At 64.6% G+C, this 114738-nt stretch carries 100 protein-coding genes, 1 tRNA gene, 1 pseudogene and 1 riboswitch (1 of these 103 cut by a window edge); of the genes and pseudogenes, 46 read left to right on the forward strand and 56 right to left on the reverse strand.

Features of this window, described 5'->3' with window-relative positions; genetic code table 11:
• Together gcvT and R5N89_RS11395 are read right to left on the reverse strand one after the other, a co-directional pair.
• Nucleotides 1–1009: the 5' portion of a glycine cleavage system aminomethyltransferase GcvT gene (gene gcvT / locus R5N89_RS11390; RefSeq protein ID WP_110569414.1), read on the reverse strand. 125 nt of this gene lie to the left of the window's left edge; the window shows 1009 of its 1134 coding nt (coding positions 1–1009); it begins with the start codon at nt 1007–1009; its stop codon lies beyond the left edge, outside the window.
• A complete protein-coding gene (locus R5N89_RS11395; RefSeq protein WP_167400883.1) occupies nt 1006–1146 on the reverse strand; it encodes a hypothetical protein in 141 nt (46 codons plus the stop codon). The genes gcvT and R5N89_RS11395 overlap by 4 nt, the downstream gene beginning before the upstream one ends.
• A 112-nt stretch (nt 1147–1258) precedes the next feature.
• Nucleotides 1259–1348, reverse strand: a riboswitch (glycine riboswitch).
• A 48-nt stretch (nt 1349–1396) separates the two neighbouring features.
• Between R5N89_RS11395 and R5N89_RS11400 the strand changes: the two genes are divergently transcribed.
• Nucleotides 1397–1783, forward strand: coding sequence for an antibiotic biosynthesis monooxygenase family protein (locus R5N89_RS11400; protein ID WP_408887029.1), 387 nt, complete (start codon nt 1397–1399; stop codon nt 1781–1783).
• A gap of 78 nt (nt 1784–1861) precedes the next feature.
• Here R5N89_RS11400 and speE read toward each other — a convergent pair whose 3' ends face one another.
• The 3 genes from speE to uvrA all read right to left on the reverse strand — a co-directional run bounded on the left by speE (nt 1862) and on the right by uvrA (nt 6518).
• On the reverse strand, nt 1862–2722 hold the full coding sequence (gene speE / locus R5N89_RS11405; protein WP_110569416.1) for a polyamine aminopropyltransferase: 861 nt from the start codon (nt 2720–2722) through the stop codon (nt 1862–1864).
• Nucleotides 2723–2855: 133 nt separating this feature from the next.
• Complete coding sequence (gene speD / locus R5N89_RS11410) at nt 2856–3320, reverse strand: adenosylmethionine decarboxylase (protein ID WP_110569417.1); 465 nt, start codon at nt 3318–3320, stop codon at nt 2856–2858.
• Nucleotides 3321–3479: 159 nt separating this feature from the next.
• On the reverse strand, nt 3480–6518 hold the full coding sequence (gene uvrA / locus R5N89_RS11415) for an excinuclease ABC subunit UvrA (protein WP_110569418.1): 3039 nt from the start codon (nt 6516–6518) through the stop codon (nt 3480–3482).
• A 247-nt stretch (nt 6519–6765) separates the two neighbouring features.
• Between uvrA and ssb the strand changes: the two genes are divergently transcribed.
• The 8 genes from ssb (at nt 6766) to R5N89_RS11455 (ending at nt 15003) form a co-directional block, all read left to right on the forward strand.
• Complete coding sequence (gene ssb / locus R5N89_RS11420) at nt 6766–7317, forward strand: single-stranded DNA-binding protein (protein ID WP_110569419.1); 552 nt, start codon at nt 6766–6768, stop codon at nt 7315–7317.
• A gap of 161 nt (nt 7318–7478) precedes the next feature.
• Nucleotides 7479–10256, forward strand: a complete 2778-nt coding sequence (gene gyrA, locus R5N89_RS11425) for a DNA gyrase subunit A (protein ID WP_110569420.1) — start codon at nt 7479–7481, stop codon at nt 10254–10256.
• A complete protein-coding gene (coaD, locus tag R5N89_RS11430; RefSeq protein ID WP_110569498.1) occupies nt 10249–10758 on the forward strand; it encodes a pantetheine-phosphate adenylyltransferase in 510 nt (169 codons plus the stop codon). Before gyrA ends, coaD begins: the two co-directional genes overlap by 8 nt.
• Nucleotides 10759–10822: 64 nt before the next feature.
• Nucleotides 10823–11314: a peptidylprolyl isomerase gene (locus R5N89_RS11435; RefSeq protein ID WP_061274494.1), complete on the forward strand. Its 492-nt coding sequence runs from the start codon at nt 10823–10825 to the stop codon at nt 11312–11314.
• Nucleotides 11315–11480: 166 nt separating this feature from the next.
• A tRNA-Lys gene (locus tag R5N89_RS11440) sits at nt 11481–11556 on the forward strand.
• A 456-nt stretch (nt 11557–12012) separates the two neighbouring features.
• Complete coding sequence (gene edd, locus R5N89_RS11445; RefSeq protein ID WP_110569421.1) at nt 12013–13851, forward strand: phosphogluconate dehydratase; 1839 nt, start codon at nt 12013–12015, stop codon at nt 13849–13851.
• A 29-nt stretch (nt 13852–13880) separates the two neighbouring features.
• Nucleotides 13881–14495 carry a bifunctional 4-hydroxy-2-oxoglutarate aldolase/2-dehydro-3-deoxy-phosphogluconate aldolase gene (eda, locus tag R5N89_RS11450; protein ID WP_110569499.1) on the forward strand — a complete coding sequence of 205 codons (615 nt, stop codon included), beginning with the start codon at nt 13881–13883 and terminating at the stop codon, nt 14493–14495.
• Nucleotides 14496–14643: 148 nt separating this feature from the next.
• A complete protein-coding gene (locus tag R5N89_RS11455; RefSeq protein WP_110569422.1) occupies nt 14644–15003 on the forward strand; it encodes a hypothetical protein in 360 nt (119 codons plus the stop codon).
• Nucleotides 15004–15016: 13 nt separating this feature from the next.
• Here the strand turns inward: R5N89_RS11455 and alkB are convergent, their stop codons facing one another.
• On the reverse strand, nt 15017–15673 hold the full coding sequence (alkB, locus tag R5N89_RS11460; protein WP_110569423.1) for a DNA oxidative demethylase AlkB: 657 nt from the start codon (nt 15671–15673) through the stop codon (nt 15017–15019).
• Between alkB and R5N89_RS11465 the strand changes: the two genes are divergently transcribed.
• From R5N89_RS11465 to R5N89_RS11480, 4 genes are all read left to right on the forward strand, one after another.
• On the forward strand, nt 15672–16043 hold the full coding sequence (locus R5N89_RS11465; RefSeq protein WP_146220215.1) for a hypothetical protein: 372 nt from the start codon (nt 15672–15674) through the stop codon (nt 16041–16043). The genes alkB and R5N89_RS11465 overlap by 2 nt on opposite strands.
• On the forward strand, nt 16040–16465 hold the full coding sequence (locus tag R5N89_RS11470) for a hypothetical protein (protein ID WP_110569424.1): 426 nt from the start codon (nt 16040–16042) through the stop codon (nt 16463–16465). Before R5N89_RS11465 ends, R5N89_RS11470 begins: the two co-directional genes overlap by 4 nt.
• Before the next feature lie 6 nt (nt 16466–16471).
• Nucleotides 16472–16726 (forward strand): hypothetical protein, encoded by a 255-nt coding sequence (locus tag R5N89_RS11475; protein ID WP_146220216.1) that lies wholly within the window; start codon nt 16472–16474, stop codon nt 16724–16726.
• Between the two features lie 226 nt (nt 16727–16952).
• A complete protein-coding gene (locus R5N89_RS11480) occupies nt 16953–17081 on the forward strand; it encodes a hypothetical protein (RefSeq protein WP_265001360.1) in 129 nt (42 codons plus the stop codon).
• A gap of 194 nt (nt 17082–17275) precedes the next feature.
• Here R5N89_RS11480 and R5N89_RS11485 read toward each other — a convergent pair whose 3' ends face one another.
• Nucleotides 17276–18049: a DUF2076 domain-containing protein gene (locus tag R5N89_RS11485; RefSeq protein ID WP_110569427.1), complete on the reverse strand. Its 774-nt coding sequence runs from the start codon at nt 18047–18049 to the stop codon at nt 17276–17278.
• A 210-nt stretch (nt 18050–18259) separates the two neighbouring features.
• Between R5N89_RS11485 and R5N89_RS11490 the strand changes: the two genes are divergently transcribed.
• Nucleotides 18260–19150, forward strand: a complete 891-nt coding sequence (locus R5N89_RS11490) for a glycine--tRNA ligase subunit alpha (RefSeq protein ID WP_061274502.1) — start codon at nt 18260–18262, stop codon at nt 19148–19150.
• A gap of 6 nt (nt 19151–19156) precedes the next feature.
• A complete protein-coding gene (gene glyS, locus R5N89_RS11495) occupies nt 19157–21217 on the forward strand; it encodes a glycine--tRNA ligase subunit beta (RefSeq protein WP_110569428.1) in 2061 nt (686 codons plus the stop codon).
• 90 nt (nt 21218–21307) lie between these two features.
• Here the strand turns inward: glyS and R5N89_RS11500 are convergent, their stop codons facing one another.
• The 6 genes from R5N89_RS11500 to R5N89_RS11525 form a co-directional block, all read right to left on the reverse strand.
• The gene (locus tag R5N89_RS11500; RefSeq protein WP_110569429.1) at nt 21308–21700 is read right to left on the reverse strand and encodes a DUF3293 domain-containing protein; all 393 of its coding nucleotides are present in this window, start codon (nt 21698–21700) and stop codon (nt 21308–21310) included.
• Complete coding sequence (gene rodA / locus R5N89_RS11505) at nt 21700–22857, reverse strand: rod shape-determining protein RodA (protein WP_110569430.1); 1158 nt, start codon at nt 22855–22857, stop codon at nt 21700–21702. The genes R5N89_RS11500 and rodA overlap by 1 nt, the downstream gene beginning before the upstream one ends.
• Before the next feature lie 48 nt (nt 22858–22905).
• Nucleotides 22906–24825 (reverse strand): penicillin-binding protein 2, encoded by a 1920-nt coding sequence (mrdA, locus tag R5N89_RS11510; RefSeq protein WP_110569431.1) that lies wholly within the window; start codon nt 24823–24825, stop codon nt 22906–22908.
• A 34-nt stretch (nt 24826–24859) separates the two neighbouring features.
• Nucleotides 24860–25426 carry a rod shape-determining protein gene (locus tag R5N89_RS11515; RefSeq protein ID WP_110569432.1) on the reverse strand — a complete coding sequence of 189 codons (567 nt, stop codon included), beginning with the start codon at nt 25424–25426 and terminating at the stop codon, nt 24860–24862.
• A complete protein-coding gene (gene mreC / locus R5N89_RS11520; RefSeq protein WP_110569433.1) occupies nt 25423–26325 on the reverse strand; it encodes a rod shape-determining protein MreC in 903 nt (300 codons plus the stop codon). Before mreC ends, R5N89_RS11515 begins: the two co-directional genes overlap by 4 nt.
• 141 nt (nt 26326–26466) lie before the next feature.
• Nucleotides 26467–27513: a rod shape-determining protein gene (locus tag R5N89_RS11525; RefSeq protein ID WP_110569434.1), complete on the reverse strand. Its 1047-nt coding sequence runs from the start codon at nt 27511–27513 to the stop codon at nt 26467–26469.
• Nucleotides 27514–27825: 312 nt separating this feature from the next.
• On the opposite strand from R5N89_RS11525, the gene R5N89_RS11530 reads away from it, so the two are divergent.
• On the forward strand, nt 27826–28386 hold the full coding sequence (locus R5N89_RS11530) for a YMGG-like glycine zipper-containing protein (protein WP_110569435.1): 561 nt from the start codon (nt 27826–27828) through the stop codon (nt 28384–28386).
• Between the two features lie 158 nt (nt 28387–28544).
• Here the strand turns inward: R5N89_RS11530 and R5N89_RS11535 are convergent, their stop codons facing one another.
• From R5N89_RS11535 to R5N89_RS11545, 3 genes are all read right to left on the reverse strand, one after another.
• Nucleotides 28545–30119, reverse strand: coding sequence for a 2-isopropylmalate synthase (locus R5N89_RS11535; protein ID WP_110569436.1), 1575 nt, complete (start codon nt 30117–30119; stop codon nt 28545–28547).
• 312 nt (nt 30120–30431) lie between these two features.
• The gene (locus R5N89_RS11540; RefSeq protein WP_110569437.1) at nt 30432–31358 is read right to left on the reverse strand and encodes an N-acetylmuramoyl-L-alanine amidase; all 927 of its coding nucleotides are present in this window, start codon (nt 31356–31358) and stop codon (nt 30432–30434) included.
• A 41-nt stretch (nt 31359–31399) separates the two neighbouring features.
• Complete coding sequence (locus R5N89_RS11545) at nt 31400–31558, reverse strand: hypothetical protein (protein ID WP_244192206.1); 159 nt, start codon at nt 31556–31558, stop codon at nt 31400–31402.
• A gap of 467 nt (nt 31559–32025) precedes the next feature.
• Between R5N89_RS11545 and R5N89_RS11550 the strand changes: the two genes are divergently transcribed.
• Nucleotides 32026–34962, forward strand: a complete 2937-nt coding sequence (locus tag R5N89_RS11550) for a ribonuclease E/G (protein ID WP_110569438.1) — start codon at nt 32026–32028, stop codon at nt 34960–34962.
• A gap of 119 nt (nt 34963–35081) precedes the next feature.
• Here R5N89_RS11550 and R5N89_RS11555 read toward each other — a convergent pair whose 3' ends face one another.
• The 4 genes from R5N89_RS11555 to R5N89_RS11570 all read right to left on the reverse strand — a co-directional run bounded on the left by R5N89_RS11555 (nt 35082) and on the right by R5N89_RS11570 (nt 39980).
• Entirely contained in the window at nt 35082–36578 is a 1497-nt protein-coding gene (locus R5N89_RS11555; protein WP_110569439.1) for an ATP-binding protein, read from the reverse strand.
• The gene (locus R5N89_RS11560; protein ID WP_110569440.1) at nt 36575–37831 is read right to left on the reverse strand and encodes a TIGR03862 family flavoprotein; all 1257 of its coding nucleotides are present in this window, start codon (nt 37829–37831) and stop codon (nt 36575–36577) included. The genes R5N89_RS11555 and R5N89_RS11560 overlap by 4 nt, the downstream gene beginning before the upstream one ends.
• Nucleotides 37831–38607 (reverse strand): serine O-acetyltransferase, encoded by a 777-nt coding sequence (gene cysE / locus R5N89_RS11565; protein WP_244192210.1) that lies wholly within the window; start codon nt 38605–38607, stop codon nt 37831–37833. The genes R5N89_RS11560 and cysE overlap by 1 nt, the downstream gene beginning before the upstream one ends.
• A gap of 140 nt (nt 38608–38747) precedes the next feature.
• A complete protein-coding gene (locus tag R5N89_RS11570; RefSeq protein WP_110569442.1) occupies nt 38748–39980 on the reverse strand; it encodes a UbiH/UbiF/VisC/COQ6 family ubiquinone biosynthesis hydroxylase in 1233 nt (410 codons plus the stop codon).
• A 204-nt stretch (nt 39981–40184) separates the two neighbouring features.
• On the opposite strand from R5N89_RS11570, the gene R5N89_RS11575 reads away from it, so the two are divergent.
• Together R5N89_RS11575 and R5N89_RS11580 are read left to right on the forward strand one after the other, a co-directional pair.
• Nucleotides 40185–40523 (forward strand): P-II family nitrogen regulator, encoded by a 339-nt coding sequence (locus R5N89_RS11575; RefSeq protein WP_110569443.1) that lies wholly within the window; start codon nt 40185–40187, stop codon nt 40521–40523.
• A 44-nt stretch (nt 40524–40567) separates the two neighbouring features.
• Entirely contained in the window at nt 40568–41056 is a 489-nt protein-coding gene (locus R5N89_RS11580) for a hypothetical protein (RefSeq protein WP_110569444.1), read from the forward strand.
• 13 nt (nt 41057–41069) lie between these two features.
• Here R5N89_RS11580 and R5N89_RS11585 read toward each other — a convergent pair whose 3' ends face one another.
• The 3 genes from R5N89_RS11585 to R5N89_RS11595 are packed head-to-tail and all read right to left on the reverse strand — an operon-like array spanning nt 41070 to nt 43990.
• Nucleotides 41070–42002 (reverse strand): retroviral-like aspartic protease family protein, encoded by a 933-nt coding sequence (locus tag R5N89_RS11585; protein WP_110569500.1) that lies wholly within the window; start codon nt 42000–42002, stop codon nt 41070–41072.
• A 26-nt stretch (nt 42003–42028) separates the two neighbouring features.
• Entirely contained in the window at nt 42029–42985 is a 957-nt protein-coding gene (gene pip / locus R5N89_RS11590; RefSeq protein ID WP_110569445.1) for a prolyl aminopeptidase, read from the reverse strand.
• Nucleotides 42986–42997: 12 nt separating this feature from the next.
• A complete protein-coding gene (locus R5N89_RS11595; protein ID WP_110569501.1) occupies nt 42998–43990 on the reverse strand; it encodes a tyrosine recombinase XerC in 993 nt (330 codons plus the stop codon).
• A gap of 217 nt (nt 43991–44207) precedes the next feature.
• Between R5N89_RS11595 and R5N89_RS11600 the strand changes: the two genes are divergently transcribed.
• The gene (locus R5N89_RS11600; RefSeq protein ID WP_110569446.1) at nt 44208–46457 is read left to right on the forward strand and encodes a primosomal protein N'; all 2250 of its coding nucleotides are present in this window, start codon (nt 44208–44210) and stop codon (nt 46455–46457) included.
• A 110-nt stretch (nt 46458–46567) separates the two neighbouring features.
• Here R5N89_RS11600 and R5N89_RS11605 read toward each other — a convergent pair whose 3' ends face one another.
• Nucleotides 46568–48253, reverse strand: a complete 1686-nt coding sequence (locus tag R5N89_RS11605) for an NAD(P)/FAD-dependent oxidoreductase (RefSeq protein ID WP_110569447.1) — start codon at nt 48251–48253, stop codon at nt 46568–46570.
• 143 nt (nt 48254–48396) lie between these two features.
• A complete protein-coding gene (locus tag R5N89_RS11610; protein ID WP_244192213.1) occupies nt 48397–48672 on the reverse strand; it encodes a hypothetical protein in 276 nt (91 codons plus the stop codon).
• On the opposite strand from R5N89_RS11610, the gene R5N89_RS11615 reads away from it, so the two are divergent.
• The 3 genes from R5N89_RS11615 (at nt 48574) to R5N89_RS11625 (ending at nt 51994) form a co-directional block, all read left to right on the forward strand.
• Nucleotides 48574–49569, forward strand: a complete 996-nt coding sequence (locus R5N89_RS11615) for a cation diffusion facilitator family transporter (RefSeq protein ID WP_244192211.1) — start codon at nt 48574–48576, stop codon at nt 49567–49569. The genes R5N89_RS11610 and R5N89_RS11615 overlap by 99 nt on opposite strands.
• A 22-nt stretch (nt 49570–49591) precedes the next feature.
• On the forward strand, nt 49592–50494 hold the full coding sequence (locus R5N89_RS11620; RefSeq protein WP_110569448.1) for a cation diffusion facilitator family transporter: 903 nt from the start codon (nt 49592–49594) through the stop codon (nt 50492–50494).
• 168 nt (nt 50495–50662) lie between these two features.
• Complete coding sequence (locus R5N89_RS11625; protein WP_110569449.1) at nt 50663–51994, forward strand: chloride channel protein; 1332 nt, start codon at nt 50663–50665, stop codon at nt 51992–51994.
• 79 nt (nt 51995–52073) lie between these two features.
• Here R5N89_RS11625 and R5N89_RS11630 read toward each other — a convergent pair whose 3' ends face one another.
• The 9 genes from R5N89_RS11630 to R5N89_RS11670 all read right to left on the reverse strand — a co-directional run bounded on the left by R5N89_RS11630 (nt 52074) and on the right by R5N89_RS11670 (nt 61039).
• Nucleotides 52074–53111, reverse strand: coding sequence for a glycosyltransferase (locus tag R5N89_RS11630; RefSeq protein ID WP_110569450.1), 1038 nt, complete (start codon nt 53109–53111; stop codon nt 52074–52076).
• Nucleotides 53112–53134: 23 nt separating this feature from the next.
• Entirely contained in the window at nt 53135–54196 is a 1062-nt protein-coding gene (locus tag R5N89_RS11635; RefSeq protein WP_110569451.1) for a WD40 repeat domain-containing protein, read from the reverse strand.
• A complete protein-coding gene (locus R5N89_RS11640) occupies nt 54193–55194 on the reverse strand; it encodes a GTP-binding protein (protein ID WP_110569452.1) in 1002 nt (333 codons plus the stop codon). The genes R5N89_RS11635 and R5N89_RS11640 overlap by 4 nt, the downstream gene beginning before the upstream one ends.
• 101 nt (nt 55195–55295) lie before the next feature.
• Nucleotides 55296–56393, reverse strand: coding sequence for a glycosyltransferase family 4 protein (locus R5N89_RS11645; protein ID WP_110569503.1), 1098 nt, complete (start codon nt 56391–56393; stop codon nt 55296–55298).
• Nucleotides 56394–56407: 14 nt separating this feature from the next.
• The gene (locus R5N89_RS11650) at nt 56408–57076 is read right to left on the reverse strand and encodes a glutathione S-transferase family protein (RefSeq protein ID WP_110569453.1); all 669 of its coding nucleotides are present in this window, start codon (nt 57074–57076) and stop codon (nt 56408–56410) included.
• Nucleotides 57076–58173, reverse strand: a complete 1098-nt coding sequence (mnmA, locus tag R5N89_RS11655; protein ID WP_110569454.1) for a tRNA 2-thiouridine(34) synthase MnmA — start codon at nt 58171–58173, stop codon at nt 57076–57078. The genes R5N89_RS11650 and mnmA overlap by 1 nt, the downstream gene beginning before the upstream one ends.
• Before the next feature lie 125 nt (nt 58174–58298).
• Nucleotides 58299–58613 carry a ferredoxin family 2Fe-2S iron-sulfur cluster binding protein gene (locus R5N89_RS11660; protein ID WP_061273819.1) on the reverse strand — a complete coding sequence of 105 codons (315 nt, stop codon included), beginning with the start codon at nt 58611–58613 and terminating at the stop codon, nt 58299–58301.
• Nucleotides 58614–58644: 31 nt separating this feature from the next.
• Complete coding sequence (locus R5N89_RS11665; protein ID WP_110569455.1) at nt 58645–59826, reverse strand: cysteine desulfurase family protein; 1182 nt, start codon at nt 59824–59826, stop codon at nt 58645–58647.
• 79 nt (nt 59827–59905) lie between these two features.
• On the reverse strand, nt 59906–61039 hold the full coding sequence (locus R5N89_RS11670) for a cysteine desulfurase family protein (protein ID WP_110569456.1): 1134 nt from the start codon (nt 61037–61039) through the stop codon (nt 59906–59908).
• Between the two features lie 586 nt (nt 61040–61625).
• Here R5N89_RS11670 and R5N89_RS11675 point away from each other — a divergent pair.
• The 3 genes from R5N89_RS11675 to R5N89_RS11685 all read left to right on the forward strand — a co-directional run bounded on the left by R5N89_RS11675 (nt 61626) and on the right by R5N89_RS11685 (nt 64131).
• The gene (locus R5N89_RS11675; RefSeq protein ID WP_110569457.1) at nt 61626–62291 is read left to right on the forward strand and encodes an alpha/beta hydrolase; all 666 of its coding nucleotides are present in this window, start codon (nt 61626–61628) and stop codon (nt 62289–62291) included.
• A 112-nt stretch (nt 62292–62403) separates the two neighbouring features.
• Complete coding sequence (tyrS, locus tag R5N89_RS11680; RefSeq protein WP_167400885.1) at nt 62404–63651, forward strand: tyrosine--tRNA ligase; 1248 nt, start codon at nt 62404–62406, stop codon at nt 63649–63651.
• Between the two features lie 3 nt (nt 63652–63654).
• The gene (locus tag R5N89_RS11685) at nt 63655–64131 is read left to right on the forward strand and encodes a DUF4186 domain-containing protein (protein ID WP_110569459.1); all 477 of its coding nucleotides are present in this window, start codon (nt 63655–63657) and stop codon (nt 64129–64131) included.
• Nucleotides 64132–64200: 69 nt separating this feature from the next.
• On the opposite strand, the gene R5N89_RS11690 is transcribed toward R5N89_RS11685, so the two are convergent.
• Nucleotides 64201–64533 carry a Rieske (2Fe-2S) protein gene (locus tag R5N89_RS11690; protein ID WP_110569460.1) on the reverse strand — a complete coding sequence of 111 codons (333 nt, stop codon included), beginning with the start codon at nt 64531–64533 and terminating at the stop codon, nt 64201–64203.
• 124 nt (nt 64534–64657) lie between these two features.
• On the opposite strand from R5N89_RS11690, the gene R5N89_RS11695 reads away from it, so the two are divergent.
• Complete coding sequence (locus R5N89_RS11695; RefSeq protein WP_110569461.1) at nt 64658–65905, forward strand: aminopeptidase; 1248 nt, start codon at nt 64658–64660, stop codon at nt 65903–65905.
• The gene (locus R5N89_RS11700) at nt 65902–66456 is read left to right on the forward strand and encodes a hypothetical protein (protein ID WP_110569462.1); all 555 of its coding nucleotides are present in this window, start codon (nt 65902–65904) and stop codon (nt 66454–66456) included. Before R5N89_RS11695 ends, R5N89_RS11700 begins: the two co-directional genes overlap by 4 nt.
• 77 nt (nt 66457–66533) lie before the next feature.
• On the opposite strand, the gene R5N89_RS11705 is transcribed toward R5N89_RS11700, so the two are convergent.
• From R5N89_RS11705 to R5N89_RS11720, 4 genes are all read right to left on the reverse strand, one after another.
• Complete coding sequence (locus R5N89_RS11705) at nt 66534–67655, reverse strand: glycosyltransferase family 4 protein (protein ID WP_110569463.1); 1122 nt, start codon at nt 67653–67655, stop codon at nt 66534–66536.
• The gene (locus R5N89_RS11710) at nt 67652–69349 is read right to left on the reverse strand and encodes a heparinase II/III family protein (RefSeq protein ID WP_110569464.1); all 1698 of its coding nucleotides are present in this window, start codon (nt 69347–69349) and stop codon (nt 67652–67654) included. The genes R5N89_RS11705 and R5N89_RS11710 overlap by 4 nt, the downstream gene beginning before the upstream one ends.
• 37 nt (nt 69350–69386) lie before the next feature.
• Nucleotides 69387–70064, reverse strand: a complete 678-nt coding sequence (gene rpe / locus R5N89_RS11715) for a ribulose-phosphate 3-epimerase (RefSeq protein WP_110569465.1) — start codon at nt 70062–70064, stop codon at nt 69387–69389.
• Nucleotides 70065–70162: 98 nt separating this feature from the next.
• Complete coding sequence (locus R5N89_RS11720) at nt 70163–71509, reverse strand: RsmB/NOP family class I SAM-dependent RNA methyltransferase (protein WP_110569466.1); 1347 nt, start codon at nt 71507–71509, stop codon at nt 70163–70165.
• Nucleotides 71510–71596: 87 nt separating this feature from the next.
• On the opposite strand from R5N89_RS11720, the gene R5N89_RS11725 reads away from it, so the two are divergent.
• The 6 genes from R5N89_RS11725 (at nt 71597) to R5N89_RS11750 (ending at nt 78441) form a co-directional block, all read left to right on the forward strand.
• Entirely contained in the window at nt 71597–72280 is a 684-nt protein-coding gene (locus R5N89_RS11725; protein ID WP_110569467.1) for a YggS family pyridoxal phosphate-dependent enzyme, read from the forward strand.
• A 126-nt stretch (nt 72281–72406) separates the two neighbouring features.
• Nucleotides 72407–74407: a potassium transporter Kup gene (locus tag R5N89_RS11730; protein ID WP_110569468.1), complete on the forward strand. Its 2001-nt coding sequence runs from the start codon at nt 72407–72409 to the stop codon at nt 74405–74407.
• Nucleotides 74408–74551: 144 nt separating this feature from the next.
• Nucleotides 74552–75724 (forward strand): radical SAM family heme chaperone HemW, encoded by a 1173-nt coding sequence (gene hemW, locus R5N89_RS11735; RefSeq protein ID WP_110569469.1) that lies wholly within the window; start codon nt 74552–74554, stop codon nt 75722–75724.
• Nucleotides 75725–75838: 114 nt separating this feature from the next.
• Nucleotides 75839–76891 (forward strand): nucleoside hydrolase, encoded by a 1053-nt coding sequence (locus R5N89_RS11740; RefSeq protein ID WP_244192212.1) that lies wholly within the window; start codon nt 75839–75841, stop codon nt 76889–76891.
• A 9-nt stretch (nt 76892–76900) separates the two neighbouring features.
• Complete coding sequence (locus R5N89_RS11745; protein WP_110569471.1) at nt 76901–77344, forward strand: DUF1489 family protein; 444 nt, start codon at nt 76901–76903, stop codon at nt 77342–77344.
• A 32-nt stretch (nt 77345–77376) separates the two neighbouring features.
• Entirely contained in the window at nt 77377–78441 is a 1065-nt protein-coding gene (locus R5N89_RS11750) for a lytic transglycosylase domain-containing protein (RefSeq protein WP_110569472.1), read from the forward strand.
• Between the two features lie 43 nt (nt 78442–78484).
• On the opposite strand, the gene R5N89_RS11755 is transcribed toward R5N89_RS11750, so the two are convergent.
• The gene (locus R5N89_RS11755) at nt 78485–80533 is read right to left on the reverse strand and encodes a glycoside hydrolase family 3 C-terminal domain-containing protein (protein ID WP_110569504.1); all 2049 of its coding nucleotides are present in this window, start codon (nt 80531–80533) and stop codon (nt 78485–78487) included.
• A gap of 228 nt (nt 80534–80761) precedes the next feature.
• Between R5N89_RS11755 and R5N89_RS11760 the strand changes: the two genes are divergently transcribed.
• The 4 genes from R5N89_RS11760 (at nt 80762) to holA (ending at nt 85898) form a co-directional block, all read left to right on the forward strand.
• The gene (locus R5N89_RS11760) at nt 80762–81295 is read left to right on the forward strand and encodes a DUF3576 domain-containing protein (RefSeq protein ID WP_110569473.1); all 534 of its coding nucleotides are present in this window, start codon (nt 80762–80764) and stop codon (nt 81293–81295) included.
• A 96-nt stretch (nt 81296–81391) separates the two neighbouring features.
• On the forward strand, nt 81392–84025 hold the full coding sequence (gene leuS, locus R5N89_RS11765; protein ID WP_110569505.1) for a leucine--tRNA ligase: 2634 nt from the start codon (nt 81392–81394) through the stop codon (nt 84023–84025).
• A gap of 2 nt (nt 84026–84027) precedes the next feature.
• A complete protein-coding gene (locus R5N89_RS11770; protein WP_110569474.1) occupies nt 84028–84882 on the forward strand; it encodes a hypothetical protein in 855 nt (284 codons plus the stop codon).
• The gene (holA, locus tag R5N89_RS11775) at nt 84879–85898 is read left to right on the forward strand and encodes a DNA polymerase III subunit delta (RefSeq protein WP_110569475.1); all 1020 of its coding nucleotides are present in this window, start codon (nt 84879–84881) and stop codon (nt 85896–85898) included. The genes R5N89_RS11770 and holA overlap by 4 nt, the downstream gene beginning before the upstream one ends.
• Before the next feature lie 673 nt (nt 85899–86571).
• On the opposite strand, the gene R5N89_RS11780 is transcribed toward holA, so the two are convergent.
• From R5N89_RS11780 to R5N89_RS11790, 3 genes and pseudogenes are all read right to left on the reverse strand, one after another.
• On the reverse strand, nt 86572–88794 hold the full coding sequence (locus R5N89_RS11780) for an EAL domain-containing protein (protein ID WP_110569476.1): 2223 nt from the start codon (nt 88792–88794) through the stop codon (nt 86572–86574).
• Between the two features lie 26 nt (nt 88795–88820).
• Nucleotides 88821–89183, reverse strand: a pseudogene (locus tag R5N89_RS11785) (EAL domain-containing protein); the annotation flags it as partial.
• Nucleotides 89184–89314: 131 nt separating this feature from the next.
• Entirely contained in the window at nt 89315–89992 is a 678-nt protein-coding gene (locus tag R5N89_RS11790) for a hypothetical protein (protein WP_146220217.1), read from the reverse strand.
• A 269-nt stretch (nt 89993–90261) separates the two neighbouring features.
• On the opposite strand from R5N89_RS11790, the gene R5N89_RS11795 reads away from it, so the two are divergent.
• Nucleotides 90262–90831, forward strand: coding sequence for a recombinase family protein (locus R5N89_RS11795; RefSeq protein ID WP_110569478.1), 570 nt, complete (start codon nt 90262–90264; stop codon nt 90829–90831).
• 110 nt (nt 90832–90941) lie between these two features.
• Here the strand turns inward: R5N89_RS11795 and R5N89_RS11800 are convergent, their stop codons facing one another.
• A complete protein-coding gene (locus tag R5N89_RS11800) occupies nt 90942–91709 on the reverse strand; it encodes a polyprenol monophosphomannose synthase (protein WP_110569479.1) in 768 nt (255 codons plus the stop codon).
• Between the two features lie 674 nt (nt 91710–92383).
• On the opposite strand from R5N89_RS11800, the gene R5N89_RS11805 reads away from it, so the two are divergent.
• Together R5N89_RS11805 and R5N89_RS11810 are read left to right on the forward strand one after the other, a co-directional pair.
• Nucleotides 92384–93619 carry an NAD(P)-binding domain-containing protein gene (locus R5N89_RS11805; RefSeq protein WP_110569480.1) on the forward strand — a complete coding sequence of 412 codons (1236 nt, stop codon included), beginning with the start codon at nt 92384–92386 and terminating at the stop codon, nt 93617–93619.
• A 52-nt stretch (nt 93620–93671) separates the two neighbouring features.
• Nucleotides 93672–95000 (forward strand): ATP-grasp domain-containing protein, encoded by a 1329-nt coding sequence (locus R5N89_RS11810; RefSeq protein ID WP_110569481.1) that lies wholly within the window; start codon nt 93672–93674, stop codon nt 94998–95000.
• Between the two features lie 244 nt (nt 95001–95244).
• Here R5N89_RS11810 and R5N89_RS11815 read toward each other — a convergent pair whose 3' ends face one another.
• The 4 genes from R5N89_RS11815 to R5N89_RS11830 all read right to left on the reverse strand — a co-directional run bounded on the left by R5N89_RS11815 (nt 95245) and on the right by R5N89_RS11830 (nt 100557).
• Nucleotides 95245–96963: an OprO/OprP family phosphate-selective porin gene (locus R5N89_RS11815; protein WP_373320482.1), complete on the reverse strand. Its 1719-nt coding sequence runs from the start codon at nt 96961–96963 to the stop codon at nt 95245–95247.
• A gap of 154 nt (nt 96964–97117) precedes the next feature.
• Nucleotides 97118–98110, reverse strand: coding sequence for a phosphate ABC transporter substrate-binding protein PstS (gene pstS, locus R5N89_RS11820; RefSeq protein ID WP_110569483.1), 993 nt, complete (start codon nt 98108–98110; stop codon nt 97118–97120).
• Between the two features lie 173 nt (nt 98111–98283).
• Nucleotides 98284–99726 (reverse strand): mannose-1-phosphate guanylyltransferase/mannose-6-phosphate isomerase, encoded by a 1443-nt coding sequence (locus R5N89_RS11825; protein WP_110569484.1) that lies wholly within the window; start codon nt 99724–99726, stop codon nt 98284–98286.
• 162 nt (nt 99727–99888) lie between these two features.
• Nucleotides 99889–100557, reverse strand: coding sequence for a hypothetical protein (locus R5N89_RS11830; RefSeq protein WP_110569485.1), 669 nt, complete (start codon nt 100555–100557; stop codon nt 99889–99891).
• Nucleotides 100558–101013: 456 nt separating this feature from the next.
• On the opposite strand from R5N89_RS11830, the gene R5N89_RS11835 reads away from it, so the two are divergent.
• Genes R5N89_RS11835 through R5N89_RS11845 form a run of 3 tightly spaced genes read left to right on the forward strand, consistent with a single transcriptional unit; the run spans nt 101014 to nt 104369 of the window.
• Nucleotides 101014–102582 (forward strand): hypothetical protein, encoded by a 1569-nt coding sequence (locus R5N89_RS11835; protein ID WP_110569486.1) that lies wholly within the window; start codon nt 101014–101016, stop codon nt 102580–102582.
• Nucleotides 102579–103382, forward strand: a complete 804-nt coding sequence (locus R5N89_RS11840) for a glycosyltransferase family 2 protein (RefSeq protein WP_110569487.1) — start codon at nt 102579–102581, stop codon at nt 103380–103382. Before R5N89_RS11835 ends, R5N89_RS11840 begins: the two co-directional genes overlap by 4 nt.
• A gap of 48 nt (nt 103383–103430) precedes the next feature.
• Complete coding sequence (locus R5N89_RS11845; protein WP_110569488.1) at nt 103431–104369, forward strand: glycosyl transferase; 939 nt, start codon at nt 103431–103433, stop codon at nt 104367–104369.
• Here R5N89_RS11845 and R5N89_RS11850 read toward each other — a convergent pair.
• The 3 genes from R5N89_RS11850 to R5N89_RS11860 are packed head-to-tail and all read right to left on the reverse strand — an operon-like array spanning nt 104352 to nt 105103.
• Complete coding sequence (locus R5N89_RS11850; protein WP_110569489.1) at nt 104352–104618, reverse strand: hypothetical protein; 267 nt, start codon at nt 104616–104618, stop codon at nt 104352–104354. The two genes, R5N89_RS11845 and R5N89_RS11850, sit on opposite strands and share 18 nt — an antisense overlap.
• Before the next feature lie 26 nt (nt 104619–104644).
• On the reverse strand, nt 104645–104797 hold the full coding sequence (locus R5N89_RS11855) for a hypothetical protein (protein ID WP_167400884.1): 153 nt from the start codon (nt 104795–104797) through the stop codon (nt 104645–104647).
• A 21-nt stretch (nt 104798–104818) separates the two neighbouring features.
• The gene (locus tag R5N89_RS11860) at nt 104819–105103 is read right to left on the reverse strand and encodes a hypothetical protein (protein ID WP_110569490.1); all 285 of its coding nucleotides are present in this window, start codon (nt 105101–105103) and stop codon (nt 104819–104821) included.
• Nucleotides 105104–105236: 133 nt separating this feature from the next.
• On the opposite strand from R5N89_RS11860, the gene arfB reads away from it, so the two are divergent.
• Nucleotides 105237–105644, forward strand: coding sequence for an alternative ribosome rescue aminoacyl-tRNA hydrolase ArfB (gene arfB, locus R5N89_RS11865; RefSeq protein ID WP_110569491.1), 408 nt, complete (start codon nt 105237–105239; stop codon nt 105642–105644).
• Between the two features lie 18 nt (nt 105645–105662).
• Here the strand turns inward: arfB and R5N89_RS11870 are convergent, their stop codons facing one another.
• The 3 genes from R5N89_RS11870 to R5N89_RS11880 are packed head-to-tail and all read right to left on the reverse strand — an operon-like array spanning nt 105663 to nt 111438.
• Nucleotides 105663–107159 carry an efflux transporter outer membrane subunit gene (locus R5N89_RS11870; RefSeq protein WP_110569492.1) on the reverse strand — a complete coding sequence of 499 codons (1497 nt, stop codon included), beginning with the start codon at nt 107157–107159 and terminating at the stop codon, nt 105663–105665.
• Between the two features lie 4 nt (nt 107160–107163).
• Nucleotides 107164–110289, reverse strand: coding sequence for an efflux RND transporter permease subunit (locus tag R5N89_RS11875; RefSeq protein WP_110569493.1), 3126 nt, complete (start codon nt 110287–110289; stop codon nt 107164–107166).
• 6 nt (nt 110290–110295) lie between these two features.
• Entirely contained in the window at nt 110296–111438 is a 1143-nt protein-coding gene (locus R5N89_RS11880) for an efflux RND transporter periplasmic adaptor subunit (protein ID WP_110569494.1), read from the reverse strand.
• 225 nt (nt 111439–111663) lie between these two features.
• Between R5N89_RS11880 and R5N89_RS11885 the strand changes: the two genes are divergently transcribed.
• Nucleotides 111664–112323 (forward strand): TetR/AcrR family transcriptional regulator, encoded by a 660-nt coding sequence (locus R5N89_RS11885; protein ID WP_244192208.1) that lies wholly within the window; start codon nt 111664–111666, stop codon nt 112321–112323.
• A 111-nt stretch (nt 112324–112434) separates the two neighbouring features.
• Here the strand turns inward: R5N89_RS11885 and R5N89_RS11890 are convergent, their stop codons facing one another.
• Nucleotides 112435–112935 (reverse strand): hypothetical protein, encoded by a 501-nt coding sequence (locus R5N89_RS11890; protein ID WP_110569495.1) that lies wholly within the window; start codon nt 112933–112935, stop codon nt 112435–112437.
• 256 nt (nt 112936–113191) lie between these two features.
• On the reverse strand, nt 113192–114535 hold the full coding sequence (locus R5N89_RS11895; RefSeq protein WP_233043190.1) for an IS1182 family transposase: 1344 nt from the start codon (nt 114533–114535) through the stop codon (nt 113192–113194).
• Nucleotides 114536–114738 lie beyond the last annotated feature (203 nt).

Genomic DNA, 114738 nt, shown 5'->3' on the forward strand with positions numbered 1-114738 from the left:
CCACCGGGCCGCCCACGCTGGGGCCAAACGCGCCTGACGTGACACGGCCCGCAGGCACCTCGCCCGCCTCATCGGCAAACAGCGCCACACCACCGCGCACCGGGGCGCGGCCTTCGGCGCGCAGGCCCACACGCCGCCGCGTCGTGCCATCGGCCAACTGGTCGGCCACGACCTGCGCGCCGGGGTAGCCGCCCGCGCGCGCGCCACCGGGCCTGCGGCTTTTCTGGATGGACCATTCAAGCGCGCCTTCCACCGGGGTGGTGGTCAGGTCGATATCCGCGCCATACAGGCACAGGCCCGCTTCAAGCCGCAGGCTGTCACGCGCGCCAAGGCCCGCGGGCGCCACATCGGGCTGGGCCAGCAGGGCGCGGGCCACGGTTTCGGCCCCCTCATTGCCCATGCCGATCTCGTAGCCATCCTCGCCGGTATAGCCCGAGCGCGAAACGATGCAGTTCACGCCCGCAAGGTCCATCTCGGCCACATCCATGAAGCGCATGGCGGTGGCAGCCGGATTGAGCGCGGCGAGTGCCGCCTCGGCTGCGGGGCCCTGCAGCGCGATCAGCGCGCGGCCATCGAGCCGCTCGACGGTGCAGGTTTCGGTCAGAGCTTCATGCACATGGGCAAAATCGGCATCCTTGCACGCGGCATTGACCACGAGCAGCAGCCAGTCGCCCATGTTGGTCACCATCAGGTCATCGCTGATGCCGCCATCATTGGTGGTGAACACGGCGTAGCGCTGGCGGCCGGGCTTGAGCGCTTTAATATCGGCCGGCACCAGCGCCTCGAGCGCTGCCGCCGCATCGGCGATGTTGCCCGAGCGCGGGCGGATACGCACCTGCCCCATATGCGAGACATCGAACAGCCCCGCCTTGCCCCGCGTGTGCAGGTGCTCGGCCATGACGCCTGCGGGGTACTGCACCGGCATGTCATAGCCTGCGAAGGGCACCATGCGGGCGCCGAGTTCGATATGAAGGTCGTAAAGCGGGGTGCGCAGCAGGGGCTGGGTCATGCGGGCTGGGCCTTGTGCGGGTCCGCAGGCGCGCGCGCGGCCCCGCATGCCAGGCACGCGGACGGGCGGGCACGAAACGCGCCAGCGGAACAGGTCGGGGAAAATGCGGAGAACACGGTAACGAACGGCGTAGACATGCGGGACTCCTGTCGAATCCTGATGGATTCCAAGTGCCCCTTCTGTCGCATGTGCCTGAGATCGCTATCCCGTCGGCGGGCATCCGGGTTACGGACACCTCTTTCCAGAAGTCTTGGCCGACCGGTCCTTTGGCCTGAGAGTTTCCGGGGCGGTTGCTCCTTCGGCGCTGGCGCGGGGCCAGTCTCTCCCGTGTCGACAGAGCTGACTTGACATGACCGGATGCGCCAAGTCAATCCATGAAAATGCGCCATGGTTGTGCACACCATGACACCGCCCACCGCAGGCATTACGTTCTGGGCCTGTAACGTAAAAAAGGATGACCCCTTCATGACCAGCCCGCTGACCATCGTGGCCGAATTCCGCATTCCCGCCGAGCACCGTGACCACTTCCTCGAGCTCTGCGCCTATGACAGCGCCCATTCCGTGGCGGATGAAAGCGGCTGCCAGCGCTTTGAGGCCGTCTGCCCGCTCGATGACCCGCAGACCATCATCCTGGTGGAAGTCTATGATGATGAAGCCGCGTTCGAGGCCCATCTCGCCACGCCGCATTTCAAGGTCTTTGAAGTGGCCGTGAAGGAACTGGGCGCGGACCTCGTCAGCCTGCGCAAGACCGCGCGCATCGCGCCCCGGGCCTGATTACCAGCCTGACGGCGCCACAAAAAAAGGCCGGAGGGGACGCACCCCTCCGGCCTTTTTTTAATCTACGCCATATGCTCAGCGCGGCAGGTTCTGCGCGATATAGGGCGGCAGGACGAAGGAGGCGACATGCATCTCCGGCGTCCAGTAGCGCGTGTTCGCAATGCCCGCCTTCCCGGCGCGCGCGCGGATCACGTCAGCGGACTGCCGGCCCGGCACCGTGCCCTTGGCGGCAACACCCAGCGTCATGAACCCGCCCACATAGGTCGGCACGGCAGCGACATAGGCCGAGACGTGATCGAAGAACTGCGCGCGCCGCGCACTGGTGTCGCGCAGTTCATCAGCCTGCATGAACGGCACGCCGCACTGGTTCACGATAATGCCGTTGGCCGTGAGGATGCGCGCGCAGTGGCTGTAGAACGAATCGGTAAACAGCACCTCGCCCACGCCAATCGGGTCGGTGCTGTCGACGATGATGACATCAAACGACCCATCGGGCGCGTTGGTCACGTATTCGATGCCATCGCCCACGATCACCTCGGCGCGGGGGTCGTTCCACGCATCGCCCGCAATGGCGGGCAGGAACTTCTTGGACAGGTCGATGACCTCGCCATCGATCTCGACCATCACGGCCTTTTCCACCGTGCTGTGCTCGAGCACGCGGCGCAGCACGCCGCCATCGCCCGCGCCAATGATCAGCACGCGCTTCGCATCGCCATGCTCGAGCAGCGGCACGTGGGTCAGCATTTCCTGATAGACGAATTCGTCGCGTTCCGTGATCTGGACCACGCCATCAAGCATCAGCACCCGGCCAAGATCGACATTTTCGAACACCGCAATGTCCTGAAACTGGCTTTTGGTGCGTGCCAGCAGCCTATCCACGCTCAGTTCCTGCCGCCAGCCTTCATACAGGCCTTCGCTGATCCACTCACGGGACATGAAAAACCCCCTTTACGTCCTAATCGTGCACATGAAAAAGCACGGGCCGGAAATACATCCGGCCCGCCACTTCGACTTTGATTTACTGAAAGCATGCCAGGGCGCATAAACGCGCCACCCCGGCCACAGCCACTTAAAGCTGCACGCGCCCACGCCGCTGTTCGTCCACCTCGATCCGGCCCGCCTGGAACAGGCGCTGCATGACCGGAATGGCAAGGTGCGGATCGCACGCCCCACACATGAAAATATCCACGGCGGCAAAGTTGCGCTCGGGCCATGTGTGGATCGAGATATGACTTTCCGCCAGCACGACCACGCCCGACACGCCGCCATTGGGCGTGAAGTGATGGAAGTGGCTGTGCAGGATCGTCGCCCCCGCCGTGATGGCGGCATCACATAGGGTACGGTCGATCTGTTCCGGATCATCGAGATTCCGGGCATCCCACAGATCGACAAGAAGGTGCGTTCCCGCAAACTTCATTCCGTCTTTCTCGACGAAATAATCCTTCCGGTCGTCCTCGGACGAAAACGGCGCTGAAGAGATCTGGTTATCGCTCGGGTGTTCCGAGACCATCCCCAGTTGAGCAAGTGCGTTCATCACGTACCCCCAAACCAGTAGACAGCCTGTTGGGCAGAATTGCCCCCTTGGGCCAAGAGAGGCGCTGATAGGGCCTGCGGGCCTTGGGGTGCAAGTGTTTTTCGCAGCCTGCGAAAAGTTTTTTGCACCCACCCCGCAACCATCCGCGCAAAGCGGTGTCTATTTTGCCGGTTTACGCTTCGCTTTTGCCGGTTTTTCTTTCTTTTTCGGGCTTTCGGGCGTTTTGGCGTCCGATGCCACTGTGGCTTTTTTGCCGCGCGGCTTGCGCACTGGCGCGGGCGGCTCTTCCACCGGCACCAGTGGCCTGTGCTCGAGCAGCGGGCGCAGGAATCGCCCGGTATGGCTCTCGGGGGTGGCCGCAACCTGCTCGGGTGTGCCGCAGGCCACGATGCGGCCACCGCCATCGCCGCCCTCCGGCCCCATGTCGATCACCCAGTCGGCGGTCTTGATCACCTCGAGGTTATGCTCGATCACCACCACCGTGTTGCCCTGGTCCACGAGCGCGTGCAGCACCTCGAGCAGCTTGCGCACGTCCTCGGTGTGCAGGCCTGTGGTGGGTTCATCGAGAATGTAGAGCGTGCGGCCCGTGGCCCGGCGCGCCAGCTCCTTCGACAGCTTGACGCGCTGCGCCTCGCCACCCGAAAGGGTTGTGGCCTGCTGGCCAAGGGCAACGTAGCCCAGCCCCACCTTCTGCAATATGGCCAGCCGGTCGCGGATGCGTGGCACGGCGGAGAAATAGGGCAGCGCCTCATCAACCGACATGGCCAGCACGTCGGCTATCGACTTGCCGCGGAACTTCACGTCCAGCGTCTCGCGGTTGTAGCGGGCCCCCTTGCAGGTATCACACGTGACAAACACATCGGGCAGGAAGTGCATCTCGATCTTGAGCACGCCATCACCCTGACACGCCTCGCACCGGCCGCCTTTTACGTTGAACGAGAAGCGGCCCGGCTTGTAGCCGCGCGCCTTGCTCTCGGGCAGTTCGGCAAACCAGTCGCGGATGGGGCCGAACAGGTCGGTATAGGTGGCCGGGTTGGAGCGCGGCGTGCGCCCGATGGGCGACTGGTCGATGTCGATGATCTTGTCGAGCTGGTCCAGCCCGTCGATGCTGGCATAAGGGGCCGGGTTCTGCCCCGAGCCCATCAGCTTGCGTGACAGGGCCTTGTACAGCGTGTCGATCACCAGCGTGGACTTACCGCCACCCGAGACCCCGGTAACGCAGGTGAAGGTGCCCAAGGGGAACTTCGCGGTCACGTCCTTGAGGTTGTTGCCCGTGGCTCCGCGCAGCACCAGTTCGCGCCTGGGGTCAATCTTGCGGCGCTTTGCGGGCACGGGAATGCATTTGCGCCCTGAAAGATACGCCCCGGTCAGGCTGTCCGGGTTTGCTGCGACTTCCTGCGGGGTGCCGGCGGCGACGATGTTGCCACCATTCACGCCCGCGCCCGGCCCCATGTCGATCAGCCAGTCCGCAGCACGGATGGCGTCCTCGTCATGCTCGACGACGATGAGCGTGTTGCCCAGCTTTTTCAGCCGGTCGAGCGTGCCGAGCAGGCGCTCGTTATCGCGCTGGTGCAGGCCGATGGAGGGTTCATCGAGCACATACAGCACGCCCGTCAGCCCCGAGCCGATCTGGCTGGCCAGCCGGATGCGCTGGCTCTCCCCGCCCGAAAGCGTGGCCGACCCGCGTGACAGGGTCAGGTAGTCCAGCCCCACGTCATCAAGAAAGCGCAGCCGGTCGAGGATCTCGCGCAAGATGCGCCGCGCGATCTCGGCGCGCTGGGGCGTGAGTGTCGCCTCCACCGTGCCAAACCATTCCAGCGCCCTGCTGATGGGCATGTCGGATGCCTGGGCGATGTTCAGCCCCGCCACTTTTACCGAGAGCGCCTCGGGCCGCAGGCGCGCGCCATCGCACACATGGCAGGGCTTCTCGGACTGGTAGCGCGAGAGTTCCTCGCGCACCCATACGCTGTCGCTCTCGGCCATGCGGCGGCGCAGGTTTGTCACCACGCCCTCGAACGGCTTGGTCAGGCTGTAGGCGCGGCGGTCGTCGCGGTAGGTGAACTCGATGGGGTCTTTCCCCCCTTCAAGGATCACGTCGCGCACGCCCTCGGGCAGGTCCTCCCACGGGGTATCCATCGACACGCCATAATGTTTGGCAATGGAGGCCAGTGTCTGGGTGTAATACGGGCTCTGGCTGTTGCGCCACGGGGCGATTGCGCCCGCGGCAAGCGAGAGCGATTCGTCGGGCACGATCAGGCGCGGGTCGAAAAAGGTCTCCTGCCCGATGCCATCACAGGCCGGGCATGCGCCCTGCGGGGCGTTGAAGGAGAACAAGCGCGGCTCGACTTCCTCAAGCGTAAAGCCGCTGACCGGGCAGGCGAAGCGTGAGGAGAACACCGTGCGCGGGGCTTCCTCATCTTCTTTCGCGCCCTTCACCACCTCTTCCGCATAGACCAGCCCGTCGGACAGGCCGAGGGCTGTCTCGAAACTGTCGGCCAGGCGGCTTTCAATGCCTTCCTTGACCACGATGCGGTCCACCACGGCCTCGACCGTGTGGCGCAGGCGGCGGTTGAGTTCGGGCACCTCGTCAATGGTGTAGAGCGTGCCGTCCACCTTGGCGCGGGTGAAGCCCTTGCGCTGCAGGTCGGCCAGTTCCTTCTTGCACTCGCCCTTGCGGTCGCGCAGCACCGGGGCGAGCAGCATCAGCCGCGTGCCCTCGGGCATGGCCATGACGCGGTCGACCATCTGGCTGATGGTCTGCGCCTCGATCGGCAGGCCGGTGGCGGGCGAATACGGCACGCCTGCCCGCGCCCAGAGCAGGCGCATGTAGTCATGCACCTCGGTAACCGTGCCAACGGTCGAGCGGGGATTTTTGGATGTGGTCTTCTGCTCGATGGAAATGGCGGGGGACAGCCCCTCGATCGAATCGACGTCGGGCTTGCCCATCAGTTCAAGGAACTGCCGCGCATAGGCCGAGAGGCTCTCGACATAACGGCGCTGGCCCTCGGCATAGACCGTATCGAACGCCAGCGACGACTTGCCCGAGCCGGACAGCCCGGTCATGACCGTCAGCGCATCACGCGGAATGTCCACATCGACATTTTTAAGGTTATGCGCGCGGGCACCGCGCACGCGAATGGACTGCTGGCTGACATGCTGACCCGCCGGAACCTGCCCCGGACGCGAAGAAACGCTCATGAACTCTCCCTGTTCCGATCCCGTAAGGGGTGCGGATGCTGGCCGCGATATCCGGCCCTGTCATATCTGGTCCCGCCGGTCCATTCGGACAAGGGTCATGCCATCATGACGCACGCTCGCATTTTATACGATGATCCTTTAAGATCGCCGCACCTCTATTCACCACGGCGGCCCACGGGCAGCCAGCGTGGCAACCGGCGGGGCCAGCAGGCCACGATCCGCCGGACCCATATTCGAAGGACAGCATATGGCGGGCAGCGTCAACAAGGTCATTCTGGTCGGCAATCTGGGCAAGGACCCCGAAGTGCGGAACAGCCAGAGCGGGGCGAAGATCGTCTCGCTCACCCTGGCCACGAGCGATACATGGAATGACCGCGCCTCAGGCGAGCGGCGCGAGCGCACCGAATGGCACCGGGTCGTGATCTTCAACGAGCGCCTCGGCGACGTGGCCGAGCGCTTTTTGCGCAAGGGCCGCAAGGTCTACCTCGAAGGTACGCTGCAGACACGCAAATGGACCGACCAGAGCGGCCAGGACCGCTACACCACCGAGGTGGTGATCGACCGCTTCCGTGGCGAACTGGTGCTGCTTGACAGCAATCGCGGCGGTGATTCGGGCGGCGGCGATGACATGGGCGGCGGCTACGGCGGTGGTGGCGGTGGCGGTGGCGGCTATAGCGCGCCCGCGCGCAGCCAGCCCCAGCGCAACGAGCGCCCTGCCGGTGGTAGCGGCGGTGGTGGCGGCGGCGGATGGGATGCACCCGCCGGTGGCAGCGATCTGGACGACGAAATTCCGTTCTGAGCCGCCCTGCCCCCTGCGCGGCGCTTCGCGCCGGGGGGCAAGCCGTGCTATGAGAGACGCAGGGATATGATGGCTGCCAACCGCGCCATGCCTGCCTTCCGTTCCACCCCGTGCCCGCATGGCCATGGGGGGATAACCCTGACTGACATGACGGAACTGCCTTGACCGAGATACCCGACGATTCCCTGCCCCCGTCCGACATGCTGCCGGTCACGATCGAGGAGGAAATGCGCTCCTCCTACCTGGCCTATGCCATGTCCGTCATTGTCAGCCGCGCGTTGCCCGATGTGCGCGACGGGCTGAAGCCGGTCCATCGCCGCATCCTGTATTCCATGCGCGAGAGCGGGTTCACACACGACAAGCCCTACCGCAAATCCGCCCGCGCGGTGGGTGACGTGATGGGTAAATACCATCCGCATGGCGACTCCTCGATCTATGACGCCATGGTGCGCATGGCGCAGTCGTGGTCGATGCGGGTGAAACTGATCGACGGGCAGGGCAATTTCGGCTCGGTGGATGGCGATTCGCCTGCCGCCATGCGTTATACCGAGGCCCGCCTGGCCAAGGCCGCCGCCTTCCTGCTTGATGACATCGACCGCGATACCGTCGATTTCCAGCCCAACTATGATGAAAGCGAGCAGGAACCCAAGATCCTGCCTGCCGCCTTCCCCAACCTGCTGGTCAATGGCGCATCGGGCATCGCGGTGGGCATGGCCACCAACATTCCGCCGCACAACCCCACCGAGATCATCGATGCGACGCTGGCGCTCATTGCCCGCCCGGACATGACGCTCGATGACCTGCTTGAATACGTTCCCGGTCCCGACTTCCCCACCGGGGGCACCATTCTGGGCCGCGCAGGCATCCGCAGCGCGTTCGAGACCGGGCGCGGCTCGGTCATCATCCGTGCGAAGGCCGAGATCGAGGAGATCCGCAAGGACCGCAAGGCCATCATCGTCACCGAGATTCCATACCAGGTGAACAAGGCCACGTTGCAGGAGCGCATTGCGGACCTCGTGCGCACCAAGCAGGTGGAAGGCATTTCCGACATCCGCGACGAGAGCGACCGCTCGGGCATGCGCATCGTTATCGAGATCAAGCGCGAGGCGACGCCGGAGGTGGTGCTCAACCAGCTCTACCGCTTCACGCAGCTCCAGACCTCGTTTGGCGTGAATATGCTGGCCCTTGATGGCGGCCAGCCGCGCCTGATGGGGCTGAAGGACGTGCTCGAAGCGTTCATCCGCTTCCGCGAGGACGTGATCCTGCGCCGCGCGCGCTTTGACCTCAACAAGGCCCGCGACCGCGCCCATCTGCTGGTCGGCCTGGTCATTGCAGTCGCCAACATCGATGCCGTGATCGCGCTGATCCGCTCGGCCCCCGACACGGCCGCCGCCCGCGCCGCCCTGATGGCGCGCGCATGGGATGCGGCCGACGTGGCCCCCCTGCTCGAACTCATCCACGATGAAGGCAATGTCATCGTGGACGGCAGGGTGCACCTGACCGAGGCGCAGGCCCGTGGCATCCTTGAGCTGCGCCTGCAACGCCTGACCGGGCTGGAACGCGACAAGATCCAGAGCGAACTCTCGGAAGTGGCGGTCAAGATCAACGAGCTGCTGGAGATCATCGCCAGCCGCCCGCGCCGCATGGAGGTGATGTGCACGGAACTCGCCACCATCCGCGCCGAACTCGCCACCCCGCGCGCCACCGACATTGCCGATTACGCTGGCGACCAGACCGATGAAAGCCTGATCGAACCCGGCCAGATGGTTGTCACCATCACGCGCGAGGGCTTCATCAAGCGCACGCCGCTTGATGTGTTCCGCGCCCAGAACCGCGGAGGCCGTGGCCGCACGGCGGCAGGGCGCCGGGGTGATGACATCATCGTCCGCTCGTTCAACGCGCATACGCACCAGTGGGTTCTGTTCTTCTCATCGGGCGGCAAGGCCTACCGCGAGAAGGTCTGGCGCCTGCCCGAGGCCAGCCCCACCGCCAAGGGCCGTGCGCTGGTCAACCTGCTGCCCGACCTGGGCAGCGATACGATTACCGCAGTCCTGCCCCTGCCGCAGGATGAGGAGCTGTGGGAGAACCTGCACCTCGTCTTCGCCACGGCCTCAGGCAGCGTGCGGCGCAACCGGCTGAGCGATTTCCGCAACATCCGCTCGTCCGGCCTGATCGCCATGAAGCTCGATGAGGACGACCGCCTGATCGGCGTCGCCACCTGCCGCGAAGGGCAGGACGTGTTCCTCGGCACACGCAATGCGCGCTGCATCCGCTTCCAGATCACCGATGACACGCTGCGCGTGTTTGCCGGGCGTGGCAGCTCGGGCGTGCGCGGCATAAAGCTGGCCGAGGGCGACAGCGTGAACAGCCTGTGCGTGCTCAACCATGTCGAGGCCACGGTGGAGGAACGCGCCGCCTACCTGCGCATGGCCAATGCCCGCCGCCGCGCTGAAGCGGCTGCCAATGGCGAGGAAGCCGAGGAGGTCATTGCACATGATGACAGCGAAGCCGCCGAAGACCTGCCCCTGACCCCCGAGCGCTTTGCCGAACTCGAAGCGGCGGAAGAAGTGCTGCTGATCGTGAGCAACGCGGGCTTTGGTCGCCGGTCTTCCGCCTATGACTACCGCGTGAGCGGGCGTGGCGGGCAGGGCATCAACAACATGACCTTCTCGGCCAACAAGCGCGGCAACGCGGTGGTGGCCACCCTGCCGGTGCTGGAAGGCACGGATGTCATGCTGGTGACCGATGCGGGCCGCCTGATCCGCCTGCCAATTGCGCAGGTGCGCATCATGTCGCGCCAGGCCAGCGGTGTGACCCTGTTCCGCCTGAACGATACGGAAGAGGTGACCAGCGTCTTCCCCGTGATGGATGATGGCGAGGAAGGCGAGGACGGTGAAGCCACCGATAACGCCGCCCCTGATGCAGGCCACGATGACTGAGGCCCCCGCCCGCACCGGGTTCTATCCGGGCACGTTCGATCCCGTGACCTGCGGGCACATGGATATTATCGAACGGGCTGCGGGGCTGATGGACCGGCTGGTGATCGGGGTGGCCGAAAACCCCGACAAGCACCCGCTCCTGCCACTCGAGGAGCGGATCATGTGCCTGCGCACCGATATCGCCCCGCTCAATGCGGGGCGGGCCATGCCCATTACCGTTGTCGGTTTTACGGGGCTGGTGGTGCATGCGGCGCGTACGCATGGGGCACATGCAATCATTCGCGGGCTGCGGGCGGTTGCGGATTTCGAATACGAGAACCAGATGTTCGGTATGAACCAGCACATGGCCCCGGACATTGACACGCTGTTCCTCATGGCGCGCGAGGGGCACCAGTACGTCTCCTCGCGGCTGGTCAAGGAAATAGCGAAGCTGGATGGGGACATTTCCGGTTTTGTCCCTCCCTTTACGCGCAGGCACATCCTGAGCCGCCTGCGCGGCTGACGGGCCGGGACCGCGCCCCGCGCGGCCCTGCCCTCCCACACCCCTATTTACGAAACGGATCACGATGTCTGCTACAGAAAACAAATCCGACCTGATCAACGTCGATCTCAAGACAGGACGGGTGGTGATCCGCCTGCGTCCCGACATTGCGCCGCTGGCGGCAGAGCGCATCCGCACGCTGGCGGCGGAAGGGTTTTACGACAACACGCCTTTCCACCGCGTGATCCATGGCTTCATGGCGCAGGGCGGCGACCCCACGGGCACGGGCACCTCGGGCAGCAAGCTGCCGGACCTGAAGGCCGAGTTCACCAACAAGGCGAAGTTCGAGCGCGGCACGGTGGGCATGGCCCGCACCATGAACCCCGATAGCGCGAACAGCCAGTTCTTCATCATGTTCGAGCCCTCGCCGCACCTTGATGGCCAGTACACCATCGTGGGCCAGGTGATTGAAGGCATGGACCATATCGACCAGATCAAGCGCGGCGCGGGCCAGAGCGGCATGGTGCAGGACCCCGACCGCATCATCAAGATGCGCCCGGCCGACGCCGAGGCCTGATTGGCCACCTGCCGGGCGGCGCACCCTGCCGACGCCCGGCACCCCTGTGGGCGTGCATAAACGGCACGCGCAGGTTGACACTCCCGCCGTGGATGTTTAGAGACCTGCCCAAGGCGCCATGCCCCGGTCTGACCGGCTGGCTGGCCCCTTGATGAACAGGTCATGTGAGCCGGTAGCTCAGTCGGTAGAGCATTCGACTTTTAATCGAATGGTCGTGGGTTCGAATCCCACCCGGCTCACCAGACCCCTTCCCCTCTCCTACTTTTTATGGTCTCCGCGTCCCTGCCGCTGCCCGTTGCGCAGCGTGAGCGGTTGTTGTTCGTGCATCCTTTCGCGAACGCGCGGTGCTGCGCCATTATTCCCATAAAATCTCGATATAACCGCCATGGACCGCCCCGGCCTGTGGTGATGTGTCGTGGCCAGGCGCGGGCTTCCCTGGGCCATGATGGCCAGGGAAAAGCGCGCTTTCAGGCGGTTTTATATTCGCTTTAATAATTAAGTTATCTTATTGGTTATTTTTTTATAATTTTATGTCTTGATCTGGGTCCGTTTTTGCAAATAAATGGCCTTCCGCCATGCGGTCACAGGATATTCGCACATTCCGGCCGCTTTCCCTCCCGCTATCGTTGCCGGTGCAATGGATGGCGAGCCTGCCCCGGCCCAGCCCGGCGCAGGTGCTTCAAAGTCTGTGAGATGCCATGAGCCTGCACCCTGTCCTGACCGCCGTGACCGAACGGGTCATTGCCCGTTCGGCCCGCACCCGCAGGGCCTATCTGGACCTGATCGCCCGCGAGCGTGAAAACGGCATCAGCCGCCCGCGCCTGGCCTGCGGCAACCTGGCCCACGCCATTGCGGCATCGGGCAGCGACAAGGCGGGCCTGCGCACGGCGGGCGGCATGAATGTGGGCATCATCACCGCCTATAACGACATGCTCTCCGCCCATCAGCCCTATGGTCGCTACCCCGACCAGATCAAGCTGTTCGCGCGTGAGGTGGGCGGCACGGCGCAGGTGGCTGGCGGCACGCCCGCCATGTGCGATGGCGTGACGCAGGGCCAGTCGGGCATGGAAATCTCGCTGTTCAGCCGTGATGTCATTGCGCTGTCCACCGCTGTCGGGCTGAGCCATGGCATGTATGAAGGCGTGGCCATGCTCGGCATATGCGACAAGATCGTGCCCGGCCTGCTCATGGGCGCGCTGCGCTTTGGCCACCTGCCCACCATCCTGATCCCGTCTGGCCCCATGCCATCGGGCCTGCCCAATAGCGAGAAGCAGCGCATCCGCCAGCTTTATGCCGAGGGCAAGGTGGGCAAGGACCGGCTGATGGATGCGGAATCCGAGTCCTATCACGCAGCGGGCACCTGCACCTTCTATGGCACGGCCAACACCAACCAGATGCTGATGGAGGTGATGGGCCTGCACCTTCCTGGCTCCTCTTTCGTGCCGCCCAACACAAAGCTGCGGCAGGAACTGACCCGTGCCGCCATCCACCGCCTGAGCGAGATCGGCACGCGCGGTGAGGATTACCGCCCGCTGGGGCTGTGTGTTGATGAACGCGCCATTGTCAACGCCGCCGTGGGCCTGCTGGCCACGGGTGGGTCGACCAACCTTGCCATCCATATCCCCGCCATGGCGCGGGCGGCAGGCATCATCATTGACTGGACCGACCTCGACCAGCTCTCGGCCATCGTGCCGCAGCTCACCCGCGTGTACCCCAACGGGTCGGAGGATGTGAACGCCTTCCATGCCGTGGGCGGCATGCCCAGCCTGATCGGCTCGCTGCTCGATGCCGGCCTGCTGCACCCCGATATCCTGACCGTGGCCCATGGCGGCTTCAGTGAATACCGCAAGAAGCCCGAATTGCGTGACGATAAGGTGGTGTGGGAAGAGGCTGGTCCCTCCACCAACGAGACCATCCTGCGCGCGCCCGCCAACCCCTTCCGCGCCGATGGCGGCATGAAGGTGATGGAAGGCAATCTGGGGCGCGGCATCTACAAGACCAGTTCTGTCGCCCCCGAGCGCTGGACCATCGAGGCTCCGGCCGCCGTGTTCGACCACCAGGAAGATGTGCTGACCGCCTTCCGCGACGGCAAGCTCGACCGCGACGTGGTGGTTGTCGTGCGCTTTCAGGGCCCGGCCGCCAATGGCATGCCCGAACTGCACAAGCTCACCCCGACCCTGGCGGTGTTGCAGGACCGCGGGCACAAGGTCGCGCTCGTGACCGATGGCCGCATGTCGGGTGCCAGCGGCAAGGTGCCCGCCGCCATCCATATCGGGCCGGAAGCCTATGTGGGCGGCCCGCTCTCGCTGCTGCGCGATGGTGACGTGGTGCGCGTGTGCGCCCAGACAGGCCGCATCGAGGCACTGGTGGAAGCAGGCGTGCTGGCCGACCGCACGCCTGCCCGCCCCCCCGCGCCGCAATTTGGCACCGGGCGCGAACTGTTTGCGCTGATGCGCAACAACGTGGACCTGCCCGAGCAGGGGGCCTCGGCCATTCTTGCTTCCATGGACCACATGGCGGCACAACAGAGCGCGTGAACCCCAACGCCTTGCACAAGGGAGCCGACATGGCCCGCATTGAAGAGATCATGACCCTTGCCCCGGTTATTCCGGTGCTGGTCATTAACGACCCCGCCCATGCCCGCCCGGTGGCCGAGGCCCTTGTGGCTGGCGGCCTGCGCGCGCTGGAAGTGACCCTGCGCACCGACTGCGCGCTGGAAGTGATTGCCGAGATGGCGAAGGTGGAAGGTGCCGTCGTGGGTGCTGGCACCGTGCTCAATGGCGATGACCTCAAGCGCTCGGTCGATGCCGGTGCGCGCTTTATTGTCAGCCCCGGCCTGACCACGAACGTGGCGCAGGCGGCACGGGCGAGCGACGTGCCACTGCTGCCCGGCACGGCCAATGCCAGCGACATCATGCGCGGGATGGACCTTGGGCTGACACATTTCAAGTTCTTCCCCGCCGTGGCGGCAGGCGGCCTCCCGGCGCTCAAGGCGCTTTCGGCCCCGTTTGGCCAGGCGCGGTTCTGCCCCACCGGCGGCATCAAGGCCGAGACCGCAGCCGAGTGGCTGGGCCTGCCTTCCGTGCTGTGCGTGGGTGGCTCGTGGCTGGTGCCCGCCGGTGCGCCGGATGTGGCGGCCATTACGGCACGCGCAAAGCAGGCCGCAGCCCTTAAGGGCTGATAAAAATAAAAGTTTGCGGGTGCCGCCTTTTTTCTCGAAAAGGCGGCATTCCCTGACCTAAATACCCGCTGCCAATTCGTGTCGGCCATCGCCTTTCGGGCCATGACACCATAATATCCTGCCTGTTGTTTAAGGGAACAGAGCCATTATGGATCAGGCACAGGCGGAAGAAACCGTTGCACGCAACGCACCCTTGAGCTCCCAGTTCCGCGATGATTCCTTCCTCGGCAGGCTGCATGAGGAATGGGTATGGGATGAAGGCGCGTTTGCAGAGTTGAAGCAGGCCATCACCTGCCTCACCCACCATAAATGCCACAACGCCACAACACGCGCGCAGGCCTTCGATATCTTCAGCTACATCATGTCTGTTGCATTGCTCAGCCACTGCAACCCCGGTGATCTGTACAGGATCGCCAACATGGATACCGAACTGTTCTGGGCAAGACGCGAAGACGTGCAGATGGTGTTCGACCACTTTCTGGGAAGCTGGCAGTTCCGCCAGGCCTGAAGCGCCTCCTGCCCTACCACACCCGCCGGAAGGTCAGGTTGTAACGGCACGGCCCCGTAACCGGGTGCTGGCCTGCGCGCAGCGGCGCAATGCCGTGAAAGACATGCCGCGACGGGCCGCCCCACACCACGACATCACCATGTAGCAACGCAATGCGCCGGACCGGGTCCGCACGCTGCAACCCGCCCCATTGAAAGATGGCAGGCAGGCCGAAGGAGATGGACACAACCGGCGCATCCGCCTGCTCATCATCATCCTGATGCAACCCCATCCGCGCACCGGGGCGGTAGCCGTTGATCAGGCAGGTATCGGGCACAAACCCGTCATGCCCCGCAAGCCGCGCCGCCGCGATGGCCCACTCCCGCCAGGCGGGCGGCAAGACTGGCCAGGGCTGGCCGGTCATGGGGTCCCGGGTTTCATAACGGTGGCCCAGCGCATCGCTGCACCACCCTGCCGCCCCGCAGCAGGTCATGGCGACCGACATGGAGCCACCACCCGCCACTGTCATGCGCCGGAAGGGGGAGAGCCGGGCAATCTGTTTTATACCCGCCAGCATCCCCTGCGCCTGTGGCGCGGCATGGCCGCGCAACACCATGGCCCCGGCATCAAGCACTTCATGCTTCGGCGCGGATGCAGGCGGTGGGTCGAGCATGAATTCCTGCTGCGCCATGCCCGGTCTTTCCCCTTGTGCCTTGCTACGGACCGTTAAGAGACTGTTTGAAAACAACGCATTGATAAAAAATAATAAAAGTTTCTTGGTGCCGTCTTTTTTCAAGAAAGCGACGTTCTTCAAAGCTTTCTTTGATTTTAAAGCGCTATCATGCGCCGCCTTTTTTAACAAATGGCATCTGGATGCTGGATCAGACCTTCAGGCCCCTTCAGGAAAAATATGGGCACGCACCTCAAAAGGCGCACCGTGCCATCATCATTCCGGGTGGCCGCACACCCTCATGACAAAAAATGCTCCCCCTGCCTGCATCAACCGGGCAGGATTGTTTTCTTGGGAATTGCGTGAAATCTTCAATAGGAACCGGAAATGAAAGATATAATTGATCTGTTGGGATTGGCGCCTGATAAAATAAAAATCATCTCTGAGCAGAAATATGATAATATAGAAGAATTCGATGATCGCATTGATTACGAATTCTGCAATGATGGATTTTGCCTATGCAAGGAATCCGGAAAAAGCATCATTGATAATATTTTCTTCCATAGCAAAAATTATGGAGATGGCTACCAGGCTTATCGTGGCGAACTGCCTTTGGGCCTCCGCTTTGACATGAGCCGCGCAGAAGTCCACCAATTATGCGGCAAACCTGATTCCAGTCGGGGCGCAGTAACAGTGCCAGCCCTTGGCACAGTGCCACCCAGCGATAAATACGTCAGAAATGCCATGAAAATTAGTATAATTTATGATTTTGATGAACATTCGATCTTATACACAATTGCAAGTATTGATTAGTATTTTATGTTTTCAAGGAAACACAGAAATGAAAGATACATTCGATTTGTTGGCAAAAATCCTGACGACATAAAAGATATTTTTGAACCCGGATGCGATGAAATTCAGGATATAGAAGGCAGAACAGAGGGGCATGGTTACCAGATATATCGGGGCGACCCGCCTCTTGGCATCAATATCGACATGACGCGCGCAGAAATCCGCCACCTGTGGGGAGAACCGGATTTCAGCAGAGGCGTGATGACACTGCCTCATGCCTGAAAAAATGGACCCCATGGGCTGTTACTTCAAGAACGGCATAAAAATAACTATAGATTACAGCATTGATGGGGGATAAATCATCATGACAATTTCAGGAATTGACAAAGGCCAACCGGTCCTGGTTGTCATACCAGCCCTGATATTACTGCTTTTGCGTAAAGAAGAAGAAAAAGGATCCCCCCTTACGAAAGAAGACGTGTTATCCATAAGGGATAACGCTGTCTGCATGACCGTACCCTATTCTGTAGCCCATCTGGCAAGCGAGCGGCGTGGTTACGATGACATATCACTGGAAAACGCGTGGGAAGACTGGTGCCAGGTGCGACCCGGTCTCATTGGTGGCGGCTCATCCTGACGATCGGGACCGAACCCGGCCGGATACCTGGGGGCGACAACTTTTCCTGTCGCATCGATAACCGCATGGAGTGGCAGGGCCCGCCTGCCACAAGACCCTCTCCTGACCCGCCCCATGGCGCTCTTTTGCAAACATCCGCATAAAAAAGGGGCACCCGCGCCGGATGCCCCTTCCCGTAACAAGACAGCGCTCAATCAGAAGCTGTTGTCATCGCCCGCGTCAAACCCGCCACCGTCGAAACCACCGCCATCATCGCCACCACCGGCATCAAAACCGGAATCCGCCGTGGTGCCGCCACCGGCAAACGGGTCGGCGCCGCCGGTACCAGCCGTGCTGTCACCGTAGTTGTTGTTGATGATGGTCTCGCCCGTGCCGCCCTGGGGCATGCCGCTGCCAAAGCCGCCATCATCATGGTGCCCGCTGAACAGGCCGGTCAGCGCGTTGCCCATCATCATGCCACCGGCCACGCCAGCCGCCGTGGTCAGGGCCGAGCCAAGAAAGCCCGAACCACCCGAGCGGAACATGCCCGGCTGCATGCCCTGCGGGTAGACCGGCTGCGGCGGCGGGCTGGAAGGTGCGGCCCCACCACCCCAGCCCGGCGGGGGCGCTGCCTGCTGCGCGCGCTGGCCGCCACCAAAAATGCCGCTGAGGAACCCGCCGCCGCCCGATGCCTGCTGCGGGGGCACCTGCTGCTGCATCTGCTGGATCTGCTGCTGCGCCTGCTGGAGCTGCCACTGCAACTGGCGAATCCGGTTCTGCGCCTCGGCAAGGGCCGCTTCCTGCACCACGGCGGTCTGGGTGATGCGGTAGCGGGCTTCAGGATATTTCTGGAACATCTGCCCGATATACTGATCGGCCTGCGGGTCGATCGGCGGGAGGGCATTTGTCGTCTGCGGCACGCTGCCGGGGGCATTGCCCCCCACGCGGGCAAAAAACTGTGTAATCAGTTCGCGTTCCTGGTCATTCATCCTGTCTGTCCTGCCTTGGGCTGGGAATACCGTATCCCTGCCGATGTGGTCCGTGCGGGCGCAATAAGCAAGGCCCCAAGCCGCCATGCGGGGCCGCTTTTGGCGTATGGCACGCCCGACCTTCCGGTCGGGGCCGCATAACGGTATGCTGTCGCGCGATTTTGCGCCAGATGGCGCAGACCTCTACCCGTTTACCGGAGCATCTCGTTCATGGACCCGGCCCCCGTGCCCCGATCACCCACCTCACCGCGCCCGCTGTCCTTTCAGGGGCTTATCCTGAAGCTGCACCAGTTCTGGTCCGATCAGGGCTGCGCCATCCTCCAGCCCTATGATACGGAGGTGGGCGCGGGCACGCTCTCGCCGCACACCACGCTGCGCGCGCTTGGCCCCAAGCCGTGGAAGGCTGCCTACGTGCAGCCCTGCCGCCGCCCGTCAGATGGCCGCTATGGCGAGAACCCGAATCGCCTGCAGCACTATTACCAGTATCAGGTGCTGCTCAAGCCCACGCCGGAGGAGAGCCAGAAGCTGCTGCTCGACAGCTACCGCGCCATCGGCATCGACCCGCTCGAACACGACATCCGCTTCGTGGAAGATGACTGGGAGAACCCCACCATCGGCGCCTGGGGCCTGGGGTGGGAAGTGTGGTGCGATGGCATGGAGGTGACGCAGTTCACCTACTTCCAGCAGGTTGGCGGCATTCCCACCGTCATGCCCTCGACAGAGCTGACCTACGGGCTGGAACGGCTGGCCATGTACGTGCAGGGAATCGAGAATGTCTATGACCTCGATTTCAATGGCCAGGGCCTGAAATATGGCGATGTGTTCCTGCGCGCCGAGCAGGACTATTCGCGCCACAACTTCGAGGTGGCGGATGTGGAGATGCTGCACCGGCACTTCATCGATGCCGAGCGAGAATCCACTGCCCTGGCCGAGGCTGGCCTGGCCCAGCCCGCCTATGACCAGTGCCTCAAGGCCAGCCACCTGTTCAACCTGCTCGACGCGCGCGGCGTGATCAGCGTAAGCGAGCGCGCCGCCTATATCGGCCGCGTGCGCAACCTGGCCAGGCGCTGCTGTGAAACGTGGCTGGCGGGCGAGGAATAAGAGATCATGCCCGAACTGCTTATCGAACTCTTCTCCGAGGAAATTCCGGCCCGCATGCAGGCGCGCGCGGCCTCCGACCTCGAACGCCTCGTGACCGAGGCGCTGAGCGCCCTCAAGCCCCGCGCGGCCACGGCCTATGCCAGCCCGCGCCGCATTGCGCTCTCGCTCACCGTCGATGCCACGGTGCCCGGCAGCACGGTCAATGAACGCGGCCCGCGTGAAAGCGCGCCCGAAAAGGCGCTGGCCGGCTTCATGCGCAAGCATGGCGTGACAAAGGATGCACTGGTGGCCGAAAACGGCTTCTGGGTGCTGCACCGCGACATCCCGCCCGTTGATGCCGCAAGCCGCATTGCCGATGTGCTGCCCGGCCTGCTGCGCCGCTTCCCGTGGCCCAAATCCATGCGCTGGGGCGAAGGCAGCGCCTTTACATGGGTGCGCCCGCTGCGCCGCATCGTGTGCCTGCTTGATGGCAGGGTGGTCGATTTCACGCTGGCGGAAGGCGAGGATAACGGCCACGGCCTGAAGGCGGGCAACCTGACCGAAGGCCACCGCTTCACTAGGCCCGGCGCCTTTGCCGTAAGCAGCACGCAGGACTGGCTGGACGGCCTGCGCGCCCACGAGGTCGAGCCCGATGCCGCCCGCCGCCGCACCCTGATTGCCGAAGGCGTCGCCCGCCTTGCAGGCGAGGAAGGGCTGAACGTGGTGGCCGATCCCGGCCTGATTGACGAGGTTGCAGGGCTGACCGAATGGCCGGTGCCCTTCCTTGGCCAGATCGATGATGAATTCATGACCCTGCCGCCCGAGGTGATGCAGGTTTCCATGCGCGTGAACCAGCGCTACTTCGCGCTGCGCAATTCGGATGGCTCGGCCGCACCCCGCTTCGCCTTCGTGGCCAACCTGCTGCCCAGCGATGGCGGGGCGCTGACCATTGCAGGCAACGAGCGCGTGCTGCGCGCCCGCTTTGCCGATGCCCGCCATTTCTGGGATCTCGATCGCGCCACCTCGCTCGAAAGCCGCGTGCCAGCACTCGACCGCATCGTGTTCCATGCAAGCCTTGGCAGCCAGGGCGAGCGGGTCAAGCGCATCGTGCGGCTGGCGGGCATTCTTGCGGGCATGACCGGAGCCGATCAGGCGCAGGCTGAACGCGCGGCCCTTTTGTGCAAGGCGGACCTGACCACCGGCATGGTGGGCGAGTTCCCCGAACTGCAGGGCATCATGGGGGCCTATTACGCCCGCCACGATGGCGAGCCCGCTGCGGTGGCCGATGCCATTGGCGCGCATTACATGCCCCGTGGCCCGCAGGATGCGGTGCCGACCGCTCCGGTCGCGGTTGCCGTGGCGCTGGCCGACAAGATCGACATGCTGGTGGCCTTCTTCGCCGTGGGTGAAAAGCCGGGTGGCTCGGGCGATCCGTATGCGCTACGCCGGGCAGCCCTTGGCATCATCCGCATCATCCGTGAAAACGGGCTGCGGCTGGATCTGGCCAAGGTGTTCTGGGAAGCAGCACAGGGCCTGCCCGAGGCCCTGCGCCTTGCACCCGATCTGGACGTGCTGCCCGAATTCGTGGCTGACCGCCTGCGCGTGCAGCTCCGTGGCGAGGGCGCGCGGCATGACATTCTGGCCGCCGTATCGGTAGGTAATACCGATACCGACATCGTGCGCCTGCTGGCCCGTGCCAAGGCCATTGCCGACATGCTGGAAACTGATGACGGGCGCAACATGCTCGCCGCCACCAAGCGTGCCGCCAATATCCTGCGCATCGAGGACCGCAAGGACGGCCCGCATGAAGGCACGCCCAACCCCGCGCTATACGCCCAGACGGAGGAAAAGGCGCTGGCCGATCAGCTGGCCACAACCATCCCCGCCGTCGAGCAGGCAACCGCGCAGGAACGCTACGCCGATGCCATGCGTGATGTTGCGGCCCTGCGCCCCGCACTCGACCAGTTCTTTGACAAGGTGACGGTCAACGACAACGACCCCGCCATCCGCGCCAACCGCCTGCGCCTGCTGTCGGAACTGTGCCGCATGACGGTGCTGATTGCCGATTTCAGCCAGATCGAAGGCTGAAAACCTTAAAAAAACAGAAGTTTTTGAATGCCGCCTTTTTTCCAAAAAAGGCGGCATTCTTTTTTTGAAGCTTTTTATCCGTTTGCAGTATCAGGCCAGATAAACCAGCCGCGCGGGCCGGTTGCCATGCACAACCACCACGGCATTCTGCCTGAACCGCCGCGCAAGCCCCAACCCGCGCGCCAGCCCCACCCGCACGCCATAAAGTGGCTCGGACCACCGTCCCAGCCTTCCTTCCCCCAACGCATGGGGCAGTCCTGCCAGGCATTGCGCAAGATGCGCCATCATGCGCCGGTTCCAGCCATCGGGCCGCAGCCTGCCGCCGGGGTTGCACGCGCTGAGCAGAACAATATCGCCCGCAGGCGCACGGCCCTGCCAGCGTGGCCTGTGGCCAATGCGAATGACCGGCAGGCCGGCCACATGATAGGTACTGAGCCGATAGGAGCGATGAATGGTAGGCGTGGGCGGCACGATGCCCGCCATCAGTCCTTCTCCCCCGGCGTGGTCTCGCCAAAGGTGGAATTGCGATGCACCCATGCCGACATGAGCAGCCCGAAGCCGAACATGACCATGAGCATGGCCGATCCGCCATAGGAGATGAGCGGCAGCGGCACGCCCCCCACCGGGATCGCCCCCATCACCATGGACAGGTTGACCGCGCAGTACAGGAAGAAGTTCATGGAAATGCCCAGTCCGAGCAGCCGCCCGAACTGGTTGCGGCTGCGTATGGCGATCAGCATGCCGCCAAATACCAGCAGCAGCAGCATGCCGATCACGGTAATGCCGCCCACATACCCCCATTCTTCCGCAATCATGGTGAAGATGAAGTCGGTCTGCTTTTCAGGCAGGAAGTTGAGCTGCCCCTGCGTGCCCCGCAGGTAGCCCTGCCCCCACATGCCGCCCGACCCCAGCGCGATCTTGGACTGGATGATGTTGTAGCCCGCGCCGAGCGGGTCGCTCTCGGGGTGGAGGAAGGTGGTCACCCGCGCCTTCTGGTAATCATGCAGGTGGCCGTAGGCGATCTTGGCCAGAAAGGGCATGGGCAGCACCAGCAACGCGATCTGCCACAGCCGCATGCCTGCGCCAAAGAACATGCTCGCCCCCACCGTGCCGATAATGACGGCGGTGCCCAGGTTCGGCTCCTTGAGCACAAGGGCAACCGGCAGCAGCACCATGAGCGCAGGCGGCACCAGCATGAGCGGGTTGCCCATGCTGCGGTAACTGATCTTGTGAAACCACGAGGCCAGCATGAGCACCAGCGCGATCTTGGCCAATTCCGAGGGCTGGACCTGCATGCCGCCCAGCATCAGCCACCGCTCCGCCCCTTTGCCCACATGCCCCATGCGCAGCACCGCAACCAGCAGGAAAAGCGAGAAGATGTAGAGCGGCCACGCCATGCGCACCAGAATGGCCGGGCTCATCAATGCTATGCCCAGCATCATGACCAGCCCGAAGCAGAAGCGGATGGACTGCGGCCCGGCAAATGGCCGCGACGTGCCGCCGCCAGCCGAATACAGCGCCCCGTAGCCAATCACCGCCAGCGCGCAGATCAGCAGCACATACAGCCAGTTGACCTGCCACAGCTTGGTCAGGATCTGAAAATTGGGTTCGGCGCGCAGCAGGCGCTTCTGGAATTTCATTCCATTCTCCACAACAGGCGCGGGCATGGCGGGAGCACTTGGCCCGTATCAGTCCACCTCGGCCTGCGCCACTTCCTGGCCCGGCGGTTCGCGGTGGTTGACCGGGTCGCGGCGCAGGGTATCGGTCATGATATCACGCGCAAGGGGGGCTGCGACATCGGCACCCGCATTGCCGTGCTCGATCACCACCGCCGTGGCGTAACGCGGGGCATCATAGGGCGCGAAACAGATGAACAGCGCATGGGGCCGGTATTCCCACGGCAGGTTGGCGGAGTTGAAGTGCCCGCTCTCGCGCATGGCGCGCGAAACACGCCGCACCTGCGCCGAGCCGGTCTTGCCCGCCATCTGCACGCCCGGAATGTCCAGCCGCGCCTTGGGGGCGGTGCCGCCTTCCTCGTTCACCACGGCGTACATACCCGCCCGTATGTCTTCAAAGAAGTGCTCGGGCATGTCCATGCCCGGCGCGCGGCCAAGGTCGGTCAGGTCCGCCATGCGGCCCGCTACCGAGCGGATCAGGTGCGGCTGCACGTTGCGCCCCGTGGCGATGCGCGAGGCATAGGTGGCAAGCTGCAGCGGCGTCACCTGCACGAAACCCTGCCCGATGCCGCTGACAATGGTGTCGCCGCCATTCCAGTGGTGGCCATGCGCGCGGCGCCATGTGGGCGTGGGGATCAGCCCCTGGCGCACATGCGGCAGTTCGATCTCGGGCAGCTTGGCGCCAAGGCCAAACAGTTCGGACGTGGCGGCGATCGGGTCCATGCCGGTGCGGCGCGCGACTTCATAGAAGAACACGTCGCACGAATATTTCAGCCCCTGCCGCAGGTTGATCGTGCCATGCCCGTAGCGCGACCAGCAGTGAAAGCGCGTGCCGCCCACATCGATATAGCCGGGGCAGGTAATGCGGTCGGAGGGGGAAAGCGTGCCCGCGCGGAGTGCAGCCATGGCCACGGCGGGCTTGAAGGTGGAACCGGGCGGATACAGCCCCGACACCGCCTTGTTGATGAGCGGGGTCTGGCTGTTGTTGGTCCACTCGATCCACTGCGCCTGGCTCACGCCACTATCGAACAGCGAGGGGTCGAAGGAGGGGTTGCTGACCATGGCCAGCACCTCGCCGTTGCGGCAGTCCATCACCACCGCGCTGGCCGACTGGTCGCCAATGCGGCCAAGCACCTGCTGCTGCAGGCCGCTATCAATGGTGAGCGCGATCTCGTCACCCGCGAGGCCGGAGTCACGGTCGAGTTCGGCCATTACGCGGCCCACCGCGTTGACCTCCATCTCGACCGAACCCACCTGCCCGCGCAGGTTCAGGTCCTGTGTCTGCTCGATGCCCGAGCGCCCCACGCGCATGCCCGGCAGGGCGAGTTCGGCATTGTGCACCACGTCCTTTTCAGCCGGTGGGGCGACATAACCCACCACATGCGCCATGAGCGGGCCGAAGGGATAGACGCGCGTGGTGCCCACATCGATCAGCACGCCCGGCAGCGAGGGCATGTTGAGTTCCAGCCGCGCCATGTCATCCCATGACAGGAAATCACGCAGCATGATGGGAATGAACCGCCGCTTGTGGCGCAATTCATGCTCGATGCGCACGCTGTCGCGCGGCTCGAGCGGCACGAGTTGGGCAAAACGCTCGAGCGTGCCGTTGATGTCGCTGGTTTCCTCGGCCAGCAGCAGGGCGCGCCAGTTGATGCGGTTGGCCGCAACCGAGATGCCGAACCGGTCGGTAATACGCCCGCGCGGCGGGGCGAAGAAGCGTTTGCTCAGGCGGTTGTTTTCCGCAAGCTTCGCATAATGACTGCCGTTGAGAACCTGAAGGCCGTACAGACGTTCACCCAATGCCCCGAGCACCGCGCCCTGGGCTGCCATGAGCAGCAGGGCGCGACGGGTAAAGACGCCACGGGAGGGATTCTTGCCCTCCTCCGGGCGCGACATGAGCCGGTTGCCGGATTTCTTCTTGCGTAACTTCATTTACTCATCCGGCACGCAGGCCGTTACGCCGGCTTCAGGCGCGGTCCGCGTTATTGACGACAAAACGGTAGGTCCAGACAAACCCCGTATACAGGACAGGGAAACTGCCAAAGGCCAGGACTGTCTCGAACACAAAGGGCAGGAACTCCACGATATGCAGCGCAAGCGCGCAGCACAGCACCCATTGTAGCGCCGTAACGCCCACCATCACCACGCCAAACACAAGCCAGAGAATAAAAAAATTAACCCGCGCCAGCGTATAACGCCCCGACAGGGCCACGCCATGCACGATCAGCATCATGAGCAGCATCACCCCTGCGGGGCCAAAACTCAGGATATCGGCCCATATGCCCAGCACGAACACCGCAAGCGAGGGCATGAGCACCGGCGCGAACACCGACCACAGGAAAATGGTGGCCATGATGATGGCGGGCATGAGCTCGACCTGACCGGGCAGGTTGAGCGGCGCCGAGAGCACCAGTGTTGCAAAGAACACGAACAGGAACGGCACGCTGCTGCGCACGCCATGGTCGATCCGGTAGCCCAGCCCAGAACGTGGCTGGATGCCGGGGCGGATCGGGGGTGGAGTGAAGGTTTTCATCCGTGCAGGCCCTGATCGGGGTGCGCGGGCAGGGGCATGGCGCCGCCGGTTGCAGGCAGGGGCACGCGGCCCGGCGCATCGGGCGGCACCACGCTGTCCTCATAATCGAACACGCGCAGCATATCGACATGATCGAGGTCGGCGGCAGGCACCACCACCGGCTGGCCGGGGCGCAGGTAATGCACATGCCCCACCGGCAGGCCGGCGGGCAGGCTCTCGATCTCGCCATTGGTCACGACACGCTCGCCCTCGATCGGCACATTGTCCTGCGGGTAAAAGATGATGCGCGGCAGGGCTGAACTGTCACCCGCCATGATGGCCGCCGCATGGCTTGATTCCAGCGTGACCGGCAGGCGGCTTGACGAATCGGTAATGAGCAGCACGCGCGCCGAGCGCCGCCCCACCTCGGTCACGCGCCCGACCAGCCCCGCGCCATCAAGGGCGATGCCGCCCTTGCGCACCGCCGTATCGGGGTTCAGCGCCAGCAGCACCGCGCGTGCATACAGCCCGCTGGTATCACGCACCACCCGCCCGCTGACGAAGGTGGGCGCGTTATCGGGAATCCAGTGCAGGTTGGCCTTCAGCGTCGCGTTTTCATCAGCCAGTGCGGCGGCCACGTCGTACCAGTGGCGCAGCGACACGTTCTCTGCGCGCAGGCGGATGTTCTCGGCCTCGAGGTTGCGGATATCCTGCAGGTTCCCCGACACCCAGCGCAGCTTTTCCTGCGGCCAGGCCACCAGCCCATAGGCGGGGGCGAGCAGGTCGGCGGTGTTCATGCGCAGTTTTTCGATCAGGCCACGATCGGCCTTGCCAAGCAGGATGACGCCACAGGCCACGAGAATGAGGGCGGGCAGCACAAGCTTGCCCAATGCCTGGCGGAACTGGATGGAGACAGGCATCACGCACGCTTCCCACGCGCAGCACCTGCTGCGCCGTGCCGGTCGGATCGTTCACTTCTGCCTGGTCGCCGGACCTGCATCGTCCTGCGTCTCCCCCCTCGGCACGCCGCCCTGCCTTGCGCCGTGGGCGGCGGCCGTACGTTAGTACATGCTTGTCAGTACATTGCGCAGGCGCTTCATTTCCTCAAGCGCGCGCCCCGTGCCCATGGCCACGCAGGACAGCGCATCCTCGCCCACCGTAACCGGCAGGCCGGTTTCACGCCGCAGCACTTCATCGAGCCGGTAAAGCAGCGCGCCGCCACCGGTCAGGACAATGCCCTTGTCCACGATATCGGCCGCAAGCTCGGGCGGGGTATTTTCAAGCGCCGTGGTCACCGCGTCAAGAATCTGGCTGACGGGTTCGGCCAGGCTCTCGGCAATCTGCGCCTGCGAGACAACAACCTCGCGCGGTACGCCATTGATCAGGTCGCGCCCCTTGACCTCGCGCCACGGGCCGGGATCATTCGGGTCATCCGGCGGCATGGCCGAGCCGAGATGGATCTTGATCTGCTCGGCCGAGCTTTCACCAATCAGAAGATTATGATTGCGGCGGATGTAGGAGATGATCGCCTCATCCATCTTGTCGCCGCCCACCCGCACCGAGCGGGCATACACGATGCCACCAAGCGAGATGACGGCCACTTCCGTCGTGCCACCGCCGATATCGACGATCATGCTGCCCGAAGGCTCGGTGACCGGCAGGCCCGCGCCGATGGCCGCCGCCATGGGTTCCTCGATCAGGAACACCTTGCGGGCGCCCGCACTTTCGGCGCTTTCCTGAATGGCGCGACGCTCGACGGCGGTGGAGCCCGACGGCACGCACACGATAATCAGCGGGCTTGCGAACATGCGGCGGTTATGGACCTTGCGGATGAAATGCTTGATCATTTCCTCCGCCACCTCGAAGTCCGCGATCACGCCATCGCGCAGCGGGCGGATGGCCGTGATGTTGCCGGGCGTGCGGCCAACCATCTGCTTGGCTTCCTCGCCTACCGCAAGCACCTGCTTCTTGCCCCGTACCTCTGCCAGCGCGACGACCGAAGGTTCGTTCAGGACGATGCCACGCCCCTTTACGTAAACCAGCGTATTCGCCGTGCCGAGGTCGATCGCCATGTCAGCGGAAAGCAGACCCAGTACACGAGCAAACATCCAGAACTCCCGACAACAACCACCAGACAGGACTGTCCCATCTCCCGACCGGCGGCACCGCATGCCCTCATGGCATACCTGCGTCACGTCGAAAACCGTCTGGGTAAGGTCGAGGGATTACCGGCGCACGCAGGCAGGGGCAAGAGGCGAGTGGGTTTTAATTTATTAAAATCTTCACACCCGGGCGGATTGTTACAAATTGCTCCGCTTTGGTCATGGCCAAACCACCATTGCCGCTTCATCTATATCCTGTACCAGGCGGTAAAGCGGGCCATCATGGCATCGCCCGTCAACAGGAGCGGAAAAACCTACATGAAGACTTCATCGCCCCGCATGACCCCTCGCCCGGCGCTGCTGCTTGCGGCGACACTGTGCCTCGGCCTTGGCGCATGCGAGGACACGCGCGACCCCGGCCAGCGCGCCATTGGCGGCGGGCTGCTTGGCGCGGGCGGCGGCGCGCTGATCGGCGGGCTGGCGGGCGGCGGGCAGGGCGCCGCGATTGGCGCGCTGGCGGGTGCTGCGGGGGGCGCTGCCATCGGCGCCGCCACCACGCCGCGCAACCGCCCGCGTGGCGAGGCCCCATCCACCGTGTGCGCGGGGGGCCGCGTACTGCCGCCGGGCTATGGGCCGCAGAGCTGCCCCGAGGCCCAGCGCGGAGGTTATGGCTACGGTAGCCAGCGCGGCTACGCCACCCCCAGCTACCCCCGGCAGGGCGGGTATGGTCAAGGCGGGTATGGCCAGAGCGGATACAGCCAGGGGGGATATGACCAGAGCGGCTATTACGGCCAGCAGCAGGGTGGCTATGCCCAGCCCTATGGCTACGGGCAGGAAGGCGGCGACGCGCAGGGTTACGAAGGCGAAGGCGGCTACTGAAAGCCCCATGACACACCGCCCCGCCGTGACAGGACACGGCAGGGCGGTGTGGCAGTATCAGCGATCTGCGACGAATGTTTCCGGGCGCGACTTTTCTTTAAAAAAGCCGCGCCTTTCGAAGCTTTTTGAAAAAAGCTTCACCAACAACTGTTCTTCACTCAGGCTTCGAGCGCGGCAGGCTCGGCCCGGTCACGCTTGACCAGCAGCTTGTTGAGCGCATGCACGTAGGCGCGCACGGCCGAGACCAGCGTATCGGCATCAGCGCCCTGGCCATCGACCAGCTTGCCATCTTCCTCCAGCCGCACGGAGGTGCGGGCCTGCGCATCGCTGCCCTCGGTCACGGCGCCGACGGAATACAGTTGCAGCGTCGCATCATGCGGCACGATGGCACGGATGGCATTGAACGCGGCATCGACCGGTCCCTGCCCTTCCGCATGGCCTTCGCGGCGCGCGCCATCGACTTCCAGCACCAGATCGGCGGTGGCGGGGCGGCGCGAGCCTGCGGTTACATCGAGCGAGATGAAGCGGATGCGGGCATGGTCGCGCACTTCATCATCAACCAGTGCGACCAGATCCTCGTCGTAGATGACCTTCTTGCGGTCGGCCAGATCCTTGAAGCGCGAGAACGCCTCGTTGAACTGCTCTTCTTCCAGCTTGTCGTAGCCCATCGCCTTGAGCTTGTCGCGGAAGGCCGCGCGCCCCGAATGCTTGCCCAGCACCAGCGAGGAACGGGTCCAGCCCACGCTTTCCGGCGTCATGATCTCGTAGGTGGCGGCGTTCTTCAGGATGCCATCCTGATGGATGCCGCTTTCATGCGCAAATGCGTTACGGCCCACGATGGCCTTGTTGGGCTGCACGTCAAAGCCCGTGATGGTGGCCAGCATGCGCGAGGTGCGCAGCAGGCGCTCGGTGTGGATGCCGGTCGTAAAGGGCAGCACGTCATGGCGCGTGCGCAGCACCATGATGATTTCCTCCAGCGCCGCATTGCCCGCGCGCTCGCCAATACCGTTGATGGTGCATTCCACCTGCCGCGCGCCAGCCTTCAGCGCCGCGATGGTGTTGGCAACCCCCAGGCCCAGGTCATTATGGTTGTGGGTGGAGAAGATGACGCCATCAGCCCCCGGCACGCGGGCGCGCAGGTCAGCGAAGATGCGGGCCATGTCCTCGGGCGTGGAATAGCCCACCGTGTCGGGGATGTTGATGGTGGTCGCACCCGCGCGGATGGCGGTCTCGACACAGCGGCACAGGAAGTCGGGCTCGGTGCGCGAGCCATCCTCGGCGGACCATTCCACATCATCGGTGAACTGGCGGGCGGCGCGGTTGCCCGCCTCGATCACTTCCAGCACCGTTTCGGGCTCCATGCGCAGCTTGTACTTCATGTGCAGCGGCGAGGTGGAGATGAAGTTGTGGATGCGCCCGCGCTTTGCTGGCTTGATCGCCTCGCCCGCGCTGGCAATGTCGTTCTTGCCGCCGCTGCGTGCGAGCGCGCACACCACGGTGTTCTTCACCTTCTGGGCAATCTGGTGAACGCTGTCGAAATCACCCCTGGAGGCCACGGGAAAGCCCGCCTCCATCACGTCCACGCCCAGTTCCTCAAGCGCTTCGGCCATGCGCAGCTTCTCGGCGAGGTTCATGGAAAAACCGGGCGACTGCTCGCCATCACGCAGCGTTGTATCGAAAATGATGACGCGGTTGGCGTCGATGCGGCCAAAGGAGGGATGGTCGATGCTCATGGTAATAACCTTGGACTTGGTCCTGTTGTGTGGCGGGAGGTGGCACGGCTGCGTGCCCCTGTCATTCGTGTTCGCAAACCGGCATGAACCGGCCTGATCAATCCCCTGGGCGCACCGGCACGCGGCCGGCCCTGATCGCTCAGGGGCGGATAAGTCGAAGACGAAGAAGCCCGGCACCGGCACATGCGCGCGCGGACAGGTGCGCGCATGCGCCCGTTCCAGCCCCAGCAATGTGCGCTATCGTTACCATGCCGGGCACAATACAGCCCCGAACCCTGATTGCAACCGTAAAAGCGCACCCCGGCTCCCCCCTCAGCCCGTGGCGTGGGTCACCATGCTGTCGGTGGCGAAATAACGGTCGATGGCCTGCACCATGGCCCCTGCCACCACCATGCGGTGGGCGGCCTGCCTCAGGGCCGCTTCATCCATGTGGTTTGACATGAAGCCCATCTCCACGAGCACGGAGGGAATATCGGCCGATTTGAGCACCACGAAGGAGGCATGGCGCGAAGGGTGCTGCAACAGGCCTATGCGCGGACGAAACGAGGTAACGATGCTGCTGGCCATGTGGGCGGCGCCGTGGCGGGTTTCCTCGGTCACGAGGCTTGCGAGGATTTCCTGCACCTCGGGCGAATCCGCGTGCACGTGCGGGCCGCCATAGCGGTCGGCGCTGTTCTCGGTGCGCGCCAGCATGGCCGTCTGCCGGTCCGATGCCCTGGACGACAGCGTATAGACACTGGCCCCGCGCACGGCGCGGTTGGTCAGCGCATCGGCATGCATGGAAATGAACAGCGAGGCCTTGTGGCTGTGCGCGATGTCCACCCTGCCCTCGAGCGGGATGAAGCGGTCATCGGCGCGCGTCATGGCCACGCGGTAGCGGCCACTGGCCTCAAGCTGGCGCTGCAATTCGCTGGCGGCCGCTTCAGCCACATGTTTTTCATACGTGCCGGAAATGCCGATGGCGCCCGGGTCCTTTCCGCCATGGCCGGGGTCGAGCATGATCAGCGGCCTGGGCGGCGTGGCGCGCCCCACGATGGCGGGCGCGTGCAGCGGGTGCGCGGCGTGATGGGCGGCGGCGGCCGCATGCACGTGGGCGGGCACATGGGGCGCCACCCGCGCCAGCGCGCTGCCGGGCAGCAGCACGCCCAGCCCCGCCACAACAGCGCGGCGCGGCAGCACGGGTTCAGGCCTGCGCGCTGTCAGGGCCGCCTTGTTTCCATCAGGCCAGCCAGTGGTCATGCATCGGGTTCCGGTCAAGGCGGTTGCGGGGTCGTGTGTCTTTAATTTTCCTTACCACCATCCACGCCCTTCGTCAGCGGGATAAACGCAAGCCCCTTGCAGGAAGGGCCGCATTGCGTCATGCTGCCCAGCCGTGATGGACCGCGCCCGGTCTGGCTGCCCTGCTGGCATGCCTGATAGGGCGAGATGCCAGCAGGCATGACTTAAACTCCATCCGGCATGCATCATGCATGCGCGACATGCGCTTACCGGTATTCTTACCGGCCACGTTACGGCGTGGGGGCACATGCCACGCACGACCTGAGGCAGCCGCGCCGGTGTTCCCCATCGACAGGAAACCGGATGGCATACCAGTCGATACGGAAGGTTCCGCCCCGGCAATCAGGCCGGGCCGCGCCCTCCCCAGCCAAAACCGAGGATGGATTGGACACCACGCGGACCTTTTCCGCATATGCGATGACACCATGCGCGAATACGGGCGGCACACGCATGCCGCATCCGGTCGTGGCGCATGGCCTGTCCGCCCGCGCAGGGCGCGGTGGTCTCCCGTCCGGTTTCAGTCACGGCTTTTTCAATCATGCTTTTGTCCGCTCCCCCGCCCTTCCTGCCGCCACGACTCGCGCGCAGCCCGGATGCCGGAGCGTGACACACCGGAGTGCGCCTATTTATGAGCAAACGCATGCTGATCGACACGACCCACGCGGAAGAAACCCGCGTGGTCGTGATGGATGGTAACCACCTTGAGGATTATGATGTCGAAGCCGCTTCCAAGAAGCAGCTCAAGGGCAACATCTACCTCGCCAAGGTTATCCGTGTAGAACCCAGCCTTCAGGCTGCGTTCGTGGATTATGGCGGCAACCGCCACGGCTTTCTCGCCTTCAGCGAAATCCACCCCGATTATTACCAGATCCCCGTAGCCGACCGCGAAAAGCTGCTCGCGCTGCAGGAAGAGGAACGCCGCGCGGAAGAAGAACGCCGCGCACGTGATGACGAGGAAGAGGACGCCCCCCGCGCCGAGGACGAAGCCGAAACCCCCGCGGGCGAGGAAGGCGACGAGCCCGAAACCGTGGGCGGCGAGAACGATACCGGCGATGAAGCCCAGGCCCAGCGCCGCATCGCCCGCTTCCTGCGCAACTACAAGATTCAGGAAGTCATCCGCCGCCGCCAGATCCTGCTCGTGCAGGTGGTCAAGGAAGAGCGCGGCAACAAGGGCGCGGCCCTGACCACCTACGTGTCGCTTGCCGGGCGCTACTGCGTGCTCATGCCCAACTCGCTGCGCGGGGGCGGTGTTTCGCGCAAGATCACCTCGGTGGCCGACCGCCGCCGCCTGCGCGACATCATCACCGAGCTGTCGATTCCGCGCGGCATGGCCATGATCGTGCGCACCGCCGGCGCCCAGCGCCCGCGCGCCGAGATCATGCGCGACTGCGAATACCTGCTGCGCCTGTGGGATGACATCCGCCAGCACACGCTCGAATCCGTCGCCCCCGCCCTGATCTATGAGGAAGCGAGCCTGATCAAGCGCGCCATCCGCGATATCTACACGCGCGAGGTAGGCGAGATCCTGATCGATGGCGAGCCGGGCTGGAAGTCGGCGCGCGAGTTCATGCGCATGCTCATGCCCCAGAACGCGCAGAAGGTGCGCCTGTGGCAGGACCACGAGCAGACCCTGTTCTCGCACTACAAGGTGGAGGGGCTGCTCGATTCCATGCTCTCGCCTTCCGTGCAGCTCAAGTCGGGTGGCTATCTGGTCATCAACCAGACCGAGGCGCTGGTTGCGATCGACGTGAACTCGGGCCGCGCCACGCGTGAGCGCAACATCGAGGAAACGGCGCTGCGCACCAACCTCGAAGCCGCCGAGGAAGTCGCCCGCCAGCTGCGCCTGCGTGATCTGGCCGGTCTGATCGTGATCGACTTCATCGACATGGAAAGCCGCAAGCATAACGGCATGGTCGAGCGCAAGCTCAAGGATGCCCTGCGCACCGACCGCGCGCGCATCCAGGTGGGCCAGATCTCGCATTTCGGCCTGCTGGAAATGTCGCGCCAGCGCCTGCGCCCCTCCATTGCCGAATCCGCCTTCATGCCCTGCCCGCACTGCCAGGGCACCGGCATCGTGCGCGGGATCGAAAGCTCGTCGCTGCACGTGCTGCGCGCGATCGAGGACGAGGGCATGCAGCGCAAGGCCGCGGAAATCACCGTGCAGGTGGCACCCGAGGTCGCCTTCTACATCCTCAACAACAAGCGCACCTGGCTTTCGGAAATCGAGACGCGGCACAAGATGCAGGTCGTGTTCGCACCCGATGCCACGCTGCAGCCGCCCGAGTGCAAGATCGAGCGCGTGCGCCAGCAGACGGCCCGCTTCGAGGCCCCTGCCGCCATCGCGCACGCCCCGGCCGAAAGCAGCCATGTGCGCGAGATCCAGATCCAGGCCGAGCCGCCGGTAGCCGAGGCGACCCCGGAAGCCCCGGCCAGCACGGAAGAGGACGAGGATATCGCATCGGGCACCGACCATCGCCGTCGCCGCCGCCGTCGTCGTCGTCGTGGCTCAGGCGCCACCACGCCCGAGCAGACGACCGATACGCCGCAGCAGCCTGCAGCCGAGGAACCGGCACCCGCGCCCGCGCCGCGTGAAGTCTATCGCGGCCCCACCCCGGCTGACCCGTATGGCGACCCGATCATCGACATCTTTGACGTGATCGAGCAGACCACGGCGCCTGCCGAGATCGTGGAAGAGGTTGTGGAAGCCGAGCCCGCGGTCATCGCGGTCGCGGTCGCGGAAGAAGAGGAAGCGCCCAAGCCGCGTCGTCGTCGCCGCACGCGCCGCCGCACGCCGGTGGAAACGGAAGCCACCACCGAGGCCCCGGCCGAGGCGAAAGCCGAAGTGAGCGCGCCGGTCGCCGAAGCCGTGGTGGTGGAAGCCGAAGCCGCCCCTGCCGAGCCGGTAGTTGTGGAAGCCGTGGCGGAACCCGTGGAGGAAGCGCCCAGGCCGCGCCGCCGCCGCGCCAGCTCGGCCACCACCTCGCGCCGCGCCAGCAGCCGCACCAAGGCCGCCAGGACGCCGGAAGAAACGCCGGTCGAGGCAGCGCCCGAGGTTGTGGAAGAAACGGCCCCTGCCGAGGACGCCGCACCCGCCAAACCCGCGCGCAAGCGTGCGGCAAGCCGGAGCACGGGCACGACGACGGCCACCACGCGCCGCCGCTCCACCCGCAAGACGGCTGCCAAGGCGGATGAAGCCACCGAGGCCACGGCTGAAGCACCCGTGACAGCGGAAGCCGAAGCCCCGGCGGCGGAAGAGGCCCCCAAGCGCCGCCGTGCCCCGGCACGCCGCAAGAAGGCCGAGCCTGCCGCCACCGAGGCAGCAGAGGCCCCGGCGGAAGCGGTAGCCGAGACGGCGGAAGCCGCACCGGCCAAGCCCGCGCCGCGCAAGCGTGCCACCACCCGCAAGGCCGCCACCACAACGACGGCCACGGCCACCCGCACGCGCCGCCGCAAGAAGGCGGAAGACGCGGCAGCAGAACCGGCTACGGACGAAGCGGCAGAACCTGCCGCAACGACCGAGGCGGAAGCAGCCCCCCGTCGCCGCACGGGCTGGTGGAAGCGCTGATTACAGCGTAACTGGCTGAACAGTAAAAAAACCTGCCTTCGCAAGAAGGCAGGTTTTTTATTACCGGCGTGCAGGGAATTGCCACCTGCACCAAAAGCTTTGCCAAAACGGCTTCAGGGTTAACCGCCATCTGGCAAAGCGGGCGCGGTCTCCCAGCCGGGGCCGATGATGGCGGCACTGCGGCGGCCCAGCCCGTCATTGCGCAGCACGATCATGTTCTGCTCTTCAAGATAGGCAAGCTGCCGCCGGGCGCGGCCAAGCGAATGGGTGCCGTAAGTGCGCGCGATCACGCTGTCGGACGGACATGGCTCCCCATGCATCGCAGCACGCGCAATGAGCAGGAAAATGCCCTGCATGTCATCAGGCAGCACGGCGGCCATCTGCTCGGCCTGTCGCCAGTCCTCGCTTTCCACGGTGGTGGCGTCCACGCCCGCGCGGGCGACTGCGAGCAGACGGCGGAAGCGCGGCATGTCGAGCGCGTCCCGCCCCATGCCCTCAATCCGGCAGCGCACCAGAAAATCCTGATACAGCACATGCACCGGGCGGAAACCCGCATCCTCATCGCGCAATATGTCGGTCAGGATCTCGATAAAGCGCAGCCTGAGCGCTGCCGCATCTACCGGCGGAGCTTCGGGTTCGGCAGTTTCGGCCTCCAGCGTCGCGGTCTCGGCGTGGGCTGCAAGCTGCGAGAGGATATCAGGCGGCGGGCTGACATGACGCGGCAGGCGTGCAGGCAGTTCACGCTCGGGCACCGGGGTCAGGATCAGTTCGCGTATTTCCTCGCCCGCGGGCACCGGCTCGAAGGGCATCAGCGTGGGGCCAGCCGAGCGGCTTTCGGTCTCGACCGGGCCGATCTTGACCGCAAGCGGCCTGCGGCACACGGCGGGGCCAAGGGCCACGAAATAGCCGCGCTCAAGGTCACGGAAGCTTTCGGCCTGCCGCCGCTCCATGCCCAGCAGGTCGGCCGCGCGCATCATGTCGATATCAAGGAAAGTGCGGCCCATGAGGAAGTTCGATGCCTCGGCTGCGACATTCTTGGCAAGCTTCGCCAGGCGCTGTGTTGCGATCACGCCCGCCAGCCCGCGCTTGCGCCCACGGCACATGAGGTTGGTCATGGCCCCAAGCGAGGCGCGGCGTGCCTCATCGGACACCTCGCCGGCTGCGGCTGGCGCAAAAAGCTGGGCTTCATCCACCACTACCAGCACGGGGTACCAGTAATCACGCGGCACCTCGAACATGCCGCCAAGAAAGGCTGCCGCGCGGCGCATCTGCACATCCGCATCCACGCCCTCAAGGTTCAGGATGACCGAGGCGCGGTGCACGCGCATGCGCTCGCCCGCCGCCTGCAGGGCCGCCTCGGTATGCTCGGCGGCATCAATGACCAGATGGCCAAAGCGCTCGGCCAGGCTGACGAAATCGCCCTCGGGGTCGATGATGGCCTGCTGCACCATGCGCGCCGACTGCTCGAGCAGCCTGCGCAGCAGGTGCGACTTGCCCGAGCCGGAATTGCCCTGCACCAGCAGGCGGGTGGAAAGCAGTTCGGCCAGGTCCATCGTCACGGGGCCATCGCCCGCAACGGCCCCGCGCCGCTCGCCAATCGTGATTGCAACACTCATGGCGCTGACGGATACCGCTCGCGCCGCGAGTCCTGCAACCACGCCCATGCGCCCTCGCCCGCCATGCGGCCCGTGGCCATGCAGCCCTGCAGCAGGTAGCCGCCGGTGGGGGCCTCCCAGTCCAGCATCTCGCCAGCCGCGAACACGCCGGGCAGCCCGCGGATCATGAAATGCGCATCAAGCGCGGGCCATGCAATGCCACCGGCCACCGATATGGCGCGGTCCAGCGCGGCGGGGGCGGTTACATCAACCGGCACACCCTTGACCCGCGCCGCCAGCGCCTGTGGCGCGCGCGGCGGCGGCCCGTCGCCGCCTTCACGCATCAGCGCCACCGCAACGGGGGAAAGCTTCAAAGCCTTGCGCAATGTGTTGGACAGGCTCTCCCGCGCCCGCACGCGGGCAATGCGGGTGGCGATCTCGGCCTGCTCAAGGGCCGGGCGCAGGTCAATGAGCAGGCGCGCGTGGCCGGTCCGGGCAATCCGCTCGCGAATCGCCGCTGACAGCGCATAGACCGCGCCACCCTCGATGCCTGTCCCGGTCACCACCGCCTCGCCGCGCACGCTCGGCCCGTCTTCCAGCGCAAGGCCGATCCCGCGCAGCGGCGTGCCCGCAAACCGCTCGCAAAAGGACGGGCTCCATCCGGTGACAAAGCCACAATTGGCAGGGGCAAACGGCGTGACATCAACACCAAGCCCCTCAAGCCGCTCGCGCCATGCCCCGTCAGACCCCAGCCGTGCCCAGCTTGCCCCCCCTATGGCCAGCACGGTGGCATCGACCCGCCAGCTTACCGCTCCGCCAGGGCCGGACACACGCAGGCGGCCTGTCTCATCCCAGCCAAGCCAGCGGTGGCGGGTGAGCAGGCGCACGCCACGCGCGGCCAGCCGCTCGAGCCACGCACGCAGCAGGGGCGAGGCCTTCATGGCGCGGGGAAACACCCGGCCACTACTGCCGGTAAAACACGGCTGGCCCAGCCCTTCGGCCCATTTCACCATATCAGCCGGGCCAAAGGCGGACAGGGCAGCCTGCATCATCGGTCGTGCCGCGCCATAGCGGGCGGCAAAGGCTGCTGCATCCTCGGAATGGGTCAGGTTCAGCCCGCCGCGCCCGGCCATGAGCAGCTTGCGGCCCATGGTGGGCATCTGCTCGACCACGCTCACGGCACACCCGCGCTCGGACAGGATCTCGGCTGCAGCAAGACCCGCGGGGCCACCGCCAATAACGGCCACATGCGGCCTGAAAACGAATTCGGTCATCAGATGATGTAATCAATCGGCGGGAGCATCTGGTCCATGGTGAAGGCTGGCAGGCTGGAATGGCGCGTGCCAACAACGCGGGCCGGGTTGCCCACCACCGTGGTGTAGGGCGAGACGGATTCAAGCACGATGGACCCCGCCCCCACCTTGGCCCCCTCGCCAATCTCGATATTGCCCAGAATGGTGGCCCCCGCGCCAATCAGCACGCCCCGGCGCACCTTTGGGTGGCGGTCGCCCACGTTCTTGCCGGTGCCGCCAAGGGTCACGCCCTGCAGCAGCGACACGTCATCCTCCAGCACCGAGGTCTCGCCAATGACGATGCCCGTGCCATGATCGAACAGGACCCGCCGCCCCAGCCGGGCGGCAGGGTGAATATCAACCCCGAACAGTTCCGAGCACCGGCTCTGCAGATGCAGCGCCAGATAGCTGCGCCCGTTATGCCACAGCCAGTGCGCCACGCGATGGCTCTGCACGGCATGATAACCCTTGAAGAACAGGAAGGGCGTTACGTATTCCGCCGTGGCCGGGTCGCGCTCGCGTATGGCCACGAGGTCGGCTGCGGCGGCGTTGACGATATCAGGGTCGGCCTCGAACACTTCCGTCACCAGTTCGGCCAGCGCATCATCGGCCACCGACCGGTCGCCAAGCTTGCGCCCGAGCAGGGCGGCAAGCGCACCCCGAAAGGAGCTGTGGTTGCGGATGCCGGTGGCCAGCAGCCCCTTGACCAGCGGGTCGTTGCAGCCACACGCACCACTTACGATCTCGCGCCACAGCATGGCGGGGTCAATCGGGCCCAGCGTAGGGGGCAGCACGGGACTGGTGCGGTCCTTCAGCGAAAGGGTGGCAGGCGGGTTTTCAGGCATGATCGGTCTGTTCCGTCCGATGGGCGGTTGTCATATGTCTGGCAGGCAGGCGTTCACAGCCCCATGGCGTGCCGGGCAAAGCTGCGGCGCAGCGGCGTGATGCGGTTGACGGTGGCAAGCCCCACGTCACGCGCCAGGCGCAGCACGGGGTTGTCATTGCCAAACAGGCGCTCAAGCGCATCGGTCGCCGCCAGCATAAGCATGTTGGCGGGCCGACAGCGGGCCTGATAGCGGCGCAGCACGTCGGGCGCGCCCACATCGCCGCCCGCCGCGTGCACCTGCGCCAGAATGTCGGCCATGGCGATCACGTCACGGAAGCCGAGATTGAGCCCCTGCCCCGCAATGGGGTGGATGCCGTGGGCCGCATCGCCCACCAGCGCCAGCCGGGTATCAATATAACGCTGCGCGTACTGCGCGGAAAGCGGATAGACCCAGCGCCGCCCCACGGGTGTCACGGCGCCCAGCCATTCATCACCCATGCGGCGGCGGATCTCGTGTGTAAAGGCCTCGTGTGGCAGGTCGGCCAGACGGTGGGCCACCTTCTCGCTCTCGGTCCAGACCAGGGCGGACAGGTTGGGGTGCTGCGCGTTACCCGCCATGGGCAGCTGGGCAAAGGGGCCTGCGGGCAGGAAATGCTCCAGCGCGCGGCCTTCATGCGGGAATTCGTGGGCCACCGCGCACACGATGCCACACTGGTTGTAAGGCATGCGGGTGACCGTGATGCGGGCCTGATCGCGCAGCGGGCTGCGCCGCCCCTCGGCGGCCACCACAAGGCGGGCATTGATGGTGCGGCCGCTGGTGGTGTGGATCACGGCACCCTGCGCCGTGCGGGTCACGCGGCCTTCATCGGGGGCGAAAACATGCAGGCCCGGCGTTGCGTGGAGGGCGGCATTCAGCGCCACGCGCAGGGCGCGGGCCTCGATCATCGCGCCGAAGGGCTGGTCGGCATCGGCACGGCCAAATTCAAGGAACAGGGGCGAAGGCGGCTGGCCGGGCCTGCCATCGGTCACGCGGATCTCGTTTATGTCGCACGACTCCATGGGCAGGCGGGGCCACACGCCCGCCTCCTCAAGCAGGCGGCGCGAGCCTGCGGCGATGGCATAGGCGCGGCCATCAAAGGCCGGATGCTCCATGGGCGGCAGGGCCGCGCGGTCGATGATGGCGACCTGCATGCCCGCCATTGCCAGGCGGCAGGCCAGCGTGGCGCCAACCGGACCCGCCCCCACGATGCAGACATCAACCCCAAGGGCTTTGGGCATGGCGGTGGCTGTCATGTTCGCGGTCATTTCGTTTCCTGTTCTGGGCCCCCCGGGCAACGGGGCAGGCCACACGGATTTACTCCCCACCGGGGGCAACGCACAAGCGTACATGCCAGATGCATGACGTGAAGGCGGATGACATGCATCACCCGATCAGGGTATAGACGGAACGGTTACCTTACTTCACCCACGGTCAACCGGCCGGAACAGCAAGAATGGAGACGCGGTGCGATGAAGCTTGTCACAGCCATCATCAAGCCTTTCAAGCTCGACGATGTGCGTGAGGCCCTGACCCCGCTGGGGATTCAGGGGCTGACCGTATCGGAAGTCAAGGGCTTCGGTCGCCAGAAGGGCCAGACCGAAATCTATCGCGGGGCGGAATACCACGTCAGCTTCCTGCCCAAGATCAAGATCGAGGTTGCCGTGACCGACGAACTCGTGGAGCAGGCGGTCGAGACGATTCTGGAAGCCGCCCACACCGGCAAGATCGGCGATGGCAAGATCTTCATCTCCCCGCTTGAAAGCGTCATCCGCATCCGCACGCGCGAGACGGGCGACAGCGCGCTGTAAAGCCCCCTATTTTTCATACATCATTTCAGGACCGACCAGACCTCATGGCCACATCATTCCGCATCTCCCTCGCCACAGCCTGCGCCCTTACGCTTGCCCTCTCCGCCGGGGCCGCGCAGGCGCGTGAAACCTCCAAGGCGTGCCATGCCAAATTCACGGCGGCCCGCACGGCCGGCACGCTGGGCACGCAGTCCTACAAGGAATTCAAGGCCGCGCAGTGCGGCGATACCGACACGGCAGCCGCGGCAGCCCCCGAGGCCACCAAGCCCGCAACCGCGACCCCGGCTCCTGCCGCGGCCCCTGTTGCCGCACCGGCAGCCACCAAGGCCGCAGCGCCCGCAGTCGCCACCTCCGCCACCATGCCCACGGCCGTGGCTGACAAATACAGCAAGGAGCCCGCAGGCAAGGGCCGCCTGCACACCTGCCTTGACCAGTACAACGCCAACAAGGCCACCAACGCCAATGCCGGCCTGCGCTGGATCCAGAAAGGCGGCGGCTACTACAGCATCTGCAATACCCGGCTCAAGGGCTGAGGCCCCGCAGCACCTACCCGCCCCGCTTATGCGCGGGGCGGACAAAGGCCTGGCTGGTGGCGTAGGATATCCACACCCGATGGCTTGCAAACCAGTCGGAGCCCAGCAGCATCTCAAGATGCTCGCGCAGGGGGGCCACGGTCAGCGTGACATTGCGCTCAAGCTCGTGGCCTACCTGCAGGCTGCCAAAGCGGTGCCAGTGATAGATGTCCTTGTGCCCGTCCACGCTGGCGGTCACGCCACCGGGGTCGCGCTCAAGCTGTGACTGGGTCACACCCGCGCGGTGCGCCACCTCGGGCGAGACGATGCGCGAGCGCGCGCCACTATCAAGCAACGCCGTAACCGGCCTGCCATCAAGCTTTACATCGAGCAGGAAGCGGTTGTCCTGCCGCCGCAGGGGCAGGCTTTCATACGGGCCATCCCACGCGGGCGGGGGCGCGCAGGCGAGCGAGCCGTGCTGGATGTTCCACAGGCTCAGCGTGCCGCCGGGCACATCCATGTCCAGATCGAAGCGCGAGAGAATATCGCCGCCAAGCAGCCCCGCCACGGGTGGCTGGATCATGGGCTGGCCGGGCAGTTCGCCCACCGGCACGGAGCGCGCGCCAAAATCCACGCCGCCAACCCGCAGGTCGGGCACGATGGCATTGGGCGTGGCCTGCGCCACCCCGCCGGTACCATGCACCACCGTTTCATGGTCGGGGTCGAGGCGCAGGCGCAGATAGCCCACCATCTCGGGCGTGAGCAGCCCGCCATCCGAGCCGGTATCAACCAGCGCGCTCAGGCTGTGGCCTGCAATGCTGATCACGATGGAGAGGTAGCCCCCATCATCACGCAGCGGCACTTCGGCCACGCGCTCATGGTTGCACAGTCGCGCGGCATCAGGGCGCGCGGCATCGGGGGCGGCAATCGCGCCATGAGCCACGCCGAGGCCACAGGCCAGCCCCATGGCCAGCAGGGTGTTGCGGGCTGCCACTAGCCCAGGCGCTCCGCCATGGCGTCGGTCGCGGCGAGGAGGGTCTCGATAATGCCGGGCTCGGTCATGGCATGACCCGCGATGTCAACAACCTGAAAATCCGCCTCCGGCCAGGCGCGGTGCAGGTCCCACGCCGTGCGCATGGGGGTGGCCACGTCATAGCGCCCCTGCACGATGATGGTGGGGATGTGGCGGATGCGGTCCACGTCGCGGATCAGCTGCCCCTCCTCAAACCATCCGGCATTGATGAAATAATGGTTCTCGATGCGCGAGAAGGCCAGCGCGTAGCGCGGATCGGCGTGCCGGGCGGCGGCATCGGACGCGGGGCGCAGGGTGATGGTGCGCCCCTCCCACACGCTCCAGGCGATGGCGGCCCTGATCTGCTCCTCCTGATCGGTGCCGGTCAGGCGGCGGTTATAGGCCGTGATCAGGTCGCCGCGTTCCTCGGGCGGGATGGGGGCGAGGAACTGCTCCCACAGGTCGGGGAAGAGCCACGAGGCTCCTTCCTGATAATACCACAACAGTTCCGCCCGGCGCAGGGTGAAGATGCCGCGAATGACCAGCGCCGTGACCCGCCCGGGGTGCGCCTGCGCATAGGCCAGCGCCAGCGTGGAGCCCCATGAGCCGCCAAACACCATCCACTGCTCCGCCCCCGTGAGCACCCGCAGGCGCTCCATATCGGCCACGAGGTGCCATGTCGTGTTGTGCTCGAGGCAGGCATGCGGCGTGGAGCGCCCGCAGCCACGCTGGTCAAACAGCAGGATGCGGTAACGCGCGGGGTCGAACATGCGGCGCTGGAAGGCCGAGCATCCACCACCGGGGCCGCCATGCACGAACACCACGGGAATGCCATCAGGATTGCCGCACAGTTCCCAGTAAACGCGGTGCCCCTCCCCCGTATCAAGCCAGCCATGGTCGTAGGGGTCGATGGGGGGGTAGGCAAACCGCTCAGGCATGGATCTTCCTGTTCATCGGGCAGTATCGGGCGGGGTGTCGGTGGTGGCATGCGGATGGGCGCGTGTCCAGACATCCATCAGCCGCGCTTCATCAGCCAGCGTGTAGCGCTGGGTGGTGGACAGGCTGGCATGGCCGAGCAGGTCCTGAATCACGCGCAGGTCGGCGCCGCCTTCCATCAGGTGCGTTGCAAATGAATGCCGCAGCGCATGTGGGGTTGCATGCTCGGGCAGGCCCGCCATGTGCCGCCACGTGCGCATGGCGCGCTGGGCAATGCCCGCCTGCAGCCGCCCGCCGCGCACGCCCACGAACAGCGGCGCATCAGCCTGGGGCAGCGGGTGGGCATTGCGCCACCGCCTGAGCGCCTGCATGACCTGCGGCAGCACCGGCACCATGCGCTCCTTGCCGCCCTTGCCGCGAATGCGCAGCACGCCATCGCCCTGCACCGGGTTGCCAAAGCCTGCAGCCTGATCGAAATCACGCACATCCAGCCCCAGCGCCTCTGAAATGCGCAGCCCGCAGCCATACAGCAGCATGAACAGCGCCCCGTCGCGCACCTGCGCCATGGGGGTGTGGGCGATGTCGGCCACGCCTTCGGGCACTTCGAGCGCCTGGGGTTTGGGCAGCGGGCGGGGCAGCGGGCGGCGGGTGCGCGGGGTGGCCAGCAGGGCGGGGGCCGGGTTGTCCACCCCGTGGTAGCGGGCCAGATAGCGATAGAAGGAACGCAGCGCCGAAACGCGCCGTGCCCGCGTGCGCGCCGCGCGGTCCTGCGTGGTGGCGCGCCTGCCAGTCAGGGCGGCGTTATGCTCATGGGCCAGCCAGGCCCGCAGGTCGGCCAGCGAAAGCCCCGCAAGCGCGCCCAGATCGGGGTCCGCGCCCAGATGCCCCATGAGGAAGGCAAGGAAACGGTCAAGATCGCCGCGATAGGCCGCAAGCGTGAGGGGAGAGGCCCGGCGCTCGGTCTCCATCCATTGCAAAAAGGCGTCGCGTGCCTCGGTTGCCATCATGCCGCAGACCCTTTCCCTGACCGAAAAAAGTTTTTTGATGAAGCTTTTTTCCAAAAAGCTTCAAAGCACGCCGCCTTCTTGACAAAAGGCGGCACCCAAAAACTTTTATCACCTGCTCTCAATGCGTTGTCTAAAAATCATGCCTGATCGGGGTCATGGATGCGCCATGCCTTACGGATGGACAAGACACAGCCGATGCCTGACGGTAGAAAAACACATGCCGCATCGCAACCCCACCCAGACGGACCTGCTGCCCCCCGCCCCTGACGGGCGCGTGCGGGTCATGCTCACCCTGCCCTTTGCCGGGCCACTGGACTACCTGCTGCCGCCCCGGCTGGCCGATGCCCGCCCTGGCGATATCGTGACCGTGCCGCTTGGCCGCCGCACCGAAACCGGCGTGATCTGGGATGCCGCCCCCAACCTGCCACCCGAATTCAGGCCGCCCCCACCCAAGGAAGTGGCCACAAGCCGCCTCAAGCCCGTGGTCGCACGCCTTGACCTGCCGCCCCTGCCCGCGCAGCTGCGCCAGTTCGTGGACTGGGTGGCCGCCTATACACTCTCGCCGCCGGGCATGGTGCTGGCCATGGCGTTGCGGGCCAATGCGCTGGCCGCCCTGCCCAAACCCGGCACGGGTTACAGCCCCGCGCCCACATTGCCTGCCGACCTCCGGCTCACGCCCGCCCGCCAGAAGGCGCTCGACATTGCCGCCGCAGGGCCACCGCTGCCCGCCGCCGAACTTGCCCGCCGGGCGGGCGTGGGGGCTGCCGTCATTCGCGGTCTGGCGCAGGCGGGCGCCCTGCGCGCGGTTGAAATCACGCCCCCGCCGCCCTTCGCCACACCCGATCCCGCGCATTGCCCGCCCACGCTGGGCGGCAACCAGGCCGAGGTGGCGACCGAGCTGCGGGCAAGGGTGGCGGAAGACAGCTTTTCCATCACCCTGCTGGAAGGGGTGACCGGATCAGGCAAGACCGAGATCTACATGGAGGCCATCGCCGCCTGCCTCGAGGCTGGCAAGCAGGCGCTGGTGCTGTTGCCCGAGATCGCGCTCTCGGCCCAGTGGACCGGGCGCTTTGCCCGCCGCTTTGGCGCGGAACCCGCGCTGTGGCATTCCGATCTTGGGGCAAGGCTTCGGCGCGTGACGTGGCGGGCGGTGGCCGATGGCACGGCCCGCGTGGTGGTGGGCGCGCGCTCGGCGCTGTTCCTGCCGTTTGACCAGCTCGGGCTGATTATTGTCGATGAAGAGCACGAGACCGCCTTCAAGCAGGAAGATGGCGTGACCTACCACGCGCGTGACATGGCGGTGGTGCGCGCGCGCATGAGCAAGGCCCCCATCGTGCTGGTCTCGGCCACCCCCAGCCTTGAAAGCCTGGCCAATGTGGGGGCGGGCCGCTACCGGCACCTCAAGCTCAATGCCCGCCACGGCAACGCCACCATGCCAGCGGTGGAAACGCTGGACATGCGCGCCGACCCACCCGAGCGCGGGCTGTTCCTCTCGCCCGTGCTGACCGGCGCGATCAACGACGCCATAGGCCGGAGCGAGCAGGCCATGCTGTTCCTCAACCGCCGCGGCTATGCGCCGCTTACGCTGTGCCGCACCTGTGGCCACCGCATGCAGTGCCCCAACTGCACCGCCTGGCTGGTCGAGCACCGCGCCCGCCATATCCTGACCTGCCACCATTGCGGGTATGACGAGCCCATTCCCCAGACCTGCCCAAAATGCGCCGATGCCGACAGCCTGACCCCCATCGGCCCCGGCGTGGAACGCATAACGGAGGAGGCGCGCGCCACCTTCCCCGATGCGCGGATTCTGGTCATGGCGAGCGATACGCTCAGCGGCCCGGCAGCCACTGCCGCCGCCGTCGAGCGCATTGCCCGGCGCGAGGTGGATCTTGTGATCGGCACCCAGATCGTGGCCAAGGGCTGGCACTTTCCGCACCTGACGCTTGTGGGCATTGTCGATGCCGATCTCGGCCTTGGCGGGGGTGACCTGCGGGCATCGGAGCGCACGGTGCAGCTCCTGCATCAGGTGGCAGGGCGTGCGGGCCGCGCGGAGGCGCCGGGCCGGGTGCTGTTGCAGAGCTACGTGCCCGACCACCCGGTCATGCAGGCGCTGGTGTCCGGTGATTTCGGCAGTTTCATGGAGCAGGAGGCCGAGCAGCGCCGCCCCGGCTTCTGGCCGCCTTATGGCAGGCTTGCCGCCCTGATCGTGAGTGCTGAAACACCGGATGCCGCCGAACTGACCGCCCGCGCCCTTGGCCAGAACGCGCCGCGGCTTGATGGCGTGCAGGTTCTTGGGCCCGCCCCTGCCCCACTGGCCATTTTGCGCGGTCGGCACCGCCACCGGCTGCTTTTGCGCGCGCGGCGCAACATTGCGGTGCAGCCCATCATGCGCGAATGGCTCAGCCGCGTGAAACCCGAGCGCGGGGCGCGGATTGACGTGGATATTGACCCGGTCTCGTTCCTGTAAGCCGGACAAAACAGATAAAAGTTTTTGGTGAAGCTTTTTTCAAAAAGCTTCGAGGGATGCCGCCTGTTTGAAAAAAGGCGGCACCCAAAAACGTTTACTTCTTTAAGGCTTTACTGCGCCTCCGTGGCATGGGTCATGCCCCGGTGCAGCGCCTGTTCCACATCCCGCCCCGCAAGCGACAGGGCCACGGCCTCGGCAATGCGGATGCCGTCAATCCCCGCCGAGAGAATGCCCCCGGCATAGCCCGCCCCCTCGCCCGCAGGGAACAGTCCGCGCAGGTTCTCGCCCTGCCCGTCCACCCCACGCGGAATGCGCAGCGGGGATGATGTGCGCGTCTCCACCCCCGTCATCACCGCATCGCGCATGGAAAAGCCCGCCAGCTTGCTGTCAAAATGCGGCAGCGCTTCACGCATGGCCGCCACCGCGAAGTCCGGCAGGCAGGTCGAGAGGTCGGTGGGTGTCACGCCGGGGCGGTAGGACGGCACGACAGCGCCAAGCGTGGAGGACGCCACGCCATCAAGGAAGTCGCCCACCGTCTGCGCGGGCGCGAAATAGGCTCCGCCCCCGGCCTCGAACGCGCGCCGCTCCCATTCGCGCTGGAAGGCGATGCCCGCAAGCGGGCCGCCGGGGTAGTCGCGCTCCGGCGTGACCCCCACCACCAGGCCTGCATTGGCGTTGCGCTCGGCGCGGGAATACTGGCTCATGCCATTGGTCACCACCTGCCCCACCTCCGACGTGGCGGCCACCACCGTGCCGCCGGGGCACATGCAGAAGGAATAGACCGCGCGGCCATTGCTGGCGTGGTGCACCAGCTTGTAATCCGCAGCGCCCAGCAGCGGCACGGCCTCGGGTTGGCCATAGCGGGCGGTGTTGATGACCGATTGCGGGTGCTCGATGCGCACCCCGATGGAAAACGGCTTGGCCACCATGGCAACGCCTGCCGCATGCAGCGCGCCAAACGTGTCGCGCGCGCTGTGGCCGATGGCCAGCACCACGTGGCTTGCCGCAATCTCATCCCCATCGGCCAGGCGGAGCGCACGGATGCGCTGGCCGCCCGCGCCGTCATCGCCGGTCACGAATTCGGTCACATGCGCGCCAAAGCGGTATTCGCCGCCCAGCGCCTCGATCTCGGCGCGGATATGCTCGACCATCGACACCAGCCGGAACGTGCCGATATGCGGGCGCGAGAGGTATTCGATCTCGGGCGGGGCGCCCGCGCGCACGAACTCGGCCAGCACCTTGCGGCCATAATGCCGCGGATCGCTGACCTGGCTGTACAGCTTGCCATCGGAGAAGGTGCCCGCCCCCCCTTCGCCAAACTGCACGTTGCTCTCGGGGTTGAGGATGGATTTGCGCCACAGGGCAAACGTATCGACCGTGCGCTCGCGCACCACCTTGCCACGCTCGAGCACCAGCGGGCGCAGGCCCATCTGCGCCAGCACAAGGGCCGCCATCAGCCCGCATGGCCCTGCCCCGATCACCACCGGGCGCATGAAGCCGGGCCGGGCGGCAAGGGCCGGGCCATCATCCACCGCAAAACGGTAGGTGGTGTCGGGCGTGGGCATGATGTTACGTGCATCTGCATGGGCTGCGAGCACGGCGGCCTCGTCACGCACGGCGCAGTCCACGGTATAGACCAGCATCACGCGGTGCCGGTGGCGGGCGTCATGGCCACGGCGGAAGATGGTGATGGCTTCGATATCCGCCCGTGCCACGCCCAGCCGCTCGGCCACCGCCTGTTCCAGTGCGGCTTCGTCATGCGCGATGGGCAGGCGCAGTTCGGTCAGTCGGATCATGGGGGCAGGTTTCCGTGGCTGATGGTGGTGCGGGAGCCATATCACGCCGGGGCGCCGCACAGGAATGTGCTAAATGCTGGTGACGGGCCGTAACCTTCTGCTAGGAAGGCGGCGATACCCTGCCCCTCCCGATCAATATGGATTCAGGCCCCATGGGCGACTGCCAGCACAACCATGGCGCGAATGGCCATGACCACTCCCATGACCACGCCGCCCCCACACAGGCGCACGGTCCTGCCTGCACCGGCCATGACCATGCGCCCCCCGACCAGGAGGCCACCACCAGGCCTGAAGCGGGGCATGACTGCGGCCATGACCATGTGCATGATGCCCATGCCGGCCACGACCACGCCGCCCACGGGCATGAGGAAGCCTGCGGGCACGACCACGGGCATGGCGGGCTGTTCGGCCACCATCATGTGCACACGCCTGCCTCCTATGGCCGGGCGTTTGCCATCGGCATCGCGCTCAACCTTGTCTATGTGGTGGGGGAGGCAGTGTGGGGTGTGCGCAGTCATGCGCTCTCGCTGCTGGCCGATGCGGGGCATAACCTGTCCGACGTGCTCGCACTTGGGGCCGCGTGGCTGGCCGAGGTGCTCTCGCGCCGCTCGCCCACCACCAATTTCACCTACGGGTGGCGGCGCTCCTCCATCCTCGCGGCCCTTGGCAATGCCGTGGCCCTGCTGGTGGTGACCGGCGGCATCATGTGGGAAGCCGTGCTGCGGCTGATCCACCCGCACCCGGTCGCGGGCGTTGCGGTGATGGTGGTGGCCGGAATCGGCATTGTGGTGAACGGGCTGACAGCGCTGCTGTTTGCCAGCGGCGGCAAGAAAGACCTCAACCTGCACGGCGCGTTCCTGCACATGGCATCTGACGCGGTGATGGCGCTGGCCGTGGTGGCAGGTGGCGGGCTGATTTTTCTGACCGGCTGGCTGCGCATCGACCCCATCATCTGCCTTGTGGTGTCGCTATCCATCATTCTCGCCACGTGGTCGCTGCTGCGCGATTCGCTGGACATGGCACTTGACCGCGTGCCGCGTGGCATCGACCCGACCGCTGTCGCCGCCTTCCTGCGCACGCTGCCCGGCGTGTGCGATCTGCATGACCTGCATATCTGGCCCATCAGCACCACCGAAACCGCGCTAACCGTCCACCTCGTGCGCGCGGCGGGCGAGCAGGGCCATGCGCCTGATGGCCTGCTGAACCGCGCAGCAGCCGAGTTGCAGGCCCGCTTTGGCATTGTTCACCCCACCTTGCAGATTGAAACCCTGACCGATGCCGGCCAGTGCATTCTGGCCGAAGCCCACTCCGTCTGATCGCAAGGACTCCGTGTTCAGCATGTTTGCCCGTACCGACCCCAAGATCCGCGCGGCCTGGTGCAGCGTTGTCGTCAGCCTGATCGCGCTGGGCATGAAATATGCCGCGTGGCGGGTGACAGACAGCATCGCGCTGTATTCCGATGCCATCGAGACCATCATCAACGTGGTCTCCGCCGTGGCCGGGCTGTGGGCGCTGCGGGTGGCCAGCCTGCCGCCAGACCACAACCACACCTATGGCCACTACAAGGCCGAATACCTCTCCGCCGTGGCGGAAGGGGTGCTGGTGGTCATTACCGCCATCACCATCGCGCATGAGGCATGGATCGGCTTCCAGCACATGCGCGCGCCGCAGGATTCGCTGCTGGGCATCGCGCTCAACGGGGGCGCTGGGGCGCTCAACCTGGGGTGGGGGCTGTTCCTGCTGCGGCTGGGGCGCGCGCGCCATTCACCCGCCCTGGTGGCCAGCGGGCACCATGTGCTGTCCGATGTGTGGACATCGGTGGTGCTGATCACGGGGTTCGTGCTGATTCCGCTCACCGGGTTTTTGTGGCTCGACCCCCTGCTCGCCGCCCTGATTGCGGTGAACGTGCTGCGCACGGGATGGGAGATGATGCGCGCCTCTATCGCGGGGCTGATGGACGAGGCCCCCAATTCCGAGACACTGGGCGATATCCGTTCCATCATCTCGCAGACCGCCACCGGCGCGATGGAGGCGCATGACATCCGCGCGCGCATCGTTGGCGCCATGACGTTTATCGAGTTTCATCTTGTCGTGCCCGGTGCCATGAGCGTAGAGGAAGCCCACCACATATGCGACCGGGTGGAAGATGGCCTGCGCGCGGGGCTGGGTGATGCGCTGATCAACATTCATGTCGAGCCTGAGCGCAAGGCCAAGCATACCGGCGTGCTGGTGCTGCCCTGACCTGGCGGAAGGGGCGGATATTCTGCCAATGACCGCCTGACCTGCGATAAATACCACCCTTGCCGGGCAACCGGATGGCTTAAACCCGGTTTTACCCGCTTCAGGGCTGTTGCTGAAAGTACGTTACCGGGCATGCGAACCGACCTTACCGAGATACGCCGGAAACACATGCGCCACCTGCGCCGGTCCGCGCGGATCACCACCGAGCAGTGGCGGCGCAAGATCGCGTGCTGGGCTGCCGCCGTGGTGGTGGGCGTGGTGGCAGTGGGCTTTGCCGTGGCTGCTGATGCGGCGGCAAGCCTGCGCACGCACATCATCGCGTTCAACCCGTGGCTGATGCTGGTGCTGACGCCGGGCGGGCTTGCACTTTCAACGTGGCTGACGCGCACCTGGTTTCGTGGCGCGCAGGGCAGCGGCATACCGCAGACCATTGCAACGCTGCATCTTGAAAATTTCGCCATTGTCGACCGGCTGCTGTCGCTGCGGGTGGCGGCGGGCAAGATCGTGCTGACCTCGCTGGGGCTGGTGGCGGGCGCGTCCATCGGGCGCGAGGGGCCGAGCGTGCAGATCGGTGCGGCCATCATGCATGCGTGCGGGCGGTGGCTCAACCTGTCCACCATCAGCATGCGGCGCGGGCTGATCCTGGCGGGCGGGGCCTCGGGGGTTTCGGCCGCGTTCAACACGCCGCTGGCGGGTATCGTGTTCGCCATCGAGGAACTCAGCCACTCGTTTGAGCAGCGCACCAGCGGCACCATGCTCACCGGCGTAATCCTGTCGGGTGTGACGGCCATCGCCCTTGTGGGCAATTACAGCTATTTCGGCCATACGGATGTGGTCGTGCCCATTGGCATAAGCTGGATTGCGGTGCCGACCTGCGGCATTCTGGGCGGCATTGGCGGCGGCGTGTTCTCGGCCATTCTCATCCGGGCCACGCGTGGCCTGCCCGGCGGGCTGGGGCGCTTTGCCAAGGGCCGACCGGTGGCGTTCGCTGCCGTGTGCGGGCTTTTGCTGGCCATACTGGGCATTGCCTCGGGCGGGATCACCTATGGCACCGGCTATTATCAGGCACATGAAATCATTGACGGGCGCACGCATTATCCCGCCTCGTTCTTCATTCTCAAATTCATCGCCACCATCATTTCCTACTGCTCGGGCATTCCAGGCGGGCTGTTTGCGCCTTCGCTGGCCATCGGGGCAGGGTTTGGCGGGTGGGTGGCGCAGTTCCTGCCGCACACCACGCCGGGCGCCGTGGTGCTGCTGGGCACCGTGGCCTATTTCTCCGCCGTGGTGCAGTCACCGCTGACGGCCTCGGTCATTGTCATGGAAATGTGCGATAACCAGCAGGTTACGCTGGCCCTGCTGGCCACGTCTTTCCTGGCTTATGGCGTGTCGCGCATGATCTGCTCGCAGCCGCTCTATGCCGCCCTGGCCGAGGCGTTTCTTGATGGCATGGCCTCTGCGCCCAAGCCCCCGTCTGTGGCAAAAACTGCCGTAAAATAACAAAAGTTTTTGGTGAAGCTTTTTTCAAAAAGCTTTGAAAGACGCCGCCTTTTTGAAAAAAGGCGGCACCCAAAAACTTTTATCCGTTTTTTGTCTTTATCACCCGGTCGTAAAAGGCCAGCCACTGGTTGGTGACGGCCTGCGGGGTAAAGCCTGCCTCGTAATCACGCAGGCCGCCTGCCGCGATGCGCGCGGCAAGGGCGGGGTCGTCGATCACCGCGCGGATGGCGGCAGCAAGCGCCGGGGCATCATCGATCGGCACCAGCATGCCGTTTTCACCGTTGCAGATATGGGCGCGTGGCCCATCCGCCGCACAGGCGACCAGCGGCACGCGCGCTGACCAGGCATCAAGGATCACGGTGCCAAACGGCTCGTAGCGCGAGGGCAGCACGCACAGGTCGGCTGCCGCCAGCAAGGCGCCCCGGTCCGACCGCCAGCCCAGAAAATGCACCCGCTCCGCCACCCCCAGCCTTGCCGCCTGTGCACTAAGGGCCGCGCGCAGTTCGCCCTCGCCTGCCAGCCACACATGGCAGCGTGGCAGGGCGGGCAGCGCCTCAAGCAGGGTTTCCAGCCCCTTGGCGGGGTGCAGGCGCGAGAGCACCAGCAGCACCGGGGCATCAGGCGGCGTATCAAACACGTGCCGGGAGACCGGCGGCTGCGGCTTTACGGAAGGAAAGGTGGGGATATAGGCCACGCGATCCGCCGGCGCGCCACGCGCAACCATGGAGGCCGCCATATCCGCCGTGCAGCCTACAAACCAGTCGCAATGCGCAAAGGCACGCAGATCCTTGTAATTGCCAAACCAGCCGATCACCGGCACTCCGGTGCCTCCGGGCACGATCTCGGCGGCGCGGCGCAGCCAGCAATGAATGAGGTCGGGCCTGACGCGCGTAATCAGACGCCGCATGGCGTGGCGGGCGGCAGGGCGGAACGGCAGGCGCAGCGGGGCGGTCTGCACGTCCATCCCTGCCGCCCGCATGGCGGGCACGCGGGGGGCTGCGGGGTGCATGACCACGCTCTGTTCAAGCCCCGCTTCATGCAGGCTGCACATGACATCGGTAGCGTAAAGCTCCGCCCCGCCATTGCCTTTCGCGGCCATGACATGCAGCACCCGCATGCGTTTTTCCGCCCCTTGCTGCTTTATTTGGCCGACAGGTCGATCACGGCGGCCCGGCCATCTTCCGTGCCAAAGGCCAGCGCACAGCCATCGGGGCTGAAGGCGAGCGCGGTCACGGCCCCCTCGCCCGCCATGCTGACCGGCAGCAGGCGCTGGGCGTTGGTATCGACCATCAGCACCGCGCCATCGGCAAACCCAGCGGCCACGATGTCATGCACGGGGTGGCAGGCGATACGGGTGCACATGACACCGGGAATGCCCCCGCCCTCGAAAGGCGGCTTGCCCATCGGCCCGCCACCAAAGAACGGCCACATCACGATGGTGTCGGCCCCGCTGGTCACCAGCCACTTGCCATTGCGCGTAAAGGCCATGGACTGCACCTTCGACGGGTAGCCGCTCATGCGCATGTTGTGCCCATCGGACAAGCGCCAGCCATGCAGCTCCGATTCCTGCATGGAGGTGACCAGCGCCTCGCCTGCGGGGTGAATGGCGATGCCGATATGGCTGCCCTTCCATTCAAGCTGGCGGGGCGTGTCCACCTTGGCCTGCACGAACCACATCGATGCGCCGTTGTAGTGCGAGGCCGCGATGCGCTTGCCCTTGGCGTCAAACACGATGCCGCTGACGGTGGAGGGATGCTCGAGCACCTTGAGCGTGTCCCGGCCCGCTGCATCACGCAGTTCGACCTGCTTGCCCGAGGCAAAGGCGATCACGCCGCCCCTGTCATTCGCCCAGGTGGTGATGTGCTCGATCCAGCGGCGGCCTTTTGCCAGTTCGCTCACGCTGCCATCAGCCGCGATACGGCGCAGGCTGCTGTCATCGCCGCCCGTGAGGAAGCCGGTGGGCGCGGCATCGGGTGCTATGGACAGCACCGCGCCGTCATGCACGGTCTGCACATCCCACGCATCCGACCGATCCCAGTCGGCACGGCTGGCGACCATCACATCGCCCTCGCCCGTGGCAAAAGCGACCTGCTGGCTGTCACGCGAGATGGCGCAGCCGGTAATCTGGCCTTCAAGCTGGCGCTGCGCGCCCCGGCGTTCGAGCAGCGAAGGGGGCATGGTGTCGTTCATGGAGCCGCTCATTTCGCACGGCAGCTTTCAAAACCACGACGCAGTTGCGGGCGGTTGAGGTTGCGGCCAATGAAGACAAGGCGCGACACATGCGGCTCGTCCTTCTTCCACGGGCCGATAAAGCCGCCATCGGCCATCATGTGCACCGCCTGAAAAGCGAAGCGCTGGTTCTCGCCCGCATAGTTCAAAATGCCCTTGGCGCGCAGGATATCCGCCCCCTGCTCCTGCAGCACGGCCCCGATCCAGGCCTGGAACTTGGCGGCGTCGAGCGGTTCTTCCACCTCAAACGACATGGAGGTGACATCGGTCTCGTGCGAATGGCTGGTGTCCTCAAGGAAGTTGGGGGCATGCTCGAGCGCGCGCTGGAGGTCAAAGCCGCCCTGGTCGAGCACATCGGACAGCGGCACGTCGCCGCGCCTTGCACGGTGGATGCGGCACACGGCATTGATGGAGCGGATGCGCTTTTCAATCGCCTCAAGCGCTGCTTCATCCACAAGATCGACCTTGTTGAGGATGATGACATCGGCAAAAGCGATCTGGTTCACCGCCTCGGGGCTTTCTGCCAGCGTCTGGAGCACGTTGTAGGCATCGACGACCGTAACCACCGCATCAAGCCGGGTCTTGCCGCGCACGTCTTCATCAACAAAGAAGGTCTGGGCCACGGGGGCCGGATCGGCAAGGCCGGTGGTCTCGACGATGATGCCGTCGAATTTGGCGCGGCGCTTCATCAGGTTGCCGAGGATGCGGATCAGGTCGCCACGCACGGTGCAGCAGATGCAGCCGTTGTTCATCTCGAACACTTCCTCGTCGGCATCGACCACGAGGTCGTTGTCCACGCCGAGTTCGCCAAATTCATTGACCACGACCGCGTATTTGCGGCCATGCTGGGCGGTGAGGATATGGTTGAGCAGCGTGGTCTTGCCTGCGCCAAGGAAGCCCGTGAGCACCGTAACCGGCACGAGGGCGTTCGCAGCTGTGGCGTCAGGTACGGCCTGAACGGTATCGGACATGGAACCTCCAGTGTTTTGGCGTGAGCCTTGTGTGCCCAGATATAGGACGGCGCACCGTCCTCTCCCATACCCGCAGGGCATAAAAACGCAAAAACGCGGCTTCAGGCGTGGCGGCGGCGCAGGGCTTCGGCCCGCATGTGGGCGCGGCATGCACGGGCGTGCTCCACGCCAAAACGCAGCGCCTGCGCCCGCCCGCGTGTGGCAAGATCGGCACGCAGGGCCGGGTCATCCATCAGCCGGGCAATGGCCTGGGCAAGTTGCGACGGAGGTTGGGGCGGGCAGAGCAGGCCGCCATCGCCCACAACCTCCGGCAGGCCGCCGGTGGGTGCCGCCACAAGGGCGGCGCCCGCCGCCATGGCCTCAAGCGCTGCAAGGCCAAAGGGTTCGGGCCAGCGGCTGGGCACCACCACGATGGCCGCCCGCGCCATGGCGGCCAGCACATCCGCATGCGGCCGGTAGCCCGCAAGCCCGATACCCGCCGCCTGCGCGCGGGGCAGCAGTTCAGCCATGAAAGGGGTGATGGGCGCATCAGCGCGGAACCGGTCGGCCCCAATCATGTCAAAGCGCCAGTGCGGGTGGCCGGGCGCGAGTTGGGCGCAGGCCGCGACAAACAGGTCGGCCCCCTTGGTCTCCACCATGCGCCCGGCAAACAGCATCTGTGGCGCGCGGTCCTGCATGGGCGGCACGCTGGCGGGAATGCTCACGCCATTGGGCGAGACGCCAACCCGCTGCCCATCCGCGGCGGGCACGCCTTCGAGAAAGCGCTGGCGCACCCAGCCAGACACGCAGGCCACGTTCATCCACCGCAGCAGGCCCGCGCGGCGGGCGGGCGTCTCGGCCCCGCGCATGCCCTGGGGGTCGTTATGCAGCACCAGCAGCACGTGCTGGCCGGGGCGGCTGCGGGCGATATGCAGCGCGGTATCGGGCCGGTTATGCACCTCGACCACCGCAGGGGCGATGTCGTGCACGATGCGCAGCACGGCTGCGGCGTAACGGTGGCTGCCGCTGCCCGGCGGCCACAGGCCGGGGCGCACTGTTCGGTATTCATGATCGGGCAGCAGGGTGGGGCCTGCCACCGGCGGGCCGATAATGACATCATTGGGGCCGGCAAGGGCCGCGACCTGCAGGCCGATCGCGCCCACGGCCCCCGCGCTGAAACCTTCACGCGCGGGCAGCACTACCGCCACGCGCCAGGGCAGGGCCTGCACCGGGCTCAGGCGATGCCCTCAAAGCGGGCCTGCTGCCACTCTTTGGGCTCCTGCGCGGCAAGCTGGTACCACTCTTCCATGAGTGGATGGGCGCGCACGGCCGTCATGTAGGCCCGTGATTCCGGCGAGGGACTGACCCCATAGGACAGGAAACGCGAGACGATTGGCGCGAACATGGCATCGGCCATGCCGAATTTTTCCCCGAACAGGAAATTGCCGTCCTTGCCAAAATCCAGCCGTGCCTCGGTCCAGATCGCATCGATCCGCGCGATGTCGGCATCGATATCCGCCGTGGTGCCTGCGGCCAGGGAGCGGTTATCACGCCCGGTATTCATGGGCATGGCGGCACGCACGGCGCGAAAGCCTGCATGCATCTCGGCGGCGATGCTGCGGGCGTAGGCGCGCGCGCGGGCATCGGCAGGCCACAGGCCGGGAGCCTGCTCGGCGCAGTATTCGCAGATCGCGAGGCTCTCCCACACGGCAGCGCCGTCATGTTCAAGATAAGGCACCTTGCCATTGGGCGAGATGGTGCGGATGGCGGGCGTCTCGCCATTATCGGCCAGCGGGATCACCTGCTCGCGCACGTCCAGCCCGGCTAGGCGCACCGCAAGCCACCCACGCAGCGACCAGGATGAATACCGCCGCGTGCCAATGACCAGAATACTGTCGTTCATCATGCCGCCTTTCCTTCGCCTTCGGTCTCGACCCGGCGGATAAACCCGCCACCGAGCACCCGGCTGCCGTCATACATCACGCAGGCCTGCCCCGGCGCGGGCACGGCCCCCTCATCAAGCACCACGCGGGCCGCCCCATCGGGCAGCGCCCACACGGTGGCGGCACGCGCCACCTCGCGCGCGCGGATCTGCACGGCGCAGCGCATACCCTCCGGCCCCGGCTGCGGCACCAGCCAGTTCATGCCGCGCAGCACCAGCGTGCGGGCCACCGCATTGGCGCGCGGGCCAATCACCACCCGCCTGCGGGCAGGCTCTATGCCCACCACCATCTGCCGCTCGCCCGCCAGCATGGCGGCATTGCCCAGCCGCTTGCTCTGGCCCACGGTATAGCGGCTCACGCCCTCATGCTGGCCCACCACGTGGCCGGACTGGTCCACGATCTCGCCAGCGCCGGTTATGTCGGGGCGCAGCTTTTCCACCAGGGCGGCGTAGGAGCCATCGGTCACGAAGCACAGGTCCTGGCTGTCGGGCTTGGCGGCCACGGCCAGGCCAAAGCGCTCGGCCTCGGCACGCACAGCGGCCTTGTCCGGCATGTCGCCCAGCGGAAAGCGCAGGAAATCAAGCTGCTCGCGCGTGGTGGCGAACAGGAACCATGACTGGTCGCGCCCTTCATCAACGGGGCGGTGCATCTCCACGCCATCGGGGCCTTCCACCCGGCGCACATAATGCCCGGTGGCCATGGCATCGACCCCAAGATCGCGCGCCATGCCCAGAAGATCGGTGAATTTCACGCCCTGATTGCAGGCCACGCATGGCACCGGGGTCTCGCCTGCGGCATAGGCATTGGCGAAGGTGTCGATCACGCTGTCATGAAAGCGGCGTTCGGCGTCGATCACGTAATGGGGGATGCCGAGCCTGTCGGCCACGCGGCGGGCGTCGTGTATGTCGCGCCCGGCGCAGCAGGCGCCCTTTTTCTTGCTCTCGCGGGAATCGTAGAGCTGAAGGGTCGCGCCAATGACCTCGTGCCCCTCGGCCACGAGGCGCGCGGCGACGACGGAACTGTCCACCCCGCCAGACATGGCCACAAGAATACGCATGGGCTCGGTTCCACTTTCCCTGAACAGGCAATGCCCGGAGAACTATCAGCCTCCGGGCATCGCACGTCAAACATCGTTTTGCCCGCCCACGCCCAAAAACACGCGGGGCGGAATGGGCCGTCCGGTCAGGACGTGCTGGGCAGGCGCACCACGAGGCCGTCGAGCGCTTCGGTCATCACGATCTGGCAGCCCAGGCGCGAGGTCTTTTCCAGCCCGAAGGCGAGGTCGAGCATGTCTTCCTCATCCTCGGTGGGCGGGGTCAGCTTGGGCGCCCATTCGGGGTCGACCACCACATGGCAGGTGGCACAGGCCAGCGAACCTTCGCACGCGCCTTCAAGGTCAACGCCGTTCTTGTGCGCAATTTCCAGAACCGACAGGCCCAGCGGGGCCGCGACTTCGCGGCGGGTGCCGTCACGCTCGATGAATACTATATGAGCCATCTTTTCCATCCTGCCTGTGCGTTGCGCCCGTTTACTGCGGCGCAGCGCTGCCTTGCGCGCGGCAATGTGCCACCGCGCGGCACAGGATCGCCGCCGCGCGATCCACTTCGGCGGGTGAGGTATAGCGTCCGACCGCCAGACGCAAGCCTTCCGCCGCCCGTGCCGCCTCAAGCCCCATTGCGCTGAGCACATAGGATGGCACCACCTCGGCCGAGGAACAGGCCGACCCGGTGGACAGGCACAGCTCGGGTGCCGCCGCCAGCAGGTCGAGCGCCCGCACCCCCTCGAAGCCGATGTTCAGGTTGGCCGCAAGCCTTGCCTCCATGCTGCCATGCACCCGCAGGCCGGGGCAGCCCGCCGCAAGGGCGGCCAGCATGTGGTCACGCAGGGAAGCGATACGGGCGCGCTCACGCGCCCCCTCAAGGCGGGCGATGCGGCACGCCGCGCCGAATCCGATAATCAGCGGCGCTGGCAGCGTGCCCGAGCGCAGGCCGCGCTCCTGCCCCCCGCCCGAGAACAGCGGGGCAAGCCGCACGCGTGGCCTGCGCCGCACGAACAGCGCGCCCACCCCCTTTGGCCCATACAGCTTGTGCGCCGAGACGGAGGCCAGATCGAGATCCCACGCCCTGACATCAACCTCCACCTTGCCCGCCGCCTGTGCCAGATCGCTGTGCAGCAGGCTGCCGGCCCGGCGCACGATGGGGGCGAGGGTGGCAAGGTCGTGCAGCACGCCGGTCTCGTTATTGGCGGCCATGATGGAGGTGAGCAGGGTGGGCACCCGCAGGGCTTCGGCCAGCACGTCCGGGTCGAGCGTGCCATCGGGCCGCACGGGCAGGATCACCGGCTCGCAGCCCTCGGCCGCGAGGTCGCGCACCGATTCCAGCACGCATTTGTGCTCGGTCGCCACCGTGATGACCCGCCTGCGCGGATCACCGCGCGCAATCAGGTGGCGCACGGCGCCCTTGATGGCGAGGTTGTTGGCTTCCGTCGCGCCCGAGGTGAACACGATCTCACGCGCATCAGCGCCAAGCAGGGCCGCGACCTCGCCGCGTGCCTGCTCCACCGCATCATGCGCGGCGCGGCCCGCCGCGTGGTCGAGACTGTGGGGGTTGGCGAAGCTATGGGCAAACCACGGCATCATTTCCTCCACCACGCGCGGATCGCACGGGGTGGTGGCCTGATAGTCAAGATAGATCAGGTCAGGGCCGGTCATGCGCAGCCTCCATGCTGACGGGGCTGGCAGGGTGTCATTTCAGCCACCTTGGGCGCTGAACGGTTCACGGTAGGCCTGGTCATGCAACCGCTCCGGCCTGTGCGGGCAGGCGGCCCGCCATGGCCGTATAGGCGTTGATGAAGCCGTGCACATCCGCCTCGCGCACCGACCATGGCAGCGAGACGCGAATGGCGCAGCCTGCGTCCTCGCCCAGCCCCATGGCCTCGAGCACGTGCGAGCGCGCCACCTTGCCCGATGAGCACGCCGCCCCGGCGGAAACGCCATAGCCCGCCATGTCGAGCGCGATCAGCTGGGTCTGCGCCCGCCGTCCGGGCAGCACGAGGCTGGTGGTGTTGGCCAGCCGCGCGGCCCCTGCCCCACACACGCGTGCCCCTGCCGCCACTGCTGCCGCCTCGATCCGGTCACGCCATGCGCCAAGCTGCGCGGCCATTGCCGCCATGCCCGCAACCGCAACCTTTGCCGCCGCCGCCATGCCCGCAATGGCCGGGAGCGCGGGCGTGCCACCGCGCCGCCCCTGTTCCTGCCCGCCACCGGCCAGAAGCGGGGCGATGGCATGAAACCGCTCGCCCGCCAGCAAAAGCGCGCCCGCGCCCTTCGGCCCACCAAATTTATGCCCCGAGATGGCCACGCTGTCAGCGCCCAGCCCCTCCACCGTAAAGGCGATCCGTCCTGCCGCCTGCACCGCATCCACATGCAACAGCGCGCCATGGGCGTGGCACAGATCAGCGATCTCGCGCACGGGGTTGATGACGCCGGTCTCGTTATTGGCCAGCATGGCGCAGACCAGCGCGGGCGCTCCCTCGGCCGCCAGCATGCGCTCAAGGGCGGCAAGGTCGAGCACGCCATCGGCCCGCACGGGAACGGGGGCGGACAGGGTGGCCGCGCGCACGGCATCATGCTCGCTCGCCCCCACGAGCACGCGCCTGCCGCCCGCCTGCCCGGCAATGGCCAGCACATTGGCTTCCGTGCCGCCAGAGGTGAACACGCAGTTCTCCGCAGCCGCGCCAAACAGGGCCGCGATGTCCTCACGCGCGGTCTCGAGCACGGCGCGGGCATTGCGGCCCGCCCGATGCACGGAGGCCGGATTGCCCGCCACGACTGCGGCCTGCGTCATGGCTTCCAGTGCTTCGGGCCGGATGGGCTCGGCAGCATTGGCGTCAAGATATGTAAAACGGTCGCTCAGGGTGCTCATGCTGTCCAGCCATATGGGTTGCGCCAAGTCCTTTGTGCTACGGGAATTACGATTTATCTGGCATTTTGTGAATCCACACCGCTATAAGGCAGCGCAACATAATATTTATTGCAACGTGTTATGGGTGATGGACACCCCTTTATCCATACCGCTGCCTCAATGTCGCCCGCCCGCCATCCGGGCCATGGCAAGGAGAGCGAACCCACACGAGACACCCGGCGCGCTGGCGGAAAGGATAGTTGCCCACGGCATGGACCGTGGCCATATACCGCCATATCTGCCCCCCGCGCAGGGCACGCCTGCCGAAGATGCACTGTTACCCGGTAGGCATAATGCCCATTATTCAGGTGGGTTGGTATATTTCTGGCCTGGCGCGCCGGGCCGGGTCACTTCTGCTTTTCGTGCTGTAACCACCGGATGAATACAGGCCACCTGCCTGCACCCGGCATGCGTGGCAGCCGGAAGGCAGCACGTTTTTTCTCTGCCTGCCGACCTGACGGGGCATCGCCGGTCGGGCAGGCTGTAACAGCAACCGTTCCCGTTGCAATGCCTGGAATGCACGGGGAGATGCAAATGCGGGACACCTATGCCTGAGGTCATGTTTGCCGGCCCTGATGGCCGCCTGGAAGGTCGATACCACCACTCAAGCGCGCCCAACGCGCCGCTTGCCCTGGTGCTCCATCCTCACCCGCTGCATGGCGGAACCATGAACAACCGCATCACCTACGCCATGTACCGCGCGTTCGAGAAGATGGGCTTCTCGGTCATGCGCTACAATTCGCGCGGGGTCGGCCGCTCGCAGGGGCGCTATGATGGTGGCATTGGCGAAATTTCGGATGCCGCCGCAGCCCTTGACTGGATGCAGATGGTCAACCCCAACGCCAGCGGGCTGTGGATCGCGGGCTATTCCTTTGGCGCCTTCGTGGGCATGCAGCTGCTCATGCGCCGCCCCGAGATTACCGGCTGGATCAGCGTGGCGCCGCCCGCCAATTACTATGATTTCGGCTTCCTTGCACCGTGTCCCTGCGGCGGGCTGATGATTGCGGGCGAGAACGATGAACTCGTGCCCGAGCCCGCCGTGCGCAAGCTTGTTGACAAGCTGAACACCCAGAAGGGCGTGAGCGTGGATTACCGCATCTTCAAGGGTGCCGACCATGTGTTCGCCAACCAGGCCGAACAGGTGGCCGAAGCGCTGGAAGACCATGTGAGCACGGTCATGAACCGCAAGATGCTCGCACTCGCGGCGGACTGATTCCCCCGCCTGCCTGTTCCGGGCGGTTTCATCAACGGCGGCTAACATGCTAGAGGCTGGTCCGCGCCGGGGCGGCCCGGCCAGCGACGGACCTTACAGCGCGGAACAGATCATGCCCAAGAGTGAATTCCTCCGGGAAGCCGAAGCACGCGGCTTCATATTCCAGTGCACCGACATGGAGGCGCTCGACGCCGCCATGCAGGCCGGACCGGTGGGGGGCTATATCGGGTTCGACCCCACGGCGGACAGCCTGCACGTGGGCAGCCTGATCCAGATCATGATGCTCCGGCTGATGCACCGGCACGGGCACCGCCCGGTGGCCCTGGTGGGCGGCGGCACCGCAAAGATCGGCGACCCCTCCTTCCGCGAGGAAGCCCGCAAGCTCATGACGGCGGAAACCATCGCCACCAACCTGCGCGGGGTGGAGGACTGCCTGCGGCAGTTCCTGCCGCTGGGCACCGCCCCTGATGCGCCGCTCCTGACCAATAATGCCGACTGGCTGGACAAACTCTCCTACATCGACCTTTTGCGCGACGTGGGCATTCATTTTTCCATCAACCGCATGCTCTCGTTCGACTCGGTGCGCTCGCGGCTGGAGCGTGAGCAGGGGCTGACCTTCCTGGAGTTCAATTACTCCATTCTCCAGTCCTACGATTTCCGCGAACTCAACCTCCGTCATGGCGTGACGCTCCAGATGGGGGGATCGGACCAGTGGGGCAACATCGTATCGGGCATCGACCTGGTGCGCCGCATGAACGGGGCGCAGGTTTTCGGCCTCACAACGCCACTGCTCACCACGAGTTCCGGCGCCAAGATGGGCAAGACGGCGCAGGGCGCGGTGTGGCTCTCGGCCAAACGGCTGCCGGTGTTCGACTACTGGCAGTTCTGGCGCAATGTGGAGGATGCGGATGTGGGCCGCTTCCTCAAGCTGTTTACCGAACTGCCCATTGAGGAATGCGACCGCCTCGCCGCCCTTGAGGGGGCCGGGATCAATGAAGCGAAAAAGGTGCTGGCCACCGAGGCCACGGCGCTGTGCCACGGCCGCGCCGCCGCCGAGGAAGCCGCCGAGGCCGCCCGCCGCACCTTTGAGGAAGGGGCCGTGACGGCTGCCGCCCTGCCCACCACCAGCGTGCCTGCCGCCCTGTTTGCCGAAGGCGTGCCGGCCTTCCGCCTGTTTGTTGAAGCCGGTTTTGCCGCCAGCAATGGCGAAGCCCGCCGCCTGATCCGTGGCGGTGGCGCGCGCGTGAATGACGTTGTGGTGAAGGACGAGGCGCAGGCCATCACCAATGCCGATCTTGTCGAGGGCGCGGTCAAGCTCTCGGCAGGGCGCAAGCGCCACGTTCTGGTCCAGCCGGCCTGAACCATGGCCCGCAGGCCCGCACGCAAGGCAGGCCCGGCGCAGCAGGCTGACCTGTTTGCGCCTGCTGCGCCGCCCCCTGCGCCTGTGCCTGCGCCACTGGCCGACCTGTCCGCCCTGCCCCCTGTCGCACCGGAGTTATGGGCGCGGCTGGCCTACTCCCCATTCCGCGCCCGCTTTCACCTTGGGGCGAAGGAGCAGGCGTATCTGGCCAGCCGGGGCCTGCCCGAAGTCATGCGCCACGCGGCGGACTTCATCGCCACCCGCCTCGCCCCGGCGCACCCCGCCCGTGATGGCAGGCAGACCCCGTGGCGCGGGCACCCGGTCTTCATTGCCCAGCATGCCACCGGCACCTGCTGCCGGGGCTGCGTTGCCAAATGGCACGCCATGCCTGAAGGTGAGCAACTTGACACTGAGCAGCAGGCCTACCTGCTGGCGGTGATACAGGCATGGCTCAGGCGCGATGGCGGCCGGGAATCATAAGGAAGCTTTTTTCAAAAAGCCTTGAAGAACACTGCCGGTTGAAAAAACGGCACCCGAAACCGTCCATCATCAGATCCGCGCCCAGACTTCATCCCCGCTGATCCAGCTTTCATGGGACTGCGGCATCGGTCCTGCGGCCTCCATGCGGCCGCCGGGGGCCTGCGGGCGGCCATCAGCGCCAAAGGTCCACATATGCAGCGGGCAGACAATGCGGCCATACAGCACATAGCCATCAGAAAGGCGGGCATTGCCGTGCGGGCAGCGGTCATCAATCACGGCGGGGCGGTCGTCTTCCACCATCCACACCACTACGGCCCGGCCATCGCACACCACGCGCTGCGGGGCCTCAAGTGCTGCCGATACGGTGCATAACGCGCGGGAACCCGGTAACGCCTGTTTCATTGAGTGCATGCTCCCGCTGGTTTGCGGTTATCATTTTACGCACCGGGCGTGTGTCGTCTATCCTGCGGGGCACTTTCCGCAGGCCTGCGGCACGCCGCCTGCCTTTTACAGGATATGATTACGCATGGCTCTTTCCCCCCGGCATGAACATCTTCTGGACCGCCTGGCTGAAGTCGCCGTTCGCGTGGGCGTGAACATCGCGCACGGGCAGCAGCTTCTCATCACCGCCCCGCTCGACGCCGTGCCACTAGTGCGCCGCATTGCCGAGCACGCCTACAGGGCAGGCGCATCCCTGGTCACGCCGTTCTATTCCGATGACGTGACCACGCTGGCCCGCTTCCACCACGCGGCGGATGACACGCTCGACACCGCCGCCGACTGGCTGCATGAGGGCATGGCCAGCGCCTACCGCAAGGGGGCGGCGCGCATGGCCATTACCGGGGGCAACCCGGTGCTGCTGGCCAATGAGGATGCCGAGCGTGTCTCGCGCATAGGGCGCGCATCCTCGAAGGCGGGGCGGCCTGCGATGGAACTCATCACGCGATTCGCCATCAACTGGAACATCGTGGCCTTTGCGACCCCCGCCTGGGCAGCACAGGTCTTTCCCGGCGTGCCGGAGGAGGAAGCCGTCAGCCGCCTTTGGGATGCCATCTTCCAGGCCTCACGCGTGATGGTGGATGACCCGGTGGCTGAATGGAAAGCCCATAACGCCCACCTGCACAAACGCGCCACGTGGCTGAACGAGAAGCGCTTCGCCGCCCTGCACTTCACCGGCCCCGATACCGACCTGACCGTGGGCCTGGCCGATGGCCATGCCTGGGCGGGCGGAGCGGAACCGGCGGGCAACGGCATCGTGTGCAACCCCAACATCCCCACCGAGGAAGTGTTCACCACACCGCATGCCCGCAAGGTCAGCGGCACGGTGCGGGCCACCAAGCCGCTGTTCCATCAGGGCACGCTGATCGATGACATCGCCGTGCGCTTTGATGAGGGTCGTATTGTCGAGGCCCATGCCAGCAGCGGGCTGGACGTGCTCAACCGCATTCTCGACACCGATGAGGGCGCGCGCCGCCTCGGCGAAGTCGCCCTCGTGCCCGCCTCCTCCCCCATCTCGGCAAGCGGCATCCTGTTCCGCAACACCCTGTTTGACGAGAATGCAGCCAGCCACATCGCCCTTGGCCAGTCCTACGCCAAGTGCATGCTCGATACCGACAGCCTGACCGAGGCCCATCTAGCCGAGCAGGGTGCGAATACCAGCTTCATCCATATTGACTGGATGATCGGGTCCAGCAAGATCGATGTCGACGCCATCAACCACGATGGCACACGCGAACCCCTGATGAGACAGGGCGAATGGAGCAACCAGCCATGACCGCCTCCTTCCTGCGCCGCACCCTTGCCGCCACCACCTGCGCCCTGGCGGTGGCGATCGCGCCCCTGACCCTGCACCCGGCCCTGGCCCAGCAACCGATGCAGCAGACCGCAAGGCAGCAGGCGCAGCCGACGCCTGCCCAGCAGGCCGCCATTGCGCGCGACATGAAAACGGTGGCCGAATACAGGCTGCCCAAGGATTTCTTCACCCGCATGATGCCGGTGATCGAGCAGATCCGCCAGTCGCGCATCTCCCCGCCTGAAACACCCAACATGTCGCTTGACGAGACAATCAAGCGCACTGCCGACATGGAGGCGCTCAAGCCGATCCTGCAGCATAATGGCATGAGCGCGCGTGAGTTCGTGATGGGCATCACCACCTTTGGCCTGACCAGCGCCGTGATGCAGCACCCGGCGCAGGACAGCAAGAACATGCCGCAGCTCAACCCCGATAACGTCAAGCTGCTCCAGTCGCATCAGGCCCAGACGCAGGCGCTGATCCAGGCCATGGGCGGCAGCGAGGGCGAAGGCCAGCAGTCCGCCACGCCCTAAAAAAGTATTGGGAAGATAATAAAAGTTTTTGGGTGCCGCCTTTTTTTCAAAAAGGCGGCGTTCCCTGAAGCTTTTACTCAGGTCAGCCTGCCCGTAAGTAATGCCGTGACACGGGTCATGACCGCCGCCTGCGTGTACCGCGCAAGGGCGCGGCCCCGCCCGGCTTCGCCCATGCGCACGCGCAGGGCGGCATCATCGACCAGCCGCGCAAGGGCGGTGGCAAGCTCCACAGCATCGCCCGGCCTGACCAGCAGCCCGGTCTCTCCCGCCCCGACCTGCTCACGCGGGCCACGAATGGTTGTGGAGACAACCGGCAGGCCACACAGCATGGCCTCGATCACGCTCATCGGCAGCCCCTCGAAATGGCTGGGCAGGGTAAAGATATCCGCTGCCGCCATCAGGGCCGCCACGTCCTCGCGATAACCCAGAAAGACCAGCCGCGCCCCCAGCCTTGCGCGGGCTGTGGCAAAACACGCGGCCAGATCCACGCCCCGGTCACTCGGCAGGCGTTCGCCCACGATCCACAGCACCGCGTTATCGGGCACGCGCTCCATCGCCGCCAGCAGTTCAGGGTAGCCCTTGCCCCGCACCAGCCTTGATACGGCAAGGATGACCACCTGTCCCTCCCCCACACCCAGCGCCGCGCGCAGCCGGGCGCGGGCCTGCGGGTCGGGGTGGAAGAGGGCCGGGTCGCGCCCGTTGCCAATGGCGGTGGGGTGGCGGTGGATGCCCAGCCTGCGGGCATCGCGCGCTTCTTCCTCCGATACGGTCAGGTAGATGTCGGTCACGCGCCCGGCCAGCCATTCCAGCACCAGCGCCGCAACGCGCCGCAACTTTGATCCGGGCTGGTTGAACAGGAAACCGTGGCAGGTATAGGCAATGCGCGGCACGCCACACCACCGGGCCGCAAACCGTGCCAGCAGGCCACTTATGGGCATGTGGGCATGCACCATGTCTGGCTTTTCCGCCCGGATGAGGCGCACCAGCGCCCGCCATGCCCGCCACTGCGCCAGCGGGGAAAGCGTGCGCGACATGGGCACGCACACCACGCGCAGCCCATCGGCACGCAATTGCGCCAGCAACGGGCCATCAGCGCATATGCCTGTTACATCATGCCCTTCGGCACGCAGCGCCTGCATGAGGGGGAAGAGAAACTGCCGCATCGAGAAATCAACATTCGTGATTTCAAGAATCTTCATGTCAGCAGGAGCAGTTTCTCACGCTTCAGCCCCCAGCGCACCACCTGCCGCACCTTGCCGGGCGGCACATCACCGAGCGGCGTGCTGCCCTGCGGCGGCGGGGCCGCGGGCTCCACGCCAGCCTCGTGGCCGCCTTCCGCCGTCCTGGCCGCGGGTTCCACCTGCACCACAAGCTGGAGCGTGCGGCAGGGCACCTGCCCGCCGGAATAGACGCTCTCCTCGATCGAGACCACGCCCCCTTCGGCACGGAAGCGCCAGTGCTGCTCGCCCGCAGTCAGCAGGATGGAGCCATCAAGCGCATCAACCGCCATGACTGAAGGGTGCAGGTGAAGCCGCAGCGCGAAGGCCAGTTCACGCTCGCCCTCCAGCGTTTCCTCGCCGCGCAGGATCTCGCCATCGGCGGCAAGATAGAGCCTGCGGTAATACGTTGCCCCGGCGGAAGCGTGGTAGCCATCATGCGACAGGTTGAGCCAGTGCGCCCCTTCGGCCACCGCATGCTCCACCCCCACATGGGCGGGGCGGCGGCGAACCGTGCCGTCCTCGCCAAACTCGGCGGATGACATGCCCTCCACCGTCACGACAGAATGCGCCGCCGTCTGCCGCAGGGCTTCCTGCCATGCGGGCAGCACGCCGCCACCGCAATTGACGATAAGACGCTGGCGCGCGCACGAGAACTCGAACGACAGCGTGCCCGCATGGGCATTGTGGTCGAACGGGGCCGGAGCGGGAATACCCACATCCACCAGAAGCAGCGAGCGCACGGCCTGCATGCGCACGAACCCGCCATCGGGCATGGCGCTGGCCACGACCCGCGTGCGCGTGGCCTGCGACAGCACCATGTCAATCAGGGCGGTGCTCCGCTCATGGCTGCCGTTAAACAGCGCCAGCCCCCCATCGCCATGCCGCATGGCGCGCAGCACCGGGCTCATCTTGTCCAGCGCCAGGGCAACCGAATGTGGCAGCGCATGCTGCACCGCCTGCATCATGGCCCGCATCTCGGCCAGTTCACGCAGGGCACGGAGCTGTACTTCAGGGCTGCGCTCGATGTGCCAGCCATCGGGCAGGATCTGGCTTTCCACCACGTTGTCGATATAGCGGCGGTAGCGGGTCAGGAAGCCGGTATATTCCGGCATGGCCACGGCCACGGCCAGCAGCCCCTTGAGTGCAGCCAGCCCCTGCCAGCCCGGCTGTTCGGGCGGCATGAGGGCGGCGATCATGCGCCCTTCCACCAGAATGCGGGCCATGAGGCGCTGGCGGAACGCATCACTGGCGGAGGCAGCAAAGAAATCGTAATGCCCCAGCCATGCCGCGACCCGCGCGCCGATCACGCCGCATTCCAGCGCCATCGGGCTTTGGGAGGGATGATGCAGCCAGTCATCCACCAGGGCGCGCGCCTTGAGCCGCGCGGCATCGGTGCCCACGGCGCGCAGGTCGCGCAGCCAGCGGAAACTGAGCAGCCCTTCACGGAAGGCAGGCTCGAATTCCGGCGAATCCCACTGCCCCGGCCCCACGGGGTGGGTATAGCCCGCCCATGTCAGGCTGCCCCGCGCCATGCGCGCCCCTGCGGCGGAATTGCCCGGCCAGAGGTCACGCACGTTATGGACAGGGGCGGCAGGCAGGTATTTGCCATCACCAAAAAGGGGAAGGCGTGCGAGGGAGACGCGCATGCCGCGCATGATGCGGGTCAGCGCCATGGGCACCCACCGCCACTATGGATCGGTAAGCCCTGCCTCACGCCGGGCTATGCGCCCCGCTGCGCAGCGCCCTGATGGCTTCGCCATAATCGGGCTGCCCATAGACGGACGTGCCCGCGATCAGCACATCGGCCCCCGCGGCCACCGCCAGCGGGGCAGTCGCGGCAGTGATGCCACCATCGACGCCAATGCGGATGTCGCGCCCGGTGGCATCGGCCATGCGGCGCAGGGTTTCGATCTTGCGAAGCTGGCTGGTCAGGAATTTCTGGCCGCCAAAGCCGGGGTTGACGGTCATGACAAGGATCATGTCCACCAGGTCGAGCACCTCGCCCACGGCCTCGGGCGGGGTGGCGGGGCAGATGGCGACACCCGGCCTGACCCCATGGTCGCGCACATGCTGCAGCGAGCGGTGCGTGTGCGGCCCGGCCTCGACATGCAGGTGGATGTGGTCGGCCCCCGCCTTGGCAAACGCCTCGATGTAGGGATCGACCGGCGCAATCATGAGATGCACGTCAAACGGAAGTTTTGATTTGGGGCGCAGGGCCTTGATCAGTTGCGGCCCCATGGAGAGGTTGGGCACGAAATGCCCGTCCATCACGTCCAGATGCAGCCAGTCGGCGCCAGCGGTTTCAACCGCCGCGACTTCCTCCGCCGCGCGTGAGAAATCAGCCGCCAGCAGGCTCGGCGCGATAAGGGGGGTGTTCAGAGCAGCCATGCCTGTTTTTTAACAGAAATCCCTGCCCGACGCCAACCTTTCATCACACCCCCCCGCGGTAATGTGTCTGGCCGCCCGGCGGGGGCGTGAAGCCCCCTTCAGCCCCGGCGGAACCGCGCGGCAAAGAAGCCGTCCATCCCCCCATGATCGGCCAGCATGCCCGGATGGGTGCGCAGCCAGCCCTCAGGCGTGCGGGCCTGCGGCAGGAAGGCCAGTTCCTCGGGCGTGAACGGATCGGGGATCAGGCCCATGGCCTGAGCCGCGCGGGCGCGCTGCTCGCCTTCCTCGGGCTGGAGCGAGCACACGGCATAGACCAGGCGGCCGCCGGGGCGCAGCATGTCGCGGGCGGCGGCCAGCAGGCGGTCCTGCCCCTCGGTCATGGTGGCGATGTCACGCGGGCGCTTGATCCACATGGCATCGGGGTGGCGGCGGATGGTGCCAGTCGCCGAGCACGGCGCATCGAGCAGGATGGCATCGAGCGGGGCTTCGGGCTTCCATGTGGCGGCATCGGCGTGGATCACCTTCACATCCGCCAGCCCCAGCCGGGCGAGGTTGGCGCGCAGGCGCTCAAGCCTGCGGCCCTCGCGCTCGATGGCGAATACCTCCGCCCCCGCGCAGGCCAGTTGCGCGGTCTTGCCGCCGGGAGCCGCGCACAGATCGGCCACGCGCTCGCCCTTCGTCACGTTCAGCAGGCGCGCGGGCAGCGTTGCCGCCATGTCCTGCACCCAGAACGTGCCCTCGGCAAAGCCGGGCAGTTCGGCCACCTTGACCGTGCCCGCCGCGAAACGCACGCTGCCATTGGGCATGACCTCGCCCCCGGGCGGGGCCTCGCAGCCGGGCTTGATGGTCAGGTCGAGCGGCGGCTCGTGGCCCAGCGCGCTGGCAATGGGACGGGCCAGCCGGCCCCAGGACTGCCACAGCCACGCCGGCACATCGAGCCGGGGCTGGTCCAGCCCTTCCAGCGCTTCAGCCCCGCCACCTGCCACCCGGCGCAGCACGGCGTTGACCAGCCCCGCAAACGGCACCAGCCCCCGCCTGCGCGCCAGCGCCACCGAGGTGGCCACGGCGGCATGCGGCGGCGTGTCAAGAAACAGCAGTTGCGCCACGCCAATGAGCAGCACCACGCGCACCGGCTCGGGCGGCTCGCGCTTGAGGAAGGGGGCCAGCACCTCGTTGGCCGTGCCCATGTGGCGCAGCACGGTGGCGGCCAGCCGGTGGGCGGCGGCGCGGTCGCGCGGCTCGGCGGTGCGGGCGGCGGCAGAATGCTCGAGCGATGTATCGAGCATGCGGCGATGGACGATCACCCCTTCAACGATATCGAAAGCAATGTCGCGCGTGGGGTCAGGGGCGACCTTGCCGCCACGCCGGTCGGGGCGGCCCGCGCGATTGCGGCGGGCATCGGGGCGGCCATCGGGGCGCGACGACGGGGACGGGGGAGACTTCATGTAATCCTGACCTGCAAATGCGACCCTTCACGACGCGACGGCGCCTTGGGGCTTGACCGGGCCGCTATTCAGGCCAAGCCTAGGGCCATGTCAACATCCGCATCCATAGCACAGGCCCTGGGCGATATCCGCACCCGCATTGCAACGAGCGCGCGCGAAGCAGGGCGCGACCCCGCCAGCGTAGGGCTGGTGGCGGTGTCGAAATTCCATCCGCAGTCCAGCGTCATCGCAGCGCTCGAGGCAGGCCAGCGCCTGTTTGGCGAGAACCGCGTGCAGGAAGCCGCCGCCAAATTCCCTGAACTGCGCGAGCGCTTTCCCGATCTTAGGCTGCACATCATTGGCGGGCTCCAGACCAACAAGGCGCTGGAAGCGGTCAAAATCGCGGACATGATCGAAAGCCTCGACCGCCCTGCCCTGTCGGACGCACTGGCACGGGCTGCGGATAAGGCGGGCCGCCTGCCCGGACTGCTGGTGCAGGTGAACACCGGCGATGAAAGCCAGAAATCGGGCGTGAGGCTGGAAGAGGCAGACGCCTTCATCACCCACAGCATGACCCGCTTTGGCGCGAGCGTGCGCGGGCTGATGTGCATCCCGCCGCATGATGCCGACCCCACGCCGCATTTCCGCACGCTTGCAGGCATGGCGGCGCGCCACGGGCTGCCGGTGGTGTCGATGGGCATGTCGGCTGATTTCGAGACCGCGATTGCCTGCGGGGCCACGCTGGTGCGGGTGGGCAGCGCCATTTTCGGGGCCCGTCCCGCCCACGCCTGAACGGGGTGGAATGGCACCCGAGCACACAGGGGCCTTGCTGCGCATGGGGCGAGGCGGTAATGCGAAACTATCCGGTTGCGATGTGATGCCGGTTTTCAGTCTTCATTGCCGCGGAGCCGTCACGACATGACGCAACCCACGGGGCCTGTTGCCCCCGGATCCTCAACGACGCCGGATGGCGGCGCGCACTCCGCGCCTGCCGCACAGCAGGCCAATGCCGCGCCCAAGATTACCGAATACGGCGCCGACCAGCACGAGCATGCGGCAAACCCGGTGGGCTTTGCCGCCCTGCTCAGCGTGCTCGGCGTGGTGTTTGGCGATATCGGCACCAGCCCGATCTACGCCCTGCGCTCGACCATCATGGTCGTATCGCAGCACCACAGGATCGAGCCGTGGGAAATACTGGGCGTGCTCAGCCTCATCATCTGGTCGCTGCTGCTGATCGTGACGGTGAAATACGTCATCCTGATCATGCGCGCCGACCATAATGGCGAGGGCGGGATCATCTCGCTCATGTCGCTCGCCCAGCGCGTCGCACCGAGCAACCGCATGCGCATCGCGCTCGGCATGGTGGGAATCGGCGGCGCGTGCCTGTTCTTTGGCGATGGCATGATCACGCCCGCCATTTCCGTGCTCTCGGCGGTGGAAGGGCTTGAGGTCAGTTTCCCCGCGGCCCATGACCTGGTCATTCCCATCGCACTCATGGTGCTGGTGGGGCTGTTCTCGGTGCAGTGCTACGGCACGGGCAAGGTGGGCACCATATTCGGCCCCATCATGCTGGTGTGGTTCAGCCTGCTGGGCATACTCGGCGGGCTTGAAATCCTGCACCACCCCAAGGTGCTGCTGGCCATATCGCCCACCTATGCGGTGCAGTTCATCATCTATCACGGGTGGCTGTCGTTCATTGCCCTTGGCTCGGTGGTGCTGTCGGTCACGGGTGCTGAGGCGCTTTATGCCGATATGGGGCATTTTGGCCGCCAGCCCATCCGCTATGCGTGGCTGTTCTGCGTGCTGCCGTGCCTGGCGCTGAACTATCTGGGGCAGGGCGCACTCATCATCTCCGAGCCCAAGGCGCTCGAGAACCCCTTCTTCCTGCTCGGCCCGCACTGGATGCAGGTGCCGATGATCATCCTGTCCACCATGGCTACGGTGATTGCCAGCCAGGCGGGTATTTCGGGCGGATTCTCGCTGTGCCGCCAGATCATCCAGCTTGGCTACCTGCCGCGCCTGCGCGTGACCCACACCAATGCGGAGGAAGAGGGCCAGATCTACCTGCCCGAGTTCAACCGCTTCCTCATGGTGGGGGCGCTGCTGCTGGTGCTGGCCTTCCGCAGTTCCGATGCGCTGGCCTCGGCCTACGGCATTGCGGTGACGGGCACGTTCATGTGCACCTGCGTGCTGGCCATGGTGGTGTTCCGCAGGCTGTATCACTGGTCGCGCCCTGCGGCGGTTGCCACATTTGGTGGCTTCTTCCTGCTTGATACGACGTTCTTCGCCTCAAACGCGCTCAAGATCCCGCAGGGCGGCTGGGTGCCGGTGCTGCTGGGCATCGTGCTGACGCTGATGATGACGACGTGGAAAAAAGGCCGCCAGCTCATCATGAACCGGCAGAAGCAGGACAGCATGCCGATGAACTCGTTCCTGGCCCGCCTGCCGCAGTCGCGCATCATCCGCGTGCCGGGCACGGCGGTGTACATGACCGGCAACCCCGAATTCGTGCCTGCCTGCCTGCTGCACAACCTCAAGCACAACAAGGTGCTGCACGACCACGTGCTGTTCGTAACCGTGCAGACGCTTGACCAGCCCGAGGCCGATCACGGCCACCGCGTGGCGTTGCAGGAACTGGCGCCCGACATTTACCGCATCATCCTGCGCTACGGCTTTATGGAAATGCCCAACCTGCCCCGCGCGCTCGAAGACCTGAAGGCCAGCGGGCTGGACTTCGATGCGCTACAGGCCTCCTACTTCACCAGTCGCGAGCTTCTGGTGCGCTCCTCGGTGCCCAAGCTCTCGCGCTGGCGCATGTCGCTGTTCCTGTTCATGGCGCGCAATGCGACGCCAGCCACCGAGTTCTTCCGCATTCCGCCCGACCGCGTGGTGGAGCTGGGTGTGCGGCTGGCGATCTGATAAAAAATAAAAGTTTTTGGGTGCCGCCTTTTTTCAAAAAGGCGGCATTCTTTTTGAAGTTTTTTGAAAAAAGCTTCACCAAAAACTTTTTACAGTTCTCAAGGGGTTTCGTTGGCCGGTTTTTCACACAGTCTCGCATCCGACATGACCGAGCCGCTGGCGCTGTACGTGCACTGGCCGTTCTGCCTGTCCAAATGCCCGTACTGCGATTTCAACAGCCATGTGCGTGATGAAATTCCCCGCGCCCGCTTTGGTAGCGCGCTCAGGCGCGAACTTGCACATGAAGCGGCGCTGATGGGCGATACCCCTGCCGAGCGCCCGACCATCAGCTCCATCTTTTTTGGCGGCGGCACGCCATCCCTCATGGCGCCCGAGACGGTGGCAGGGCTGATTGCCGATGCCCGCACCGCATTCGGCTTTACCGATAACGTGGAAATCACGCTCGAGGCCAACCCGACGAGCGTGGAGACCGGGCTGCTGCGTGCCTTCCGCGAGGCGGGGGTCAACCGCATTTCAATGGGCATCCAGAGCCTTGACCCCGAAGCCCTGCGCTTTTTAGGCCGCGAGCATGACGCCCCGCAGGCCATCGCGGCACTCGAGACCGCGCGGAACCTGTTCGACCGCATCTCGTTCGACCTGATCTATGCCCGGCCGGGACAGACCGAGGCCGCATGGCGGGCCGAGCTTGAAGCCGCCCTTGCGCTGGTGTCCGATCACCTGTCGCTCTATCAGCTCACCATCGAGCCGGGCACGAAATTCGAGGGGCTGTACCGCCAGGGCCGCTTCCGCCTGCCTGAAGGCGATGACGCGGCACGGCTGTATGAACTCACCGCTGAAGTAGCGGCACGGCATGGCCTGCTGGGCTACGAGATATCCAACTACGCCCGCCCCGGTGCCGAGAGCCGCCATAACCTGACCTACTGGCGCTATGGCGACTACCTCGGCATCGGTCCCGGCGCCCATGGGCGGCTGACCCGCAATGGCGTGACCTGCGCCACCCGCCGCCACCGCGCGCCCGAGCCGTGGGCCGAGCGCGTGGAGCGCACCGGCACCGGCGCTCACCCCGACATGCGGCTCGATAACCGCGACCGCGCACGTGAAATGCTGCTGATGGGCCTGCGCCTGGCCGAAGGCATTGACACCACCCGCTTCGCCCGGCGCACTGGCATGGCTATGCCTGATGCGCTTGATGCCGACATTCTGAACATGGCAACCGAAGAAGGCTATCTGGTGCTCGACCCTGCCGCACGGCGCCTGCGCGCCACCGCCGCGGGCCGCCTGCGGCTGGAAAGCCTGCTGGCCGCGCTGGTGCTTTGAGGCATTAGGCCATACGATAGGGCCATGCATTCAGGGCAGGGAGATTGTCGCGTGTTGTCATCCATCTTTTCGCGGTCCACCCGCCTCGCCGCCACCGCCGCAGCCCTTGCCTTCATGGCCATGCCCGCCATGGCGGCACCCGCCACGGGCGGCCCGGAACTGGTGATCGAGGATAACGACTTCCTTGGCCCGGGCGGGTCGGACCAGCTTTCCACCATTCCGCTGCTGTTCAACCCCGATGTGCGCGTGTTGGGCTTTACGGTGACAAGTGGTGATGGATGGGAAAACGCGGAATCCGCCCATCTGCGCCGCCTGCTGGAAATCATTGGCAAGGCGGACGTGCCGGTGGCCGATGGCGCGGTCTACCCGCTGGTCAACACCCGTGCCGAAATGCGCCTGCATGAGCAGCAGTACGGCGCGATTCCGTGGAAAGGCGCATGGGGCGGCATTGGCTCCATCGACACTGCCCCTGACGTGCAGCCCGCCATCGGGGCCATGAAGGAAGGCGCGCCGCACACCCCGCCCGCAAAGCAGAGCGCCGTGCAGTTCCTGATCGAACAGGTGCACGCCCACCCGCATGAAGTCACGATCGTGGCCGTAGGCCCGCTGACCAACATCGCCCTGGCCATCCGTCAGGATCCGACCTTTGCCGAGACGGCGAAGCAGCTCATCTTCATGGGGGGCATGCTTGATACGAGCATGATGTCGATTACCGGCAACGCGGATTTCGCCTCCGACTTCAACATGATCTTTGACCCCGAGGCCGCCCATATCACCCTCACCGCGCCGTGGAAGAAGATCACGGTGGTGGGCAGCGTATCGAACGACCTCATGCTCTCGCGCGCGTATCTGGGCCAGATTACCAGCCGGAAAACGCCGCTCACCACCTATATCGGCAGTTATTACGACCCGCTGCCCATGTGGGATGAAATGACCACCGCGATTGCCGCCGACCCCACGCTGGTCACCTCCGCCGTCGATGCCCGCATGGATATCGACACAAGTCGCGGCCCGCATTACGGCCATGCCTTTGTGGTGCCTGATGCGCTGGCGCCCAAGGGCAGCCCCATGCGGGTGATGCATATCGTGCGCAGCATTGACGAAAAGCGCTTCCGCGAGACCTTCCTGCACGAGGCGCAGGGCGACCTTGCGGCTCCCGCGCGGTAAGGGACAGGCATGCTGCATATGGTCAAGCTGGCGGTTGGCGTCCATTCCCTTGAGGAACTCGCCGCCCGCCAGTCGCTCCAGATCCCGCCCCTTGATGACCTTGATGGCACCAGCCCCTCGGGCCAGCCATGGTTCCGCACCCGCATGTATCCGCGCCGGGCGGCCGAAATACTTGATGGCGGGTCAATCTACCGCGTGATTGCCGGGCGCATCCTGTGCCGCCAGCGCATTACCGCCATCGAACCCGACACGCGCGATGATGGCGTGGCCTGCGCGCGGGTGGTCATGGCGCCCGAGATCATTCCCGTCAGCCCGCGCGCCATGCGTGCCTTTCAGGGCTGGCGCTACCTCAAGCCCGCAGACGCGCCCCCCGACCTTCTGGCAAACAGCCATGCGGGCGATGTCCTGCCCGAAGCCCTACGCAACGAACTGGCGGAACTGTGCCTGATCTGAACATGCTCCCTGCACCACCCTCCCTGCGGGACATGACGCGCCTGTTTCTTGTCGCCATTGCAGGCCTCGGGCTTGCCGCCTGCGCCACGTCACCGGGCGGGGGCAGCGGCAGCCGCACCCATGCCAGCTATAACAGTTACTACAGGGGCAAGGCCGCCTACCGCCCGCCGGGACCGGCGAGCGACCCGTGGCAGCCCTATATTGCCGATGCCTCCAGCCGTTTTGCCGTGCCGCAGGAATGGATTCGCGCCGTGATCCAGAAGGAATCGGGCGGGCATGAATATATTGATGGTCACCTCACGCGCTCGGCCAGCGGGGCAATCGGGCTGATGCAACTCATGCCGCCCACCTATGCCGACATGGAGCGCCGCAACCACCTCGGCTCCGACCCGTATGACCCGCACAACAACATCCTCGCGGGCACGGCCTATATCCGCATCCTGTACGGGCTGTATGGCGCGCCGGGCTTTCTTGCCGCCTATAACGCGGGCACGGAACGGCTGAACGACTACCTTGAAAATGGCCGCCCGCTCCCCAGCCAGACGGTTCGCTACCTACGCATCATCACCCCCAATCTTGGCAATGAAGTGGCGCTGAGCGGGCCGCTGGCGGTTTATGGCTCCTCCAGCCAGCGGGTCACCTCCACGCCGGCCCCGCTGGGCAATGGCACCACGATCCAGCCTGACCATACCTACGTGCAGTACGCCACGCTGAACCCGCCCGCCCCCGTGCAGCACCGCACGGCCTGCGTGCATGATGCCAACCTTGCCTATGACCCCGGCAGCACCGCCTGCCATACCGATGCCCGCACGGCAGCCGCGGCCGCGCCAAGCGCTGGCGCCGGATATGGGGCATGGATGGTGCAGGTGGGCGCCTTCTCGGCAGAGGGGCAGGCCCGCTTTGCCAACTCCATGGCCCGGCAGGGTGATTTTGCGGCCCTGCAGGGCGCGCGCAGCCTGGTCATTCCGGTCAGGCGGCCTACGGGCCTGATCTATCGCGCCCGCCTGGCCGGGCTTTCGCAATCAGCCGCGACACAGGCCTGCGCTACGCTGAAAAACCAGGGCCTGCCCTGCACCGTCATCCGGCCCGGGCAGTAAGTGATTGAATAAAAGCTTCACCAAAACTTTTATCCGTTACGGCTTATTCAGCGGTCACCACCGGGGCAGGCTGGTTTTCCAGCGTGGCGGGCACGTGTAGCGCGGGCAGGTGCAGTGTTGCGTGCCGCACCAGCATGACCGATGAAAACCCGAGCGAGAGCGTATAATCGCCTGCCGCCACGGCCCAGTTGCCACCTGTCGCGTTCCACTGCCCCGCCAGCCGCAGGCTGACCGGCACGCTGAGCCGCACCGGATGCCCCGGCGTGACCATCACGCTGCGCCAGGCAGCCAGCCTGCGCGGATTGCCCGGCAGGTCGGGCGGGGTTTCAACATAAAGCTGGGGCACGGCCCGCACCGCCGCCGTGCCGGGATTGGAGAGCGTGAAACTGGCATTGAGGTGATTACCCTCACGCGTCACGTGCAGTTCGCTCAACGTCAGCCGCCCACGGGTCGACAGCCCATAGCCAAACGGAAACAGCGGCACGACATGCGCGCGCTCGAAAGCGCGGTAATTCGCATCGACCATGCCCGGCGGGTAAAGCCCGCCGGTCAATGTTACCGGCAGATGACCCGAGAAATCCTGCTGCCCCGACAGGAGCGCCGACAGCGCGGGCGCGTATTCATCGCGCCATGTCCAGCCCTGCACCACGCTATCGACCGCATCGAGCCAGGGCATCTGCCTGTCGGGGTCATCGGCGGTCAGCACCACGGCCACATGGCCGCCAAGCTCGGCCAGGGTGGTGATCATCCGGTTATCGTCATTGCTGGCGCTGAGCACCAGCGTGCGGGCCGCCTGCGCGCAGGCGGGCGGGAGCGTGCCCGTAGCCCCCGCGCCATCAGGCGCGACAACCACCGTCACATTCAGCCCGGCATGGCGCAGCCCGTCGGCCAGCAGGTCGGCAGGCCCATGCATGGCGGGGTGCACCAGCACCAGCACCGGGCCAAGGGCGGGGTCAAAGGGCAGGACACGATTCTCGTTTTGCAGCAGCACCGCGCCCTCGGCCTCCACATCCCCCACCAGCGTATCGACCGGCGGGGGCTGCACGCCGGTGCGGGCAGCAGCGAAAGGCGGCGGATGGTCAAGACTGCCCGCCATGTAAAACGAGGCCAGAATATGCGTAACCATGGCCTGCACCTGCGCGGGCCTGATATCACCATCGCGCACGGCCTTGCGCAGCATCTCGCCCAGCACGTCGGGCCTGTCGGGGCTGACCTGCTCCATGTCCACCCCCGTGGCTACAGCATTCAGCGCGGGCGCGGTGTCGGCGCCATGCACGGCGCCAGCGGGCACGGCATGCCCCGACAGGTCGCCTCCCGGCACGGCCATGATCATGCCGGGAAAATGCCATGCCTCATGCACCATGGCCTCCAGCCCCGTAACCTCCTGGCACGGGGCCATGCCGCCACACAGCATGGCCCCGCCATGGGCCACCTCCAGCGCCGTGGCCACGCCCAGCAGGCTGTGGGGCGCAAGGTCAGCGGCCCTGACCGGCGCGCTGCGCTCGGGGGCCGCGCCATCGGCGCGCACCTGCTCCTCACGCACGACCGAGCCAAAGACCGGCAGCACATGGCCCGATAAAAGCCCCGCCCCGATCATGCCCGCCATGCTGCCCGCCAGCACCTGATCCTCGCCGCCCTGCAACCGCCCCGAGGGCAGTGTATCCACGCCGCCCACGCGCAGCACCGCGCGGCCATGCAGCCATTCCGCCCGGGCGCGGGCCACGCCCGCGCGGCGGGCAAGGTCGGGATCCCATGTCGCGGCCAGCGCCAGCCACGGCAGCATGGGCCGGGCCGCGGCATCACCGGGTTGCACGGGGGTGGCGAAGGTTGGCATGCGCAGCACCGGCAGCCCCAGCCGGGGCACGCCCGGCCAGGCCAGCAGGCCGGGTGCGTCCTCTGCCCCGGCGGTGAGCGGCGCAGGACGGGCCTGGAGCACGGTCTGCTGTTCGGCGGGTTGCAGGCGGGCCGCCATGTCCGCCGCACGGGTGCTGGTCGGGCTTGCGGCAGCCGCCACCGCCGCCTGCGCCGGAGTGGCGGGAAGCAGCCCGGTCATGAGCAGGAAAGCGACAGAGCCTGTAAGCGCGTGTTTCATCATGTTCCGCAGCAGTTGGCGTATGGGTCCATTTTTGCGCTTCAATGGCCCGATTGTCACGCAGGGCACGGTAAAGTGCCCATGCGACTTGGCGTGACAGGCGCGGCAGGATATGAAGAAGGATAACGCGACAGGCCGCAACGCCCCTGCCCGGCATGCCCGCCGGTGTCCGGGCGCGTGGCCGGATCACCACATGCGGGGGCCATCCCCGGCGTCCACAGAGGCATCATGACCCTTCGCCCGTTCCATCCCGCTCCCTCTGCCGCCCCCTCGGGCCGTGCCCTGCTGCCACGCGCCGCACTCCCCGCCCTGCTGGCCGCCAGCCTGCTGGCAGGCTGTGGCAGCGCGCCGCAACACGACAAAAGCGGGCTGGCCGTGCCCCAGAACCGCCTGCTGAAGGAAGATCGTGGCGCCAATGGCGGCTCCACGCCGCTGGAAAGCAACGGGGTCAACGCCTTTTTGTGGCGTGGGGCGCTCGATACGCTGTCCTTCATGCCGTTTGCCTCGGCCGATGCGGTAGCAGGCGTGATCCTGACGGACTGGTACACCCCGCCCGCCACCAAGGATGAACGCTTCAAGATTACCTGCTTCGTCCTCTCGCGCAGCCTGCGCTCGGATGCGGTGCGCGTGTCGGTGTTCCGCCAGGCCTATGAGGACGGGCAGTGGGTCGATACCCCCGTTGCCGCCAACACCGTGTCTGACATCACGGCCCGCATCCTGACCCGCGCCCGCCAGCTCCGCACCGATAGCGGCCAGCACTAGGCCGCGCGCTGTTATCAATCCCGGCCGGGTAGCGCGCTGCCCGGCCCTTCTGGCAGGCGCATGCCGCCCGCCCTCCGCATACCGAACCAGAAGAAGATGACCGAAACCAGCACCCCACCGGACAACGCCACCCCCGCCTATGATTTCCACACGGCCGAGCCGCAGTGGCAGGAACGCTGGGCGGCCTCGGGCATCTTCGACGTGCCAGACGTGCCTCCCGCCGACCGGCCCAAATATTACGTGCTGGAGATGTTCCCCTACCCGTCAGGCCAGCTGCACATGGGTCATGTGCGCAACTATACGCTTGGCGATGTGGTGGCGCGGTACAAGCGCGCGCGGGGCTTCAGCGTGCTGCACCCGATGGGGTGGGATGCCTTCGGCCTGCCCGCCGAGAACGCGGCGCGCGAGCGCGGCGTGCACCCCGGCAAGTGGACGATGGACAACATCGCCGCCATGCGCGCCACGCTGAAGCGCCTTGGCTTCTCCTTCAACTGGGACCGCGAGATCGCGACCTGCCTGCCTGAATATTATGGCAAGCAGCAGAAGCTGTTCCTCGACATGCTCAGGGGCGGGCTGGTCGAGCGCCGCGAAAGCTGGGTCAACTGGGACCCCGTGGACAATACCGTGCTCGCCAACGAGCAGGTGGTGGACGGGCGCGGCTGGCGCTCAGGCGCGCTGATCGAGCAGAAAAAGCTCTCGCAGTGGTTCCTCAGGATCACCCAATTCGCCCCGCAACTGCTTGAGGGCCTGTCCACCCTGCCGCGCTGGCCCGAGCGCGTGCGCACCATGCAGGAGCGCTGGATTGGCCGCTCGGAAGGGGCAAAGGTCCGCTTTGGCCTGCACGCGCCACCCGCGGGCTTCGACACCGATCTTGATTCGGTCGAGGTGTTCACCACCCGCCCCGACACGCTGTTCGGCATGTCCTTCCTCGCCATTGCCGCCGACCACCCGCTGGCGGCCAAGGTGGCTGCGGGCAATGCGAAGGCGCAGGAATTCATTGCCGAATGCCAGCGCCTTGGCACATCGGAAGAGGCGATCGAAACCGCCGAGAAGCGCGGCTTCGACACCGGGCTGCGTGTCAGCCACCCCTTCATGCCCGATAAGTCCTTCCCGGTCTGGATCGCGAATTTCGTGCTGATGGATTACGGCACGGGCGCTGTATTCGGCTGCCCCTGTGGCGACCAGCGCGACCTTGACTTCGCGCGCAAATACAACCTGCCTGTCACGCCTGTCATTTTGCCGCCGGGGGCGGAGGCCGCGACCTTCACCATGACCGACAAGGCCTGTGACGGCCACGGCACGCTGTTCAACTCCGGCTTCCTTGACGGGCTGGACACGGATGCGGCGAAGAAAGAGGCCATTACCCGGCTTGAAGGCATGGGTATTGGCCAGGGCGTGGTCAACTGGCGCCTGCGCGACTGGGGCATCTCGCGCCAGCGCTACTGGGGCTGCCCGATCCCCGTCATCCACTGCACCGATTGCGGCGCGCAGCCCGTGCCCGATGACCAGTTGCCCGTAAAGCTGCCCGAGGACGTGACCTTCGACCGCCCCGGCAACCCGCTGGCGCATCACCCCACCTGGAAGCACGTAGCCTGCCCCAACTGCGGCAAGCCTGCCGAGCGCGAGACCGATACCTGCGACACGTTTGTGGACAGCTCATGGTATTTCGCCCGCTTTACCGCACCCAACGCCGCTACCCCCACCCTGCCTGCCGCCGCCGATGGCTGGCTGCCGGTGGACCAGTATATTGGCGGCATCGAGCATGCGATCCTGCACCTGCTCTATGCCCGCTTCTTTACCCGCGCCATGCACGAGACCGGGCACCTGCATGTGGATGAACCCTTCAACGGGCTGTTCACCCAAGGCATGGTCAACCACGAAAGCTACCGCGACGCGGATGGCAACTGGCTCTACCCCGAGGAAGTCGAGCGCAGGGGCGATGGCGCGGTGCGCCGCGACAACGGTGCGCCGGTCACGATCGGCCGCGTGGAAAAGATGTCCAAGTCCAAGCGCAACACGGTAGCGCCCGTGGCCATCATCGAGCGGTTTGGCGCGGATACGGCGCGATGGTTCGTGCTGTCTGACAGCCCGCCCGAGCGTGACATGGAATGGACGGAATCCGGTGTCGCAGCCTCCGCGCGCTTCCTGCAGCGCCTGTTCCGCCTTGTGCGCGCCGTGGCCGAACAGACCCCGGCAGATGCCCCCTGCCCCGCCACGTTCTCACGCGCGGCTGATGGCCTGCGCCGGGCCACGCACCGCGCCATTGCCGCCGTGACCGAGGCGCTTGAAGGCTTCAGCGCCAACGTGGCCGTGGCCCGCCTGCATGAACTCACCTCCGCCCTGGCCGAGGCCGAGAAAGCGGCAGGCGATGACGGCATGGCCTTTGCCCGCCGCGAGGCCGCCACCATGCTGGCCCTGCTCGCCGCCCCCATGGTGCCCCACCAGGCGGAAGCGATGATGGCGCTGCTCGAGCCGGGCGGCCAGCCCGTGGTGGAACGCGCCTGGCCCACCGCCATCCCTGACCTGCTCAAGGCCAGCGAACTGACCATTGCGGTGCAGATCATGGGCAAGTTGCGCGGCACCATCGCCGTGGCCCCCGACCTGCCGGCGGACAGGGTGATCGCCCTGGCCGAAGCCGAGCCGAACGTGGCCCGCCTGCTTGAGGGGGCGCGGATCGTCAAGCGCATCCACGTGCCCGGCCGCATCGTCAATTTCGTGGTTGCAAAATAGACATGGCCATTCCCGTCCGTCGCACCGGCGTGCTGTGCGCCCTGCTCATGCTGGCAGGGTGTGGCTTTTCCCCGATGTACAAGACAACGGGAAGCCATATCGGCCCGGATGGCAAACCCACCACCGCCAATGTGCTGGCCGAACTCAAGCAGGTCTATGTCGCGCGCATCAAAGAGCGCTATGGCCAGCTGCTGCGCCAGGCCCTGCAGCAGGATATGGGCGGCGCCGGGCCGGAAAACCCGACCGGCTACGTGCTGCGCATCCGCACCTACCTGATGAATGAGGCCGTGGACATCCACGCCGACAACACATCGGGCCGCACGCGCACCACCGCCTTTGCGCACTGGACGCTGGAGACCGTGTCCAACAACCCGGTCACGCTGGCAGGCGGCGACGCCTCGGTGGTGGATGGGGTGAACAACAATTACGAGCAGTATTTCGCCCAGACCCTGAACCTTGAAGGCGTGCGCGCCCGCGTGGCCAAGAACCTGGCCGAGCAGATCACGCAGGAAGTGGCCGTGTGGTTCCGCACCCATGCCAAGCCCGCTGTCAGCGGCTCGGTGCGGGGGCAGAACCAGCCGCGCTACATCGACCCCAACGGCATCATCAACCCCAATAACCAGATGCCTGCCCAGCACCCCGCAGCCGATGGCCTGCCCACCATGGCCACCGGCCGCACCGATGCCCAGCTGAACGAGGAAAACAACGGCGGCATGACCATGCCCGATGAAAACGGCCCCATGGACAACACGCCAGACACCACCATGCAGGCCCCTGCCCGTTCGGGCCGCAGCCCATCGGCATTGGAGAACGATGACATGTCGGGCATCAGCATCGGGGGGAACGAGAACCAGTGAAGATCGACGCCCGCTCCGTCAGCACGACCCTGAACGCGCCCGGCGCGCTGCGGGCCATCGTGCTGCATGGAGATGATGCCGGGCTGATCCGCGAACGGGCCACGACGGCGGCACGGGCCATCTGCCCCGACCTGAATGATCCGTTTCGCGTGGCCATGCTGGGCCACGAGGACCATGACCGGCTGGAGGAGGAAACCACTGCCCTGTCCCTGACCGGGGGGCGGCGCGTGATCTGGCTGCGCGAGGTGGGTGACACTGTGCTGGCCGCCCTGCAACGCTGCCTGGCGCAGGAGTCCGACACGCTGGTCATTCTCGAAGCGCCGGGCCTGGCCTCGCGCTCGAAGCTGCGCGCCTTTGCCGAAAAGGACCGCCATTGCGGCGTGATCGGCTGCTACCCCGAGGAAGGCCGCGCGCTTGAAGGCGCGATCCGGCAGATGCTGGCGGGGCATAAGGTGGACATTGACCCCGATGCGCTGGGCTGGATGGTCGAACGCGCGGGGCCGGACCGCGCCGCCACCCGCAGCGAAGTGGAAAAACTGGCCCTGTTTGCCGGTGCTGGCGGCAGGCTGGGGCTGGAGGACGTGCGCGCCTGCGTGGGTGATGCGGCTGGCGTGTCGCTGGAGGATGCGGCCTTTGCCGCGATGGCAGGCGAGCGCGAAGCCGCCGATGCCGCTGCCGAGCGCGCGCTGGTGACCGATGGCAGCAGCCCGGTGGCGCTGGCGCGTGTGCTGCTGGCCCATATTCACCGCCTGCGCCGGGTGCGGCTGGCCATGGATGGCGGGATGGGCCGCGCGGAAGCCATGCGGCAGTTGCGGCCGCCGGTGTTTTTCAAACGCACGGACAGTTTTGGGCAGGCACTCAATGCCTGGTCGGCTGCCGCCCTGCTTGAGGCGGCACAGGATACTCAGGCGCTGGAGCTGGCCTGCAAGCAGACCGGCAGCCCCGACATCGTGCTGGGGCTGCGGCATGTGGCCCGCCTGTGCGGCCTTGCGCAGAAGGCGCGCAGGCGGCGCTAAAGGGAAAATTGCCCTTGCCCGCACGCATGGGCTCGGTTAGAAAGCTGGCAGTATGTCCGCGTAGCTCAGCCGGATAGAGCACAGGATTCCTGGTTTTCAAATTGGGCGCCATGACGGGAAACCCCATGGCGGATCTGCTCAAATTCGGGGAACGCTCTGGCGAAAGCCGTGCCAATCCCGAGCCAAGGCCGGTTTATGCCGGCAAGGTGTAGAGACTGGATGGGCAGCACCTGTAGACCGCACGCGGTCCATGGTGAAGGGACAGTCCAGACCACGAACGCCATGCTCATGGCGGCGGTGAAAGCCGAAGTGGTATGAATCCTGGGGCCGTGGGTTCGAATCCCGCCGCGGACATACCCTTTCAAGTGGTACTTGAAAAAAATAACACAAAAAACGGCAGAAAACAGCCATTCCTGATATGGCCTTAAACAGGCCGATTTCGTCCCCTGCCCGTTTGCAGGCCGGGTTCTGTTGTCATGTCAGGGCCGCGACAACATGGTCCTGACAGATGCGCAGTTCGGCCCCGCAGCAAACCATACGTCCTTTCGGATGATGAAGGGCTGACCCTTACTCAATCCCAGGAACTGTTTGAAAACAGTTCATTGGCAAAAGGGAAAAAATCTGGAGGCTGCCGTTTCAAACAGCCACTCAGACAAAACCGTGGGCCGCCTGCCTAGCTGGAGGGTTTTTTCCTGTTTTTCATCATCGCTGGCATGAGCTTGCGCGGTTTGCGAAACCACGTTTCCAGATCCGTGGCAGACATGGGCTTGGCAAACAGATAGCCCTGCAGAACATCGCAGTGCAGGCTTTCAAGCAAATCATACTGGACCTCAGTCTCCACCCCCTCGGTTACAACCGTCATGCCCAACCGGTTGCCAATACCGATCACTGCAGTTGTAACCGCCTGCGCATTTGCATCGTGCTCCAGATTCATGATGAAGCTGCGGTCGATCTTGATTTCGGTCAGTGGCAGCCGTGTCAGGCGCGACAGGCTGGAAAAGCCGGTGCCAAAATCATCCATCGACAGGCCAACCCCCAGCTTACGAATGGCGGCAAGGACGTTCATTGTCTCCTCGCTTTCATCCATCATGACACTTTCCGTGATTTCAACGGTCAGCCGCTCGGGCGAGAGGTCATATTTATGCAGCAGGTCCGCGATCATCGATACGAGCGAACGGTTATGGAAATGCCCAGCCGAAAGGTTGACCGAAACAACCGGGATATGCACGCCATCACGGTCCCACTGCGTGATCTGGCGGCACGCTTTCTCCAGCGACCATCGGCCGATCGCCTCGATCTGCCCTGTTTCCTCGGCTACGGCGATGAAGCGGGAGGGAAAGATGTTGCCAAGGGCGGGATGGTTCCACCGCGCCAGCGCTTCCACGCCATAAATCTCTCCTGTCCGGGCTTCGATCTGAGGCTGGTAATGCAGGTTGAGCAGCCCCTGGGAGAGGGATTCACGCAACGCACTGCCCAGCACGAGCCGGTCCTGTGCATCCTTGCTGTCGATCGAACTGACCAGGCGATAGCTGCCGCGGGCTTCCTTCTTGGCCTGGCGCATGGCCATTTCGGCATGGCTGATCAGGGATTCGCCATCGGGCCCGTTTTCGGGGAATGTCGCGATACCGGTGCTGAAGGAGGTCGAGAGATGATTGCCCCCGACTTCCAACGGGTGGTGCATGGCGTCCGCCACCATCTTGATGAAGTCGACCGCCGTTTCGGCCGTGGCATTGGGAATGATGATGACAAAATCATCCCCGCCTGAACGGCTGAGGATATAGTTGCTGCGGCACAGCGTTTTCAGCCGCTCGGCAATGACCTTGAGGAATGTATCACCCTGTATGTGTCCCAGCGCATCATTGATGTCCCGAAAGCGATCAAGATCCAGCAGCAGCACGGCAAAATGGTTGTCGCCAGGCCGGCTGATCATCGACTTGAGCAGCTTATGCAGCGATGAACGGTTCAGAAAGCCGGTCAGCGGATCATAATTGGCGAGCTGTGAAATATGCTGCCGGGCCTCATACTGCTCGATCACAACACCACAGAACGGTACCGCGCCCGATACGATCTTCTGCGGCCAGTCGGCCACCTTGTGCTGATTGCGCGAATACAGCGCCAGAATGCCGGAAATACGCCCGTTGGGCGCCCTGATGGCCGAAGCCCAGCACTCATGCAGCCCGAGCGAGATACCGAGCGAGCGATAACTTTCCCATACAACGGAATTCGCTTCATCCAGATCATTGGCCAGGGCGGTGATATCTGCTTCCGTGAGAATCATATTCTCCAGCGCCGTCATGAACCGGCGCGGCATGCCTGAGCCTGACAGAACCTCCAGGCGGTGCTCTGCCGTGAGCTGCATCAACACGGCAACGGTGTTGGGCACGAACTCTTCCACACCCTGACAGACCAGATCCGCCACGTCCTGTATCAGCATGTCGCCTGACAGAGAGCGGAAAACCTTGTTCTGCAGGTCAAGCAGCTTCCTGCGGTGGCTCTCTTCGGTGACCCCTTTCATAAAGGCCATGTAGTATCGTTTCTGATCCTTGCCGATCAGTGCCGTGGAGATGGACATCTCGGCCGAGACATAATCGCCGTTCTTGCTTTCAAACGTGATCTCGCGTGATGTGCCTACAATGCGGTTGAGGCCTGTCTCGCGGTTATGGGCAATAAAACCATCATGATCCTGGCGATAGGGCATTGGCACGAGGCATTTGACATTGCGCCCCTTTACCTCAGCCTCTGTATATCCCCAGAGTTGTTCTGCCGCTTTGTTAAAAAAGACAATGCAGTTTCTGTCGTCAATAATAATAACGCCATCGCGGGCCTGCTCCAGCATATCCATGCAGATATCTGAATTTACGTTTTCGCTCGTTACAGGAAATATTTCCTTTCCCATGCGATATATCCTCAGTTCTATTTAAATTATTGAATGGCCTGCGGCACGGTCTGCCCATTTTTACGGGAGAGAAGCCATTGCCCGAGTGCATCAGGGGGAAGCGGCCTGGAAAACAGGTAACCCTGCATGACATCGCAATGCAGCATTTGCAGAAGCGCCTTCTGCTCGAGCGTTTCCACCCCTTCGGTCACGACCGTCATGCCCAGCCCGCTGCCAATGCCGATTACCGCCGTCGTAACGGCCTGAGCGTTTGCATCATGTTCAAGGTTCATGATGAAGCTGCGGTCGATCTTGATTTCGGTCAGGGGAAGGCGCATCAGGCGCGTCAGGCTGGAAAAGCCGGTGCCAAAATCATCCATGGACAGGCCTACGCCCATGGCGCGAAATGCTGTTCTGGCCATCGATCACCACGATCCCTTCAGGCACGCCCTCAAGAAGCTGGAGAGCGCACGAACCAGAAAGTGTATATTTCGTTTTTGAAACAATACTGATGCTTTTATTCATTGAATTGTGTTCTATACTATATTTTTCTGCTTATTTTTCTTATAATTATATGAGAATCTTCTGAGTTTTCAGATACATAGGTTTTCATATAAACTACAGAATGTTCGCAATCATTCTGAATACATTCGCTATTTGCAGCCGACAGGCCGCAGGCGTTACCCGGCACGCGCACGACGGCCCAGACATTTCCATCAAGGCGGGAGGCCACGGCACCAAGCACCCCAATCAGGGTAATATTGGCCACCTCATCGTAAGTCACGGTCAGGCGAGAAACCTGCTTGAACACGATTTCCAGCGGTGCGCGGGTTACATCTGCATGAAACGTTACGTCAACCAGCAATAGCCCTGACTCTGGTTTGCGGGCTGCCAGAACCAGCGTTCCACCAGGCTCTTCCACGCCAAGACGCGTCCATAGCACATGCAGTGGACCAGTGCTGTCAAACTCCATGATGCCGCCGCGCAGGATATAATCCCGTTCACCTGAGCTCGCCAGTTCAAGCAGGGTGGCACGCAGCCATGACCCCGGCCCCACGATCAGGCGGGCAACATTGCCCCCCGGTGCCGGTTGCCGGGACAGGGAAGCCCCCTGCGCAACGCCAACGAGTGCATGCGCCAGCACAAAGAACCCTCCGCGTATTTCCGTCTCCAGAGGGTTACAGACCAATCCGGGCAAATTGTCTGTCCTGCGCCCCATTTATTTTGTCATCCTACGTCGCAAAATTCTTAATTTTTGCGACGTAAATTTTTCTGAAGTATTCACACAAAAACAATCCCTTAGGTTGTGCGATTACAACCTAAACGCGTGTAATTGAACAAAGCATTGCAAATTTATAAAGTAACGTGTATAGAGAAATCAAAGTATCAGAAATTAACAATTGTGCAAAAATACATGAATAAAGTATATTCATGTCTTTGTGAATATGCTCTTCTATCTCTTTGAAATGTAACCCGAACGAAAATATAATGCTGGTTGGATATGCACGCGTAAGCACGGATGAACAGACTCTGGATGTGCAACTGGAGCATCTGCACAAGGCTGGTTGCAATTTCATCTTTGAAGAAAAAATGTCCGGCGCGGAGCGGCAACGTCCAGCACTCAACCGAATGTTAAAAAAAGTTAAGGCTGGTGATGTGGTTATCATTCACAAGCTCGACCGCCTCGCCCGCTCGACAAAACACCTTCTTGAAATTGCAGAGCATCTGCAAAAAAAACAGACGGGGCTTCGGTCCATTTCAGAGCCATGGGCCGATACCACCTCTCCGGCGGGGCGGATGATCCTGACCATATTTGCAGGCATAGCGGAGTTCGAACGGGCCCAGATCCGCGAACGTACGGCCGCAGGCCGCAGGCTTGCACGCCAGCGCGGCGTGCAGATGGGCCGCCCGACAAAGCTGACACATGATGACACGACTCTCGTCTGCCAGCTGGTCATGAAAGAGGGACTATCCGTTGCGCATGTGGCCAGGAGGTTCGGGGTACACAAGGCAACAGTCTACCGGATACTGAACCGGCATCAGCAAACCCCTGCGTAAAACCGGGTTCGGTCAACAAAGGGCGGGAATAAACAAACGGGCAAGATCATGCCAGCGGCGCGATACAGATCAGTAAGATGAAATGTTCCCGAACGCTTTGTCCCTCACCCTTACCTCCTGCGCCGCCGCAGATGATGAAACAGCATCTGCACGAATTGCAACAGCACCTTCCTGTCCATCTTGCTCACCCCTTCATGCCGGGCGCGGAACACGAATGGCAGTTCAATAACCCGCGGCCGCGCTTTCTGCGCCATGAGCAGGTCAAGCAGGATCTTGAACCCCGTGCCCGACAGGCCGCCAACCGACTGCACAAACAGGGCGCGCCGCATGGCGAAGAACCCGCTCATGGGGTCACTCACCCGGATGGGCAGCAGGCATTGCGCCACCCGGATGCCAAAGCCCGACAGCGCGCGCCGCCAGGCATTGGCCAGCCCGGCATTGTCGCCGCCTTTGACATGGCGGCTGCCTATGGCGATGTCATAGCCCTGGTGGCTTATGGCATCGGCCATGCCGGCCAGCAGGGCTTCATCATGCTGCATGTCGCAATCCATCACCGCCACGACTGGCGCTGAGGAGGACAGCACCCCCTCGATCACGGCGGAAGACAGGCCCCGCCGCCCGATCCGCAGCAGACCGCGCACCCGACTGTCAGCCTGTGCCAGGCGCCAGACCTCATCAATGGTGCCATCGGGTGAATTGTCATCGACAAAAATGAGTTCCCAGTCATGACCGGTCACCGCTTTTCGGACGGCATGGAACAGCGGCGCGATATTGCCCCGCTCCTGATAGCACGGAATGATGATGCTCAGCCCCGGCCCCGGATGAGGGGAAGCGCCTTCATGCCTCTCCCGTGGTTCAGATGCGGACAAAGCTTGCATGGTCGATAAAATCCCGGGCAGGGCACCTGATGAACACACGGGCGCGCAGACGCGACAGGAACACGAAAGGGCCGCTTACGCCTGGCCTCCGGAGATAAAGGATTTCCCCTACAGCCGCAACATGGGAACGCGGCCTGTTACAGGAAGATATTTCAAAACAATGCAGTGGTACAAATAATAATAGAAGCCTTTAGCCGCCCCGTCGCCTGGCGCGTTGCGAAAAACACGCCAGCAGCACCATCATTGTGTTTTCAGGCTGCCTGTCCGGCCATGGCTGAGGGTGCGCGGCATCGCTGGCTCTTCAGCCATGAGCCAGTCCTTGTGCGTGAAGTATGCGAACAGCATAAAAGTTCCATTCACAAATATTTATTTCTCTACAACCATAACGAGCAATCTACAAACTTCGCGGTTTATCGTATAAGTTGTGTTATTTTTGCCATATAACGCATATCTGATATGTTTTTTTGCTTTTTGTGATTGTTGTCTTTCATAGGGTAAATGTATGGTTAACGTGTGGCCAGATCGTGATCCGGCCTTTGTTTTGTCTTGCCATCCATGATCCCCGTGCAAGTCACACACTGGCATTTCTAAGGAAATGCTTAATACAGCTTCATGCCTCCACACTTTTACTGATCACTGTTCGCACTCCGAACTTACAGGCTGGTGGATTACTGATGAATACCGACATCGCCATTATAGGGGCAGGTCCCTATGGTCTTTCCCTTGCGGCGCACCTGCGCGAGAGGGGGGTGAATTTCCGTATTTTCGGGCGGCCCATGGCGTTCTGGCGCGACCATGTGCCCGCTGCCCTCCGGCTCAAGGCGGAAGGGTTCGCGCTTGATCTGTTCGATCCCGCGCGGCGGTTCACGCTGGCGCATTTCTGCCGTGAGCGCGGTTACCCTTACGCGCCAACCGGCGTGCCCATTCCCGCCGAAGTCTTTCGGGAATATGGCGAGACGTTCCAGAAAACCCATGTGCCCCAACTCATGCCGTTCAGGGTTACGCAACTGTCACAGGCAGGCGAGGGCTTTGCGCTGCGGCTGGAAAATGGCGAGAGCGTCATGGCGCGTAACGTGGTGCTGGCAGTCGGCATCGAGCATTTCGCCTATCTGCCCCCCGTCGCGCGCGGCCTGCCGCGCGAGCGGATAAGCCATACGTTTGACGAGACCGACTTCACCCGCTTCGCAGGCAAGCGCGTGGCGGTGATCGGGGCGGGGTCATCAGCAGTGGATGCGGCGTGCTTTTTGCATGATGCGGGGGCAGAGCCTTTCATCTGCACCCGGCGGCCCAAGATCTGGATCAATAATCCGCCACAGAAACTCAGCCTGTCACAGCGCGTGATCGCGCGCATCAAGAAACCCCGCTCCGGCCTTGGCACAGGCTGGCGCTCACGCATGGCGTGCGACCTGCCCGATGTGTTTCACATGCTGCCCGCGCGCCTGCGGCTGCGCATCACGCGCGGGCATCTGGGCCCTGCGGCGGGCTGGGTGACCGGGCAGGTCGTGCGCGAGAAGGTGCCGATCTGGCTCAACGTGGAACTCACCACCGCCGCCATGCACGAGGGCGCGGTTCACCTGACATTCCGCGACAAACAGACCGGGCTGACCCGCACGGTGGATGTCGACCACGTCTTTCTGGGTACCGGCGTGCAGGTCGCCGTTGACAAGCTGCCTTTTATCGACCCGGCCCTCGCGCGTGCCGTGCGCACGGAAGACAGCATGCCCGCGCTGTCCCGCCACTTCGAATCCAGCGTACCGGGGCTGTATTTCATCGGCCCGATGGCGGCTGGCAGCTTTGGCCCGCTGCTGCGCTTTGCGTGGGGGGCACGCTTTACCGCCCGCAGGCTGACAGCGCGGTTCAGGCGGCAACGCGCCTTCGCGCCACTTCCGCAACCGGCTTTTGCTCCGTAACGCTCCCCTGCCGGTCATGGCCGCCATGACCTGAACTGGAAAGTCCCGACCCATGAAAAATGATTTTACAGTTCTGATCGTCTCCTCCGTCTGGTGGTCTGCCATTACGCGGGCGGCGCTGGAATTCATCGAAAGCGGGGTGAGCGTGCACGCCATCTGCCCGCCCGGGCATTCCCTGCATTGCCTCGATGGCATCAAAAGCTTCAGCCGCTACCCCTATTTTGCCGCCCCCGGCGTGCTGGCAGAAGCGGTGGCCCGCATCAGGCCCGACCTGATCGTACCTGCCGATGACCGGGCGGTTCTGGCCCTGCACCAGGCCCATGCCGAGGCCGACCCCGGCACAGAATCTGGCCGCCTGTGCCGTGAAACCATTACGCGCTCACTCGGGCAGCCTGAGTTCTTCAGCTATGCCCAGACACGGCTCAAGCTGATCGATGCCTTCCGGGCCAAAGGCGTGCCCACCCCTGCCGCCGCCGCCCTGAATACGGCGCAGGACCTGCGCGCGTGGTGCGCGCAGACACCCGGCCCGTGGGTGCTCAAGCGCGACCGGAGCTGGGGCGGGTCGGGCGTGGTCATTGCCGATACCCCGCCTGAGGCGATGGCCGCCTTCCGCCGCCTGTCGCAGCCCGCGCGCATGGCCTGCGCGCTGCGCGTGCTGCTGGCGGATCGTGACATCTATTCCTTCATGGAGGCTTCAAGCCGCCGCCCCATGCCGGTCATGGCGCAGGCGCATGTGACCGGCATGCCCGCCAATATCATGGTGGCATGCTGGCGTGGCGAGGTGATTGCAACACTGGGGGCGAACGTGGTGGCCTATCAGGGGCGCACGGGGGCGGCCACGGTCATCGAGATCACCGAGGCGGCGGATATGGAGCATGCGGCGCGGGTGGCATGTAGCAGCCTGAAGCTTTCGGGTTTTTTTGGGCTGGATTTTGTGCGTTGCGCCAGAACCGGCACCTATCACTTCATAGAAATGAACCCGCGCCTGACCCAGATCGGCCATCTGTGCCATAATGGCACAACGCTGATCCGCAGCCTGCTGCACCATGTGCGCGGCACGCAGGTTGCCGTAACCTCGCCCGACATGCTCGACCTTGGCGCACGCACGCTCGTGGCCCTGTTTCCGCAGGTATTGCGTGCGGAAGCCGACAGCGTGCGCAATGCCTCCGCGTGGATCGACATTCCATGGCGGCACCCGGCCCTGGTGGAGGAACTGCTGCGCCGCCCCTGGCCGCGCCGTGGCTCGGTCGCCCGGCTGGAGGAACGCCTGCGGCCCAACATGCCTTACGGCAAATCAGTGGACCGCAGCGAGGCCATGGGCAAGCTCTCCACCCTGCTGCAGGCGGGCATGGTTACCGACATGCCGCTGGCCCTCCCGTAAGCCCCTTGCCCCGTTACCACCAGAGCGCGAAGCACAGGCATGCAAACAGGCCGCATGGCATCACCATGCGGCCCGTTGCGTAACCATGAGGGACCATGCCCCCCTTCAATGCGGCTTACCGTGGTGGCCTGAAACACCTCACCCACGGAGCAGTCTGAAAACCAGGAACCCGTTTTTTGGAAAGCTTTTTTCAAAACTTCAGGCAACACCGTCCGCATGAAACAGGGCGGCGCCCGGCAGGCTGCTAGAAAGCGGCCTGGATACGACCGGCGACGGAATTGCCATTACGGCCGTACAGGTCATACAGGGCGCTGTTACGGCTGACGATGATGTGGTTGAAGTCAAGCATGAAGCGGAAATGGCGGTTGGGATACCAGTTCACCCCTGCCGACCAGACCGTCTGCTGCCCGCCACGGATACCACCGGGCGTGCCCAGGGCGCTATCCAGATCCGCCACGCTGTAACGGGCGGACAGTTCCAGCGCGCCCCAGTAACCGTGGGCCGGGTCAAACGCATGGTCCACGCCCGGCGCGGCGAATGCACCTTCCTTGATGTTGTAGCTACGCGCCTTGCCAAACAGGGTGTAGTTGGCCGCGCCATAGTAACCCTGAAAATTGACGGTGCCACGGTTGGCGGCACTTGCACCGTAGTTGTCACCACGGGTCACGCCAATGTGGTAGTATTCACCCTTCAGCACCAGGCGCTTCCAGCGAAAGCCGAGTTCGGGACCGGCAGACCAGATGCTGCCCACATTGCCCACCGTCGTGCTGAGGAATTTGGTAGTGGTCAGGTTGACTTCAGGCCCTTCAGAGAAGGTGTAGCTGCGCGAGCCGCCATTCTCCGCAACCTTGAATGCGGTAATGCCCGACAGGCCAACATGCACGTCAATATCCCTGGACATGTAAGGACGGCCTGCCACGCGGAACGTGGCGCCGCTCTGGCTGTCGGCAATGCCGGTATAGCTGTTGACGCCGGTTACCTTTTCAGGCGAGCCGCCACGGCTGCCATAGCTCTGGCCCGTCACGTAACCCGCAATCCACCAGCGTTTTGCATAATGCAGCGCGCCGAAGCTCATGCGTGCATCACCGGCAGCGATGTTACGCACGATATCGGTAATGGCGGGGCGTTCCATCATCTCGAATTCGTTCGAGCTTTCGGAGTCTTCTTCCGTCACGCGCGGCTGGAAGTAACCGGCGGTGATGATGGTGTTGTGAAAGCCGGCATAGTTGAGGTTGGCTTCATACAGCGTTGTCGCGCCATCGCCCGTGCCGTTACCGAAGTCAGGCGTAATGTTGGCGATCCAGTTCTTGTAACGGAACGAGATGGGAATACGCAGGCGGCGGGCGTTTTCGGCCAGGCTGGAAAAATCACCACGCGCCTCACCCCGCCGCGGGGACATGCCCATGAAGCCACCGATATCTTCATGGAAAGCAAGGCCGATGGACATGGCATACATGCCATCATCAGATGAAATGGTCGGACGGCCACCGGGGAAGCCCACCATCATGCCACCAAGATGTAGCGCCTCTTCCTTTTCCGTCGCGGCGCGGAAGGAGGACCAGGAGGAGGAAACGCCACGGTCGGACGGCGGCGTGCCAAGATCGGCATGCTGCAGCACGTTGCCTATTCCACTGCCCGTACCGGTATCGCCACCGATATGGATGTCACGCGCGTAGCTTGCGGGCAGAGGCTGGCCATTGGCGGCGGCTACCCGGCGGGCCTGCGCCGCATTGGCGGCGGTGGTGTTGGGGGCGTGCACTTCAGCACGGGCAAGGCGCTGGCGCAGGATGTTGATCTGGCCCGACATTTCACGCCGCATTTCCTGCATTTCGTGCTGCAGGGCCTGAATCTGGGCCGCATCGGATGCGGATGCCGCATGAGCCGACTGCAGGGAACACGCCCCCCACAGGGCGGAGGAACCAAGCAACAGTGAAGCAGCTGAGCGGCGAATCATATTAACCATTCCGTAATGAAGAATGGGTTCATTTAAGGGCGTGACACAGTTTTGTGTGTTATGTTTCCAATACAGTTTCATGAAGGTTTTATGACAATCCTCCATACAGAAAAACCGCCCGGAAACCGGGCGGTTCTGTTCTGTCTTTACTGTGTCGGGAGGCTTATTGAGCGCTGTCCCACTGGCGCAGGATCTCGGTCTTGACCGTGTCCGGCACCGTTACGTAATCGAGCTTGTTGGCCGCCGCATCCCCGCTCTTGAGCGCATAGCCAAAGAACCTGCGCACGGCCGCCCCATGGTCGGCCTTGGCGGTGGGCACCGGCACGAGCACATAGGTGGGCGAGACAATCGGCCACGCGCCAGCGCCCGCCGTATCGAGCAGATCAACGGCGAAGTGGGCGGCATCCTTCCAGTCCGCGGCCTCGGCTGCGCTCTTGAAGCTGTCCATATCGGGGGCGACATAGGCGCCGCTATGGTTCTTCAGCTTGACGGTCACCATGTGCGCGTTGGCGGCGAAAGCATATTCGACATAGCCGATCGCGCCCTCGGTGTTGCGCACGGAGGCCGCTACGCCATCATTGCCACGTGCGCCAATGCCACCCGGCCAGGCGATGGAAGCACCTGTGCCCTGCCCTTCGCGCCATGCTGGCGAGACACGGGCGAGATAGCCGGTGAACACTGCCGTCGTGCCCGAGCCATCGGCGCGGTGCACGGTGGCCACGGCCGTGTCAGGCAGTTTTACGCCGGGGTTGAGGGCTGCGATGCGCTCGTCGTTCCACTGCTCGATCTCGCCGCGATAAAGGGCGGCAAGCGTGGGACCATCAAGCTGGATCTGGTTGGCGGTAATGCCGGGCAGGTTGATGACCGGCACGATGCCACCCATGACCGTGGGAAACTGGAACAGATGGGCGTTTTCCAGCTTCTGCGCATCCATCGGCACGTCGGAGGCGCCAAAATCAACCGTGCCCGCCAGGATCTGGTTCTGCCCGGCGGAGGAGCCGACCGTCTGATAATTCAGGTTGACGCCCGCAGCACTGCGCCCCTCCGCCCCCCAGGCGCCATAGATGGGTGCGGCGAAGCTGGAACCGGCCCCTGTAATGTCAGCGGCATGGGCCATGACGGGCAGGGCGCTTGCCAGCAGGGCACAGGTAAGCATTCGAGCAGGAAAGGACATAATACTCATGTTCTCCGACATGAAGAATACAGACGCGTCTGGCCTTGCAGCCGACAGGCCGGAGAATAAAAAATTAACATCCGTAATAAAAATGATATGTCCATGACAGTTTTATGAAGGAAATATGAACCCCCCAATACCTGCCATGGCCCTGCTCAGGCGCGGCTGTACGCATCCTCCAGCCGCACGATATCATCCTCACCCAGATATGGGCCGGACTGTACCTCGATCAGGGTCAGCGGAATGCGGCCGGGGTTTTTCAGCCGGTGCGTGGCACCAAGCGGCAGATAGACGCTCTCGTTCTCGCGCACCAGAATATCCTCCCCGTTGCGCGTGACCTGCGCCGTGCCTTCCACCACCACCCAGTGCTCGGCACGGTGATAATGTTTCTGCAGCGACAGCATCCGCCCCGGCTCCACCACGATCCGCTTGACCTGAAAGCGGGTGCCCACGATCAGCGTTTCATAAAAGCCCCAGGGGCGGTAGCGGCGGCGGTGGGCGGTGGCTTCGGGGCGGCCAGCCTTTTTCAGCGCAGCCACGATGGTTTTCACATCCTGCGCATGATGGCGGTGGGTGACCAGCACCGCATCCTCATTGACCACCACAAGCAGGTCTTCCACCCCGCTCACTGCTGTCAGGATGCCATCGGTGCGCACGTAGCTGTTGGTGGTGTTGTTGAGCACCACATCGCCACTGACCACATTGCCCGCATCATCGGGCGGCCCGAGTTCCCACAGCGCATCCCAACTGCCTACGTCCGACCAGCCGAAATCACCGGGGATGACGGTCATGAGGTCGGTGCGCTCGGCCACGGCGTAATCGATCGAGATATCAGGCGATGCGGCGAAGGCCGTGGGGTCCAGCCGCTCGAAATCAATGTCGGAGCGCCGCTCGCGCACGGCCACGCGCATGGCGGCGAGAATGGCGGGCTCGAATTTTTCCATCTCGCTCAACAGGGTCCGGGCCGTGAACAAGAACATGCCCGAGTTCCATAAAAAACGCCCCGAGCCAAACATGCGCTCGGCATTGGCAGCATCGGGTTTTTCAACAAACCGCTCCACCGCGAAGGCACCGTCATACCCCGCAAGCGGCGCGCCTTTTTCAATATAACCATAGCCGGTCTCGGCCCGCGTGGGGGTCATGCCGAATGTCACGATCCGCCCGGCCCGCGCCACCTGTGCCGCCAGCGCAAGTGCCGGGGCGACGTTCTGCGGTTTCTGCATCGCGGCATCGGCGGCCATGATCCACAGCACCGCATCGGGGTCGGTCTCGGCCGCGAGCAGGGCGGCGGCGGCGATGGCGGGGGCGGAATTGCGCCCCACCGGCTCAAGCAGGATGCGCGGCGCGGTTATGCCCACTTCGCGCAACTGTTCGGCCATGATGAAGCGGTGCTCGTTGTTGCACACCACGATGGGCGCGCTGAAACCCGGCCCATGGCTGCGCAGCGCGGTTTCCTGCACCAGGGTGCGCTGCGAGACCAGCGGCCAGAACTGCTTGGGGTAGGCGCTGCGCGAGACGGGCCACAACCGGCTGCCACTCCCGCCTGACAGAATGACCGGAACCACGGACAGGGCAGGATGCGGGAGGGAATCGGTCATGGAGACTCCTGAAGGAACGGGGGCACTGGTTATCCACAAAGCGTTTGAAAATGACGGAAGTTCTGGAACACGCCTTTTTTGGGAACGCGCGGGAGAGCGCGGCCTTCGCGCCAAAAACCGCCCCGGGCATTTCGAGCCGCACCCTGTTTCTAAAACACGCGCTTAGTGAATTTTCTGGGCATCGGCGCGCAGCACGTCAAGCGAGCTACGCAACTGCATCGCCTTCTCGAAATCGTTCATCTGCTCGCGCCGGTCGGCAAACAGGATGGCGTCGATGCGCAGCACCAGCTTGCGCAGCCGCCAGAACTGCTCGACATCGACAATCAGCGTGCGGGACATGTCTTCGAGCGCGCCGACCTGGACGTATTTGCTGTTGTGGAGGGGATCATCATGCAGTTCCTCCACGAAAATGGGCACGAAACACAGCGCCACCGAACAGGGCGAGGGCGTGAAGGGGCGGATCTCGTGCCCGTCATACTCCTTGACGCGGCTGATATCGAACTTGGCGTATTCCTGCAGCAGCCAGGTCATCTGTGCCGGGGGGGCTATGCGGGCGAAGTCCTTGCGGGTGAAATCGAGGAACACCTTGCGGTCCCTGATGATGGTCTGGTTATCGACAGCAAGCTGCTGGGCATAGGCCGCTTCCTCCTGCGAATGCTTGATCAGGATATTATGCCTGGCAAAATTCGTGTCGCTCTGGGTGTCCCAGTGCAGGTAGAACGCAAACACCGTTCCCAGGCACAGCAGCACCGGCACGCTCATGCAGGCCCACCAGTGCCGCCGCGCAAAGGCCCGCAGGCCCTTATCTTCATCCATCCGGGCCGGATACATGCACCCGATCTCCCTGTCTGTGCCCTGCGCGGGGGAAACCCGAAGGCCTCATGCGCCGGGCCGTGACCTGCCACGCCGGGCGGCACCGCCTGTTCCAGCCTCCATGATAGCAGAAGAGCCGCGACACTGTCATGCCGCGGGCATGCACGGAGCTGATCCCTGCCCTCCGCTCAAGCCACGGCCCTTCTGGCTGGCCCTGACATCATATCCATCATGATTGATAATATCAGATGCATGCCGCCCGGCTCCGCTGCCGGGTCACGGCACGGGCCCGTGTCATGCCCGCATGGCCCGCATAACCGGGCTTTTATGACTGCACGGTACAGGATACGGCCTGCAACCCGCGCTCCAGCAGCAAAAACCGCCCATGCAATAATCAATTCTTAATGGATGTGCCCTAGCAGGAGGGACGTGCCCCGGCACGCTCCCGATGCCCCCCAGCCAAGGTAAGAACCATTGTCCGCGGACCTGCTCCTGACACTGACCCCGACGGAACAACAGGACCTCCAGCAGATCAGGGAGTCCGGCCAGTTCGACGCCGCCTTCTATCTCGCCAGCTATACGGATGTGGCCGGATCGGAACTTGATCCCCTGCTGCATTACGTCAAATACGGCTACCGGGAAGGGCGGCAGCCAAACCGCAACTTCCGGCCCGATGCCTACCTGATCCAGCACCCTGATGCGGGGGCCCGCAACCGCAACCCCTTCATCCATTTCCTGCACACGCATGCGGGGTGCCATGTGGCCCATCAGGGCCTGCTTACGCGCTTCCACCTCGAGGATCTGAGCATCGGCGTGCGCACGCTCGAGCAGCTGCCGTTTTTCGAGCCCGACGCCTATCACGACAGCAACCGCGATCTCGACCGCGACATGACGGACATGGCCGAGCACGCCCTGCTCTATGGCGTGCCCGAAGGGCGGCGCATCTTCAGCCCGCTCCGCGTATCAGAAACACTGGGTGCGCTGTGCGCGGCGAAAGGGCTGGATGATGCGGACTACCTCGCCCCCGGCGGCCCCGTGCCCGAAAGCATTGGCGTCTATTACAATTCGGCGGGCAATGTCTTCATCCACGAAATCGCGGCCGACCTGCACCGCAGCCTGAGCCATGCCGGGCTGGACTGCCGCCTGCTTGATGAGACCGCCAGCATCGATGACCGGCCCGCGCTGTGCATTTTCGTCGCCCCGCATGAATTCTTCCACCTCGGTCGCGGGCGGGACTGGGCCACGGGCGCCATCATCCGCGATGCCATCATGTTCAATACCGAACAGCCCCAGACCCTGTGGTTCGAGCGCGGCCTGCCCTTCATGCTCATGGCGGCAGGCGTGATCGATATCTGCCACCAGATGGCCGAGAGCTTCCGGCAGGCCGGGCTGCCCGCCATCCATTTCACCCCCACGATCGGCACCACGCGCGATTATCTGCAAAAGGACGACATGCAGCACCCCATGGTGCGCATCCTGCCGCCCGCGTGCCGCAAGCGCCCCGACCCCACCACGCCGTTTGCCGCCCGTGGGCTGGATATCAGCTTTTTTGGCGGCCTCTCCGCCCACCGCGAAAAGTTCTTTGCCCGCAATGCCGGTTTCTTCGCGCAGTACCGCACCTATTTCTACTACCGCAAGTTCACCACGCCCATCGATACCAGCCCGCGTGACAGGCCGCTCTCGCGCCTTGCTGCCCACGTGGCGGGGCATTCGCGCATTGCGCTGAACATCCACCGCGATGATTACGGTTTTTTTGAATGGCACCGCATCGTCAAGGGCGCCATGGCCAACGGGGCGGTGGTGGTGTCCGAGCCGTGCCTGCCGCATCCGGTGTTCCGCTCGGGCGAGCACTTCCTTGAAGAAACGGGCCGCCATATCCCCAACCTGATCGAATGGCTCACCCACACGCCAGAGGGGCAGGCAAAGGCTGAGGCCATCCGCCAAAGCGCCCTGAAACTGATCGGCACGCCCGCGGGCAACCGGGCGTGCTGCACGCGCATCCGCGACTTTATCGCCCATGTATGGAGCACACCGGAAGAATGAGCATCGCTGCCCCCTGGATGGCGACCGACGAGACCGCCTTCGCCTTCAAGCAACGCCGCAAGAAACCAGCCGATCTGGTCAGCCTGTGCGTTACCAACTTCAATTATGGCCGCTACATCATCGAAGCGCTTGAATCCCTCGCCGCCCAGACCCACCAGGCCCTTGAACTGGTGGTGGTGGATGACTGCTCGGGCAAGGATGACTCGGTGGCCCTCATCACCGCGTGGATGGAGGAAAACCACGCGCGTTTCTGGCGCTGCGCCCTGATCGTGCACACGCGCAACCTTGGCCCCTCAGCCGCGCGCAACACCGCGTTTCGCCATGCGGGCGGGGCGTTCGTGTTTGTGATGGATGCGGATAACATGATCTACCCCCGCGCCATCGCCCGCCTGCATGAGGCAGCAGTGGATGGCGGGTTTGACGCCACCTACTGCCAGCTTGAATATTTTGGCAAGGAACAGCGCATCGGCTCGGCCGATATATGGGATCCCGCCCAGATCGTGCGTGAAAACTACGTGGACGTGATGGCCCTGCTGCGCCGGGAGGCCTGGGTGGCGGTGGATGGCTACAGCCACATTGACGAAGGCTGGGAAGACTATGATTTCTGGCTGAAATTCATCGGCCGCGACTTCGAGGCCGCCTACGTGCCCGAGATCCTGTGCCGCTACCGCGTGCATGGCAATTCACGCACCACCAACGAGGCATGGGTCGCGCATGAAAGCCTGCGCGCCATCATGGCATTCCGCCACCCTGCGCTGAGCGCGCGCTACCGCCAGCCGCCTGCGGTTGCAAAACCCTGAAAAAAGCCGCGTATTCCCGCTCACGCCGCCCTGTGCTTTATTGGGGCCATGACGCCGCCTGACCGCCCCGAAACGCCTGCTGTCCGCCGCATTATCGTAACCGGGTGCGATCACGCCTATTTTGAACTGGCGGGCGAACTCATCGCCTCCATACGCAACCATGCCGACACGACCATTGCCGTGATCGACTGCGGCATGACGGCAGAGCAGCGCACGGTGCTGCACGCGCGCGGCGTGCGGGTTCTGGCCCCCCATATCCCCGATTACGCACCCCGCCAGGCGCTGGCAAAGCGGCCATGCCTTGCCATCAATATCAGCAAGCTGTGGCTGGACCAGATGCTGCCCGATTTTGACCTGATCCTGTGGCTCGATGCCGATACATGGGTGCAGGACGGGCAGGCGCTTGAACGCATGTTTGCCGCAGCCGAAAGCCGGACCCTGGCCATCGTGCCCGAAATCGGCGCCAAGCTGGCCAACCTGCTGGGTGTGCGCTGGATCTGCCCCGGCTGGATGCAGATCCGCTCGTTCCTGTATAAAAACGCCACCCGCGCCCGGCTGCCATTTGCCATCCGCAAGCGCATCGGGGCCAGGCCGCTGCTCAATGCAGGCGTATTCTGCCTGCACAGGCAGGCGTCCATCTGGCCGGTGCTGCGCCGGTGGCAGGCCATGATCCTGCCCCGCCGGAACATGGCCTTCACGCAGGACCAGCTCTGCATTGCGCTGGCCGTGTATATCGATGGCCTGCCCGTGACCTTTCTCGATAACAGCCATAATTATCTCGGCCCCTGGCTGCTCGATGAACAGACCGGCACGCTGGCCAACCTGTTCTTTCCGCATGCGCCTGTGGGCATCGTGCACATGGCCTCGCAAAAGGCCATGCGCAGCAGGCTGGAAAACACCCTCACCATTCCGACCGTGCAGGGCGGCGAGGCTGCGGTCAACCTGCGCTATGGCGGCATGCGGGCGCTGTCAGCCCGCAGGGGTTGAGGCACGGCCCTGCTTTTCGGCGCGGGCGGCCTGCACGCGCTCGGCGGCCTTGCGCAACTGCTCGGCAAGGTTGAGGGCAAGTTCAGGCGGCAGCACGGTCACCACGCGCCGGTCACCTTTTGGCATGTGTTCGGGCGCGGTCGCCATGAACAGGTCCATCACCACGATGGAATCCTGCACGGCTTCCGCCCCGCAACTTACGGTAGGATAGACCACGGCCCGACCGGCGGCGTCGCGTTCGTCTTTCATGATGGGGTCCCCTTCAGCGGGCGCATTCAGCGCGTGGCGGGGCGTGACGCATCACGCCGCAGTTGCAGGTTCAGGTCCTGTATGGTCCTGCGGGCCTGCGCAAGTTCGTCACGCACGCGGGCGAGTTCCGCCTTGAGCGCTGCGATTTCTGCCCGCAGGGCAGGAGGATGATCGGCCATGTGCAACACCTTCCTTGCAAATCAGGTTTTTGGGGCGCTCGATGCGAAGCGGGCGCGCACCTGCTCGAACAGGGCACGCGCGGCCATGTCCTTCGTATCGGTATGTTCAATGTGATGGCGCATGCGGGCGGCGATTTCATCGGCGTGCAGCACCTTCGCCTCGACAAGCATCTGCATGAGGTCCATGACAACGATCTGCTGCGCGGCAATCATCTTGACCACGGGCAAGACCTTGGCCTGCGCCGCATCGCCCGCCGCCTGCGCCAGCACCTTGCGCAACTGGTCCGTTTCAGCCTGATCGTTCATGATTGTGTTCCTCCGCTCTTGTCATCACGCGGCAGGCATGGTGATAGCAAACAGCCAGTACAGCAATGCCGCCCGCGCAGGGCCGCTCATAGGCGGATGCTACATCTGTCACCCTTCAGGACCGTAAACCGCCATGCCGCCCCCCACCATCCCTGATGATGAATTACATGTGACCTATATCCTGGCCTCGGGGCCGGGTGGGCAGAACGTCAATAAGGTGGCAACAGCGGCGCAGTTGCGTTTTGATGCGCGCAATTCTCCCTCGCTTTCCGCCCGCATCAAAAGCAGGCTGATTACGGTGGCAGGCAGCCGCATGACGGCGGATGGCGTGATCGTGCTGACCGCGCGCCGCTTTCGCAGCCAGATCCGCAACCGCGAGGATGCCGTGGCCCGGCTGCATGAAATGATTGGCGAGGCCAGCCACGTGCAGGCCTACCGCGTGCCCACCCGCCCCTCACGCACGCAGCGGCGCAAGCGGGTGGACAACAAGAAGCACCGCAGCCGCATCAAGCAGGGCCGCAGCGGCAACCACATGGACTGAGGACAGAAACTTTTACCTTCACCCCTTTCTGGCCACCTGCTGCCCTTTGGGCGGTTGGGGCACGGCGGTATGGGCCGTCCAGCCACCGCCAAGGGCGCGGTAGAGGGTGACAAGGTTCTGGTAGCGCGATACCGCAATCGAGATCTGCCACTGCTGCGCCTGTAGCAGCGTGCGCTGCGACACAAGCGATGTCAGGTAGGAATCCGTCCCTGCCCTGTAGCGCATCATGGCCAGGCTGTATGCATCGGCCGAGGTCGAGACATACTGGTTCATCTGTGCCGTCTCATCGCGATAGGTGTCACGCGCGGCCAGCGCATCCGCCACTTCACGGAAGGCGGACTGCACCGCCTTTTCATACGCTGCCGCCTTGGCCGCACGCATGGCGCGCGAGGCCTTCAGGTTGCCGCTGTTCTGCCCCCAGTTGAGCAGGGGCACCTGCAACTGCGGCGACACGCCCCATGTGGTCGCAGCCGATGTAAACAGCTTGTGCGGCTGGAGGCTGCTGATGCCATCGGATGCAGTGAGCGTGATGCGCGGGTAGAACGCTGCCTTGGCCGCGCCAATATCGGCATTGGCGGCCAGCAGGTCGTGTTCGGCGGCCTGGATGTCGGGGCGATGCTCGAGCACGTCGGCCGGCAGGCCCGGCGGCAGGTCCTGCATGATGGTCTGCTGGCCCAGCGGATGGGCGAGCGGCAGGTTATCGGGGATAGGCTGGCCGATGAGCATGGTCAGCAGGTTTTCATCCTGCCGCACGTGCCGGCGCGATTCATCAAGGAAGGCCCCGCTCTGCGCCACCTGCGTTTCCGTCTGGCGCACGGTCATCTGGTCGGTCTCGCCATGGGTGAAGCGGGCTTTGACCATCTCCAGCGTGGCCTGCTGCGAGGTCATCGTCTCCTCGGACAGGTGCATCGAGGCCTGGTCGCCCAGCCATGAAATATAGGCCGTGGCCACCTGCGATATGATGCTGATCAGCATGGCGCGCGCGTTTTCGCGCTGCATCAGCGCATGTTCCGCCGCCTCGCGCGACATGCTGCGGATGCGCCCGAACAGGTCAATCTCGTACGACGAGACGCCAATGCCCATCTGGTAATACTTGAACATGGGCGGATGGCCGGTATCGAGGCCAGGCGCAAAGCTCAGACCCGCCGCATCCGATGGCCCCTGGAACATCGCCTCGCCACCACCGCTGATGGCGGGGAACAGGCTGGCATGCTGGATGTCAAACTGCCCCTGCGCGCGGCGTATATCGGCCGCCGCCTCCCGCAGGTCGCGGTTTTGCCGGATGGCGATGGCAATCAGCGCCTTGAGCCGGGGGTCGGTAAAGAATTCCTCCCAGCCCAGATTGGCCGCGAGCGGGTTCTCGGCCACCGCGTCGCCCGTGGTGGCGTAAGCGGGCCATGTCGCGGCCAGCGGCGGGGTGGGGCGCTTGTAATGCGGGATCATGGTGCAGCCCGCCAGCAGCATGGCCGCCAGCGTGGCCGCACCCGCCCGCCTGAGTGTGGGGAGAACGGTCATGGCATTACGCTCCCTTTGTCCGCTCGGACAGGCGCTTGACACGGAACAGACGCAGCACCACCACAAAGAACAGCGGCACGAAATACACCGCCAGCAGGGTTGCCGTGAGCATGCCGCCCACCACCGCCGTGCCGATCGCGACACGCGCGGCCGAACCCGCACCCGTGGCGATGGCCAGCGGAAACACACCCACCACGAAGGCGATGGAGGTCATGAGAATGGGGCGCAGGCGCTCGCGGCCCGCCTCGAGCACTGATTCCTCAAGGGTTGCTCCGTTCTCGAAAAACGCCTTGGCGAATTCCACGATCAGGATGGCGTTCTTCACCGCCAGCCCCACCGTGGTCAGCAGCCCCACCTGGAAATACACGTCATTGGCCATGCCGCGCAGCAGGGTGGCCACGATCGCGCCCAGCACGCCCAGCGGAATGACCAGCAGCACGGCAAACGGAATGGCCCAGCTTTCATACAGTGCCGCGAGGCAGAACAGGATGACGATGACCGCCAGCGCGTAAAGCGGCCCGGTGGAAGAGCCCGAGGCCATCTGCTCGAACGACAGGCCGGTCCACTCATAGCCCACGCCGGCAGGCAGCTTGGCCATGATCTCCTTCATGGCAGTGATCGAATCCCCCGAACTGTAGCCCGCGGCGGGCTGGCCAAGGATTTCAAAGGCATTGAGGCCGTTATAATCCTCGACCTTCTGCGGCCCCATGATCCACTGCCCGGACACGAAGGCGTTGAACGGCACCATGCCGCCTGCGGCGTTGCGGATATACCATTTGCTCAGGTCATCGGGGATCATGCGCGCATCGGGCTCGCCCTGGATGTAGACCTGCTTCACACGGTCATCACGCAGGAACTGGTTGACATAGATCGACCCCAGCGCGCCCTCGATGGTGGTGTTGATGTCGGCAATGGTGATGCCAAGCGCATTGGCCTTCTCGCGGTCGATATCGAGATGGAACTGCGGCGCATCTTCCATGCCGTTAGGGCGCACGGCGGTCAGGCGGCGATCCTTTGATGCCATGCCCAGCACCATGTTGCGCGCCGCGAGCAGCTTGGTGTGGCCAAGGTGGCCACGGTCTTCAAGTTCAAGGTCAAAGCCGGTGGCATTGCCGAGCTCCAGCACGGCGGGGGGGTTGACGGCAAAGATCTGGGCGACCGGGTCCATCCAGAAATGCATCATGATGCGCATGGCAATCGCCGCCGAGGTCTGGCTGGCGGCGGGCCGCTCATCCCAGTCCTTGAGCCGGATGAAGAAGGCGCCCGCACTCTGCCCCTGCCCTGCGAAGTTGAACCCGTTCGTGGAATAGACGGATTCGACGTTGTTGCCCTCGGTCTTGAGAACGTAGTCGGCCACCTTGCGGTTGACAGCGGCCGTCTCCTCCAGCGTGGCGCCCGCGGGCATGGTGACCTGGCCAAAGATCAGGCCCTGGTCCTCATCGGGCAGGAAGCCGCCGGGCAGGCGCATGAACAGCCAGCCCACGCCAGCCGTAATCAGCACGAACACCAGCATGGACAGTCCCGCATGCCCGAGCACGCGGCCCACGCCGTTCTGGTAGGCCGTGGTCATGCGCGCGAAATGGCGGTTGAACCAGCCTGCGGCCCCGGTGGTCTTTTCATGCACGCCGGGCTTGAGCATGGTGGCGCACAGCGCAGGCGTCATGACCATGGCCACCACCACCGAAAGCCACATGGCCGCGACGATGGTGATGGAGAACTGCCGGTAGATCACGCCCGTCGAGCCGCCAAAGGCCGCCATGGGCAGGAACACCGCCGTAAGCACGAGCACGATGCCCACCAGCGCGCCCGAGATCTCGTCCATCGACTGCCGCGCCGCATCACGCGGGGAGAGCTTCTTCTCGGTCATGACACGCTCGACGTTTTCCACCACCACGATGGCGTCATCGACCAGCAGGCCCACGGCCAGCACCATGGCCAGCATGGTCAGCGTGTTGATGGAAAAGCCAAGGGCGGCCAGAATGCCGAACGTGCCCAGCAGCACCACCGGCACCGCGATGGTGGGGATGAGCGTTGCGCGGAAGTTCTGCAAGAACACCAGCATGACCAGGAACACCAGCGCGATCGCCTCGACCAGCGTAATGACCACTTCCTTGATCGACAGCACGATGAAGGGTTCGGTATCGAGCGGGTAGACGGTCTTGAGCCCGGGCGGGAAGAACTGCTCGAGTTCCTTGATCTGCTCGCGCACCGCGTTCTCGGTCTGGAGCTGGTTGGCGCCGGGGGCGAGCTTGAGCGCCATGCCCGAGGCCGGCATGTTGTTATAGTAGGAATGGGTGTTGTAGGTCTGCGGCCCCAGCTCGACATGGGCCACGTCACGGATGCGCACCTGCGAGCCATCCTGCTGCACCTTGAGCAGGATCTTCTCGAACTCCTCGGGCGAGCGCAGGCGCGTCGGCCCGATGATGGTCGCATCCAGCCGCGCGCCCTTCACGGCGGGCACGCCGCCAAGCTCACCTGATGAAACCTGGATGTTCTGCGTCTGGATGGCGGTCTGCACATCGCCTACGGTCAGGCCGTATTTGTACAGCTTTGACGGATCAAGCCAGATACGCATGGCGTATTCCGCGCCGAACAGCGTGTGGTCGCCCACGCCGGTCACGCGGCTGAGCGGATCGGAGATGTTCGACGCCACGTAATCGGCAATATCAGCGCCGCTCATGCTGTTATCGGTCGAGATGAAGCCAAGCACCATCATGAAGTTCTTGACGGCCTTGGTAATGCTCAGGCCCTGGGCGGTCACTTCCTGCGGCAGCTTGGGCTGGGCGAGCTGCAGCTTGTTCTGCACCTGCACCTGCGCGATGTCGGGGTTGGTGCCCTGCGCGAAGGTGAGGTCGATTTCCATCTGCCCCGAGGCATAGGACTGCGAGGAGATGTATTCGAGGTGATCAAGCCCGAACATCTGCTGCAGGATGGGGCGCACCACCGTATCGTTCACCGTATCGGCCGAGGCGCCCGGATAGGTCACGGTAATGGCGATCTGGGGTGGCGCGATGGAGGGGTACTGCGCGATGGGCAGGCGGAAGATCGACACCCCGCCCACGAGCATGATGATCAGCCCGATCACCCACGCGAAGACGGGCCGGTCAATGAAAAAGCGCGACAGAGACATGGGGGGTTATCCTGCCTTGGCCGGTTCGGCCGCATCCTGCGGGGTTACGGTGTCGCCGGGGTGGATTTTCTGCAGCCCCTCAACTACCACGCGCTCGCCGCTTTTCAGCCCGTCGGTCACCAGCCAGTCCGTGCCGATGGCCTGCCCTACCGTAATGGGGCGCAGGTTGACCTTGTTATCGGCACCGACCACCCACACCTGCGGGTCGCCGTGGGAGTTGCGCAGCACCGCCTGCTGCGGCACCAGCAGGGCATTGGGGTCCAGGCCCTCGGCCAGCTGGGCGTGCACGTACATGCCGGGCAGCAGCAGCCGCTCGGGGTTGGGCATGACCGCGCGCACCACGACTGTGGCGGTGGCCTCATCCACGTTCACTTCCGAGAACTGCATGCTGCCCGAGTGCTCATAGGTCGTGCCATCCTCCAGCGTTACGGTGATGGAGGCGGCGTTGTCGCCCGCGCGCGTCAGCCGCCCCTGCGCCAGTTCGCGCTTGAAGCGCAGCAGCTCGGTCGCGGGCAGGTTCACATCCACGTAGATCGGGTCAAGGCGGGTGACGATGGCGACATTGTTGGTCTGGTTGGCGGTGACCAGCGCGCCCACGGTCAGGATGGAGCGGCCGATCCGGCCGGTGATCGGGGCATTCATGTGGGTGTAGCCCAGATCGACCGTGGCGCGTTCGAGCTGGCCCTTTGCACTGAGGATATCGCCCTGGGCCGCGCGCTCGGCGGCAAGCGCGTCATCATATTCCTGCTGGCTTACGGCATGGGCCTTGAGCAGCGGCCCGTAGCGGGTCAGCTTGGCGCGCGCGGTAACCTCGCTGCTCTGGGCGTGAAGCAGCTGGCCCTGCGCGCTGTCCACCGCCGCCTGATAGATGCTGGGATCGATCTGGTAGAGCTGCTGGCCCGCCTGCACGTCCGTGCCTTCAACGAACAGCCGCTTCTGAATCACGCCGCTGACCTGCGGGCGCACCTGCGCGATCTCGAACGCTTCGGTGCGGCCGGGCAGCTGGGTGTGAATTTCCACCGGAGCGGCCTTGAGCGTCAGGACCGTGACGGGCTGCGGCGGCATCTTGGGGGGCGCGGCATGCTTCTGGCACCCCGCCAGGGCAAGTATCAGAGCCGCCGGGGCTACGACACGGGAATATTGCATCATGGTCACCAACCGGCTTGAGGGCCGTAATCTAAAAATGTTTCTGAATCACGTCCGTGCTGTTTGCCGCACATGGCCGCCATATGAAAGCCAAATAAGGAAACCATTTGGTTTTCAATGAATGGAAAACTATATCGTCTCCATAAGGCGGTCAAGCAGGGCACCCATCCGAAAATGGCCGGAGCAGATTACGAATGAGCAACATTGGACGGGCAAGGACAGGGCACCATGCATGATAACTGCGATACCCCGCGCCGCGGCCCCGGTCGCCCCCCGGAAATGGAGGAATGCGAACGCCGCGAACGCATTCTCGACGCGGCAAGTGAAGTGTTGCAAAAATGCGGCTATCATGCGGCTTCGATGGACAAGGTGGCCCAGCATTCGGCCATGTCCAAGCGCACGCTGTACCTCATGTTTCATTCCAAGCAGGATCTGTTCCACACGCTGGTCAGCAGCAGGCTGTTCAATGTCAGCCCTGGCAAATGCCTGCACATGGCCGACCCGGCGGAGGAACTGACCGAACTGCTCATGCGGCTTGGCGGGGTGATCCTGCGGCCTGATCGCATCAGCCTGATCCGCGCACTCGTAACCGAATCCCCGCAGTCGGAAGACATCCGCCAGATCATGAGCAGCCTGCGCGCGGGCGGAAAGGACAATGTGCTCACCACCTGGCTCGACCGCTACGTGCGGGCGCGGAACGGGCCGGTTGAGGATATATCGATGTACAGCAACATGCTGTTTGGCATGACCATTGGCGACCTGATGCTGCAAAGCCTGGCCTGCGAGCCCGACCGCTCATGGATCGAGCAGGACATGCGCCCGCGCTTTCACAGGGCGGTGCAGATTTTTCTGGCGGGCTTCGCGCAGGGTTGCCCTGCGGCCTCATAGAGCGCTTGAAAACAGCGCCCCGCGTTTTGAAGCATCGCCTTTTGTGCGGACGAAAGCTTCACCAAGAACTTCCGGGTTATTTCTGAACTGGCGTTTCAGGACTTTTTCTCTTCAGGCGGTCAGGCGGGGCGGCCCGGCTGTCGTGCTGCATGCGGGCGCCACGCCATATGGCCCTCCGGCCAGAACCTCCAGGCACAGCACGCCGAGCATGCCGGGATAACGCGGGCCGAGATGCAGCAGCCCCTGTCCATCCGTCCAGCGGCAGGGCTCGGGACGCGGGGCGTAAAAATCATCATGCCATCCCGCTGGCGCTTTCTGGGCCAGATGCATCACGATATGCCGGGCCACGGTGCCTTCAAACAGCTTGATATGCCGGACCAGCACGCCACGCGGGCGGCGGTCATCGCCGCACGGGCCAGCCATGCTGACCGGGCGGGTGGTGCGGGACACGATCTTTACGGTGCCGACACCGGGCGGCAGCATGAAGACCGCATAGCGATTGGCGTCGCGCATCTTGCGGATGGCGATGCCTTTATCCGTCATGAGGTGAAGATCGGCATCATGCATTGTTCCGGCGGATGCCGCCTGCGCCCCCTCCGGCTCAGGGCTCATGCCTGTCATGGCGCCGGTAAGAGGTATGGCGCCTGCGGGGCTGCTCCCCCTGTCATACCTGCCCCCGCTGGAACGGCTCATACCTGTGGTCAGGACACCGGACATTTTCTTCCCCCATGGCATAGAATCCAGTTCCAGCAAGGCAACAGCACTGAAACTGACATGGAGGAAAAATATCGGCGTAAAGAATTAAAAATACTCTAACAGCCTGTCGGGTTGGGCATTTTGCGGCTGATAACGCCAAGGCTGACCTGGCTTATGCTGCCTGAAGCCGCGCCATTCTTTTACAGTTGTATGCGAGAGCAACGAGTGTCCATTCGGTCGTGACTTTTGCAAGGCCACGCAGGCTGAATTTTCTGAAGCCCATGATGCTTTTGATAATTCCAAAGACCGGCTCCACGGTCTGTTTTCGTCGTCTGTAAAGATCTCCGGCTTCTGTAGTTTCCAGCCTGTCCTTCATGGCAAGCCGCCAGGGTTCGGTTATCCGGCGTGGCTCCCTTTCTGCGGGCCGGGGTCGGAAGTCGTAAGGTCTGCGGGCACAGGGCCGTCCAATGGCGACCAGCGGATCAATGCCCTTTTCCCGCAGTTTCCGGACCGCCTGCCCGCTGGCGTAACCGGTATCGGCGAGCACTGTCTTTGGGAGACCGATTGTGTCTTCCATCGACAGCACCGTGTCGGCAAAGGACGGCGCATCCGCTGATGTGGCGACAACGTCGGTTGTCACGATCAACTGGCTGCCTTCGGCGCACACCACGGCCTGGGCATTGTAAGCCTGCCGGAACTCGTGGGCGTCCGAACGCCGCATGAGGCGGCTGTCGGGATCGGTCAGACTGATCTGTCGGTCGGGTGGTGGTTCATCATCGGGCGGTTTGGGCGCCCGGCCGCGACGCCCTGTTTTCGCATCATAAGCGGCTTTCTTCTTCTCGTAGGCCGGTCGCGCCGTTTCAGCCTGCGCCTTCGCATCAGCTTCCAGCCGGGCGCAGGCTTCGTCCAGCTTCGCTTTCAGCGTTTCCCGCCGGGCAAGCTCTTCCGGCAATGCCTGCGGATCTCTGTCTGTGACGTCCGCATGCTCCGCCTGGTCCATCAGTTTCGCGATATCCACAGCCAGCTGTTCGCGCAGCGCCCTGATCCGGTCGTAGCGCACCGAACGGTATTTCGATGCGTCAGCATCGATTTTCGTGCCGTCGATCGACACCACGCCCAGACGCAGCAGACCCGTCTCGCGCGCCAGAAGCAGGACCTGCGCAAATGCAGCTTCAATGGCTGTCCGGTTCGTCCGGCGGAAGGTCGCAATCGTATCATGATCCGGATGCAGGTTCGCCGCCACGAATCGCACCCCGATGTCGCGATATGTCGCCCGCTCGATCCGGCGTGAGGAAAACAACCCGTTCGCATAGCTGAAGATCAGAAGGGCCAGCATCAGGCGCGGATGATACTGCGCCTTGCCTCCCGTGCGCACTGGCACGCAGAACGCACTCATCGGAACCCGCTCAACGGCGGCTACAATGAAATGCGCCATATCATCAGCAGGAAGCCACGACTTCAGATCAGGCGGCAGAAGATACGGCTGAGACCGGTCAAACGGGATGAAGCTGCTCATCACACCACCTTACAATCGCCCCCCTTCACAGGGTACCCCAACCCGACAGGCTGCTAAGATGCGGCCTGAAAAGTCAGGCCAGCCCTATCCCGCGCTTATGAAGGCTGGACACGTGCAGGCCAAAACGGCGTTCAACAATTTGCGTTGCGGGTGCAGCAGATGGTCGGCGCGCAAAACCTTCAGCCCTGAGGCGACCAATACGC

It is taken from the genome of Komagataeibacter sucrofermentans DSM 15973, from assembly GCF_040581405.1.
Taxonomy (GTDB): domain Bacteria; phylum Pseudomonadota; class Alphaproteobacteria; order Acetobacterales; family Acetobacteraceae; genus Komagataeibacter; species Komagataeibacter sucrofermentans.

Bases quoted from the DNA above. Each gene is read 5' to 3' on its own strand.
- R5N89_RS11855 (WP_167400884.1), bottom strand. From the start codon at position 104,797: ATGGCCGATCATCCTCCTGCCCTGCGGGCAGAAATCGCAGCGCTCAAG.
- R5N89_RS11540 (WP_110569437.1), bottom strand. From the start codon at position 31,358: ATGACCACTGGCTGGCCTGATGGAAACAAGGCGGCCCTGACAGCGCGC.
- R5N89_RS11790 (WP_146220217.1), bottom strand. From the start codon at position 89,992: ATGGGGCGCAGGACAGACAATTTGCCCGGATTGGTCTGTAACCCTCTG.
- leuS (WP_110569505.1), top strand. From the start codon at position 81,392: ATGACCGAAACCAGCACCCCACCGGACAACGCCACCCCCGCCTATGAT.
- edd (WP_110569421.1), top strand. From the start codon at position 12,013: ATGAGCCTGCACCCTGTCCTGACCGCCGTGACCGAACGGGTCATTGCC.
- R5N89_RS11525 (WP_110569434.1), bottom strand. From the start codon at position 27,513: ATGTTTGCTCGTGTACTGGGTCTGCTTTCCGCTGACATGGCGATCGAC.
- R5N89_RS11725 (WP_110569467.1), top strand. From the start codon at position 71,597: ATGTCAACATCCGCATCCATAGCACAGGCCCTGGGCGATATCCGCACC.
- arfB (WP_110569491.1), top strand. From the start codon at position 105,237: ATGCCGCCCCCCACCATCCCTGATGATGAATTACATGTGACCTATATC.
- speD (WP_110569417.1), bottom strand. From the start codon at position 3,320: ATGAACGCACTTGCTCAACTGGGGATGGTCTCGGAACACCCGAGCGAT.
- eda (WP_110569499.1), top strand. From the start codon at position 13,881: ATGGCCCGCATTGAAGAGATCATGACCCTTGCCCCGGTTATTCCGGTG.
- mrdA (WP_110569431.1), bottom strand. From the start codon at position 24,825: ATGAAGTTACGCAAGAAGAAATCCGGCAACCGGCTCATGTCGCGCCCG.
- R5N89_RS11585 (WP_110569500.1), bottom strand. From the start codon at position 42,002: ATGGGGCTGGCCTGTGGCCTCGGCGTGGCTCATGGCGCGATTGCCGCC.
- R5N89_RS11675 (WP_110569457.1), top strand. From the start codon at position 61,626: ATGCCTGAGGTCATGTTTGCCGGCCCTGATGGCCGCCTGGAAGGTCGA.
- R5N89_RS11810 (WP_110569481.1), top strand. From the start codon at position 93,672: ATGAAAAATGATTTTACAGTTCTGATCGTCTCCTCCGTCTGGTGGTCT.
- R5N89_RS11400 (WP_408887029.1), top strand. From the start codon at position 1,397: ATGGTTGTGCACACCATGACACCGCCCACCGCAGGCATTACGTTCTGG.
- R5N89_RS11770 (WP_110569474.1), top strand. From the start codon at position 84,028: ATGGCCATTCCCGTCCGTCGCACCGGCGTGCTGTGCGCCCTGCTCATG.
- R5N89_RS11875 (WP_110569493.1), bottom strand. From the start codon at position 110,289: ATGTCTCTGTCGCGCTTTTTCATTGACCGGCCCGTCTTCGCGTGGGTG.
- R5N89_RS11885 (WP_244192208.1), top strand. From the start codon at position 111,664: ATGCATGATAACTGCGATACCCCGCGCCGCGGCCCCGGTCGCCCCCCG.
- R5N89_RS11575 (WP_110569443.1), top strand. From the start codon at position 40,185: ATGAAGCTTGTCACAGCCATCATCAAGCCTTTCAAGCTCGACGATGTG.
- R5N89_RS11550 (WP_110569438.1), top strand. From the start codon at position 32,026: ATGAGCAAACGCATGCTGATCGACACGACCCACGCGGAAGAAACCCGC.
- R5N89_RS11880 (WP_110569494.1), bottom strand. From the start codon at position 111,438: ATGATGCAATATTCCCGTGTCGTAGCCCCGGCGGCTCTGATACTTGCC.
- rodA (WP_110569430.1), bottom strand. From the start codon at position 22,857: ATGAAATTCCAGAAGCGCCTGCTGCGCGCCGAACCCAATTTTCAGATC.
- R5N89_RS11560 (WP_110569440.1), bottom strand. From the start codon at position 37,831: ATGACCGAATTCGTTTTCAGGCCGCATGTGGCCGTTATTGGCGGTGGC.
- R5N89_RS11640 (WP_110569452.1), bottom strand. From the start codon at position 55,194: ATGTCCGATACCGTTCAGGCCGTACCTGACGCCACAGCTGCGAACGCC.
- R5N89_RS11480 (WP_265001360.1), top strand. From the start codon at position 16,953: ATGACCGTACCCTATTCTGTAGCCCATCTGGCAAGCGAGCGGCGTGGT.
- glyS (WP_110569428.1), top strand. From the start codon at position 19,157: ATGCCCGAACTGCTTATCGAACTCTTCTCCGAGGAAATTCCGGCCCGC.
- R5N89_RS11755 (WP_110569504.1), bottom strand. From the start codon at position 80,533: ATGAAACACGCGCTTACAGGCTCTGTCGCTTTCCTGCTCATGACCGGG.
- R5N89_RS11435 (WP_061274494.1), top strand. From the start codon at position 10,823: ATGTCTGCTACAGAAAACAAATCCGACCTGATCAACGTCGATCTCAAG.
- R5N89_RS11815 (WP_373320482.1), bottom strand. From the start codon at position 96,963: ATGGTTAATATGATTCGCCGCTCAGCTGCTTCACTGTTGCTTGGTTCC.
- R5N89_RS11705 (WP_110569463.1), bottom strand. From the start codon at position 67,655: ATGAAGATTCTTGAAATCACGAATGTTGATTTCTCGATGCGGCAGTTT.
- R5N89_RS11760 (WP_110569473.1), top strand. From the start codon at position 80,762: ATGACCCTTCGCCCGTTCCATCCCGCTCCCTCTGCCGCCCCCTCGGGC.
- R5N89_RS11475 (WP_146220216.1), top strand. From the start codon at position 16,472: ATGTTTTCAAGGAAACACAGAAATGAAAGATACATTCGATTTGTTGGC.
- R5N89_RS11535 (WP_110569436.1), bottom strand. From the start codon at position 30,119: ATGAGCATCGACCATCCCTCCTTTGGCCGCATCGACGCCAACCGCGTC.
- pstS (WP_110569483.1), bottom strand. From the start codon at position 98,110: ATGCTTACCTGTGCCCTGCTGGCAAGCGCCCTGCCCGTCATGGCCCAT.
- ssb (WP_110569419.1), top strand. From the start codon at position 6,766: ATGGCGGGCAGCGTCAACAAGGTCATTCTGGTCGGCAATCTGGGCAAG.
- R5N89_RS11545 (WP_244192206.1), bottom strand. From the start codon at position 31,558: ATGCCTGCTGGCATCTCGCCCTATCAGGCATGCCAGCAGGGCAGCCAG.
- R5N89_RS11690 (WP_110569460.1), bottom strand. From the start codon at position 64,533: ATGAAACAGGCGTTACCGGGTTCCCGCGCGTTATGCACCGTATCGGCA.
- R5N89_RS11870 (WP_110569492.1), bottom strand. From the start codon at position 107,159: ATGACCGTTCTCCCCACACTCAGGCGGGCGGGTGCGGCCACGCTGGCG.
- R5N89_RS11470 (WP_110569424.1), top strand. From the start codon at position 16,040: ATGAAAGATATAATTGATCTGTTGGGATTGGCGCCTGATAAAATAAAA.
- R5N89_RS11620 (WP_110569448.1), top strand. From the start codon at position 49,592: ATGTTTGCCCGTACCGACCCCAAGATCCGCGCGGCCTGGTGCAGCGTT.
- R5N89_RS11600 (WP_110569446.1), top strand. From the start codon at position 44,208: ATGCCGCATCGCAACCCCACCCAGACGGACCTGCTGCCCCCCGCCCCT.
- R5N89_RS11635 (WP_110569451.1), bottom strand. From the start codon at position 54,196: ATGAGCGGCTCCATGAACGACACCATGCCCCCTTCGCTGCTCGAACGC.
- R5N89_RS11660 (WP_061273819.1), bottom strand. From the start codon at position 58,613: ATGGCTCATATAGTATTCATCGAGCGTGACGGCACCCGCCGCGAAGTC.
- R5N89_RS11730 (WP_110569468.1), top strand. From the start codon at position 72,407: ATGACGCAACCCACGGGGCCTGTTGCCCCCGGATCCTCAACGACGCCG.
- R5N89_RS11795 (WP_110569478.1), top strand. From the start codon at position 90,262: ATGCTGGTTGGATATGCACGCGTAAGCACGGATGAACAGACTCTGGAT.
- cysE (WP_244192210.1), bottom strand. From the start codon at position 38,607: ATGCTGTGGCGCGAGATCGTAAGTGGTGCGTGTGGCTGCAACGACCCG.
- R5N89_RS11845 (WP_110569488.1), top strand. From the start codon at position 103,431: ATGACGCCGCCTGACCGCCCCGAAACGCCTGCTGTCCGCCGCATTATC.
- hemW (WP_110569469.1), top strand. From the start codon at position 74,552: ATGACCGAGCCGCTGGCGCTGTACGTGCACTGGCCGTTCTGCCTGTCC.
- pip (WP_110569445.1), bottom strand. From the start codon at position 42,985: ATGCCTGAGCGGTTTGCCTACCCCCCCATCGACCCCTACGACCATGGC.
- R5N89_RS11485 (WP_110569427.1), bottom strand. From the start codon at position 18,049: ATGAATGACCAGGAACGCGAACTGATTACACAGTTTTTTGCCCGCGTG.
- R5N89_RS11750 (WP_110569472.1), top strand. From the start codon at position 77,377: ATGACGCGCCTGTTTCTTGTCGCCATTGCAGGCCTCGGGCTTGCCGCC.
- R5N89_RS11490 (WP_061274502.1), top strand. From the start codon at position 18,260: ATGGACCCGGCCCCCGTGCCCCGATCACCCACCTCACCGCGCCCGCTG.
- R5N89_RS11825 (WP_110569484.1), bottom strand. From the start codon at position 99,726: ATGACCGATTCCCTCCCGCATCCTGCCCTGTCCGTGGTTCCGGTCATT.
- uvrA (WP_110569418.1), bottom strand. From the start codon at position 6,518: ATGAGCGTTTCTTCGCGTCCGGGGCAGGTTCCGGCGGGTCAGCATGTC.
- R5N89_RS11695 (WP_110569461.1), top strand. From the start codon at position 64,658: ATGGCTCTTTCCCCCCGGCATGAACATCTTCTGGACCGCCTGGCTGAA.
- R5N89_RS11625 (WP_110569449.1), top strand. From the start codon at position 50,663: ATGCGCCACCTGCGCCGGTCCGCGCGGATCACCACCGAGCAGTGGCGG.
- R5N89_RS11595 (WP_110569501.1), bottom strand. From the start codon at position 43,990: ATGATGGCAACCGAGGCACGCGACGCCTTTTTGCAATGGATGGAGACC.
- R5N89_RS11740 (WP_244192212.1), top strand. From the start codon at position 75,839: ATGGCCATGCCCGCCATGGCGGCACCCGCCACGGGCGGCCCGGAACTG.
- R5N89_RS11890 (WP_110569495.1), bottom strand. From the start codon at position 112,935: ATGAGCCCTGAGCCGGAGGGGGCGCAGGCGGCATCCGCCGGAACAATG.
- R5N89_RS11780 (WP_110569476.1), bottom strand. From the start codon at position 88,794: ATGGGAAAGGAAATATTTCCTGTAACGAGCGAAAACGTAAATTCAGAT.
- R5N89_RS11665 (WP_110569455.1), bottom strand. From the start codon at position 59,826: ATGACCGGCCCTGACCTGATCTATCTTGACTATCAGGCCACCACCCCG.
- mreC (WP_110569433.1), bottom strand. From the start codon at position 26,325: ATGCCTGTCTCCATCCAGTTCCGCCAGGCATTGGGCAAGCTTGTGCTG.
- R5N89_RS11630 (WP_110569450.1), bottom strand. From the start codon at position 53,111: ATGCGGGTGCTGCATGTCATGGCCGCGAAAGGCAATGGCGGGGCGGAG.
- R5N89_RS11610 (WP_244192213.1), bottom strand. From the start codon at position 48,672: ATGATGGTGGCCGAACAGCCCGCCATGCCCGTGGTCGTGCCCGCAGGC.
- R5N89_RS11465 (WP_146220215.1), top strand. From the start codon at position 15,672: ATGCCCGGTCTTTCCCCTTGTGCCTTGCTACGGACCGTTAAGAGACTG.
- R5N89_RS11805 (WP_110569480.1), top strand. From the start codon at position 92,384: ATGAATACCGACATCGCCATTATAGGGGCAGGTCCCTATGGTCTTTCC.
- R5N89_RS11530 (WP_110569435.1), top strand. From the start codon at position 27,826: ATGAAGACTTCATCGCCCCGCATGACCCCTCGCCCGGCGCTGCTGCTT.
- R5N89_RS11745 (WP_110569471.1), top strand. From the start codon at position 76,901: ATGCTGCATATGGTCAAGCTGGCGGTTGGCGTCCATTCCCTTGAGGAA.
- rpe (WP_110569465.1), bottom strand. From the start codon at position 70,064: ATGGCTGCTCTGAACACCCCCCTTATCGCGCCGAGCCTGCTGGCGGCT.
- alkB (WP_110569423.1), bottom strand. From the start codon at position 15,673: ATGGCGCAGCAGGAATTCATGCTCGACCCACCGCCTGCATCCGCGCCG.
- R5N89_RS11830 (WP_110569485.1), bottom strand. From the start codon at position 100,557: ATGTATCCGGCCCGGATGGATGAAGATAAGGGCCTGCGGGCCTTTGCG.
- R5N89_RS11455 (WP_110569422.1), top strand. From the start codon at position 14,644: ATGGATCAGGCACAGGCGGAAGAAACCGTTGCACGCAACGCACCCTTG.
- R5N89_RS11710 (WP_110569464.1), bottom strand. From the start codon at position 69,349: ATGGCGCTGACCCGCATCATGCGCGGCATGCGCGTCTCCCTCGCACGC.
- tyrS (WP_167400885.1), top strand. From the start codon at position 62,404: ATGCCCAAGAGTGAATTCCTCCGGGAAGCCGAAGCACGCGGCTTCATA.
- R5N89_RS11670 (WP_110569456.1), bottom strand. From the start codon at position 61,039: ATGAGCACCCTGAGCGACCGTTTTACATATCTTGACGCCAATGCTGCC.
- R5N89_RS11500 (WP_110569429.1), bottom strand. From the start codon at position 21,700: ATGGCGGGCATCGTGCCGCCCACGCCTACCATTCATCGCTCCTATCGG.
- coaD (WP_110569498.1), top strand. From the start codon at position 10,249: ATGACTGAGGCCCCCGCCCGCACCGGGTTCTATCCGGGCACGTTCGAT.
- R5N89_RS11605 (WP_110569447.1), bottom strand. From the start codon at position 48,253: ATGATCCGACTGACCGAACTGCGCCTGCCCATCGCGCATGACGAAGCC.
- R5N89_RS11685 (WP_110569459.1), top strand. From the start codon at position 63,655: ATGGCCCGCAGGCCCGCACGCAAGGCAGGCCCGGCGCAGCAGGCTGAC.
- R5N89_RS11515 (WP_110569432.1), bottom strand. From the start codon at position 25,426: ATGAAAACCTTCACTCCACCCCCGATCCGCCCCGGCATCCAGCCACGT.
- R5N89_RS11860 (WP_110569490.1), bottom strand. From the start codon at position 105,103: ATGAACGATCAGGCTGAAACGGACCAGTTGCGCAAGGTGCTGGCGCAG.
- R5N89_RS11720 (WP_110569466.1), bottom strand. From the start codon at position 71,509: ATGAAGTCTCCCCCGTCCCCGTCGTCGCGCCCCGATGGCCGCCCCGAT.
- R5N89_RS11580 (WP_110569444.1), top strand. From the start codon at position 40,568: ATGGCCACATCATTCCGCATCTCCCTCGCCACAGCCTGCGCCCTTACG.
- speE (WP_110569416.1), bottom strand. From the start codon at position 2,722: ATGTCCCGTGAGTGGATCAGCGAAGGCCTGTATGAAGGCTGGCGGCAG.
- R5N89_RS11840 (WP_110569487.1), top strand. From the start codon at position 102,579: ATGAGCATCGCTGCCCCCTGGATGGCGACCGACGAGACCGCCTTCGCC.
- R5N89_RS11800 (WP_110569479.1), bottom strand. From the start codon at position 91,709: ATGCAAGCTTTGTCCGCATCTGAACCACGGGAGAGGCATGAAGGCGCT.
- R5N89_RS11555 (WP_110569439.1), bottom strand. From the start codon at position 36,578: ATGAGTGTTGCAATCACGATTGGCGAGCGGCGCGGGGCCGTTGCGGGC.
- R5N89_RS11650 (WP_110569453.1), bottom strand. From the start codon at position 57,076: ATGAACGACAGTATTCTGGTCATTGGCACGCGGCGGTATTCATCCTGG.
- R5N89_RS11850 (WP_110569489.1), bottom strand. From the start codon at position 104,618: ATGAAAGACGAACGCGACGCCGCCGGTCGGGCCGTGGTCTATCCTACC.
- R5N89_RS11395 (WP_167400883.1), bottom strand. From the start codon at position 1,146: ATGTCTACGCCGTTCGTTACCGTGTTCTCCGCATTTTCCCCGACCTGT.
- R5N89_RS11700 (WP_110569462.1), top strand. From the start codon at position 65,902: ATGACCGCCTCCTTCCTGCGCCGCACCCTTGCCGCCACCACCTGCGCC.
- R5N89_RS11895 (WP_233043190.1), bottom strand. From the start codon at position 114,535: ATGAGCAGCTTCATCCCGTTTGACCGGTCTCAGCCGTATCTTCTGCCG.
- R5N89_RS11570 (WP_110569442.1), bottom strand. From the start codon at position 39,980: ATGACCGCGAACATGACAGCCACCGCCATGCCCAAAGCCCTTGGGGTT.
- mnmA (WP_110569454.1), bottom strand. From the start codon at position 58,173: ATGCGTATTCTTGTGGCCATGTCTGGCGGGGTGGACAGTTCCGTCGTC.